Annotated in this window: 102 protein-coding genes and 4 tRNA genes (2 of these 106 cut by a window edge); 57 read left to right on the top strand and 49 right to left on the bottom strand. The window is 66.5% G+C overall.

Annotated features, from left to right (window positions below; all coding sequences use genetic code 11):
- The 3 genes from ACRSCF_RS06265 to ACRSCF_RS06255 form a co-directional block, all read right to left on the bottom strand.
- A protein-coding gene (locus ACRSCF_RS06265; protein ID WP_016445733.1) for a hypothetical protein crosses the window boundary here: on the bottom strand, window positions 1-565 show its 5' portion. 236 nt of this gene lie to the left of the window's left edge; only the first 565 of its 801 coding nucleotides appear in the window; it begins with the start codon at window positions 563-565; its stop codon lies off the left edge, out of view.
- Window positions 566-585: 20 nt separating this feature from the next.
- Window positions 586-1,131 carry a DNA-deoxyinosine glycosylase gene (locus ACRSCF_RS06260; RefSeq protein WP_034364120.1) on the bottom strand — a complete coding sequence of 182 codons (546 nt, stop codon included), beginning with the start codon at window positions 1,129-1,131 and terminating at the stop codon, window positions 586-588.
- A gap of 70 nt (window positions 1,132-1,201) precedes the next feature.
- Window positions 1,202-2,023 (bottom strand): TatD family hydrolase, encoded by an 822-nt coding sequence (locus ACRSCF_RS06255; RefSeq protein ID WP_074921091.1) that lies wholly within the window; start codon window positions 2,021-2,023, stop codon window positions 1,202-1,204.
- Window positions 2,024-2,237: 214 nt separating this feature from the next.
- Here ACRSCF_RS06255 and ACRSCF_RS06250 point away from each other — a divergent pair, with 214 nt between their 5' ends.
- Window positions 2,238-3,704 carry a methyl-accepting chemotaxis protein gene (locus ACRSCF_RS06250; RefSeq protein WP_133072223.1) on the top strand — a complete coding sequence of 489 codons (1,467 nt, stop codon included), beginning with the start codon at window positions 2,238-2,240 and terminating at the stop codon, window positions 3,702-3,704.
- A 43-nt stretch (window positions 3,705-3,747) separates the two neighbouring features.
- Here the strand turns inward: ACRSCF_RS06250 and lolD are convergent, their stop codons facing one another.
- The 3 genes from lolD to ACRSCF_RS06235 all read right to left on the bottom strand — a co-directional run bounded on the left by lolD (window position 3,748) and on the right by ACRSCF_RS06235 (window position 6,242).
- Window positions 3,748-4,464: a lipoprotein-releasing ABC transporter ATP-binding protein LolD gene (gene lolD / locus ACRSCF_RS06245; RefSeq protein ID WP_074921093.1), complete on the bottom strand. Its 717-nt coding sequence runs from the start codon at window positions 4,462-4,464 to the stop codon at window positions 3,748-3,750.
- A complete protein-coding gene (locus tag ACRSCF_RS06240; RefSeq protein WP_432676079.1) occupies window positions 4,457-5,710 on the bottom strand; it encodes a lipoprotein-releasing ABC transporter permease subunit in 1,254 nt (417 codons plus the stop codon). The genes lolD and ACRSCF_RS06240 overlap by 8 nt, the downstream gene beginning before the upstream one ends.
- Window positions 5,711-5,771: 61 nt before the next feature.
- Window positions 5,772-6,242, bottom strand: a complete 471-nt coding sequence (locus tag ACRSCF_RS06235; RefSeq protein WP_313281218.1) for a MarR family winged helix-turn-helix transcriptional regulator — start codon at window positions 6,240-6,242, stop codon at window positions 5,772-5,774.
- A gap of 180 nt (window positions 6,243-6,422) precedes the next feature.
- On the opposite strand from ACRSCF_RS06235, the gene ACRSCF_RS06230 reads away from it, so the two are divergent.
- The 7 genes from ACRSCF_RS06230 (at window position 6,423) to ACRSCF_RS06200 (ending at window position 13,423) form a co-directional block, all read left to right on the top strand.
- Entirely contained in the window at window positions 6,423-7,445 is a 1,023-nt protein-coding gene (locus tag ACRSCF_RS06230; RefSeq protein WP_244387872.1) for a tripartite tricarboxylate transporter substrate binding protein, read from the top strand.
- Between the two features lie 44 nt (window positions 7,446-7,489).
- On the top strand, window positions 7,490-8,815 hold the full coding sequence (locus ACRSCF_RS06225; protein ID WP_034364094.1) for a sulfatase family protein: 1,326 nt from the start codon (window positions 7,490-7,492) through the stop codon (window positions 8,813-8,815).
- A gap of 66 nt (window positions 8,816-8,881) precedes the next feature.
- Window positions 8,882-9,880, top strand: a complete 999-nt coding sequence (locus tag ACRSCF_RS06220; protein WP_244387871.1) for a phosphoglycerate mutase — start codon at window positions 8,882-8,884, stop codon at window positions 9,878-9,880.
- A gap of 10 nt (window positions 9,881-9,890) precedes the next feature.
- Window positions 9,891-11,609: a single-stranded-DNA-specific exonuclease RecJ gene (recJ, locus tag ACRSCF_RS06215; RefSeq protein ID WP_244387870.1), complete on the top strand. Its 1,719-nt coding sequence runs from the start codon at window positions 9,891-9,893 to the stop codon at window positions 11,607-11,609.
- A 98-nt stretch (window positions 11,610-11,707) separates the two neighbouring features.
- The gene (locus tag ACRSCF_RS06210) at window positions 11,708-12,388 is read left to right on the top strand and encodes a CsgG/HfaB family protein (RefSeq protein WP_016445723.1); all 681 of its coding nucleotides are present in this window, start codon (window positions 11,708-11,710) and stop codon (window positions 12,386-12,388) included.
- Window positions 12,385-12,759, top strand: coding sequence for a DUF4810 domain-containing protein (locus tag ACRSCF_RS06205; RefSeq protein ID WP_034364091.1), 375 nt, complete (start codon window positions 12,385-12,387; stop codon window positions 12,757-12,759). The genes ACRSCF_RS06210 and ACRSCF_RS06205 overlap by 4 nt, the downstream gene beginning before the upstream one ends.
- A 1-nt stretch (window position 12,760) precedes the next feature.
- A complete protein-coding gene (locus ACRSCF_RS06200) occupies window positions 12,761-13,423 on the top strand; it encodes a DUF799 domain-containing protein (RefSeq protein ID WP_034364089.1) in 663 nt (220 codons plus the stop codon).
- A gap of 57 nt (window positions 13,424-13,480) precedes the next feature.
- Here ACRSCF_RS06200 and ACRSCF_RS06195 read toward each other — a convergent pair whose 3' ends face one another.
- The gene (locus ACRSCF_RS06195; RefSeq protein WP_244387869.1) at window positions 13,481-15,253 is read right to left on the bottom strand and encodes a methyl-accepting chemotaxis protein; all 1,773 of its coding nucleotides are present in this window, start codon (window positions 15,251-15,253) and stop codon (window positions 13,481-13,483) included.
- A gap of 211 nt (window positions 15,254-15,464) precedes the next feature.
- On the opposite strand from ACRSCF_RS06195, the gene ACRSCF_RS06190 reads away from it, so the two are divergent.
- The gene (locus ACRSCF_RS06190; protein WP_034364087.1) at window positions 15,465-16,328 is read left to right on the top strand and encodes a 3',5'-nucleoside bisphosphate phosphatase; all 864 of its coding nucleotides are present in this window, start codon (window positions 15,465-15,467) and stop codon (window positions 16,326-16,328) included.
- Between the two features lie 25 nt (window positions 16,329-16,353).
- Window positions 16,354-16,998 carry an L-threonylcarbamoyladenylate synthase gene (locus ACRSCF_RS06185; protein ID WP_016445718.1) on the top strand — a complete coding sequence of 215 codons (645 nt, stop codon included), beginning with the start codon at window positions 16,354-16,356 and terminating at the stop codon, window positions 16,996-16,998.
- A gap of 77 nt (window positions 16,999-17,075) precedes the next feature.
- Here ACRSCF_RS06185 and ACRSCF_RS06180 read toward each other — a convergent pair whose 3' ends face one another.
- A complete protein-coding gene (locus ACRSCF_RS06180; RefSeq protein WP_244387868.1) occupies window positions 17,076-18,401 on the bottom strand; it encodes a methyl-accepting chemotaxis protein in 1,326 nt (441 codons plus the stop codon).
- Between the two features lie 176 nt (window positions 18,402-18,577).
- Between ACRSCF_RS06180 and ACRSCF_RS06175 the strand changes: the two genes are divergently transcribed.
- The 5 genes from ACRSCF_RS06175 (at window position 18,578) to ACRSCF_RS06155 (ending at window position 25,625) form a co-directional block, all read left to right on the top strand.
- Window positions 18,578-19,255 carry a site-2 protease family protein gene (locus ACRSCF_RS06175; RefSeq protein WP_016445716.1) on the top strand — a complete coding sequence of 226 codons (678 nt, stop codon included), beginning with the start codon at window positions 18,578-18,580 and terminating at the stop codon, window positions 19,253-19,255.
- 75 nt (window positions 19,256-19,330) lie between these two features.
- Entirely contained in the window at window positions 19,331-20,623 is a 1,293-nt protein-coding gene (locus ACRSCF_RS06170) for a tryptophan--tRNA ligase (RefSeq protein ID WP_017404606.1), read from the top strand.
- 95 nt (window positions 20,624-20,718) lie between these two features.
- Window positions 20,719-21,432 (top strand): response regulator transcription factor, encoded by a 714-nt coding sequence (locus tag ACRSCF_RS06165; protein WP_016445714.1) that lies wholly within the window; start codon window positions 20,719-20,721, stop codon window positions 21,430-21,432.
- Complete coding sequence (locus tag ACRSCF_RS06160; RefSeq protein WP_432675345.1) at window positions 21,429-23,219, top strand: FecR family protein; 1,791 nt, start codon at window positions 21,429-21,431, stop codon at window positions 23,217-23,219. Before ACRSCF_RS06165 ends, ACRSCF_RS06160 begins: the two co-directional genes overlap by 4 nt.
- A gap of 27 nt (window positions 23,220-23,246) precedes the next feature.
- Window positions 23,247-25,625, top strand: a complete 2,379-nt coding sequence (locus ACRSCF_RS06155) for a CHASE2 and HATPase_c domain-containing protein (RefSeq protein ID WP_244387866.1) — start codon at window positions 23,247-23,249, stop codon at window positions 25,623-25,625.
- Between the two features lie 89 nt (window positions 25,626-25,714).
- Here the strand turns inward: ACRSCF_RS06155 and ACRSCF_RS06150 are convergent.
- From ACRSCF_RS06150 to hrcA, 3 genes are all read right to left on the bottom strand, one after another.
- A tRNA-Arg gene (locus tag ACRSCF_RS06150) sits at window positions 25,715-25,791 on the bottom strand.
- Window positions 25,792-25,969: 178 nt separating this feature from the next.
- A tRNA-Ile gene (locus ACRSCF_RS06145) sits at window positions 25,970-26,048 on the bottom strand.
- Between the two features lie 67 nt (window positions 26,049-26,115).
- Window positions 26,116-27,120 (bottom strand): heat-inducible transcriptional repressor HrcA, encoded by a 1,005-nt coding sequence (gene hrcA / locus ACRSCF_RS06140; protein WP_016445711.1) that lies wholly within the window; start codon window positions 27,118-27,120, stop codon window positions 26,116-26,118.
- 30 nt (window positions 27,121-27,150) lie between these two features.
- Between hrcA and ACRSCF_RS06135 the strand changes: the two genes are divergently transcribed.
- From ACRSCF_RS06135 to ACRSCF_RS06105, 7 genes are all read left to right on the top strand, one after another.
- A complete protein-coding gene (locus ACRSCF_RS06135) occupies window positions 27,151-28,047 on the top strand; it encodes an NAD kinase (protein WP_016451050.1) in 897 nt (298 codons plus the stop codon).
- Window positions 28,048-28,049: 2 nt separating this feature from the next.
- Complete coding sequence (gene recN / locus ACRSCF_RS06130) at window positions 28,050-29,825, top strand: DNA repair protein RecN (RefSeq protein ID WP_046986090.1); 1,776 nt, start codon at window positions 28,050-28,052, stop codon at window positions 29,823-29,825.
- A 4-nt stretch (window positions 29,826-29,829) separates the two neighbouring features.
- The gene (rapZ, locus tag ACRSCF_RS06125) at window positions 29,830-30,732 is read left to right on the top strand and encodes an RNase adapter RapZ (RefSeq protein ID WP_016445709.1); all 903 of its coding nucleotides are present in this window, start codon (window positions 29,830-29,832) and stop codon (window positions 30,730-30,732) included.
- A gap of 30 nt (window positions 30,733-30,762) precedes the next feature.
- Window positions 30,763-31,485, top strand: coding sequence for a two-component system response regulator CreB (gene creB, locus ACRSCF_RS06120; RefSeq protein WP_279613719.1), 723 nt, complete (start codon window positions 30,763-30,765; stop codon window positions 31,483-31,485).
- Window positions 31,486-31,501: 16 nt separating this feature from the next.
- A complete protein-coding gene (gene creC / locus ACRSCF_RS06115; protein ID WP_034364082.1) occupies window positions 31,502-32,962 on the top strand; it encodes a two-component system sensor histidine kinase CreC in 1,461 nt (486 codons plus the stop codon).
- Window positions 32,963-33,086: 124 nt separating this feature from the next.
- Window positions 33,087-34,520 carry a cell envelope integrity protein CreD gene (gene creD, locus ACRSCF_RS06110; protein ID WP_034364079.1) on the top strand — a complete coding sequence of 478 codons (1,434 nt, stop codon included), beginning with the start codon at window positions 33,087-33,089 and terminating at the stop codon, window positions 34,518-34,520.
- A complete protein-coding gene (locus ACRSCF_RS06105; protein WP_016445705.1) occupies window positions 34,517-34,777 on the top strand; it encodes a hypothetical protein in 261 nt (86 codons plus the stop codon). Before creD ends, ACRSCF_RS06105 begins: the two co-directional genes overlap by 4 nt.
- A gap of 22 nt (window positions 34,778-34,799) precedes the next feature.
- On the opposite strand, the gene mutY is transcribed toward ACRSCF_RS06105, so the two are convergent.
- From mutY to mutM, 3 genes are all read right to left on the bottom strand, one after another.
- Window positions 34,800-35,870: an A/G-specific adenine glycosylase gene (gene mutY / locus ACRSCF_RS06100; protein ID WP_017405123.1), complete on the bottom strand. Its 1,071-nt coding sequence runs from the start codon at window positions 35,868-35,870 to the stop codon at window positions 34,800-34,802.
- Window positions 35,871-35,874: 4 nt separating this feature from the next.
- Entirely contained in the window at window positions 35,875-37,872 is a 1,998-nt protein-coding gene (locus ACRSCF_RS06095) for a dynamin family protein (RefSeq protein ID WP_034364077.1), read from the bottom strand.
- Between the two features lie 338 nt (window positions 37,873-38,210).
- Window positions 38,211-39,038: a bifunctional DNA-formamidopyrimidine glycosylase/DNA-(apurinic or apyrimidinic site) lyase gene (gene mutM, locus ACRSCF_RS06090; RefSeq protein ID WP_016445702.1), complete on the bottom strand. Its 828-nt coding sequence runs from the start codon at window positions 39,036-39,038 to the stop codon at window positions 38,211-38,213.
- Window positions 39,039-39,100: 62 nt separating this feature from the next.
- Here mutM and ACRSCF_RS06085 point away from each other — a divergent pair, with 62 nt between their 5' ends.
- From ACRSCF_RS06085 to pth, 7 genes are all read left to right on the top strand, one after another.
- Complete coding sequence (locus ACRSCF_RS06085; protein WP_026062311.1) at window positions 39,101-40,888, top strand: tetratricopeptide repeat protein; 1,788 nt, start codon at window positions 39,101-39,103, stop codon at window positions 40,886-40,888.
- 32 nt (window positions 40,889-40,920) lie between these two features.
- The gene (locus tag ACRSCF_RS06080; protein WP_047326560.1) at window positions 40,921-41,433 is read left to right on the top strand and encodes an outer membrane lipoprotein LolB; all 513 of its coding nucleotides are present in this window, start codon (window positions 40,921-40,923) and stop codon (window positions 41,431-41,433) included.
- A gap of 72 nt (window positions 41,434-41,505) precedes the next feature.
- Entirely contained in the window at window positions 41,506-42,369 is an 864-nt protein-coding gene (gene ispE, locus ACRSCF_RS06075) for a 4-(cytidine 5'-diphospho)-2-C-methyl-D-erythritol kinase (RefSeq protein ID WP_017405119.1), read from the top strand.
- Window positions 42,370-42,398: 29 nt separating this feature from the next.
- Window positions 42,399-42,475 (top strand) — tRNA-Gln (locus ACRSCF_RS06070).
- Window positions 42,476-42,519: 44 nt separating this feature from the next.
- A complete protein-coding gene (locus tag ACRSCF_RS06065; protein WP_026063011.1) occupies window positions 42,520-43,479 on the top strand; it encodes a ribose-phosphate pyrophosphokinase in 960 nt (319 codons plus the stop codon).
- A 172-nt stretch (window positions 43,480-43,651) separates the two neighbouring features.
- A complete protein-coding gene (locus ACRSCF_RS06060) occupies window positions 43,652-44,281 on the top strand; it encodes a 50S ribosomal protein L25/general stress protein Ctc (RefSeq protein WP_016445697.1) in 630 nt (209 codons plus the stop codon).
- Between the two features lie 124 nt (window positions 44,282-44,405).
- Window positions 44,406-45,029 carry an aminoacyl-tRNA hydrolase gene (pth, locus tag ACRSCF_RS06055; protein WP_016445696.1) on the top strand — a complete coding sequence of 208 codons (624 nt, stop codon included), beginning with the start codon at window positions 44,406-44,408 and terminating at the stop codon, window positions 45,027-45,029.
- Window positions 45,030-45,033: 4 nt separating this feature from the next.
- Here pth and ACRSCF_RS06050 read toward each other — a convergent pair whose 3' ends face one another.
- Window positions 45,034-45,297 carry a YfhL family 4Fe-4S dicluster ferredoxin gene (locus ACRSCF_RS06050; protein WP_016445695.1) on the bottom strand — a complete coding sequence of 88 codons (264 nt, stop codon included), beginning with the start codon at window positions 45,295-45,297 and terminating at the stop codon, window positions 45,034-45,036.
- 290 nt (window positions 45,298-45,587) lie between these two features.
- Between ACRSCF_RS06050 and ACRSCF_RS06045 the strand changes: the two genes are divergently transcribed.
- The 6 genes from ACRSCF_RS06045 to ACRSCF_RS06020 all read left to right on the top strand — a co-directional run bounded on the left by ACRSCF_RS06045 (window position 45,588) and on the right by ACRSCF_RS06020 (window position 52,556).
- A complete protein-coding gene (locus tag ACRSCF_RS06045; protein WP_016445694.1) occupies window positions 45,588-46,550 on the top strand; it encodes an ABC transporter permease in 963 nt (320 codons plus the stop codon).
- The gene (locus ACRSCF_RS06040; RefSeq protein ID WP_016445693.1) at window positions 46,547-47,464 is read left to right on the top strand and encodes an ABC transporter permease; all 918 of its coding nucleotides are present in this window, start codon (window positions 46,547-46,549) and stop codon (window positions 47,462-47,464) included. The genes ACRSCF_RS06045 and ACRSCF_RS06040 overlap by 4 nt, the downstream gene beginning before the upstream one ends.
- A 15-nt stretch (window positions 47,465-47,479) precedes the next feature.
- Window positions 47,480-48,535, top strand: coding sequence for an ABC transporter ATP-binding protein (locus ACRSCF_RS06035; RefSeq protein ID WP_047326556.1), 1,056 nt, complete (start codon window positions 47,480-47,482; stop codon window positions 48,533-48,535).
- Window positions 48,532-49,374, top strand: a complete 843-nt coding sequence (locus ACRSCF_RS06030) for an ATP-binding cassette domain-containing protein (protein ID WP_034364074.1) — start codon at window positions 48,532-48,534, stop codon at window positions 49,372-49,374. The genes ACRSCF_RS06035 and ACRSCF_RS06030 overlap by 4 nt, the downstream gene beginning before the upstream one ends.
- Window positions 49,375-49,510: 136 nt before the next feature.
- Window positions 49,511-51,004 carry an ABC transporter substrate-binding protein gene (locus ACRSCF_RS06025; RefSeq protein ID WP_034364072.1) on the top strand — a complete coding sequence of 498 codons (1,494 nt, stop codon included), beginning with the start codon at window positions 49,511-49,513 and terminating at the stop codon, window positions 51,002-51,004.
- A 100-nt stretch (window positions 51,005-51,104) separates the two neighbouring features.
- Complete coding sequence (locus ACRSCF_RS06020; RefSeq protein ID WP_034364069.1) at window positions 51,105-52,556, top strand: amidase; 1,452 nt, start codon at window positions 51,105-51,107, stop codon at window positions 52,554-52,556.
- Here the strand turns inward: ACRSCF_RS06020 and ACRSCF_RS06015 are convergent.
- From ACRSCF_RS06015 to ACRSCF_RS05915, 21 genes are all read right to left on the bottom strand, one after another.
- Window positions 52,543-53,556 (bottom strand): Bug family tripartite tricarboxylate transporter substrate binding protein, encoded by a 1,014-nt coding sequence (locus ACRSCF_RS06015; RefSeq protein ID WP_034364067.1) that lies wholly within the window; start codon window positions 53,554-53,556, stop codon window positions 52,543-52,545. The genes ACRSCF_RS06020 and ACRSCF_RS06015 overlap by 14 nt on opposite strands.
- Window positions 53,557-53,698: 142 nt before the next feature.
- Window positions 53,699-54,724 (bottom strand): AraC family transcriptional regulator, encoded by a 1,026-nt coding sequence (locus ACRSCF_RS06010; RefSeq protein ID WP_244387864.1) that lies wholly within the window; start codon window positions 54,722-54,724, stop codon window positions 53,699-53,701.
- A gap of 97 nt (window positions 54,725-54,821) precedes the next feature.
- Window positions 54,822-55,466, bottom strand: a complete 645-nt coding sequence (locus ACRSCF_RS06005; RefSeq protein ID WP_016445686.1) for a LysE family translocator — start codon at window positions 55,464-55,466, stop codon at window positions 54,822-54,824.
- Window positions 55,467-55,508: 42 nt separating this feature from the next.
- On the bottom strand, window positions 55,509-56,363 hold the full coding sequence (locus tag ACRSCF_RS06000; protein WP_017406292.1) for a DUF429 domain-containing protein: 855 nt from the start codon (window positions 56,361-56,363) through the stop codon (window positions 55,509-55,511).
- A gap of 14 nt (window positions 56,364-56,377) precedes the next feature.
- Window positions 56,378-57,259: an EamA family transporter gene (locus ACRSCF_RS05995; RefSeq protein WP_016451038.1), complete on the bottom strand. Its 882-nt coding sequence runs from the start codon at window positions 57,257-57,259 to the stop codon at window positions 56,378-56,380.
- 105 nt (window positions 57,260-57,364) lie between these two features.
- A complete protein-coding gene (gene folE / locus ACRSCF_RS05990) occupies window positions 57,365-58,087 on the bottom strand; it encodes a GTP cyclohydrolase I (protein ID WP_016445683.1) in 723 nt (240 codons plus the stop codon).
- A gap of 129 nt (window positions 58,088-58,216) precedes the next feature.
- Window positions 58,217-58,987, bottom strand: a complete 771-nt coding sequence (locus ACRSCF_RS05985) for an endonuclease/exonuclease/phosphatase family protein (RefSeq protein WP_016445682.1) — start codon at window positions 58,985-58,987, stop codon at window positions 58,217-58,219.
- A 27-nt stretch (window positions 58,988-59,014) separates the two neighbouring features.
- Window positions 59,015-59,491, bottom strand: coding sequence for a dihydroneopterin triphosphate diphosphatase (nudB, locus tag ACRSCF_RS05980; RefSeq protein WP_046241037.1), 477 nt, complete (start codon window positions 59,489-59,491; stop codon window positions 59,015-59,017).
- A gap of 8 nt (window positions 59,492-59,499) precedes the next feature.
- A complete protein-coding gene (locus ACRSCF_RS05975) occupies window positions 59,500-60,321 on the bottom strand; it encodes a curli production assembly/transport component CsgG (protein ID WP_034364061.1) in 822 nt (273 codons plus the stop codon).
- Between the two features lie 78 nt (window positions 60,322-60,399).
- The gene (aspS, locus tag ACRSCF_RS05970) at window positions 60,400-62,202 is read right to left on the bottom strand and encodes an aspartate--tRNA ligase (RefSeq protein WP_016445679.1); all 1,803 of its coding nucleotides are present in this window, start codon (window positions 62,200-62,202) and stop codon (window positions 60,400-60,402) included.
- A 41-nt stretch (window positions 62,203-62,243) separates the two neighbouring features.
- Window positions 62,244-62,867 (bottom strand): DUF502 domain-containing protein, encoded by a 624-nt coding sequence (locus ACRSCF_RS05965; protein ID WP_016445678.1) that lies wholly within the window; start codon window positions 62,865-62,867, stop codon window positions 62,244-62,246.
- 16 nt (window positions 62,868-62,883) lie between these two features.
- The gene (locus ACRSCF_RS05960) at window positions 62,884-63,201 is read right to left on the bottom strand and encodes an FmdB family zinc ribbon protein (protein ID WP_016445677.1); all 318 of its coding nucleotides are present in this window, start codon (window positions 63,199-63,201) and stop codon (window positions 62,884-62,886) included.
- Window positions 63,202-63,420: 219 nt separating this feature from the next.
- Entirely contained in the window at window positions 63,421-65,439 is a 2,019-nt protein-coding gene (locus tag ACRSCF_RS05955; RefSeq protein WP_244387863.1) for a hypothetical protein, read from the bottom strand.
- 176 nt (window positions 65,440-65,615) lie between these two features.
- Window positions 65,616-67,064, bottom strand: a complete 1,449-nt coding sequence (locus ACRSCF_RS05950; protein WP_034364059.1) for a sodium:solute symporter family protein — start codon at window positions 67,062-67,064, stop codon at window positions 65,616-65,618.
- 58 nt (window positions 67,065-67,122) lie between these two features.
- Complete coding sequence (gene ubiB, locus ACRSCF_RS05945; protein WP_016445674.1) at window positions 67,123-68,688, bottom strand: ubiquinone biosynthesis regulatory protein kinase UbiB; 1,566 nt, start codon at window positions 68,686-68,688, stop codon at window positions 67,123-67,125.
- Complete coding sequence (locus tag ACRSCF_RS05940) at window positions 68,685-69,323, bottom strand: ubiquinone biosynthesis accessory factor UbiJ (protein ID WP_026062830.1); 639 nt, start codon at window positions 69,321-69,323, stop codon at window positions 68,685-68,687. The genes ubiB and ACRSCF_RS05940 overlap by 4 nt, the downstream gene beginning before the upstream one ends.
- A gap of 30 nt (window positions 69,324-69,353) precedes the next feature.
- Window positions 69,354-70,376: a Tim44 domain-containing protein gene (locus ACRSCF_RS05935; protein WP_016445672.1), complete on the bottom strand. Its 1,023-nt coding sequence runs from the start codon at window positions 70,374-70,376 to the stop codon at window positions 69,354-69,356.
- 53 nt (window positions 70,377-70,429) lie between these two features.
- Window positions 70,430-71,161, bottom strand: a complete 732-nt coding sequence (gene ubiE / locus ACRSCF_RS05930; protein ID WP_034364056.1) for a bifunctional demethylmenaquinone methyltransferase/2-methoxy-6-polyprenyl-1,4-benzoquinol methylase UbiE — start codon at window positions 71,159-71,161, stop codon at window positions 70,430-70,432.
- 239 nt (window positions 71,162-71,400) lie between these two features.
- Window positions 71,401-71,823 carry a gamma-butyrobetaine hydroxylase-like domain-containing protein gene (locus ACRSCF_RS05925; RefSeq protein WP_047217082.1) on the bottom strand — a complete coding sequence of 141 codons (423 nt, stop codon included), beginning with the start codon at window positions 71,821-71,823 and terminating at the stop codon, window positions 71,401-71,403.
- 10 nt (window positions 71,824-71,833) lie between these two features.
- Window positions 71,834-72,289 carry an HIT family protein gene (locus tag ACRSCF_RS05920; RefSeq protein ID WP_034364054.1) on the bottom strand — a complete coding sequence of 152 codons (456 nt, stop codon included), beginning with the start codon at window positions 72,287-72,289 and terminating at the stop codon, window positions 71,834-71,836.
- Window positions 72,289-76,203 carry a DUF3683 domain-containing protein gene (locus ACRSCF_RS05915; protein WP_016445668.1) on the bottom strand — a complete coding sequence of 1,305 codons (3,915 nt, stop codon included), beginning with the start codon at window positions 76,201-76,203 and terminating at the stop codon, window positions 72,289-72,291. Before ACRSCF_RS05915 ends, ACRSCF_RS05920 begins: the two co-directional genes overlap by 1 nt.
- Before the next feature lie 421 nt (window positions 76,204-76,624).
- Here ACRSCF_RS05915 and ugpB point away from each other — a divergent pair, with 421 nt between their 5' ends.
- The 6 genes from ugpB to ACRSCF_RS05885 all read left to right on the top strand — a co-directional run bounded on the left by ugpB (window position 76,625) and on the right by ACRSCF_RS05885 (window position 84,305).
- Window positions 76,625-77,929, top strand: a complete 1,305-nt coding sequence (gene ugpB / locus ACRSCF_RS05910) for a sn-glycerol-3-phosphate ABC transporter substrate-binding protein UgpB (protein WP_012207263.1) — start codon at window positions 76,625-76,627, stop codon at window positions 77,927-77,929.
- A gap of 123 nt (window positions 77,930-78,052) precedes the next feature.
- On the top strand, window positions 78,053-78,934 hold the full coding sequence (gene ugpA, locus ACRSCF_RS05905) for a sn-glycerol-3-phosphate ABC transporter permease UgpA (protein ID WP_016445667.1): 882 nt from the start codon (window positions 78,053-78,055) through the stop codon (window positions 78,932-78,934).
- Window positions 78,935-78,936: 2 nt separating this feature from the next.
- Window positions 78,937-79,785: a sn-glycerol-3-phosphate ABC transporter permease UgpE gene (gene ugpE / locus ACRSCF_RS05900; protein WP_016445666.1), complete on the top strand. Its 849-nt coding sequence runs from the start codon at window positions 78,937-78,939 to the stop codon at window positions 79,783-79,785.
- A gap of 86 nt (window positions 79,786-79,871) precedes the next feature.
- A complete protein-coding gene (gene ugpC, locus ACRSCF_RS05895) occupies window positions 79,872-80,882 on the top strand; it encodes a sn-glycerol-3-phosphate ABC transporter ATP-binding protein UgpC (RefSeq protein WP_034364052.1) in 1,011 nt (336 codons plus the stop codon).
- Between the two features lie 90 nt (window positions 80,883-80,972).
- Window positions 80,973-81,737 (top strand): glycerophosphodiester phosphodiesterase, encoded by a 765-nt coding sequence (gene ugpQ / locus ACRSCF_RS05890; protein WP_034364049.1) that lies wholly within the window; start codon window positions 80,973-80,975, stop codon window positions 81,735-81,737.
- Window positions 81,738-81,887: 150 nt separating this feature from the next.
- Window positions 81,888-84,305 (top strand): DUF3772 domain-containing protein, encoded by a 2,418-nt coding sequence (locus ACRSCF_RS05885; RefSeq protein ID WP_126310898.1) that lies wholly within the window; start codon window positions 81,888-81,890, stop codon window positions 84,303-84,305.
- Here the strand turns inward: ACRSCF_RS05885 and ACRSCF_RS05880 are convergent.
- Together ACRSCF_RS05880 and ACRSCF_RS05875 are read right to left on the bottom strand one after the other, a co-directional pair.
- Entirely contained in the window at window positions 84,302-85,207 is a 906-nt protein-coding gene (locus tag ACRSCF_RS05880) for an N-formylglutamate amidohydrolase (RefSeq protein ID WP_034364046.1), read from the bottom strand. The two genes, ACRSCF_RS05885 and ACRSCF_RS05880, sit on opposite strands and share 4 nt — an antisense overlap.
- Window positions 85,207-86,199 (bottom strand): tripartite tricarboxylate transporter substrate binding protein BugE, encoded by a 993-nt coding sequence (locus ACRSCF_RS05875; RefSeq protein ID WP_016445661.1) that lies wholly within the window; start codon window positions 86,197-86,199, stop codon window positions 85,207-85,209. Before ACRSCF_RS05875 ends, ACRSCF_RS05880 begins: the two co-directional genes overlap by 1 nt.
- A 140-nt stretch (window positions 86,200-86,339) precedes the next feature.
- Here ACRSCF_RS05875 and ACRSCF_RS05870 point away from each other — a divergent pair, with 140 nt between their 5' ends.
- Window positions 86,340-87,263: a LysR substrate-binding domain-containing protein gene (locus ACRSCF_RS05870; protein ID WP_016445660.1), complete on the top strand. Its 924-nt coding sequence runs from the start codon at window positions 86,340-86,342 to the stop codon at window positions 87,261-87,263.
- A gap of 55 nt (window positions 87,264-87,318) precedes the next feature.
- Here the strand turns inward: ACRSCF_RS05870 and ACRSCF_RS05865 are convergent, their stop codons facing one another.
- Complete coding sequence (locus ACRSCF_RS05865; RefSeq protein ID WP_034364044.1) at window positions 87,319-87,594, bottom strand: hypothetical protein; 276 nt, start codon at window positions 87,592-87,594, stop codon at window positions 87,319-87,321.
- Window positions 87,595-87,666: 72 nt separating this feature from the next.
- Here ACRSCF_RS05865 and hemA point away from each other — a divergent pair, with 72 nt between their 5' ends.
- The 5 genes from hemA (at window position 87,667) to ACRSCF_RS05840 (ending at window position 93,094) form a co-directional block, all read left to right on the top strand.
- Window positions 87,667-88,992 carry a glutamyl-tRNA reductase gene (gene hemA, locus ACRSCF_RS05860; protein WP_017405531.1) on the top strand — a complete coding sequence of 442 codons (1,326 nt, stop codon included), beginning with the start codon at window positions 87,667-87,669 and terminating at the stop codon, window positions 88,990-88,992.
- A 125-nt stretch (window positions 88,993-89,117) separates the two neighbouring features.
- On the top strand, window positions 89,118-90,200 hold the full coding sequence (gene prfA / locus ACRSCF_RS05855) for a peptide chain release factor 1 (RefSeq protein ID WP_016445657.1): 1,083 nt from the start codon (window positions 89,118-89,120) through the stop codon (window positions 90,198-90,200).
- A 10-nt stretch (window positions 90,201-90,210) separates the two neighbouring features.
- The gene (gene prmC, locus ACRSCF_RS05850; RefSeq protein ID WP_016445656.1) at window positions 90,211-91,068 is read left to right on the top strand and encodes a peptide chain release factor N(5)-glutamine methyltransferase; all 858 of its coding nucleotides are present in this window, start codon (window positions 90,211-90,213) and stop codon (window positions 91,066-91,068) included.
- A 116-nt stretch (window positions 91,069-91,184) separates the two neighbouring features.
- Window positions 91,185-91,508 carry a Grx4 family monothiol glutaredoxin gene (gene grxD, locus ACRSCF_RS05845; RefSeq protein WP_012207276.1) on the top strand — a complete coding sequence of 108 codons (324 nt, stop codon included), beginning with the start codon at window positions 91,185-91,187 and terminating at the stop codon, window positions 91,506-91,508.
- Window positions 91,509-91,720: 212 nt separating this feature from the next.
- Window positions 91,721-93,094, top strand: coding sequence for a hemolysin family protein (locus ACRSCF_RS05840; protein ID WP_016445655.1), 1,374 nt, complete (start codon window positions 91,721-91,723; stop codon window positions 93,092-93,094).
- A 52-nt stretch (window positions 93,095-93,146) separates the two neighbouring features.
- On the opposite strand, the gene ACRSCF_RS05835 is transcribed toward ACRSCF_RS05840, so the two are convergent.
- A complete protein-coding gene (locus ACRSCF_RS05835) occupies window positions 93,147-93,800 on the bottom strand; it encodes a lytic transglycosylase domain-containing protein (RefSeq protein WP_016445654.1) in 654 nt (217 codons plus the stop codon).
- Entirely contained in the window at window positions 93,797-95,542 is a 1,746-nt protein-coding gene (locus ACRSCF_RS05830; RefSeq protein WP_034364041.1) for a proline--tRNA ligase, read from the bottom strand. The genes ACRSCF_RS05835 and ACRSCF_RS05830 overlap by 4 nt, the downstream gene beginning before the upstream one ends.
- 93 nt (window positions 95,543-95,635) lie before the next feature.
- Between ACRSCF_RS05830 and ACRSCF_RS05825 the strand changes: the two genes are divergently transcribed.
- Entirely contained in the window at window positions 95,636-96,322 is a 687-nt protein-coding gene (locus ACRSCF_RS05825) for an RNA pyrophosphohydrolase (protein ID WP_016445652.1), read from the top strand.
- Between the two features lie 71 nt (window positions 96,323-96,393).
- On the opposite strand, the gene proB is transcribed toward ACRSCF_RS05825, so the two are convergent.
- The 4 genes from proB to rplU all read right to left on the bottom strand — a co-directional run bounded on the left by proB (window position 96,394) and on the right by rplU (window position 99,475).
- On the bottom strand, window positions 96,394-97,542 hold the full coding sequence (gene proB / locus ACRSCF_RS05820) for a glutamate 5-kinase (protein ID WP_016445651.1): 1,149 nt from the start codon (window positions 97,540-97,542) through the stop codon (window positions 96,394-96,396).
- Between the two features lie 83 nt (window positions 97,543-97,625).
- Window positions 97,626-98,741: an Obg family GTPase CgtA gene (gene cgtA, locus ACRSCF_RS05815; RefSeq protein ID WP_016451026.1), complete on the bottom strand. Its 1,116-nt coding sequence runs from the start codon at window positions 98,739-98,741 to the stop codon at window positions 97,626-97,628.
- Between the two features lie 149 nt (window positions 98,742-98,890).
- Window positions 98,891-99,148, bottom strand: coding sequence for a 50S ribosomal protein L27 (gene rpmA / locus ACRSCF_RS05810; RefSeq protein ID WP_012207283.1), 258 nt, complete (start codon window positions 99,146-99,148; stop codon window positions 98,891-98,893).
- A gap of 15 nt (window positions 99,149-99,163) precedes the next feature.
- The gene (gene rplU / locus ACRSCF_RS05805) at window positions 99,164-99,475 is read right to left on the bottom strand and encodes a 50S ribosomal protein L21 (RefSeq protein WP_012207284.1); all 312 of its coding nucleotides are present in this window, start codon (window positions 99,473-99,475) and stop codon (window positions 99,164-99,166) included.
- Window positions 99,476-99,705: 230 nt separating this feature from the next.
- Between rplU and ACRSCF_RS05800 the strand changes: the two genes are divergently transcribed.
- From ACRSCF_RS05800 to ACRSCF_RS05765, 8 genes are all read left to right on the top strand, one after another.
- The gene (locus ACRSCF_RS05800) at window positions 99,706-100,635 is read left to right on the top strand and encodes a polyprenyl synthetase family protein (protein WP_432676076.1); all 930 of its coding nucleotides are present in this window, start codon (window positions 99,706-99,708) and stop codon (window positions 100,633-100,635) included.
- Window positions 100,636-100,666: 31 nt separating this feature from the next.
- Window positions 100,667-100,743, top strand: a tRNA-Pro gene (locus tag ACRSCF_RS05795).
- A gap of 128 nt (window positions 100,744-100,871) precedes the next feature.
- Window positions 100,872-102,614 carry a type IV-A pilus assembly ATPase PilB gene (pilB, locus tag ACRSCF_RS05790; RefSeq protein ID WP_016445611.1) on the top strand — a complete coding sequence of 581 codons (1,743 nt, stop codon included), beginning with the start codon at window positions 100,872-100,874 and terminating at the stop codon, window positions 102,612-102,614.
- Window positions 102,615-102,652: 38 nt separating this feature from the next.
- Window positions 102,653-103,870 (top strand): type II secretion system F family protein, encoded by a 1,218-nt coding sequence (locus ACRSCF_RS05785; RefSeq protein WP_016445610.1) that lies wholly within the window; start codon window positions 102,653-102,655, stop codon window positions 103,868-103,870.
- On the top strand, window positions 103,870-104,763 hold the full coding sequence (locus ACRSCF_RS05780) for a prepilin peptidase (RefSeq protein ID WP_016445609.1): 894 nt from the start codon (window positions 103,870-103,872) through the stop codon (window positions 104,761-104,763). Before ACRSCF_RS05785 ends, ACRSCF_RS05780 begins: the two co-directional genes overlap by 1 nt.
- A 14-nt stretch (window positions 104,764-104,777) precedes the next feature.
- On the top strand, window positions 104,778-105,416 hold the full coding sequence (coaE, locus tag ACRSCF_RS05775) for a dephospho-CoA kinase (RefSeq protein WP_250438418.1): 639 nt from the start codon (window positions 104,778-104,780) through the stop codon (window positions 105,414-105,416).
- A gap of 89 nt (window positions 105,417-105,505) precedes the next feature.
- Window positions 105,506-106,261 carry a cell division protein ZapD gene (gene zapD, locus ACRSCF_RS05770; protein WP_016445607.1) on the top strand — a complete coding sequence of 252 codons (756 nt, stop codon included), beginning with the start codon at window positions 105,506-105,508 and terminating at the stop codon, window positions 106,259-106,261.
- Window positions 106,261-106,515, top strand: coding sequence for a DNA gyrase inhibitor YacG (locus tag ACRSCF_RS05765; RefSeq protein WP_016451023.1), 255 nt, complete (start codon window positions 106,261-106,263; stop codon window positions 106,513-106,515). The genes zapD and ACRSCF_RS05765 overlap by 1 nt, the downstream gene beginning before the upstream one ends.
- Window positions 106,516-106,525: 10 nt before the next feature.
- Here ACRSCF_RS05765 and ACRSCF_RS05760 read toward each other — a convergent pair whose 3' ends face one another.
- The 4 genes from ACRSCF_RS05760 to secA form a co-directional block, all read right to left on the bottom strand.
- Window positions 106,526-107,032 carry a (deoxy)nucleoside triphosphate pyrophosphohydrolase gene (locus tag ACRSCF_RS05760; protein WP_016445605.1) on the bottom strand — a complete coding sequence of 169 codons (507 nt, stop codon included), beginning with the start codon at window positions 107,030-107,032 and terminating at the stop codon, window positions 106,526-106,528.
- 50 nt (window positions 107,033-107,082) lie between these two features.
- Window positions 107,083-108,039: an ATP-binding protein gene (locus tag ACRSCF_RS05755; RefSeq protein WP_046986120.1), complete on the bottom strand. Its 957-nt coding sequence runs from the start codon at window positions 108,037-108,039 to the stop codon at window positions 107,083-107,085.
- A 165-nt stretch (window positions 108,040-108,204) separates the two neighbouring features.
- A complete protein-coding gene (gene argJ, locus ACRSCF_RS05750) occupies window positions 108,205-109,437 on the bottom strand; it encodes a bifunctional glutamate N-acetyltransferase/amino-acid acetyltransferase ArgJ (protein WP_046986119.1) in 1,233 nt (410 codons plus the stop codon).
- 150 nt (window positions 109,438-109,587) lie between these two features.
- Complete coding sequence (gene secA / locus ACRSCF_RS05745; protein ID WP_016451020.1) at window positions 109,588-112,335, bottom strand: preprotein translocase subunit SecA; 2,748 nt, start codon at window positions 112,333-112,335, stop codon at window positions 109,588-109,590.
- A gap of 310 nt (window positions 112,336-112,645) precedes the next feature.
- Here secA and ACRSCF_RS05740 point away from each other — a divergent pair, with 310 nt between their 5' ends.
- Window positions 112,646-112,745, top strand: partial view of a hypothetical protein gene (locus ACRSCF_RS05740; protein WP_016445601.1) — the start only. Its footprint extends 206 nt past the window's final position; 100 of the gene's 306 nt are visible here — the first part of the coding sequence; its start codon is at window positions 112,646-112,648; its stop codon lies off the right edge, out of view.

Below are 112,745 nucleotides of genomic sequence, written 5' to 3'. Positions count from 1 at the left end.
TGACGGTCATGATGCCGTCCTCGGTCAGCAGATTGCGGCAATCGGCATAGAACTCGGCGCTGTCCAGCACGGGCGCGGCCGCATCGTGGTCATAGAGATCAACGGCCAGCGCATCGACCGTGCCCAGCCACTGGCTCTTGCGGATTTCCTGGGCCGCATCGGCCAGCACCACGCGCAGCGTGTCGCTGTCGGGCGGCAGCTTGAACCAGCTGCGGCACACGGCCAGCACCTGCGGGTTCAGCTCGATGGCCGTGGTGCGCATGCGCAGCTTCTTGTGGCAGAACTTGGTGATGGCCGCGGCGCCCAAGCCCAGCTGCATGGCATGGCGCCCGGCCACGCTGGCGGGTTCCATGAACAGCAGCCAGCCCATCATGCGCTGCACGTACTCCAGCTCGATCTCGAAGGGCTCGCGTATGCGCATGGAGCCCTGGATCCAGGGCGTGCCCAGATGCAGGTGGCGCACATCGCCATCGTCGGAGACGCTGACTTCGGGCAGCTCGGCATCTGCGGCGTTGGCGGGAGAGGAAGGGGCGGCCTTGGCGGCGCCACGGGTCTTGCGTATCACGTCGGGAAAAATGGAAAGATTCAGAGCAGTTGATGGAGAGCCAGCGCCTCGCGCCAGGCCTGGACCTTGCGTTCGAAACGCCAGCTCGCGTTGGCCGGGCTGGTCGATGGCAGCTTCACGGCAGCCAGGCCCAGGGCCTGCGTCCGGCCGGCGTGCTTGTAGCTCTCGCCACCGTTGTGCAAGGCCAGCGTCAACTGCGGGCAGTGCGTGCGCAGCCCAGCGAAGTCGTTCACCTGGGCAGCGCGGATGGCGCTGTCCAGGCTGCCTTCGCGCTCGCAGCTGGCGTACACATCCCACAGCCCCAGGCCCCGGGCCAGCAGCCATTCGCAGCGGCCCGCATAGTCATCTCGGCCGGGCTGCGGATACTCGGGCCACAAGGCCTGGAGCAGGGGCCAGAACTGGTTTTGCGGATGGGCGTAGTACTGCTGCTGCTGCAGCGAGCGCAGGCCGGGAAAGCTGCCCAGCACCAAGGCCCGGGTCCGCGCATCGGCCACCGGCGCCAGGCCCTGCCAGCGCGGGGCATCCGCGGGCGGCAGATCGGAAACGGTCAAGGACATGGCCGGCATTGTCGCCCAGCACTCGCCGGGCTGCTTGCTGCGGGCGGCAAGACCGCTCATGGGCATGAGCGGCCCAGGCTCAGGCCATGGCGGGCAGGCCGCGCAGCGCGGCCCGCGCGTTGCGGCGCGTGGCATCGGCCAGGGCCTGGGGCGTGATGCCGCGCAGTTGCGCAATCACATCCGCAATGCGTGCCAGCTCGGCCGGCGTGTTGCGGCCCTGGGCCTGGCCCTGGGCACGCTGCCCGGCCGTGGTGTAGAGCCAGTGCGGCGGAATGTCGGGAGCGTCGGTTTCCAGCACCAGCGCGTCCAGCGGCAAGCTGGCTGCCAGCTCGCGCAGCCTGAGCGCGCGGTCATAGGTCACGGCGCCACCGAAGCCCAGCTTGAAACCCAGGTCGATGAAGGCCTGGGCCTGCTGCACGCTGCCGTTGAAGGCATGGGCAATGCCACCCGCCACGGGCCGCGCGCGCAGGGTCTTGAGCAGCCGGTCGCTGGACTTGCGCACATGCAGGATGACCGGGAGATCGAACTCGCGCGCCAGCGCGATCTGCTGCTCGTAGAACCAGACCTGCCGCTGTGCGTCCAGCCCTGGCACGAAGAAGTCCAGCCCGATCTCGCCCACGGCCACCAGTTGGGGATCGCCACGCAGCCGGTCCAGCGTCTCGCGCAATGCGGCAATGTCCTGCTCGCGGGCATTGGGCGTGTACAGCGGATGGATGCCCAGCGCATAGCTGTCGCCATGGCGCCGCGCCAGCGCCACCACCGTGTCCCAGTGCTCGCGCGCCACGGCCGGAATCACCAGATGCGCAACGCCTGTCTCGGCCGCCTGCGCGCGCACGGCATCGCGGTCGGCATCGAATTCAGGGGCATCGAGGTGGCAGTGGGTGTCTATCCAGGCGGGCATGGCCGCATCATGCCACCGGCCCGGGCGGCGCCCGTCCAAGGGGCAGACGAGGCCCGGAGCAAGGGCAAACCCTTGGCTTATTGCGAGTCAGCTCCGTTTGACAAAATCAATACACGAATGGCTTGCGCCTCCATAAAAATACATAAAGTAACACTTACACCCCGCATCGGGCTCCCGCATCACCGGCCGGCATGCTTTGGAGAGAGGAATTCCCATGAAGCGCTCAGCATGGAGTCGAATCCTGGACCTCGGTGGCGCACGCCGCAAGGCGGAGCTTGACGGGCAATTGGCCGCCATACACAAGTCCCAGGCGGTGATCGAGTTCGACCTGCAAGGCCATGTGCTGGCTGCCAACCAGAACTTCCTGGACACCATGGGCTACGAGGAGCACGAGGTCATCGGCCAGCACCACCGCATGTTCGTGGACAGCCAGGTCAGCGAATCCCCCGAATACGCCCGGTTCTGGCAGCGCCTGGGCAGCGGCATCCACGATGCGGGGCGCTACCGGCGCATCGCCAGGGATGGGCGCGATGTCTGGCTGCAGGCCAGCTACAACCCCATCTTCGACCGGCATGGCCGGCCCTTCAAGGTGGTGAAGTACGCCACCGACATCACCGAGCAGCAGCGCCGCAACGCCGATGCCGAAGGCCAGCTGGCGGCCATCTCCAAGGTGCAGGCCATCATCGAGTTCGACCTGGACGGCAACATCCTCCATGCCAACCGCCTGTTCCTGCAGGCCATGGGCTACACGCTGGACGAGGTCGTCGGGCGGCACCACAGCATGTTCGTCCAGCCCCATGAGCGCCAAAGCGCCGAATACGCGCAGTTCTGGCGCAAGCTGGGCAGCGGCCAGCACGATGCAGGCCAGTACCTGCGCATCGGCAAGCACGGCCGCCAGGTCTGGATCGAGGCCAGCTACAACCCCATCCTCGATGCCGACGGCCGGCCCTTCAAGGTAGTCAAGTACGCCCGCGATATCACGCGCCGCTTCACGGCCGCGCAGACCCTGGGCGAGGCCATGCAGGGCCTGAGCGAAAGCGCCGAGCACGCAGGCCAGGCCAATGAACTGGCCCGCCAGGCCTGCCGGGTGGCCGAGCAGGGCGGGCGCACGGTGCACGAGGTCATGGGCACCATGGAGTCCATCAGCGCCAGCTCGCGCAAGATCAACGACATCATCGGCGTGATGGACGGCATCGCCTTCCAGACCAATATCCTGGCGCTCAACGCCGCCGTGGAAGCGGCCCGCGCCGGCGAGCAGGGCCGGGGCTTTGCCGTGGTGGCCGGCGAGGTGCGGGCACTGGCGCAGAACAGCGCCGCCGCCGCCAAGGAGATCAAGCAGCTCATCCACACCTCGGTGGAGCAGGTGGCTCTGGGCGCCGAGCAGGTGCGACAGGCCGGCGGGACCATGCAGGAAATCGTGGATTCCTCCCACCAGGTCACGGCCATCATGGGCGACGTGGTGCAGGCCTCCATGGCGCAGTCTGCGCGGCTGCGCGAGGTCACGGCCGACCTGACGGCCCAGAGCGTAAACATCGGCGACACGCCCCGCGCGCAACCCGTGCGCAAGTCGCTGCCGGCGGCCATGGTTCCCGAGGCCCCGCAGATCAAGGCGGCGCCAGCGCCCACCGTGGTGCCTGTGCGCACGCCGCACATGGGCGGCAAGCTGCTGCGCATGGCCTGACGCCGGAGCGCGCAGGACGGCGCATGCAGGACCCAGTACAGGGTCAGGCCAGCTGTCCCTGCACCAGGCGCACCATGCGGTCGCAGCGCGCCGCGAGCTGCTCGTCGTGCGTGACCATCACAAAGGCCGTGCCATGGCTGCGCGCCAGCTCCAGCATCAGACGGAACACGGTGTCGGCCGTGCTGCGGTCCAGGTTGCCGGTGGGCTCGTCGGCCAGCACGCAGGCCGGCTGGGTGACCAGGGCACGGGCAATGGCCACGCGCTGGCGCTCGCCCCCCGACAGTTCGGCCGGACGGTGCAGCATGCGTTCGCCCAGGCCCACGGCCGCCAGCATGCGTGCGGCGCGCTCCATGCACTCGGCCCTTTCGTCGCGGCGTATGCGCAGCGGCATGGCCACGTTGTCCTGGGCGCTGAATTCGGGCAGCAGATGGTGGAACTGGTAGATGAAGCCCAGGTGCCGGTTGCGCAGCGCGCCCTGCTTCTGGGCGCTGAGTTCATGCAGGGGCTCGCCCTTGAGGGTGACGCTGCCGCTGGTGGGAGCATCCAGCCCGCCCAGCAGGTGCAGCAGCGTGCTCTTGCCCGAGCCCGAGGCGCCGACAATGGCCAGCGTCTCGCCCGCACGCACCTGCAGATCGACACCTGCCAGCACCTGCACGTTGAGCCGTCCTTCGGCAAAGCGCTTGGTCAGGCCGCGCGCATCGAGGACCACGGCGCCCTGCTGGGACACTTCGAAACCGGGCATCACATTCACTTCATTCATAGCGCAGCGCCTCGGCGGGGTTCACGCGGCTGGCGCGCCAGCTCGGGTAGATGGTGGCGACAAAGGCCAGGACCAGGGAGATCACGGCGATGGGCATGATGTCGCTGTACTGCGGATCGCTGGGCATCTTGCTGATCAGGTAGATGTCCTTGGGCAGGAAGTTGGCATGCAGCAGGCGCTCGATGGCCGGCACGATGACATCGATGTTGAAGGCAATGCCCAGGCCCAGCAGCAGGCCCGCGAAGGTGCCGATGACGCCCACCATGGCGCCCTGCACCATGAAGATTCCCATGATGCTGGACGGCGAGGCGCCCAGCGTGCGCAGGATGGCGATGTCGGCGCGCTTGTCGGTCACCGTCATCACCAGCGTGGACACGAGGTTGAACGCAGCCACGGCCACGATGAGCGTGAGGATGATGAACATCATGCGTTTTTCCAGCTGCACGGCCGCGAACCAGGTGCGGTTCTGCTGGGTCCAGTCGCGGATCAGCAGGCGGTCGGTGATGGTGTGGGCCAGCTCCATGGCCACGCGCGGCGCCTCGTGCAGGTCCTTGAGCTTCAGGCGGATGCCAGTCGGCCCTTCCAGGCGGAACAGGCGCTGCGCGTCCTCGTAATGCATCATCACCAGGGCCGAGTCGTATTCGTAGTGGCCGGAGTCGAAGGTGCCGGCCACATGCATCTGCTTGAGGCGGGGCACCACGCCGGCCGGCGTGACCTGGCCGCCCGGGGCGATCAGCGTGACCATGTCGCCCTGGCGCACGCCCAGCGAGCGCGCCAGCTCCACGCCCAGCACCACGTTGAACTCGCCAGGCACCAGGCGCTGGAGCACCTCGGCATTGGTGGCGGCCACGTCGGCGACCTCCCCCTCGCGCGCCGGATCGATGCCGCGCACCAGGGTGCCCTTCATGTCCTCGCCGCGTGCCAGCAGCGCCTGGGCCGCGACGAACGGGGCGGCGCCCAGCACGTCGGGGTTGGCGCGCGCCTCGCGCATGGTGCGCTCCAGATCGGGCAGCGCCGCACCCTGGGGCGCGAAGATCTCGATGTGCGAGACCACGCTGAGCATGCGGTCGCGCACTTCCTTCTGGAAGCCGTTCATCACGCTGAGCACGATGATCAGCGCCGCGACACCGAGGGCGATGCCCAGCATGGAGACGCCGGAGATGAACGAGATGAAGCCGTTGCGGCGCGTGGCGCGCCCGGCCCGGGTGTAGCGCCAGCCGACGGCCAGTTCGTAGGGAAATTGCATGGGCATGCATTGTGTCATCGCCCGCAGGCCCTGCATGGCGGCAGGCTTTGCCGTCGGCGTGTCAGCGCCGGTGCCGTCCGCGGTCCACGCGCGGCAGGGCGTCGTAGCGGCCCTCTGCCTCCAGCGTCAGCGCATGGCGCTGCAGCCTGGCCAGCAAGGTATCGAATTGTGCGAGTTCCTCGTCGCTGAGCACGGACACCAGGTCCAGGTGGATCTGGGCCATGCGCGGCAGGATCAGGCCGTACATGCGCCGCCCCTCGGCCGTCAGCGACACGGCCACGCGGCGGCGGTCGCCGGGCAGGGGGCTGCGCTGCACCCAGCCCTTTTCCTCCAGCCCGCTGAGGGCGCGCGAGGTGCGTGCGCGGTCCAGCTGCGCGCGTTCGGCCAGCTCCGACGACAGCAGGCCCTCGTTGGCAGCCACCGTGGCCATCACGCCCCACTCGCGGCGCGTGATGCCGAAATGCGCCTCGCACATGCGCATGGCCACGCCGCCGGCCGCACCAAAGTAGCGGTTGATGCGAAACAGCAGCATCTGCTGGATGGACGTGGGGGCTGGACGGGTATTCACGGGGAACAGTTGATTAGATCAATTGCTGCGGGGACTTCTACAGTGGCCCCGTCCGGAAAGGAGACAACGGGAGCCACCGTCCGGAGCCGGCTTGGGGATTCTCGCAAAGCCCGGCGCACCCGCAGCGCAGAAAGTTCGCCGACCATGTTTTCCCTGTTCCAAGCCACCCATGCCACCCATGCCTTGCGCAGCCCGCTGCTGCGGGCCGGCCTGGCCCTTCTGCTGGGCCTGGGCTCCGGCGCTGGCGCCCGGGCCGATGCGGCCGCCGATGCTGCCGCCTGGCCCGCCAAACCCGTGCGCATCGTCGTCGCCTTCGCGCCCGCTGGCGCCGCCGACATCCTGGCGCGCAGCCTGGGCGAGGTACTGCAGCGTGAGCTCAAACAGCCCTTCGTCGTGGACAACCGGCCCGGCGCGGGCGGCAACATCGGCACCGACAACGCGGCCAAGGCACCCGGCGACGGCTACACGCTGCTGGTCGGCATCGACACGACCTTCACCGTCAATCCCTTCATCTACAAGAGCATGCCGTTCAAGGGCACGGACCTGCGTCCCGTGATGATGATCGCCTCGCAGGGAATGATGGTGGCCGTGAATCCCCGCACCGGCCTCAGGACGCTGGACCAGTTCATCGCCCAGGGCAAGAAAAGCGGCCTGACGCTGGGCTCGGCCGGCTACGGCACGCCGGGCCACCTGGCCTCGGCCATCCTCACCCATGCCACGGGCGCCAAGGTCAGCCACGTGCCCTACAAGGGCAACGCCCCGGCCAGCACGGCCGTGCTGGCCGGCGAGGTGGAGGGCGGCATCATCAGCTCCTCGGCCATGCTGGGCCAGGTGGCGGCCGGCAAGGTCGTGCCGCTGGCCGTGACCACGCGCCAGCGCAACCCGCTGGTGCCCGGCGTGCCCACCGTGGGCGAGCTGGGCCACAAGGACCTGGAGCAGGAAGTGCTGTTCGCCCTGTGGGTGCCGGCCGCCACGCCCGAGCCCCTGGTCGCCAGGATCCAGTCCGCGCTGGAAAAGGCCATGAAGGATGCGGCGCTGCGCGAGCGCATGCGCGCCAACGACCTGTTCTATGAAGGCCTGACCGGTCAGGCCGCCGCCGAACGCATACAGGCGCTGGCCGACCGCTACCGGACCGTGATCCAGTCCACCGGAATGAAGATGGAATGAGCGCCGCCGCTTCCCGTCCACAACCCTGCACAGAACGCATTTCCATGTCCCGTCCCAATATCCTCTTCATCGTGGCCGATGACCTCGGCTATGCCGACCTCGGCTGCTACGGCGGCCGCGCGGCCGACTTCGGCCCGGTATCGCCCGTGCTCGACCGCCTGGCCGCCGGCGGCCTCAGGCTCACCCAGGGCTATGCCAACTCGCCCGTGTGCTCTCCCACGCGCTTTGCCCTGGCCACGGCGCGCTACCAGTACCGCCTGCGCGGTGCGGCCGAGGAACCCATCAACAGCAGGACACGCGGCACGCCGCTGGGCGAGAAGCTGGGCCTGCCGCCCAACATGCCCACGGTCGCATCGATGCTCAGGGATGCCGGCTACCGCACGGCGCTGATCGGCAAATGGCACCTGGGCTACCCGCCGCACTTCGGCCCGCTGCGCTCGGGCTACGAGGAATACTTCGGCCCCATGTCAGGCGGCGTGGACTACTTCACCCATCTGAGCAGCTCGGGCCAGCACGACCTGTGGGTGGGCGAGGAGGAGCACCACGACGAGGGCTACCTGACCGACCTGCTGTCGCAGCGCAGCGTGGACTTCGTCCACCGCATGGCCCAGGGCGATGCGCCCTTCTTCCTGAGCCTGCACTACACGGCGCCGCACTGGCCCTGGGAAACGCGCGATGACCGCAGCACGGCCGAGGCCCTGGGCGCAGGCATTGCCCACCTGGACGGCGGCAACATCCACCAGTACCGCCGCATGATCCACCACATGGACGAAGGCATAGGCTGGATCGTCGAGGCGCTGCGTGCCAGCGGACAGCTGGACAACACCCTCATCGTCTTCACCAGCGACAACGGCGGCGAACGCTTCTCCGACAACTGGCCCCTGGTCGGCGGCAAGATGGACCTGACCGAAGGCGGCATACGCGTGCCCTGGATTGCGCACTGGCCGGCCGTGATCGCGCCGGGCCGCAGCAGCACCCAGCACTGCATGAGCATGGACTGGTCGGCCACGGTGCTGGATGCCGCCGGCGTGCAGGCGCCGGCCGGCCATGCGCTGGACGGCGTCTCCCTGCTGCCCGTGCTGCGCGCCGAAGATGCCGAATTCCCGCGCGCCCTGCACTGGCGCATGAAGCACCGCGGCCAGCGCGCGCTGCGCGACGGCGACTGGAAGTACCTGCGCGTGGACGGCATCGACTACCTGTTCGACCTGGCCAGCGACGAGCGCGAGCGCGCCAACCAGGCAGTGCGCGCGCCCGAGCGTCTGGCCGCCATGCGCAGCGCCTGGGAAGACTGGAACCAGGGCATGCCGCCCATCCCCGAGGACGCCACGGTCAGCCTGGTCTCGTCGGCCCGGGACATGCCCCAGCGCTGAACCGCGCTCCAAGGGGAAAAACGAAGGCGCCGGCACTGCGGCACCCCATGCCCGACAATAGCGGCCATGCTTTTGACCGCGCCCCTGGTGTCCTCCACCCAAGCCCCGCTGGAGGAAACGACCGAATGGATCATCCCCTATGCCGGCGGTCCGTCCTCGGATGCAGCGGATGACGCTGCCGTCACGGCCGTCTGGGGCGGACTGGAGCTGCCCCATCTCCAATCCCTGCTGGCGCTGATGCAGCCCGCTCCCGCACAGACCGGCACGGAGATGGATTTTTCTCCCCCCCACGAACGCGCCCTGGCGCGCTCGCTGGGCCTGCCCGATGCGCCGGGCCTGATTGCCTGGGCCGCCTGGCAGGCCGGTGAGACAGCGCAGGCCTGCGCCTATGTCACGCCCTGCCACTGGCACATAGGCGCAGACCAGGTCCACCAGAGCGATCCCGCCACCACACCCCTCAGCGATGAGGAATCCCGCCAGCTGCTGGCCCTGCTGGCGCCCTGGTTCGCCGACGACGGCATCGTGCTGGAGTACCAACAGCCGCAGCGCTGGCTGGCGCGCGGTGCGCTGTTCGATGACCTGGCCACGGCCTCCATGGACCGCGTCATCGGCCGCGACGTGCGGCCCTGGCTGCCCGACGCGCAGCAGGCACGCGCCCTGCACCGCCTGCAAAGCGAGGTGCAGATGCTGCTCTACACCCATGTCTTCAACGACGCCCGCGCCGCCCGCGGCCAGGTGCCCATCAACGCCTTCTGGGTCCACGGCGCCGGGCGCCTGGAGCCCGGCACGGCCACCGGCGCCAAGGCCGCCGTGCAATGCCTGGACGACCTTCACGCCGCAGCCCTGCAGGGCAACCCCTCTGCGTGGCGCGAGGCCTGGAAGGCGCTGGACGCCGGGCTCATCGCCCGCCTGCTGGAGCGCGTGCGCGCAGGCCACCCGCTCACGCTGACGCTGTGCGGCGAACGCCATGCCATCGCATGGAGCAGCCGCCCGCCGCGCTGGCTGGACAGGCTGGCGGGCCTTTTCGGCCCCCGCGCCCTGCCCGATCTGGGCCGCATGCTCTGACACACTGCCCATGAAAATCATTCCCCGCGAGATCCCTGCGCAGCAGGCCTGGGCACTGCGCCAGGCCGGTGTCCACCCGCTGCTGGCCCAGCTCTACGCCGCACGCGGCGTGTGCTCCGCCGACGAACTGGACGACACACCCGCGCGCCTGCTGGCCCCCTCGGGCCTGATGGGCATGGACGCCGCCGTGCGGCTGCTGGCCGATGCCATAGAACGCGGCCTGCGCCTGTGCATCGTGGCCGACTACGACTGCGACGGCGCCACCGCCTGCGCCGTGGGCTGGCGCGGCCTGCGCATGCTGGGCGCGACCGAGGTCGGCTACCTGGTGCCCGACCGCGTGGTGGACGGCTACGGCCTGACGCCCCCCATCGCGCGCCGTGTCAAGGAAACCGGCGCCGACGTGATGGTCACCGTGGACAACGGCATTGCCAGCGTCGAAGGCGTGGCCGAGGCCAAGTCCCTGGGCCTGCAGGTGGTCGTCACCGACCACCACCTGCCCGGCAACCACCTGCCGCTGGCCGACGCCATCGTCAACCCCAACCAGCCCGGCTGCAGCTTCGAGAGCAAGTCCATGGCCGGTGTCGGCGTGATGTTCTACGTGCTGCTGGCCCTGCGAGCCGAACTGCGCGCGCGCGGCCGCTTCGACAAGACCAGCCAGCCCCGTCTGGAGGCCTTGCTGCCCCTGGTCGCCCTGGGCACCGTGGCCGACGTGGTGAAGCTGGACGCCAACAACCGCCGCCTGGTCGCCCTGGGCCTCAAGCAGATACGCCGAGGCCAGATGCAGCCGGGCCTGCAGGCCTTGTTCGACGCGGCCGGCCGCAAGGCCTTTGCGGCCACCACCTTCGACTTCGGCTTCGCACTGGGTCCGCGCATCAATGCGGCCGGCCGGCTGTCCGACATGACCATCGGCATCGAGTGTCTGACCACGGACGACGCAGGCCGCGCAGCCAACCTGGCCCAGATGCTGGACGCCATCAACCGCGAGCGCCGCGAGCTGGAAGGCGGCATGCGCGAGCAGGCCCTGCTCATGGCCGAGGGCCTGTGCACGGACGGCATGACGCCGCCGGCGGCCATCAGCGTGTTCGACCCCGATTTCCACGAAGGCGTGGTCGGCATCGTGGCCTCGCGCATCAAGGACCGCATGCACCGGCCCAGCTTCGTCTTCGCAGCCAGCGGCGCGCCGGGGCACGAGCATGAACTCAAGGGCTCGGGCCGCTCCATTCCCGGCTTTCACCTGCGCGACGCGCTGGACCTGGTATCCAAGCGCCACCCTGGCCTGCTGCTGCGCTTCGGCGGCCACGCCATGGCGGCCGGCTGCACCATTGCCGAAGCCGGATTCGCCGTGTTCGAGAAGGCCCTGGCCCAGGTGGCCCAGGAATGGCTGGACGCGGCCACGCTGACGCGGCGCATAGAAACCGACGGGCCTCTGGACCCTGATTTCCGCAAGCCGGAAATGGTCGAGCAGCTCAATCTCGCGGTCTGGGGCCAGGGCTTTGCCCCGCCCACCTTCAGCGAACAGCTGGAAGTGCTGTCACAGCGCCTGGTCGGGGAAAAGCACCTGAAACTGCAATTGCGCCATCAGGGCGAAACCGTGGACGGCATCTGGTTCGGCCATACCGACCCGCTGCCGTCATCGGCCTGCATTGCATTTCGCATGGACATCAATGAATGGCGCGGAGAGCGCAAGGTGCAATTCCTGATCGAGGGCGTTCATTCGGACATTTCCTAGAGATCCCACCGGCCCTTCACGGCGCCGCTCGGTTAATATCCCCGGTTTTTTGCAACAATTTATTGCAAATTCATTCCAAGAAAACCGGGGAAAAACTCATGACTTCTCGCCTGTGGCCTTGCACGGCCATTGCCATCACCCTGGCCGCCGGCCTTTCCGGCTGCGCCACCACCGAGCAATCGCGCACGCTTGAAACGGCCAAACCCGCTTCTGCATACAGCGCCTATCAAGGCCCGCGCAGCCCCATTTCCGTGGGCAAGTTCGACAACCGCTCCAGCTTCCAGCGCGGCATTTTCTCGGACGGAGTCGACCGCCTCGGTGGCCAGGCCAGAACCATCTTGGTAACCCACCTGCAGCAAAGCGGCCGATTCAGCGTGCTGGACCGCGACAACATGTCCGAGACCCGCCAGGAAGCGGGCTTCAACCGGCAGGAGCAGGCGATCAAGGGCGCCACCTACGTCGTGACCGGCGACGTGAGCGAGTTCGGCCGCAAGGTGGTCGGGGACCGCCAGTTCTTCGGCGTGCTCGGCCGTGGCAAGGAGCAGGTGGCCTATGCCAAGGTCAGCCTGAACATCGTCCGGGTGCAGACCTCCGAAGTCGTCTATTCGGTGCAGGGCGCAGGCGAATACAGCCTGTCGAACCGGGAAATCGTGGGATTCGGCAGCACGGCCGGCTATGACTCCACACTCAATGGCAAGGTGCTGGATCTGGCCATCCGCGAAGCCGTGGACAAGCTGGCGGCCGGCATGGACAGCGGTGCATGGAAGCCCGCGCAATGAAGCAGATTCCCCATTCGGCCGCAACCCTGGCTGCACTGGCCGTTTGCGCCTCGTTGGCCGGCTGCGCCGCACCGCGCCAGCCTCTGTATGCCTGGAACGATTACCAGCCCCAGGTCTATCAATACCTCAAGGATGACGGAAGCACAGGCGCCGAGGACCAATTGCTCAAGCTGGAAGAAACCCGCCTGAAGGTGCAGGCCGAGGGAAAGGCTTTGCCCCCCGGCTATCGCGCCCATATGGCCATGCTGTATTCCCGGACCGGCAACAACGAAAAGACGGTGCAGCAATTGGCAGAGGAAAAGCAGCATTTCCCCGAATCCGCCAAGTTCATGGACACGCTGCTGCAAACCTTCACGGCCCGCAAGGATTGAGATGCGCCTGAGCACACACATCAAGACCCTGGCCCTGGCCATGACCGTCGCAATGACCGGGTGCGCCACCACTGCGCCCTATGACTATTCGGCACTGCGGGCATCCAAGCCTGCATCCATCCTGGTCATGCCCGCGCTGAACCAGTCGCCGGAAGTGAATGCGCCGGCCGGCGTGCTGTCGCAGATCACGCTGCCGCTGGCCGAGGCTGGCTACTACGTCCTGCCCGTGGCGGTCACCGAGGAAATGTTCCGCCAGAACGGCATCGTCAGCGCCGACGATGCGCAGGAACTGCCCGTGGCCAAGCTCCGTGAAATCTTTGGCGCCGATGCGGCCCTGTACCTGAACATCCGCAACTACGGCACCAGCTATGCGGTGATCAGCAGCGCCTCGGTGGTCACGCTGGACGCCAAACTGGTGGACCTGCGTACCGGCACACAGCTGTGGGACGGCAGCGCCACGGCCTCCAGTGCCGAAGGCCAAAGCTCGGGCGGCGGACTGGTCGGCATTCTGGTGACGGCACTGCTCAACCAGATCCTGGACACCATGAACGACCGCAGCGTGCAGATCGCCTCCATCGCCAACCAGCGCCTGCTGTCGCCCATGGCGCAGCGCGGACTGCTGCCGGGCCCGCGCTCGCCCGACTACGGCAAACCGCGCAACTGACGAAGGCCTGCAGGCCGGCGCACATGGACGCGCCGGCCTGCATCCCCGCTCCTCCCGCTAGAAGGTCTCCCAGTCGTCGTCCGCGCCGGCCTTGGCAGGTGCCCGGGCGGGCGCCTTGGCCACAGGAGGCTGGATCTGGGGCGCCGGTGCATTGCGCACGGCGGCAGCCGGGCGTGCCGCGGGCGCGGGACGTGCCGCCGCTGCAGGGGCTGCTGCCGGTCGGCGCGCCACGGCGGCTGAACTGGCGGGCGCCTGCGCCCGGGCCGGTGCCAGCGCACTGCCTTCCTGCCCCAGCTTGAACACCGCCACCACCTCGGACAGGCGCCGCGCCTGGTCCTGCATGGCCAGCGCAGCCGCGCTGGATTCCTCGACCAGGGCCGCATTCTGCTGCGTCATCTGGTCGAGCTGGCTCACGGCCTGGTTGACCTGGCCAATGCCGTCGCGCTGCTCGGTGGACGAGGCGGTGATCTCGCCGATGAGGTCGCTGACGCGGCGCACGCTGGAGACGATTTCCTCCATGGAGCGCCCCGCCTGCTCCACCTGCTGCGAGCCCGACTGCACGTTGTCCACGCTGGTGGTGATCAGCAGCTTGATCTCCTTGGCGGCCTCGGCACTGCGCTGCGCCAGCGAACGCACCTCGCCGGCCACCACGGCAAAGCCCCGGCCCTGCTCGCCTGCGCGGGCCGCTTCCACGGCGGCGTTGAGCGCCAGGATGTTGGTCTGGAAGGCAATGCCGTCGATCACGCCGATGATGTCGGCGATCTTGCGGCTGCTTTCCGTGATCTGCTGCATGCTGGTGACCACCTGGGCCACCACGGCGCCACCCTGCTCGGCCGCCTGCGCGGCCGTGGCGGCCAGCTGGTTGGCCTGGCGCGCCGTATCGGCCGACTGGGTGACGGTGGCCGTCAGCTCCTCCATGCTGGCCGCCGTCTCCTCCAGATTCGCCGCCGTCTGCTCGGTACGCGAGGACAGGTCCTGGTTGCCGCTGGCGATCTGGTTGGAAGCCGTGGACACGGACTCCACGCCCGAACGCACCTCGCCCACCACGCCGCGCAGCCGCTGGGCCATGCCGTTGAGCGCCTGCAGCAGATGGCCCAGCTCATCGCCCCGGTTGCTTTGCACCGACCCCGTGAGATCGCCTGCGGCAATGCCGTCGGCCAGCGCCACGGCCTGGTCCAGCGGCCGTGTGATGGAACGCATGATGGCCATGCCCATGAACAGGCCCAGGGCCACGATGAGCGCGCTGGCCAGGGCGCCGATCCAGTAGGCCCGGGTGCGGTGGGCGACACCCTCCTCGCGCGCCAGCTCGCTTTGGCGCTCCTGCTGCTGCACAAAGGCTTCCTGCGCCGTGTTGTAGCGCTCGGCCGCCGGGCGCAGCTGCTTTTCCACGATGTCGAAGGTGGAGGCGAAGTCGCTGGCCTTGCGCGCATCCTGGGCCGCCGAGTTGGCCTTGAGCGTTTCCCGGCGCTCGGCCGCCACGGCCTCCAGCGCCTGCTTGCCCTTGGCATCGAGCTGCAGCTCGCCCACCTGCTTTTGCAGCACGTTGATGCGTTCTATGCCCTTGCTCATCAGCGCGCGCTGCTGCGCGGCCAGCGTCTCGTCGGGTGACATGGCCGCGACGATGGAGCGCTCCACGCTCATCTGGGTCAGATGCCGCCACTCGCGCGCCAGCGTGGCGCCGCGCTGCGCGGTCATCACGTCGGTGTTGATCTTCTCGTTGACTCCGTGCAGATAGAACAGGATGCCGCCGTTGACCGCCAGCATGCTCACCAGCAGTCCCAGCACCAAGGCCCAGAGTTTCTGGGCGACGGTGATTTGATTCAGATTCATGGAAAAACCGATCTTTTTTCTAACAATGCCGGAGCCTGGCCATGGCGCCCCGCCGACCTTCGCTCCGGGCAATCATTCTTGTCCACCCTTGACGGCGCCTGGCTGATCATCGTCATGCCGCTGTCACTATTGAGGGCGGTAAACCCGCACTCAGGGAAGTCCCCAGCCGCAGCGCCAGGCTCGGAAAAGGACCGACACCTACAATGGGCCGGTGCCCAAGTCCTATCTGAATGCCGATCTGCACAGCCACTCCGTGGTCTCGGATGGAACGCTGACGCCTGAACAACTGGCCGAACGTGCCGCAGCCCGCGGCGTGCAGCTGTGGGCGCTGACCGACCACGACGAGGTCGGCGGCCAGCACCGCGCAGCCGCCGCAGCGCGCGCCTGCGGCCTGGACTACCTGACGGGCGCAGAGATCTCGGTGAGCTTTGCAGGCACCACGGTGCACATCGTGGGCCTGGGCTTTGACGCAGACGACCCGGCCCTGGTCGAAGGCCTGCATGCCACGCGCGACGGACGCGGTCCCCGCGCCCGCGAGATGGCCCACCAGCTGGAGCTGGCCGGCATTGAAGGCAGCTACGAAGGCGCGCTGCGCTTTGCCGGCAATCCCGCGCTGATCTCGCGCACGCATTTCGCGCGCTTTCTCGTGGAATCCGGCCGCTGCCGCGACACCGGCGAGGTGTTCCGCCACTACCTGACCGAAGGCCATCCCGGCTACGTGCCCCATACCTGGGCGCGCCTGGCCGACGCCGTGCGCTGGATCACGCAGGCCGGCGGCGTGGCGGTGATCGCCCACCCGGCCCGCTATGCGCTGACGGCCAACGAGGAGTACGCGCTGTTTTCCGAATTCAAGGCCCATGGGGGCCAGGGCGTGGAGGTCGTCACCGGCAGCCACCGCCCCAGCGAGTACGCTGTCTATGCCGACATGGCCCGCGAGTTCGGCCTGGCCGCCTCGCGCGGCAGCGACTTCCACAGCCCCGAGGAGTCGCATACCGACCTGGGCGACCTGCCCTACCTGCCGGGCCAGCTGACGCCGGTATGGGAACTGCTGGGCGAGCGCATTCAGCCGGCCTGAGCCCTTCCCGCAAACAACGCACACCATGGTCCTACGCTTCGAAGCCCACCCCGACAATCCCCAGCCCCGTCTCATCAAGCAGGCCGCCGACATGCTGCGCCAGGGCGCCATCCTGGCCATTCCCACGGACTCCAGCTATGCACTGGTCTGCCATCTGGACGACCGCCCTGCGGTGGAGCGGCTTCGCCGCATCCGCCAGATCAACGACAAGCACCACCTCACGCTGCTGTGCCGCGACCTGTCGGAGCTGTCCAGCCATGCGCGCGTGGACAACCGCCAGTACCGGCTGTTGAAGCTGGCCACGCCGGGCCCCTACACCTTCATCCTGGAAGCCTCCAAGGAAGTGCCCAAGCGCCTGAGCCACCCCTCGCGCAAGACCATCGGCCTGCGCGTGCCGGACCGCAAGGGCACGCAGCTGCTGCTGGAGCAGCTGGGCGAGCCGCTGATCGCCACCACGCTGATCCCGCCCGGAGAGACCGAGGCCCTGCATGACGCGGATGCCATCCTGGAGCGCTTTCCCCACGAGCTCGATGCCATCGTCGATGCAGGTGCCTGCCCCTCGGAGCCGACCACGGTGATCGACCTGGTGCCCATGGCCCTGGGCAATCCGCCCACCGTGGTGCGGCAAGGCCGGGGCAGCCTGGAGGCCCTGGGCCTGGAAATGACCTGAATCACCCCACCCCCCGCACAAACATCAACGCCGGGCATGCCCGGCGTCTGTTTTTGCAGCTTGATCCTGAAAGGCGTTCAGTGCTGCGCCCACTCCAGGGGCCGGGGTGCAGCAGCCGGCGCGCTCTGCAACGGCCTCGTCACAGCGGCGGACAAGACTGCGGCGGGAGCCATCGACGGCTTCTGCGGCTGCACCCGCACGCCAGCGCCAGCATCCTGCGGCTCGTCATCGAGCTTGAAGGCGCCCACGGCCTGCTCCAGCTCCTGGGCGCGCTCGCTCAACGCTGAGGCCGCACGCGAGGCCTGATGCACCAGGGCCGCGTTCTCCTGGGTGGCGCTGTCCATGTGGCCCACGGCGGCGTTGACCTGGGCAATGCCTTCGCTTTGCTCGCGCAGGGCCTGCGACATTTCGCCGAGCAGGCCCGAGACCTGGCCCACGGCGCCGACAATCTCCTGCATGGTGGCCCCCGCCTGGTTGACCAGGCCCGCGCCGCTTTCCACCTGGCGCACGCTGGTGGTGATCAGTTCCTTGATCTGCTTGGCAGCCTCGGCCGAACGGCCGGCCAGGCTGCGCACCTCGCTGGCCACCACGGCGAAGCCCCGGCCCTGTTCGCCCGCGCGTGCCGCCTCCACGGCCGCGTTCAGCGCAAGGATATTGGTCTGGAAGGCAATGCCTTCGATGACCTGGATGATGTCCACGATCTTGCGCGAGCTGCCGCTGATGGCCTCCATGGTCTGCACCACCTCGCCCACCACGGCCCCCCCGCGCCTGGCCGTGGACGATGCATCGACGGCCAGGCCGCTGGCCGAATGCGCGCGCTCCGCGTTCTGGCGCACGGTGGCCGTGAGCTGCTCCATGCTGGCCGCCGTCTGGGCCAGCGCCGAGACCTGGGCCTCGGTGCGGCGCGACAGGTCGGTGTTGCCGGCGTCGATCTCACCGGCCGACAGGCCGATGGAATCCGTGGACTGCTTGATGCGGCCGACCAGCTCGGTCAGCGTGTCTTCCATGGTGCCCAGCGCGCCCAGCAGGCGGCCGAAGTCGCCCTGCAGCTCGGTCGAAAACTCCTGGCTCAGGTCGCCGGCGGCCACCGTTTCGGCAATCAGGATGGCCTGGCCCAGCGGCTGCACGATGCCGCGCCGCAGGCTGAACCAGGCCACCAGGGCCAGTGTGCAGACGGCCGCCCCCAGGCCCAGCACCCACCAGCGCGTGTGCACCAGCGCCTGCTCGGCCACCGTGGTCGCCCCGCCGGCCGCCAGCGCCTGCTCGGCCTGCCCCAGCGAGAGCACCGTGACCGCCATCATCGTGAACACCAGCAGATTGATACCGCCGAACGCAATCACCAGCCGCCAGCCTATCGGCAGCCTGCCCAAGCCCAGTACGCCCACGTGCCACCTCTTGTCCATATGGCCCGAGGGCCTTGGTGAAAAACCTGTTGATTCGCCCATCGCATTGCTGTTTCATTTTGCAACACAGAGGCGGCTGTTGCCAATCCGCGGGAAACCACCATATCCGGTCGGCCGCAGCGCTGCGCACGGGCTCTGGCGGTGCCCAGCGGCAAGGGTGGCCGCCGTCTGAGACAATGCCCGCCGTGGACATCTCCAACCTCATCCAGACCGTACTCATCTATGCCCTGCCCGTGCTCTTCGCGATCACGGTGCACGAGGCTGCCCACGGCTATGCCGCACGCCACTTCGGCGACAACACGGCCGCCATGATGGGACGCATCACGCTCAACCCCATCAAGCACATCGACCCCATCGGCACCATCCTGATGCCGCTGCTGCTGTATTTCGCCACCTCGGGCGCCTTCCTGTTCGGCTACGCCAAGCCCGTGCCCGTGCGCTTCGACCAGTTGCGCAACCCCAAGCGCGACATGATCTGGGTGGCCCTGGCGGGCCCGGCCTCCAATTTCGTGCAGGCGCTGATGTGGGGCGTGCTGCTCGTGGTTCTGGTCGGATCGGGAGTGGGCGAGCGCTTCTTCATTGAAATGTGCCGCGCCGGCATCCTGGTCAATCTGGTGATGTGGGCCTTCAACCTCTTCCCGCTGCCGCCGCTGGACGGCGGGCGCATCCTCGTCGGCCTGCTGCCCTGGCGCCAGGCGCAATGGGTGGCGCGGATCGAACCCTGGGGATTCTTCATCGTCATGGGACTGGTCATCGCCGGCGTGGTCGGCAGCCTGTGGCTGCGGCCGCTGATGGATCTCGGCTATGCCGTGATCGATCTCGCGTTGACGCCGCTGATCGCGCTGCTGCGCTGAACGCGCGGCAGACCCGCCCAGCCTGCCCGTCAGATTCCCTTCTTTTCTCTCTATTGCCTGTCGCAGTCTCCCGTCATGAGCACCATCCGTTTCCTCACCGGCATCACTCCCAGCGGAACCCCGCACCTCGGCAACTATGCCGGCATGCTGCGCCCGGCCATCGCGGCCAGCCGCTCGCGCGAGGTGGAGAACTTCTACTTCCTGGCCGACTACCACGCACTGATCAAGTGCCAGGACCCGGCGCGCGTGCAGCGCTCCACCATCGAGATCGCGGCCAGCTGGCTGGCGGCGGGGCTGGACCCCGAGCATGTGACCTTCTACCGCCAGTCCGACATCCCCGAGATCCCCGAGCTGTGCTGGCTGCTGACCTGCGTGACCGGCAAGGGCCTGCTCAATCGCGCCCACGCCTACAAGGCGGCCGTGGACAAGAACCACGCGGACGGCGCCGAGACCGATGACGGCGTGACTGCCGGCCTGTTCATGTACCCCGTGCTGATGGCTGCCGACATCCTGGCCTTCAACGCCCACAAGGTGCCCGTGGGCCGCGACCAGGTCCAGCACATCGAGATGGCGCGCGACATGGCCTCCAGCTTCAACCACATCTATGGCGGCGAGTTCTTCACGCTGCCCGAGGCACAGGTCGAGGACAACGTGGCCACGCTGCCCGGCCTGGACGGCCGCAAGATGAGCAAGAGCTACAACAACACCATCCCGCTGTTCTCCACGCGCGAGCAGCTGCGCAAGCTCATCGGCAGCATCACCACCGATTCGCGCACGCCCGGCGAGCCCAAGGAAGTCGAGGGCTCGGCCCTGTTCCAGATCTACCAGGGCTTTGCCAGCGAGGAAGAAACCGAGGCGCTGCGCCGCCAGTACGCCGAAGGCATTGCCTGGGGCGACGCCAAGCAGCAGCTGTTCGAGCGCATCGACCGCGAGCTGGCCCCCATGCGCGAACGCTACGAGCACCTGGTGGCCCATCCGGGCGAACTGGAGGACATCCTGCAGGCCGGCGCCACCAAGGCCCGCCGCGAGACCCTGCCCCTGATCCGAGAACTGCGCTCGGCCGTCGGCCTGCGCAGCCTGGCCCAGGCCCCCGTGGCCGCCAAGGCCAAGGCCGCGAAGCAGGCCCTGCCCCAGTTCAAGCAATACCGCGAAGCCGACGGCAAGTTCTACTTCAAGCTCGTGGCTGCCGACGGCCAGCTGCTGCTGCAAAGCCTGGGCTTCGACGCCCCCAAGGAAGCCGGCCAGGCCATCGGCCAACTTCAAAGGGAAGGCGAGGCGGCCCTGTCCGCACTGCAGTCCCGGCTGCAGCCCGCCGACGCGCAGTTGGTGCTGGCCGCCCTGCAGCAACTGCGCGATGCTTCGGAGTAAGGGTAAGCTTCGCTTGAGAAACCGCATATTTGCGGGCAGTCTTGCCCGCAAGCCCTGCGCCCGGGATTCTGGCGCTTGCGTGAAAGGACATTGGGATGCGTATCGCTGCTCTGGACGATGATCCGCTGCAACTGGAGATGCTGCGTCAGGTTGCGCTGGAGACGGGCCACAGCTGCCACACCTACCAGACGGGCTCGGCCCTGCAGTTGGAACTGCGCCGCGAGAGCTTCGACCTTCTGATCGTGGACTGGCACCTTCCGGACATGGAAGGAACGGACCTGGTGCGGTGGACGCGCGGACATGTGAGCCGCGAGCTGCCCATCCTCATCATCACCCACCGCAGCGAAGAGGCCGACATCGTCGAAGGCCTGTCCTGCGGCGCAGACGATTTCATGGTCAAGCCCGTGCGCCACGGCGAGCTGCGCGCGCGCATGGCCGCCCTGCTGCGCCGCGCCTATCCGGTGAATACGCAAAGCGTGCTGGAGTTCGGCCCCTTCCGGTTCCTCACCACCACCAACAGCCTGGAAATGAATGGCCAGCCCATCGAGGTGACGCACCGCGAGTACACGCTGGCCCTGACGCTGTTCCAGAACCAGGGCCGCCTGCTGTCGCGCGAACACCTGCGCGAAGCCGTGTGGGGCCACAACGCCGAAGTGCAGTCGCGCTCGCTGGACACACATATCTCGCGCCTGCGCGCGCTGCTGAACCTGCGCGCCGGTCAGCCCTACGCCATCAGCGCCGTGTACGGCTACGGCTACCGCCTGGACGTGCCTGACGAGGCATTGCAGGCGGCACCTCAAACACCATGAACAGACTCTTGCTCGCCGCCAGCCTGCGCGGGCCCGTCGCGCGGGCCTGCCTGCTGGCAAGCCTGGCCCTGCTGGGCGCTGCCGCCACACAGGCCCAGATCAAACCCGCCGCCAGCGGCGGCGACATGCTCGCCCACCGCGTGGCCACAGGCGACACCCTGGAACAGCTGGCCAGCCGCTACCTGGGCGATGCACGCCAGTGGACCCAGCTGCAGCAGCACAACGGCGTGACCAACCCGTATCGCCTGCGGCCCGGCTCCGTGCTGGAGATTCCCGTGCGCCTGCTGCGCGCCGCCGTGGCCTCCGTGGAATTCGTGCAGGGCGATGCGCGCAGCACACGCGCGCTCGACCATCTGGCCGACACGCAAAGCGGCTCGGCCGAAGACGCAGGCCAGGTCCTGCGCAGGGGACAGACGCTGCAGGAAGGCGATCGACTGCAGCTTGCGCCGGACGCCTTTGTGGCCGTGCGCCTGGCCGATGGCTCTTTGGTGCGCGTGCAGTCGCAGTCCGATGTCCTGCTGCGCCAGATGCGCCGCAAGGGCCGGGCCGGCAGCCTGCAGTCCGTGATCGACCTGCGAGAAGGCAGCGTGGAGGCCTCGGTCCCCCCCGAGCAGGGCAATGCCCAGCGCCGCTTCGAAGTGCGCACGCCTGCGGCATCGACCAGCGTGCGCGGCACGCGTTTCCTGGTGCAGACCGATGCGGCAGGCAGGACAGCGGCCGCCGTCGACGAAGGCACGGTCGCCGTGGGCTCGGACGCCTCTGGCGCACCTTCCGGCGATGCGCTGCTGCACCCCGGCCAGGGCGTGGCCGTGGCGGCAGACGGCCGCGTCGGCCAACCCCGCCCCATGCTGGGCGCGCCTGACATCACCGCCTGGCCCGCCTTGGCGGAAGACGCCAACTGGATCAGCCTGCCCCTGCCGGCCTTGCCCGGCGCCGTGCGTTACCAGCTGCAGCTGTCGCGCGACGCGGACATGACCCAGGTGCTGCGCAGCGCCAGCTTCCAGGCCACGGCCTCACCGCTGCGCCTGGCAGGCGTGGACGATGGCGACTATGTACTGTCCCTGCGCGGCATCGACGCCCAGGGCATTCCGGGTGCGGCCAGCCGGCGCGCCCTGCGCGTCAAGGCCCATCCCGTGCCGCCGCTGTACGAATCACCGCAGGCCGACGCCACCGTGGGCCTGGGCCGCGCCGGCCTGCAGTGCACCAAGGTGGTGGGCGCCGTGCGCTACCGCATCCAGGTCGTTTCTGCCGATGCCCAGGCCGGCTTTGCCGAACCCGCCATCGACGCGCGCGACCTGAACGACTGCACATTGCCCGCAGCCGCGCTGGCCCGGCTGCCGGCCGGCCGCTATCTTTGGCGCGCCGCCAGCATCCGCACGCTGGCCGACGGCAAGCCCGACCAGGGCCCGTTCGCCGCAGCCCAGGCCATGCAGCTGGCGGCCGTGCCGCCCCAGCCCTCGGCCAGCGCGCTGCAGATGGGCGACGGCCCCGCCGAGGGCAGCCGCCAGATCCGCTGGAGTGGCGAGCCCGGCCAGCGCTACCACGTGATGGTGGCGCGCGACCAGGAGTTCACCGCGCCGCTGGTTGACCTCTGGACCGACCAGCCGCAATGGAGCACCGAGGACCTGCCCGCAGGCAGCTACTACCTGCGGCTGCAGATCGAGGACGCCAACGGCCTGGGCAGCGATTTCTCGGCCGCACGCCAGTTCCGCACCGGCAGCTGGATCGTCGATGCCAGCGGCGAGATGATGCAATCGGGCAGCGGAGAGCGCCTGCAGCGCCAGTAACCGCACCCGTTCAATCCTTGACCACGCTTGTCCACCCTGCCGCCTTCGCCTGACAGTCCCGCCACGCCGGCGCAGCAGGTGCAGCCGGCGCCCGCGCGTGGCCGGGGGCTGCGGCGGGACTGGCTGCTGCTGGCGGCGGGACTGCTGTCCCTGGTGTTCTGGCTCAGCGGTGACGGGCAGCTGGAGCGCATCAACGGACTGGTGCAGGACACGGCCAGCTGGCTGCACCGCCCCAAGGCATCTCAGGACATCGTCATCGTGGCCATCGACGATGCCAGCATCGACGCCATAGGCCGCTGGCCCTGGAGGCGTGCCTTGCACGCGGGCCTGCTGGAGCGCATCAGCCAGGCCCCGCCGCGCGCCATCGGCCTGGACGTGATGCTCAGCGAAGAAGATCTGGACTATCCAGGCGATGATCTGCTGCTGGCGCGCGTCCTGCAGCGCAGCGGCCGCACCGCCTTGCCCGTGGCGCCGGGTACGGATCCGCTGCCGGCCTTTGCACAGGCTGCGGCAGCGCTGGGCCACACCCAGCTGCCCGTGGATTCCGACGGCGCCGTGCGCAGCTTCCATGCCATTGAAGGCAGCGCGCAGCAGCCCTGGTGGCACATGGCGCTGGCCCTGCACTGCGTGGGCCAGCACGGCCGCCCATGCGCCCGCCCCGAACCCGTGCCGCCGCTGGACCCCGGCACACCCGCATGGCAGCGCCGCCAGCGGGAGATCATTGCCTTCGCACAGGCCAGGCCCGAGCACGGCGCGCTTGACCGCTCGCCCTTCACCACCTATTCGTACATCGACGTGCTGCGCGGCCGCATTCCTGCTGCGGCATTTCGCGGCAAATACGTGCTCATAGGAACGACGGCCGCCGGACTGGGAGCGCAGTTCACCGCACCGCTGGGTGCCAGCGCGCGCCCCATCTCCAGCGTGGAAATGCTGGCCCATGTGCTCAACGGCAGCCTGCAGGGCTCGCACGTACACCGCGCTTCGGCGGGGCTGGACCGTGCGCTCAACACCGCAGCCGTGCTGCTGGCCCTGCTGGCCCTGGCCTGGCTGGGCCCTTCGGGCGGCATGCTGGCCTGCGCGCTGCTGGCCCTGGCCTGCCTGTCGCTGGCCGGGCTGGCACCACGCATCTGGCAGGTGCAGACGGCCCCTGCCGCAGCCCTGCTGGGCCTGGCCCTGGCCTATCCGCTGTGGAGCTGGCTGCGCCTGCGCGCCGCCGCCCGCTTTCTGGCGCTGGAACTGCGAGACCTGCAGGGCCAGGGCCTGCCCACCGCGCTGCGCCTGGGCGGCGACCTGCTGGACCAGCGCATTGCCGCCGTCGAGCAGGCTTCGCGGCAACTGCGCGCCCTGCACCATTTCGTCAGCGAAAGCCTGCGCCAGCTGCCCTCGCCCACCTTTGTCTGCGACCGCCAGGGCCATGTGCTGCTGGCCAATGCCGCGGCCCATGCCTATGCGCGCAGCCTGGATCACGACCTGCGCGCTGGCGACTCCCTTCCCAGGCTGCTCGATGGCCTGCAGGCGCTGGACACGGCGCCCGGCCCGCAAGCCGGCAGCCCGCTGCTCACGGCCAGGGCGCTTGCCGCCGGCGGCCTGCCGCTCAGCAGCGAGGGGCGCGACGGTCGCGGCCGCAGCCTGATGCTGCTGGTCCAGGCCTTCGAGGCTCCGCCCACCACGGGCTGGCTGATCACCCTGGTCGATATCAGCGATCTGCGCAGCGCCCAGGCCCAGCGCGACCAGGCCATGCAGTTCATCTCGCACGACATCCGGGCGCCCGTGGCATCCATCATCACCTTGCTGGAGATGCAGCGTGGTTCCGTACAAGCGCCCGACCTGGGCATGCTGCTCCCGCGCATCGAAGGCTATGCCCAGGCCTCCCTGCAGCTGGCCGACGATTTCGTGCACCTGGCTCGTGCCCAGCAGCAGGCGCTGCGCCAGCAGCAGCTGGACCTGGGCCTGGTGCTGGACCAGGCCGTGGAAAGCTGCTGGGCCCAGGCCAGCGCCGCCCATGTGCAGCTGGAATTCAGCCTGCCCGAGCAGGAATGCCCCGTGCTGGGCGACCCGGGCATGCTCCACCGCGCAGCCGTCAACCTGATCGGCAACGCCATCAAGTACGGAGCGCACGGGCAACCGGCAAGCGGCGCCACGGTGCAATGCCTGCTGCTGCAGGACGCCGGCCATTGCCGCATCGCCATCCGGGACCACGGACCCGGCATGGATGCGCAGGCCGTCGCCCGCCTGAGCCAGCCCTTCGAGCGCCTGGACCACCATCAGCACCTGGACGGCGCAGGCCTTGGGCTGGCCTTTGTCCGCACCGTGGCTGCCCGCCATGGCGGGCAGCTGCAGATAGAAAGCGCGCCAGGCCAGGGAAGCACCTTCAGCATCGTGCTGCCGAAGGCGCAGCAAGCCTGACCGGGGGTGTCATCCCAGCGGATCCCAGCGGATGGCCCGTGAAAACGAAAAAGCCCTGAAGTCTTTCAACTTCAGGGCTTTGCGTTTTTTGGTGCGGCTGGCAGGAATCGAACCCACGACCCCTTGGTTCGTAGCCAAGTACTCTATCCAGCTGAGCTACAGCCGCAACGCTTCGCATTGTAGCAGCGGGTTTTGGAGCTTCCAGGCAAAAGCGCCATATTTCTGCAAAAAACCTGGAAGTCGCATTCAATGGCAGCCAGGCGCAGCCATGCCAGCCGGCAGCGTCGCTCCCAGCAAAAAAGCCTGCCGCCCGGAAAGGCGGCAGGCTTTTTCATACCAATGGATGGTAGGGCCTCCCAGAGTCGAACTGGGCACCAACGGATTATGAGTCCGCTGCTCTAACCAAGCATGAGCTAAGGCCCCTGATTCACCAAGGCAGCACGGATGCAGTCCATGGCAAACAACTATTGTAGAGCCTAACCCGCAGGACTCAGCGCTTGTGACTCAGCGCATTGCTGACGAGCTTGGAGGTGATGTCCACGATCTGGATCATGCGGTCGTAGTGCATGCGGGTGGGCCCGATCACGCCCAGCGTGCCCACCACCTTGCCATCGAGCTCGTAGGGCGCGCTGACCACGGACAGCTCCTCGAAGGGCACGACCTGGCTTTCGCCCCCGATGTAGATGCGCACGCCTTCGGCCTGGCTGGAGAAATCCAGCAGCCTGAGGATCTGGGTCTTTTGCTCGAACAGGTCGAAGGCGCGGCGCAGATTGCCCATGTCGCTGGAGAAATCGCTGACCGACAGCAGGTTGCGCTCGCCCGCGATGACCACGTCCTCCTGGGCACTGGTCATGGCCTCCGTGCCCACGTTGACGGCTGCCTGCATGAGGGTGGCCACCTCGCCGCGCAAAAGCTCGACCTCGCCCTTGAGGCGCTCGCGCACCTCTTCCATGGCCAAGCCTGCGTAGTGGCTGTTGAGAAAGTTCGATGCCTCGATCAGCTGAGAGGCCGAGTAATCCACGTCGGTGAAGATGACGCGGTTTTGCACGTCACCGTCGGGCGAGACGATGATGACCAGAAAGCGCCGCTCCGACAGTCGCACGAATTCGATGTGCTTGAACACCGAGGTGCGGCGAGGCACCAGCACCACGCCCACGAACTGGGAAAGGCTGGACAGCAGATTGGCGGCGTTGGCGATGACTTTCTGCGGCTGCTCGGGCACGAGCTCGGGCGTCACGATATCTGCACGGTCCGCCGTAAGCATGGTGTCCACGAACAGCCGGTAGCCCCGGGCGGTCGGAATGCGGCCGGCCGAGGTGTGCGGACTGATGATCAACCCCAGGTCTTCGAGGTCAGCCATCACATTGCGTATCGTGGCAGGCGACAATTCAAGCCCCGACGCACGCGACAGGGTCCGCGAGCCCACAGGCTGGCCGTCAGCGATGTAACGCTCGATCAGCGCTTTGAGCAACAACTTGGCACGTTCGTCGAGCATGTGATGATTTTAATGATGTAATTTCCAGAAATGACGTCCACGTTTCGCCACGTTGCCTTGATCGGGAAGTACCACGCTCCCAGCGCAAGCGCCCCGTCCGAGAATGCCAGCAACGCGCTCGAGCGCATTGCGGACTTCCTCAGGCGCCAGGGCTGCGAAGTCGTGCTCGATACCCAATCGGCCCTGCACGCAGGGCTCACAGACTACCCCACCCTCGATGTCGATGGCCTGGGCAGGCATTGCGACCTGGGCCTGGTCGTCGGCGGCGACGGCACCATGCTCGGCGTGAGCCGGCACCTGGCGCAATACGGAACGCCCCTGATCGGGGTGAACCAGGGCCGCCTGGGCTTTGTCACCGACATCGCGCTGGAGGACTTCGAGGCCACGCTCACGCCCATGCTGCAGGGCGAGTACGAAGAGGACCTGCGTCCCCTGATGTGCGCCCGCGTGATCCGCGAGGGCGAATGCGTGTTCGAGGCCCTGGCCATGAACGACGTGGTGGTCAACCGCGGCGGCACCTCCGGCATGGTGGAGTTGCGCATCGAGGTCGGCGGCCGCTTTGTCTCCAACCAGCGCGCCGACGGCCTGATCGTGGCCACGCCCACGGGCTCCACGGCCTATGCGCTGTCCGCCGGCGGGCCGATGATGCATCCGTCCATCCCCGCCTGGGTGATGGCACCCATTGCGCCGCACAACCTGTCCAATCGCCCCATCGTGCTGTCCGATGCCAACGAGGTCACGATCGAAGTCGTGGCCGGGCGCGATGTCAGCGCCAATTTCGACATGCAGTCGCTGGCCTCGCTGCAGCACGGCGACCGCATCCTCGTGAGCCGCGCCCACCACAGCGTGCGCTTTCTGCACCCCAAGGGCTGGAACTACTTCGCCACGCTGCGCAAGAAACTGGGCTGGAACGAGGGAGGCGCCTGACCATGGCGCTCAAGCGCATCGTGCTGCGCGACTTCGTGATCGTGCAGGCCCTGGATCTGGACTGGCATGCGGGCTTCACCGTGCTGACCGGCGAGACCGGCGCCGGCAAATCCATCCTGATCGATGCATTGCAGCTGGCCCTGGGCGCCCGCGCCGACGCCGACGTGGTGCGCGAAGGCTGCCCCCAAGCCGATATCTGCGTGGAGTTCGACGGCTGCGCGCGGCTGCGCCCCTGGCTGGAGGCGGCAGGCCTGGCCTGCGAGGACAACAGCCTGCTGCTGCGGCGCACGGTGGACACCCAGGGCCGCAGCCGCGCCTGGATCAACGGCACGCCGGCCACGGCCACGCAGCTGCGCGCCCTGGGCGAGCAGCTGATCGACATCCACGGCCAGCATGCCTGGCAAAGCCTCACGCGACCCGACGCAGCACGCGCGCTGCTGGACGCCTATGCGGGCATAGACAGCCGCGAGGTCCAGGCCTGCTGGAGCCGCTGGAGCCAGGCACGACAAGCCCTGCAGCATGCGCAATCCGCCCAGGACAGCCTGCAGCGCGAACGCGAACGGCTGCAGTGGCAGATCACCGAACTCGACAAGCTGGCCCCGCAGGCCGACGAGTGGGACGAGCTCAATGCCCAGCACACGCGCCTGTCGCATGCCCAGACCCTGATAGACACCGCCCAGACCACGCTGCAGATGCTGGAGGACGACGAGGCCGGCGTGATCACTCCGCTGGGCCGTGCCAGCCATCTGATACAGAACCAGGAACACCTGGAGCCCGAGTTCCAGAACATCGCCGATGTGCTGGCCTCGTGCACGGCCCAGGTGCAGGATGCGCGCCATTCGCTGCAGGCCTATCTGCGCCGCGCCGACCTGGACCCCGAACGCCTGGCCGAGCTGGATGCGCGCCTGTCGCTGTGGATGCAGCTGGCGCGCCGCTACCGCCGCACGCCCGATGAGCTGCCGGCACTGCTGGCCGGCTGGCGCCAGGAGCTGCAGCAGCTGGACGCCGCCGTGGACATCGAGGCCCTGCACGCTGCAGAGCAATCCGCGCAGCAGCACTACCAGGCCAGCGCCCGGGTGCTGTCGCAGCAACGCGCCCTGGCTGCGCCGCGCCTGTCGCGCGCCATCACCCAGGCCATGCAGGGCCTGGGCATGGAAGGCGGCCTGTTCGAGGCCGCCCTGTCCACGGCCGACTCCCCTGGTGCCTTTGGCGTGGACAGCGTGGCCTTCCTGGTCGCCGGCCATCCTGGAGCCAGCCCCAAGCCGATTGCCAAGGTGGCGTCGGGCGGCGAGCTGTCGCGCATTTCGCTGGCCATTGCCGTGACCACCAGCGAGCTGGGCGAGGCCGGCACGCTGATCTTCGACGAGGTGGACTCGGGCGTGGGCGGCGCCGTCGCCGAGACCGTGGGCCGCCTCATGCATGCGCTGGGCCGATCGCGCCAGGTGCTGTCCGTCACCCATCTGCCGCAGGTCGCGGCCTGTGCCGACCACCACTATCTGGTGGCCAAGCAACGCGCACGGCAAGGCACGCTCAGCACCGTGCAGCCGCTGGACAGCACCGCGCGCGAGGCAGAGCTGGCCCGCATGCTGGGCGGCGAGCGCCAGTCCGAAACCACGATGGCCCATGCCCGCGAAATGCTGGCCATGGCGCGCCAGGCACCCCCGCCCCGCCCGGCGCCGCGCAGGCCCGGCCGGCAGCGGCCGCAGGCCGACGCGCAGCGTACCCGGCCCAAGCCGGGCCGTGCGGCCAACGGCGCGCGCAACACCAATGGAGGCTGATGCCATGTCGCTTGAGATCGTGCTGATCACCGGGATGTCCGGATCGGGCAAATCCGTCGCCCTGCATGCGCTGGAGGATGCCGGCTACTACTGCGTGGACAACCTGCCTCCCGAGCTGCTGTCCGCCTTCGTCGAACTGGAGCACGGCCGCCACAGCAACAAGGTGGCCATCGCCATGGATGCGCGCAGCGCCGGGGGATTGCCCCACCTGCCCGGGCAGCTGGAGCGGCTGCAGCGCCAGGGTGTCGTGCCCCACCTGGTCTTTCTGGACGCCACCACGGGCACCCTGGTGCGGCGCTTCTCCGAAACGCGGCGCCGCCATCCTCTGTCGCAAGGGCCTGTCGCCGAGGGCCGCCGCGCCCTGGTGCAGGACATAGAAACCGAGCGCGAACTGCTGGGCGAATTGCGCGAGAAATCGCATGTCATCGACACCAGCCACCTGCGCTCGTCCCAGCTGCAAAGCTATATCAAGGAGCTGATTGCGGCCCCGGTGGGCCAGATGACCCTGGTCTTCCAGTCCTTCGGCTTCAAGCACGGCCTGCCCTCGGATTCCGACTATGTGTTCGATGTGCGCATGCTGCCCAACCCGCACTACGAACCCCAGCTGCGCCCGCTGACCGGCATGGACGCGCCCGTGGCCGAGTTCCTGCGCCAGCAGCCCGGCGTGGACCAGATGCGCCGAGACATCCAGCAGTTCCTGGAGTCCTGGCTGGACATGATGGCCAGCAACCACCGCAGCTATGTCACCGTGGCCATCGGCTGCACGGGGGGCCAGCACCGCTCGGTCTTCCTGGTCGAGGAACTGGCGCGGCACTTCGCCCCGCGCTGGCCCACGCTGTGCCGGCACCGCTCGCTGGACAGCCGGCCCACCCCCAAGCCTGCCGACCTGCTTGCGCACGACATCTGAAGCGCCAGGGTCCGCTCCCGGAGTACTGCGATGCAAGGCATGCCGATGACGAACGCCCCGCGCGTGTTGCTGGTGGAGGACGATCCCGCCATCGCGCGCACCGTCTGCTATGCGCTGGAGCGCGACGGCATCGCCGTGCGCCACTGCCTGCAGCTGGCAGACGCACGCGCGCAATGGCAGGCGCAGCCGCCCGATGCCCTGCTGCTGGACGTGGGCCTGCCCGATGGCAACGGCCTGGACTGGTGCCGCGAGCTGCGCCAGGCCAGCGCCGCCGTGCCGCTGCTGGTGCTCAGCGCACGCGGCGAGGAAATGGACCGCGTGCTGGGCCTGGAGCTGGGCGCCGACGACTACCTGACCAAGCCCTTCAGCCCGCGCGAGCTGGTGGCCCGCACCCGCGCCCTGCTGCGCCGTGCGCAGCGCCTGCAGCCCGCGCCCACAGCCAGCACAGCGCCGCCGGCAGATCCCCTGTTCAGCATCGATACGCAAGGCCAGCGCGTGCGCATGCAGGGCGTGCCCCTGGAGCTGACGCGGCGCGAGTACCAGCTGCTGCGCTGCCTGCTGGAGCGCCCCGGGCGCATCCTGAGCCGCGAGTTCCTGCTCGACAGCATCTGGGGCCAGGACAGCGACAGCACGGACCGCACCGTGGACACCCACGTCAAGACCCTGCGCGCCAAGCTGCGTGCCCAGGTGCCGCAGCAGGACTTCATCACCACCCACCGCGGCATGGGCTACAGCCTGACGCTGCCGGGCTGACGCGCCGCCGCACGCCATGCGCCTCGGACTGCGGCTGTTCTTCGCCTTTTTCGTCATCAATGGCCTGGCCGCATTCTTCGTGCTGCGCGTCTTCATGGTCGAGGTCAAGCCCAGCGTGCGCAAGGTGACCGAGGACACGCTGGTCGAAACCGCCTACGCCCTGGCCGCGCTGGCCAGCGACGACATGGCCAGCGGCGTGCTGCAGCAAAGCCCCGCGGACAGCCGCTTCGCGCACCACATGCAGGCCTATGCCAACCAGACCGTCAAGGTCTGGATCTGGGACACGCGCAAGACCAGCCTGGACATGCGCGTCACCATCACCGACCAGCAAGGCCTGGTGCTGTTCGACTCGGCCGGCCTGGACCAGGGCGCCGACTACTCGCGCTGGCGCGACGTGCACCGCACGCTGCGCGGCGAATACGGCGCACGCACCACGCGCGAGGTGCAGAACGACGAGGCCAGCAGCGTCATGTATGTGTCGGCACCCATCATGGTGGAAGGCCGCATTGCGGGCGTGCTCACGGCCTCCAAGCCCGCGCACTCGGTGCAGAAGATCGTTGACAGCGCGGAAAGCAAGATGCTGCGCGGCGGCCTGCTGTTCCTGCTGCTGTCGGCCGGCGTGGGCTTTGCCGTGACCTGGTGGCTGGTCATCCATGTGCGGCGCCTGCGCAGCTATGCCCAGCAGGTACAGGCGCCCACGCTCAACGAGGCCGCCTCCCCCACCACCGCCCCGCCCATGCCCGAGGCGCCACGCATGCCCGGCGAGCTGGGCGAACTGGCCCGCGCCATGGAGAACATGCGCAGCCGCCTGGAGGGGCGCGACTACATCGAGGGCTATGTGCGCGCCCTCACGCACGAACTCAAGAGCCCCGTGGCCGCCATCCGTGGCGCAGGCGAGCTGCTGCAGGAAGACCTGCCCGCCGCCGACCGCGAGCTGTTCGCGCGCCAGGTGGTGGACCAGTGCCAGCGCCTGCAGAACCTCGTGGACCAGTTGCTGCGCCTGAGCCAGCTGGAGCAGCGCCGCGCCCTGCACGCGCACACGGCCTGCAGCCTGCAGGCCTGTGCCGAACAGGCCATGGCGCAAGTGCACAGCGCAGCGCACCAGCGCCGCATCCAGCTGGTGCTGCACGGCCAGGACAGCAGCGGCCCCTGGGAGCAGGACCTGGTGGTGCTGGCCCTCAGCAACCTGCTGAGCAACGCCATCGACTTCGCCCCCGAAGGCAGCAGCATCCACGTGGACCTGGAGCCCGGCCGCGTCAGCGTGCGCGACCACGGCCCCGGTGTGCCCGAGGCGCTACTCGGCCGGCTGGGCGAACGCTTTTTCACCACCCCCCGCCCCAACGGGGAGCGCAGCGGCACGGGACTGGGCCTGTCCATCGTGCTGCGCATCATGCTGCTGCACGGCGGCAGCATGCAGGCCACCAACGCCCAGCCCGGGCTGCGTGTCACGCTGAACTGGCCACTGCGGGCACCCTGACCGCCAGGGCCTGCTCACTCGGATTTGGAGGCGCGAATCCGACTTCACCTTCACTTCACAGACTTCATTCCGGCCACACAGCCCCCGCCCAGACTGCGTCCACGATCAACGAACGGGATGTGGAATGAAGAACCGACTTCTTGCCAAAGGCGTGGCCCTGCTGGTCATGCTGGGCCTTTTGATGCTGGGCCTGGGCCTGGTACATGACGTGGTGCGCGACCGCATACGCAACCGCAACAACGCCGTGCAGGGCGTGGTCGCCAGCCTGGCCGGACGCCAGACGCTGATGGGACCGGTGTTGGTGCAAAACTGCACCGAGACTACCGGCATAGAAAAGGGCAGCAAGACGGAATGGACCACGCGCCAGTTCCAGCGCATGCTGCTGCCCGACCAACTGCGCCATGAGGCAACGGCACGCATGGAAGAGCGCTCGCGCGGCCTGCACCAGGTCAGCACCTACGCCATGCAGGACAGCATCAGCGCCAGCTTCACCCATGCCGCGCAGTACCTGGAAAAGCCGTCCATCGAAGCGACAGCCAACCAGGCCGTGCGCTGCGGCGCACTGCGCGTGGCGCTGTCGCTGACCGATCCGCGCGGCATACGCTCGGCCACCATCGAGGCCGGCGGCAAGAGCCTGGACGTGGGACCCGGTACCTCGCTGGAACGCTACTCGCAAGGCCTGCAGGCGGAGCTGGCGCCTGCCCTGCTCAAGAAGGACGAACCCCTTGAGCTGAAGATTGCCCTGGAACTGGTGGGCACCGAAAAGCTGGCCTTCGTGCCGCTGGGCAGCCACAGCCAGGTCCAGCTGTCGGCCGATTGGCCCCACCCCTCGTTCGGCGGCAGCTTCCTGCCCAACCGGCGTGAAGTCAGCGACAAGGGATTCAACGCCAGCTGGAATCTCTCGGCACTGGCCTCTTCGGCGCGCCAGGCCTTCACCGACCAGCAGCCGCTGTGCCAGCCAGGCCGCCGCGACGTGGAGGAATACGCCGCCACGGCGCACGCGCCCAGCAGCGGCCCCTGCCTGGAGTCGCTGGACACCGACTTCGTGGACCCCATCAACGCCTACTCGCTGAGCGACCGGGCCACCAAGTACGGCCTGCTCTTCGTGGTGCTGACCTTTGTGGCCGTCGGCCTGTTCGAGGTGCTCAAGCAATTGCGCGTGCACCCCATCCAGTACCTGCTGGTGGGATCGGCGCTGTGCAGCTTCTTCCTGCTGCTGATCAGCCTGTCGGAGCACATGGGATTTGCCAGCGCATACGGCATTGCTGCCTCGGCCTGCGTGCTGCTGCTGGCCTACTACGCCAGCCACATCCTGGGCAGCCTGCAGCGCGGCCTGCCGTTTGCTGCGGGAATCGCCTCGCTCTACGGCCTGCTGTATGTGCTGCTGCAGCTGGAGCAAAGCGCGCTCATCGTGGGCTCCATCGCGCTGTTCGCCGTGCTGGCCCTGATCATGGTCTGCACACGGCATGTGGACTGGTATGCCTTTGGCCGGCAGGATGGCGACCGCGGCGATGCAGACGCAGGCACCCGCCCAACCGTGGGAGCGCTGCAGCCATGAACGTCCTCACCGACACCCCTGGCACGGCCGATGTGCCCGGCGTGCGCAGCCCGCTCGATCAGGCGCTGGAACGCCAGCGCTGCGAGCAGGCCTGGCACCAGGCGGTGCAAAGGGGCGACCGCCAGGCCCTGTTCAGCCTGCGTCTGCACATTGCCGAGGCCGCCGCACGCGCACGGCGCAAGCCGGGCGCACGTGAACAATGGCTGGCGTGGATGCTGCTGCGCTGCGCCCTGCTCCTGCCGCGCCGCACGTTCTAGGAAGACGCGGCGGCCTTGGGCTTCAGCCCGCAAACTGCGCATCCAGCAGCTTGCGCACCGGGGCCGGCAGGCCCATGTCGGCCCAGGCCCTGGCATCGGCCCAGCAGCCCTGGCCGTCTGCCATGGCAGCATCCGGGCCGCTGCCATGGACAGGCACGCGCACCGGATGCAGATGCAAATCACGGTGGGTGAGCACATGCAGGAAAGCCGGCAGCTCGGTCCAGTCGGCGGATCGTGCGGCGGGCCAGTGCCGTGCGGCGGCCTGCTCCAGCGCCTCGCGTTCATTGAACACGGGAGGCGCATAAAGGCCCGCCCAGATGCCCTGCTGCGGGCGGCGCTCCAGCCAGACGCGGCCTTGCCCGTCCACGGCGATCAGCAGCCACCAGGCCTCGGAACTGCGCTTGAGCTTGCGCGTTCGCACGGGGTAGTTTTCGGGATTGCCGAAGCGGGCCGCCCGGCACTGCGGCTGCAGCGGACAGACCAGGCAGCTGGGCTTGCGCGGCGTGCAGATGGTGGCACCCAGGTCCATCAGGCCCTGGGTATAGCGGGGCATGGCCTGCTGCAGGTCCTCGGTGGGGCACAGCTGCTGGGCCAGGTCCCACAGTTCGCGCTCGTTCCTGGCCACGGCCAGATCGGCATCGAAGGCCAGCACGCGCGTGAGCACGCGCCGCACATTGGCATCGAGGATGGGCACGCGCTCGGAAAAGCAAAAGGACGCGATGGCGCCGGCCGTGGACCGGCCTATGCCGGGCAGCGTGGCCAGATCCTCGGCCCTGCGTGGAAAGGCACCACCCCACTCCTGGACCACGGCCTGGGCGCAGCGGTGCAGGTTGCGCGCGCGGCTGTAGTAGCCCAGGCCGCTCCACAGCGCCAGCACGGCATCCTGCGGCGCGGCCGCGAGGCTGGCGACATCGGGAAAGGCATCAAGGAAGCGCTGGTAGTAGCCCAGCACGGTGCTCACCTGGGTCTGCTGCAGCATGATTTCAGAGAGCCAGACGCGGTAGGGATCGCGCGTCTGCTGCCAGGGCAGGTGATTGCGTCCATGCGACGCCTGCCACTGCACGACGGGCGTGGCAATCGAGGGAAAGGTCAAGATATCAAGCAGTCAGTGAAGTTTCCTGTGCAGCCTTTGCCAGGCCGGGGAAGGCGGGCGTGGGCGACAGGGGTTGCAGCAGTTCCATGGTGGCCTGTCCCAGCTGCAGCTGCAAGGCCGTGAGCTGTTCGTCGGCGGCCTCGATTTCGGCAATGCGCTCGACCAGGCCCGAAGCCGCATTCTGGATGCGGTCCACCGCTTCGATGCGGCGGGCAAAGCTGCGCTTGCGCTCTTTCAATTGGGCATCCAGCTGGGCCGTGGCGGACTTGCTCCACATGTCCACGTCGTTGGCCGCAGACTCGAAGACCGTGCGCAGACGCATGGCAAGGGCCTTGATCAGCCGCTGGGCAAACGCGGGATTGCTGCGTCTGAGCGCGTGGCCCAGGCCCAGGTACTGGGTGTAGCTGGCCTCGATGCGCTGCAGGTCGCCGCCGAACTCGGTCAGCTCCAGCTGCGCAGGAGCCTGCAGCGAGAAGCCGAACTCGGCATTAAGTTCCTTGAAGGTCGCGCCCAGCATGGACTGGATCTCGCCGGCCTGCGCCTGGGCCCGGGTCGCCACGGTGCGCAGGCGTTCGAAGGTTTCCGCGTAGACCTTGCGCGCGCCCAGCTTCAGGCCGCGCTGCTCCAGCGCCTCCTTGAGATCGACCAGTTCCTGCTTGAGCGCGCTGGAACCGAGCTGGCGGAAGATGTCGCGCAGCATGCGCATGTGCACCAGGCGCACGGCCTGGATCCTGGCGGCGCTGGCATCGAAATCGCGCTGCTCGCTCTCGATGCGGTTGCGCATGGAGGCAATCACGCTGGCGTTCTTGCCGCGCAGGCTGCGCAGCTCGGCCATCTGGTCGTCCAGGTCGCGGCGGCGGATATTGAGCACGCGCTCCACCTCGGCCTGCAACTGCTGCACATTGGCCCTGACAGCCGTCTGCAGCACCTTCTGGCGCTGGCCCATGATGCCCTCGGCCAGCATGTTCTCGAACATGGGCAGCCCGCTGGCCTGCAGCAGCGCCTCGTTGCCGGAGACCTTGGCCACCAGGCCCTTTTGTGCCGACACGGGCAACACCCGCTCCACAGGCAGGCCCAGCATCTGGGCCGATTCCTGGCGCTGGCGCTGCAGCTGGGCCTGCACCTGCGTCGCGGAGCTGAGGCTATCCCACAGCGTATCTATCTTGTTGAGCACCACCAGACGCGAATCGGCCAGTGCCTGCTGGCCCGACGCCGCATCGGGCGGCAGCACATGGTCGCGCCAGATGGCCAGGTCGGACTTGGTCACGCCGGTATCGGCCGCCAGCACGAAGACCACGGCATGGGCCTGGGGGATGAGGTTGACGGTCAGCTCGGGCTCGGCACCCACGGCATTCAGGCCGGGCGTATCCAGAATGACCAGCCCCTGCTTGAGCAGGGGATGGGGCATGTTGATCAGCGCGTGGCGCCACATGGGCACCTCCACCAGGCCCTGCTCATCCACGAAGGGATTGCCGCCCTGGTCATCGTCATGCCAGAAGCCCCAGGTTCGCGCCAGATCCACCGACACCTTGCGCACCTCGGCCACCTTGGCCAGCGTGTCGGCAATCTGCTGGGCATTGTTCACATCCAGCGGCAGCTGCAGCCAGGCCTCCGGCCGGGCGCGCCACTGGCCCAGGCTTTCCAGCGATTCGCGCGTATCGATGGGCAGCAGGCGCAGGCTGGGCTGCAGTTCGGCTTCCCAGCCCAGCTCGGCCGGGCACATGGTGGTGCGACCTGCGCTGGCCGGCATGAGGCGGCGGCCGTAGTGGGCGAAGAAGACTGCGTTGATCAGCTCGGACTTGCCGCGGGAGAACTCGGCCACGAAGGCCACCATGACCTTGTCGCCGCGCACCTGGGCTTCCAGCCGCTGCAGCCGCTCCTGCACAGCGACATCCAGCAGCTCCTGGGACTGCAACCATTCGCGCAGCGCATGCAATTGCTGCGCAAAGCCACGGCGCCATGCGCCGTGCTGGTCGAATTGCTCGTTGAATGATGGTCCCACGTGTTTCCCCCGCCATTGCATCGCCAATGCCTGCCGATGCTTAGTGATCGCCTCGACATTGCGCCGCAAGCGTGATGCCTTTTCTCATCAAAATATAGCACCGTCGCCCCGTTTTGCCCGCAGCAGCGCCCCAAGGCCGGCCCCTGGAACGGGGGGATTCAGGGCAAAACATCGTTTATTTACAAATGAAACAATATTTCACCATCAATCCAGCGCGGCTGAGGGGTGATTTTTCAGAAATGTGAGCCTCCCGCACAGACCCGATATGAATCTCGCGCAGATTGGCCTCCACAAGCGTTACGAGACGTTGAGAATCCGCTCCTCTTTTTGAGGCCATCTCACGCTTTCTGACACCGCGCGCAAAAGTAGGTGCTGCGCTGGCCCTGGCGCAGCAGCTGTATGGGCGAGCCGCAATGCGTGCAGGGCTGGCCCTCGCGGCCATACACCTTGGCCTGCAGCTGGAAGTGGCCTGCCATGCCGTCGGGCGCCGAGAAATCACGCAGCGTCGTGCCCCCTTGCTCCACCGCCAGTTCCAGCACGCGGCGAATCTCCTCGAACAGCCGGCGCACCTTGCGCGGCCCCACCTCGCAGGCCGGCTGCGTGGGCGCAATGCGTGCCATGAACAGCACTTCGGACGCATAGATATTGCCCACGCCCACCACCACGCTGCCGCTCAGCAGCAATTGCTTGATGGGCGTACGGCTGGCCTTCAGACCGGCCTTGAAGGTCTCGAACAGGAAGCTGTCATCCAGCGGCTCCATTCCCAGATGGTCCAGCAGCCTGCGCGCCCAGGGATCGTTCTCGGCCGGCACATACATCACCGCACCGAACCGGCGCGGATCGTGCAGGCGCAGCTGGCCCTTGCTGGTGTGCAGATCGAAATGGTCATGCGCGCCCGCCGGACCCAGCGGCAGCTCGTGCGGCGCCACGAAACGCAGGCTGCCCGACATGCCCAGATGCAGCATGAGCAGGCCTTCGCTCAGCTGCATCAGCAGGTACTTGCCGCGCCGGCGCACGCTGTGCACCTCGCGCCCGGTCAGAAGCTCGGGGGCAATGCCCAGAGGCCAGCGCAATGGCTTGCCCAGCGCCACGGATTCAATGCGCGCTCCGGCGATCTGCGAGGCGAACGCACGCCGCGTGACTTCTACTTCTGGCAATTCGGGCATGCGATCCGGGTTGTACTGAGGTTGTGCGAAATGCGGGCCGAGGCTTCGATTATTATGATTCGATGGATCATCGCCTTCGCCTTCAGGGACTCGCCGTGGCAGCAGCCCTGGCCATGGGTTCCGCCACTGCCTGGGCTCTGCCTGGCAAGACCGCAGCCACCATCGAGACGGAATCCCCGGAACCTCCATCGTCCGCCGCCGCGTCTGCCGAAGAGGAGCGCGCAGCGCTCAACGCCGAACTGTTCTACGAGATCCTGGTCGGCGAAATCGCTGCCAGCGAAGGCGCGCTGGGCGATGCCCAGGCCATGATGATGGAGGCTGCGCGCACCAGCGGCAGCGAGCAGCTGTACCGCCGTGGCACGGAACTGGCGCTGCAGTCGCGCTCCGGTGAGCGCGCACTGGCCAATGCCCGCGCCTGGCTGGACGCCTTTCCCCAGTCACGCGATGCCAACCGCTTCGTGCTCCAGATCCTCGTTGCGCTGAACCGCATCGCCGATACCGGCAGCTATCTCAAGCGCGAGATCGAGGCCACGCCCGCTCCGTCCAAGCCTGCCACCTATCTGGGCATCACCCAGCTCTACAACAACGCCAGCGACAAGGCCCTTGCTGCCGATGTGGTCGAGCAGGCTATGGCCGGCGAAACCGACAATCCGGCCAGCGGCCCGCTGGCCTGGGCCACCATCGGCCACATGCGCCTGGGCGCCGGGCAAAAGGCCGCAGCCATGCAGGCCGTGCAAAAGGCCCAGGCGCTGACGCCCGACACAGGCCCCGTGGCCCTGCTGTCCATGGAGCTGCTGGAAGCCGGCATGCCGGAGGCGGAACCCATCGTCAAGCGCTACCTGGCCAAGAACCCGTCAGCCCAGATGCGCATGGCCTATGCCCGCGTGCTGCTGGGTCAGCAGCGCCTGGACGAGGCCCGGCAGCAACTGGTCTCCATCACCATGGATTCGCCCGACTACGCCGAAGCCTGGGCCACGCTGGCCGCCCTGCAGCTGCAAACGAACGATGTGGGTGCGGCTCAGGCATCCACCGAGCGCTTCGGCAAGCTCGTGCCGCAGATTCCTGCCGGCGTGGCGCGCAGCGCTGGCCAGTCCCAGTACTACCTGCTGCAATCACAGATCGCTGAAAAGCAAGGCAGGTTCGACGAGGCCGATGCCCTGCTGCGCCGCATCGACGATGCCCCCAACCTGCTGAGCGTGCAGGCGCGCCGAGCGAGCCTGCTTGCACGCCAGGGCAAGCTCAAGGAAGCGCGCGCCCTGATCGAAGCCGTGCCTGCCAGCGGCCCCAGTCAGCAACGGCTCAAGCGTCTGGCCGAAGTGCAGCTGTTGCGCGACGCCAATCAGAATGCCCAGGCCTATGCGCTGCAGGCCGAGCTGCAAAAACAGGACCCCGAAGACGCCGAACTGGCCTACGACACGGCCCTGCTCGCGGAGCGCATCGGCAAGCATGACGAAATGGAGCGGCTGCTGCGCGGTATCATCGCGCGTCGGCCCGACTTCCAGCATGCCTACAACGCGCTGGGCTACTCCTTCGCCGAGCGCGGCATCCATCTGGACGAAGCAGAAAAGCTCGTGGGCAAGGCGCTGGAGATGTCGCCAGGCGACCCCTTCATCACCGACAGCCTGGCCTGGGTGAAATTCCGCCAAGGCAACCTGGACGAAGCGCTCAAGCTGCTTGAAAGCGCCTACGCCTCCCGCCCCGACGTGGAGATCGCGGCGCACCTGGGCGAGGTGCTCTGGGTCAAGGGCGATCGCGAACGCGCGCAGAAGATCTGGCGCCAGGGCCTGGCCTCCAGCCCCGACAACACCACGCTGCGCGACACCCTGCGCCGCCTGGGCGTCTCGCTTTGAGCCGCCGCGCCGTGCCCCATCGTTTGCGCCCCATGCTCATCCGCCGGCAGCTGTGCGCCACGGCTGCTGCCACGGCGCTGCTGACTCTGGCCGGCTGCGCCCTGCCACCCCGCCAGCTCCAGGCCGATGCAGCAGCACCGGCCGCCGCCGGGCACTGGTCGGGCCGACTGGCGCTGCAGGTGGAAGATGCGCAGAACCAATCCTTCAGCGCAGGCTTCGAGCTGCTGGGCACACCCCAGCGCGGCGAGTTGCTGCTGTTCACCCCCCTGGGATCGACGCTGGCACGCCTGCTCTGGGCTCCAGGACAGGCCAGCCTGCAGCAAGGCGAGGACCGCAAGACCTCGGACTCGCTGCCCACGCTGGTGCAAGAGCTGACGGGCAGCGACCTGCCCATCGCCGCCCTGTTCGACTGGCTGCAGGGCCGGGCCACCGCAGCCGCAGGCTGGCAGGTCGACCTCTCCCGCATGGAGCAGGGCCGCCTGTCCGCCCGGCGCCATGACCCGCAGCCGCCGGCAGCGCTGCGCATCGTGCTCGACACACCCTGATTTGCGCCGGGCGCGCCCTCTGCACCCCCATCCCGCCGCACCCGCCTCCATCCCTCTCATCCTCTCCAGCCCATGCGCTCGCTCCACGACGTGCCGGCTCCGGCCAAGCTCAACCTGTTCCTCCATATCACCGGCCGCCGAGACGATGGCTACCACCTGCTGCAATCGGTCTTCATGCTGCTGGACTGGCACGACACGCTGCACTTCGACAAGCGCGGCGACGGCAACGTCAGCCGCGAGGACCTCTCGGGCATGGCCCTTCCTGCCGACGACCTCATCATGCGGGCCGCACGCGCGCTGCAACAGGCCACCGGCTGCAGCCAGGGCGTGCACATAGGCGTGGAAAAGCGCCTGCCGGCACAGGCCGGGATGGGCGGAGGATCGTCGGATGCGGCATCCACCCTCATGGCGCTGAACCGCCTGTGGCAACTGAACCTGACCCGGCGCGAACTGCAGCGCATTGGACTGGGCCTGGGCGCAGATGTGCCCTTCTTTCTGTGCGGCAGCTCCGCCTGGGTGGAGGGCATAGGCGAGCACATCACGCCGCTGGAGCACAGCCATGCCCTGCCGCCCCAGCGGTTCGTGGTGGTCAAGCCCGAGGCGGGACTGGAAACCCTGTCCATCTTCCGCGCCCCCGACCTCAAGCGCGATCATGCCCATGCTACAATCGCAGACTTTGCTGCAGATCACTATGGCTTTGGCCAGAACGACTTGCAGCCCGTCGCCGAAAGGCTGCAGCCTGAAGTGAAAAAAGCCATTGATTGGCTCAAGTCCTTCAAACTGCGTGCTAGAATGACGGGCTCGGGAAGTGCAGTATTTGCACCACTGACGCAAACAATCGACTTCGAGAATGCCCCAGGCATCTGGAATGTCAGAGTTTGCAGGAATCTGCAGGCCCATCCCCTCAAGGATTGGCTCAAAGATGAGAGTTTATAGGCTGTCTGCCTGCGGCAGAGGGCCTGTGTAGGGGAGTCGCCAAGTTGGTAAAGGCACCGGATTTTGATTCCGGCATGCGAGGGTTCGAGTCCTTCCTCCCCTGCCAAACGTCTTTCGCGTCAAGGCAAACCCATCGTACTGGGGCGCTCAATGCATTCACATCATCCTGACATCATGGTCTTCACCGGCAATGCCAATCCTGGCATGGCCGCTGAAATCGTTCAGCACCTCGGCACCACGCTGGGTGCAGCCGACGTGGGTCGCTTCTCCGATGGAGAAGTCGCCGTCGAGATCAAGCAGAACGTGCGTACGCGCGACGTCTTCGTCGTGCAATCGACCTGCGCACCGACCAACGACAACCTGATGGAACTGCTGGTCATGGTGGACGCCCTCAAGCGTGCATCGGCCGAGCGCATCTGCGCGGTGATTCCCTACTTCGGCTACGCCCGCCAGGACCGCCGCCCGCGCTCCACCCGCGTGCCGATCACGGCCAAGGTCGTGGCCAACATGCTGCAGGCCGTGGGTGTCGAGCGCGTGCTGACCATGGACTTGCACGCAGACCAGATCCAGGGCTTCTTCGACATCCCCGTGGACAACATCTATGCCACGCCGGTGCTGCTGGGCGATCTGCGCCAGAAGAACTACGAAGACCTGATCGTTGTCTCGCCCGACGTGGGTGGCGTGGTCCGTGCCCGTGCGCTGGCCAAGCAGCTGGGCTGCGACCTGGCCATCATCGACAAGCGCCGCCCCAAGGCCAACGTCTCCGAAGTCATGCACGTGATCGGCGACATCGACGGCCGCAACTGCGTGATCATGGATGACATGATCGACACCGCCGGCACCCTGGTGAAGGCAGCCGAAGTGCTCAAGCAGCGTGGTGCCAAGAGCGTCTACGCCTATTGCACGCACCCGATCTTCTCGGGTCCGGCCATCGAGCGCATCGGCAACGGCAGTGCACTGGACGAGGTCGTGGTGACCAACACCATTCCTCTGAGCGCCGAAGCCCAGGCTTGCGGCAAGATCCGCCAACTGTCCGTGGCCCCCCTGATTGCCCAGACAATCCAGCGGATTTCCACCGGCGATTCGGTGCTGAGCCTGTTCTCCGAATAAAATATCGGCCCCTGTGGTCTGAACCAGCAAACCTCCTTCGGGAGGTTTGCGCGTTCCGGGATGGTTTCAGGACCATCCCGGGACACCGCAAGAGCAGCCTGTTCCGCACGGGGCAGGCGTTCTTTTATCAACGGATGAGGCTGGTCGCGGTCCATCCATCTAGGAGTTAGTTATGCAATTCGTCGCTTTTGAGCGCGCCAAGCAAGGTACGGGTGCGAGCCGCCGTCTGCGCAATTCGGGCAAGGCCCCTGGCATCGTCTACGGCGGTGCTGCCGAAGCCCAACTGATCGAGATCGATCACAACGCCCTGTGGCACGCCCTGAAGAAGGAAGTGTTCCATTCCAGCGTTCTGGACATGGAAGTCAACGGCCAGACCTCCAAGGTCGTGCTGCGCGACGTGCAATTCCACCCCTACAAGCAGCTGATCCTGCACGTGGACTTCCAGCGCGTTGACGACAAGACCAAGGTTCACCTGAAGGTGCCGCTGCACTTCGAGGGCATGGAACAGTCCCAGGCCGTCAAGGTCGAGAACTGCACCATCACTCCCCTGATCCATGAACTGGACGTGGTGTGCATGCCCGCCCAACTGCCCGAGTTCATCAAGGTGGACCTGAGCGGCCTGACCTCCAAGTCGACCCTGGGCCTGCAGAACGTCAAGCTGCCCAACGGCGTGAAGGCTGTGGTGCGCGGCTCCAACAAGAACCCGGCCCTGATCTCCATCAAGCTGCCCGAAGTGGCTCCTGATGCATCCGCAGCTCCCGCAGCGGCTCCGGCCGCTCCGGCAAAGAAGGGCAAGAAGTAATTCTTGGCTTTCCCTTGCGGCGGCTGCGGCTGCCGCAACCTGCAAAAGGCCCACCTCGCGTGGGCCTTTTGCATGGTGAACACCATCGCCTGCCTGCTGCGGCCGCCATGGAGATAATCGCCCGATGATCAAATTGTTTGTCGGCCTGGGCAATCCCGGGCCGGAGTATGAGGACACCCGCCACAACGCGGGTTTTTGGTGGATAGATGCGCTGGCGCGCGAACTCAAGGTCCACCTGGTGCCCGAGCGCAGCTACTTCGGCCTCATGGCCCGCGCCAGCGTGCGTGGCGAGAGTGTCTGGCTGCTCGAGCCGCAGACCTTCATGAACCTGTCCGGCAAATCGGTGGGCGCGCTGGCGCGCTTTTTCAAGATCCAGCCCGAGGAGGTCCTCGTGGTCCATGACGAACTGGACTTCGCCCCAGGCCAGGTCAAGCTCAAGCGCGGCGGCAGCCACGGCGGCCACAACGGCCTGCGCGATATCCATGCCCAGCTGGGCTCGGCCGACTACTGGCGGCTGCGCATCGGCATAGGCCACCCGGGGCACAAGGCCGAAGTCGCCAACTGGGTGCTCAAGAAGCCCGCGCCCGACCAGCGCCAGCTGATCGAGGACAGCATTGCCCATTCGCTCAAGGCCTGGCCCGAGCTGCAGGCGGGCGACATGGACAAGGCGACCTTGCTGATCCACACCACCAAGCCTCCACGCCCCAAGCCCGTGCGCCCGGCCACAGCCGAGAGCGACAAGGGCTGAGCGATCAGGAAGCGGCGGGAGCCTGGGATTGCAGACGCAGGTATTTCTGCATCAGCGTCTCGCGGTCTTCCACGTGGGCGGGATTCACGGGAATGCAGGCCACGGGGCAGATCTGCACGCACTGGGGTTCATCGAAATGCCCCACGCATTCCGTGCACTTGCTGTGCTCGATCTCGTAGTACTCCTCGCCCATGGAGATTGCATCGTTGGGGCACTCAGGTTCGCAGACATCGCAGTTGATGCATTCGTCGGTGATCATCAAAGCCATGGCAGGTCCCTCGCAAGCGCACGCCACGCTCCGGGCCGGGCAGGCCCTTGCATCCCGAACGGGCCTTGCAGCAAGGTGGCATCAGTCATTGCGCCATTATCCTGCCCCCTTCATACGCATGAAGGCTGCACGGGCAAGCATACGCGCCGGATCGGCACGGAGCGATGCACCTTCAAAGGCCGCTATGCTGCGCGCATGGGCCGTGCGCAGTACCATTCGGGCCCGCCAAGAACCACCCACACACATTCCGCCGACGTGACAGCCCAACACCGTGCCAAGGCCGACTGCCCATGAGCGTCTTCCTGCTCAAGCGCCTGCTGATGCTGGCAGCCACGCTGCTGGGCGCCTCGGCCGTGGTGTTCGGCGTGCTGGAAGTGCTGCCCGGCAATGCGGCCCAGACGCTGATGGGGCCCGATGCCGCCCCCGAGGCCGTGCAGGCGCTGGCCGAGCAGCTGGGACTGGACCAGCCAGCCTGGCAGCGCTACCTGCAGTGGCTGCAGGGGCTGCTGCATGGCGACATGGGACTGAGCTACGCCTACAGCACACCGGTCAGCGATCTGGTGCTGGAGCGCCTGGCAGTGACCGCCCCGCTGGCCGTGATGGCCATGCTCATCACCACCGTGCTGGCCCTGGCAGCGGGCATCTATGCTGCCTCGCGCCACAACCGATGGGGCGACCTGGGCGTCATGGGCCTGGCGCAGATCGGCATTGCCATCCCGAATTTCTGGTTCGCCATCCTGCTGATCCTGGTGTTCTCGGTGAAGCTGCAATGGTTTTCCGCAGGCGGCTTTCCAGGCTGGAGCGAGGCCGATGGCGGCGGCGTCCTGCCCGCACTGCAGGCCCTGCTGCTGCCGGCGATCTCGCTGGCCGTGGTGCAGGCGGCCATCCTGGCGCGCATCACGCGCTCGGCCGTGCTGGAAGTGCTGCGCGAGGACTTCGTTCGCACGGCCCGCGCCAAGGGCCTGCCGCGCCGCGCCGTGCTCTGGGGCCACGTGCTGCGCAATGCCATGATTCCCGTGCTCACGGTCATGGGGCTGCAGTTTGCCCAGTTGCTGGCCGGCACCATCGTGGTGGAGAACGTGTTCTACCTGCCGGGCCTGGGCCGGCTGATCTTCCAGTCCATCGCCAACCGCGACCTCATCGTCGTGCGCAACTGCGTGCTGCTGCTGGCGGCCATGGTGGTGGTCATCAACTTCATCGTGGATGTGCTGTACGCAGCCATTGATCCACGCATCGAGGCCAGCGACATATGAGCCAGCCAGGCAACCCTGTTTCGCCGACCGCTGCGCCACCGGGCCATCGGCCCACGCGGGCGGTCACCCTCAGCAGGCCGGCCAGCCTGGGCCGGCGCATGCTGGGCCACCGCAGCTTCATGCTGGGTGCCATGCTGACCGCGCTGCTGCTGCTCACCGCGCTGCTGTCCTTGTGGTGGACGCCGGGCTCGGCCTACGACATGGACCTGGATGCCAAGCTGGCCGCACCCGGCAGCCTGCACTGGCTGGGCACCGATGCCTACGGGCGCGATGTGGCCTCCCTGCTGTTCCTGGGCGCGCGCAGTTCCATCCTGGTCGGCGTGATCGCCGTGGGCATCGGGCTGTCGATGGGCGTGGTGCTGGGACTGGTCGCCGCGGCCTGCCGGGGCTGGGTGGAAGAGGCCATCATGCGGCTGGCCGATTTCAGTTTCGCCTTTCCTGCGCTGCTGTCGGCCATCATGCTCACGGCCGTGTTCGGCGCGGGCATTGTCAACGCCATCATTGCCATCGGCATCTTCAACATTCCCACCTTTGCGCGCATCACGCGGGCATCGGCCAAGGCGGTCTGGGCACGTGAATACGTGCTGGCTGCACGCGCCTGCGGCCATGGCCGCGCCAGCATCACCTGGCGCCATGTGCTGCCCAACATCCTGCCCGTGCTGGTGGTCCAGGCCACCATACAGTTCGCGCTGGCCATTCTGGCGGAAGCCGCCCTGTCCTATCTGGGCCTGGGCACGCAGCCGCCCCAGGCTTCCTGGGGCCGCATGCTCAGCGAGGCCCAGACCCTCATGTTCCAGGCGCCGCTGCTGGCCGTGTGGCCGGGCCTGGCCATTGCACTGTCCGTGCTCGGGCTCAACCTGCTGGGCGACGGGCTGCGTGACCTGCTCGACCCGCGCCTGTCGCGCCAGCGCTGAGGAAGGCACGCGCCCATGCCCCTGCTCGAAGTCTCCGGCCTCACCATCACCTTGCAGACCCCGCGCGGCCGCGCGCGTGCCGTGCAGAACCTGGAATTCATCCTGGAGCGCGGCGCCACGCTGGGCCTGATCGGCGAGTCGGGCTGCGGCAAGTCGCTGACCGCCCTGGCGCTGATGGGCCTGCTGCCGGAGCATGCGCAGGTGGACGGCAGCATCCGGCTCAACGGCCAGGAGCTGCTGGACATGGACGAGCGCGCGCTGTGCCGCCTGCGCGGCAACCGCATGGCCATGGTGTTTCAGGAGCCCATGACGGCCCTCAACCCCGTGCACGGCATCGGCCGCCAGGTGGCCGAGCCGCTGCGCCACCACCAGCGCCTGGGCCGCCAGGCCGCGCGCGAGCGCGCAGTGGCCCTGTTGGAGCGCGTGGGCATTGCCCGCGCAGCCCAGCGCTTTGATGACTATCCGCACCAGTTCTCGGGCGGCCAGCGCCAGCGCATCACCATCGCCATGGCCCTGGCCTGCGGGCCCGACCTGCTGATCGCCGACGAACCTACCACGGCGCTGGACGTGACCGTGCAGCAGCAAATCCTGGATCTGCTGCAGGAACTGGTGGCAGAGCACTCCATGGCCTTGCTGCTGATCTCGCACGATCTGGGAGTGATCGCGCAAAACGTGGAGCAGTTGCAGGTGATGTACGGCGGCACCGTGGTCGAAAGCGGCATGACCGAGGCCATCTTCGCGCGCCGCGCCCATCCCTACACGCGCGGCCTGTTCGCCGCCAGGCCGCAGCTGGAGCCTTCGGGACCAGGCCACCAGCCGCCGGCGCGGTTGCCCACCATTGCCGGCACCGTGCCCGAGCTGGTGGACCTGCCAGCCGGCTGCGCCTTCGCGGGCCGCTGCAGCTATACCGAGCCCACCTGCCACAGCGAGCGCCCGCGCGCCCTGGTGCTGGAGCGCCCGCAGCGGCCCATGCCCACTGCCCTGCAGGCCTGGGCACAGCCGCATGTGGTGCGCTGCCTGCGCTCCGAGGCCATTGCGCCGGGCATGCATACGCAGGGCCGTAGCACATGACGGAGCACGACCGCCAGGCACCGGCCGCTGCCGAGCCGCCCCTGCTGCAGGTGACGGACCTGGCCCGCAGCTACCGGCTGCCACGCCGCTCGTTGTGGCGTGCGCCGGAGCAGGTGCATGCGCTGCGCGGCGTGGATTTCACGCTGACGGCGGGGCGCAGCCTGGGCGTGGTGGGCGAGTCGGGTTCCGGCAAGTCCACGCTGGCACGCCTGGTCATGGCGCTGGACACTCCCAGCGCCGGCAGCGTGCAGCTGCTGGGCCAGGATCTGCACCGGCTCGGCAACCAGGCACTGCGCATGGCGCGCCGCGATTTCCAGATGGTGTTCCAGGATCCTTACGGTTCGCTGGACCCGCGCATGACGGTGGAACACATCGTCTGCGAGCCCCTGACCGCCCAGCCTGCACCGCCCGAGCGCGCAGCCCGGCGCGACCTGGCCCGCGCCACGCTGGAGCAGGTTGGGCTGCGCGTGCAGGACCTGGACAAGTACCCGCATGAATTCTCGGGCGGCCAGCGCCAGCGCATCGCCATTGCACGCGCCCTGGTCACGCGACCCCGCCTCATCGTGGCCGATGAGCCCGTGAGCGCCCTCGACGTCTCGGTGCAGGCCCAGGTACTGAACCTGCTGCGCGATCTGCAGCAGCAGCTGGGCCTGTCCTACCTGTTCATCAGCCACGACCTGGCCGTGGTCCAGCACCTGTGCGACGACGCCATCGTGCTGAGCGAAGGCCGCATCGTCGAGCGCGGGGCTCCGCAGCAACTGTTCCACGCCCCGCAGCATCCCTACACCCAGGCCCTGGTACGGGCCGTGCCACGCATCGCCCTGCAGCACCGAGCCTGAAAGCCGAAAGCTGACAACCACCGGAGCGGACCGGGCCCTCATGGCCACGCGCACGCGCGCGCTGGTGTAAAAACACTGCTGCAGGCCGCAGCCAGCGGCCCATGACCCATCTGCAAGAATTTCCGGAGACCTGTTCATGTTCAATCGCCGTTCCCTGCTGGCCAGCTCCGCTGCTGCCGGCCTGCCCCTGCTGATGCCCTGGCCTGCGCTGGCCCAGGGCCGCAAGGACAGTGTCACGCTGGCGATGACGCTGGAGCCGCCGGGGCTGGACCCCACGGCCGGCGCCGCATCGTCCATTGGCGAGATCGTGCTCTACAACCTGTTCGAGACGCTGACCAAGATCAATCCGGACGGCAGCGTCTCCCCGCTGCTGGCCGAAAGCTGGGAGGTCTCGCCCGACCTCAAGACCTACACCTTCCGCCTGCGCAAGGGTGTGAGTTTCCAGAACGGCGAGCCCTGCAACGCCCACAGCGTGAAGTACTCCTTCGACCGCGCGGGCGACGACAAGAGCACCAACAAGGACAAGCGCACCTTCGCCGCCCTGTCCACGCGCGTGGTGGATGACCACACGGTAGTCGTCACCAACAAGGACATCGACCCCGACTTCCTCTTCGTGCTGGGGCAGGCGACCTCCATCATCGTGGAGCCCAAGAGCGCTGCCACCAACGCCACGCGCCCCGTGGGCACGGGCCCCTACCAGCTGGGCAACTGGAACAAGGGCGCCTCGGTCACGCTCACGGCCTGGCCCCGGTACCGCACGGCCCCCGGCCTGCGCATTCGCCGTGCCACCTTCCGCTTCATCTCCGACCCTGCAGCCCAGGTGGCCGCACTGCTGGCCGGCGATGTCGACGCCTTCCCGCGCGTCACGCCGCGCAGCGTGGCCCAGTTCAAGGCCAACGGGCGCTTCCAGGTCGTGGTCAGCGGCTCGCGGGCCAAGACCATCCTGGCCATGAACAACGCGCGCAAGCCCTTGAACGATGCGCGGGTGCGCCGCGCCATCGCCGCCGCCATCGACCGCAAGGCCGTCATCGACGGCGCGGGCGACGGCTACGGCCTGCCCATTGGCAGCTACTACGTGCCCACGGCCTTCGGCTACGTGGACACCACGGGCATCAACCCCTTCGACGTGGAAAAGGCCAAGGCGCTGTTGGCCGAGGCCGGCGTCAAGACGCCGCTGGAGCTGACCATGACCCTGCCGCCCACGCCCTACGCGCGCCAGGGCGGCGAGGTGATTGCCGCGCAGCTGGCCAAGATCGGCATCCGCGCCAAGCTGCAGAACGTCGAATGGGCGCAGTGGCTGTCGGGCACCTACACCCTCAAGAACTACGACCTGACGCTGATCTCCCATGTCGAGCCCTTCGACCTGGGCAACTTCGCCAAGCCCGACTACTACTGGGGCTACCAGTCGTCCCAGTTCAACGAGCTGTACGACAAGATCAAGAACGCCTCGCGCCCCGCCGACCGCTCGCGCCTGCTGGGCGATGCGCAGCGCCTGCTGGCGCAGGATTGCGTGCATGCCTTCCTCTACACGCCGCAATGGGTCACCGTGGCCAACAAGAACCTGCGCGGACTGTGGAAGGACATGCCCGTCTTCGTCAACGATCTCTCCGCACTGTCCTGGGCCACCTGAACCGCGCACAGGCTGAGCCACAGGCGACAGGCGCGCCGGTGGCACCGGGCCACACTGCGCCAGATCTGCCGCAAGAACCGCCATCTTCGAGGAAGCCGCGATGACTGGAACGACACAGGCCCTGCACGACCTGCCCGCCCATGCGCTGCTGCGCGCCTACCGGGACCGCAGCCTCTCGCCCGTCGAGGTCATGCACGACCTGCTGGCCCATGTGCAGCGCTGGGAGCCAGCCCTGCACGCCACCTACCTGCTGCGCCCCGAGGCCGCCCTGGCCCGGGCCCGCGAGAGCGAGGCCCGCTGGCTGCGCGGCGAGCCGGCCGGCCTGCTCGACGGCGTTCCCGCCACGGTCAAGGACAACATCGCCACGCGCGGCGATCCCACGCCCGTGGGCACGGCCGCCATGCCGCAGGTCGCGGCCCCGCTGGATGCCCCACCCGCAGCGCGCCTGCGCGAGGCGGGCGCCATCCTTTTCGCCAAGACCACCATGCCCGACTACGGCATGCTGTCTTCCGGCCTGTCCTCGCTGCACGGCAACACCTTCAATCCCTGGGATCCGGACAAGACGCCGGGCGGCTCCAGCGCCGGTGCGGGCGCCGCTGCGGCGGCCGGCTACGGGCCGCTGCACGTGGGCACGGACATCGGCGGCTCCATCCGCCTGCCGGCGGGCTGGTGCGGCATCTTCGGCCTCAAGCCCAGCCTGGGCCGCGTGCCCATCGACCCGCCCTACACCGGCCGCTGCGCAGGTCCCATGACCCGCAGCGTGGCCGACGCCGCGCTGATGATGCAGGTGCTGTCCCTGCCCGATGCACGCGACAGCATGGGCCTGCCGCACCAGGAGATTGCATGGGACAGCTTCGACATGGACCCTGCCCAGGTGCGCGGCCTTCGCATAGGCCTGCTGCTGGATGCCGGCTGCGGCCTGCCCCTGCAGCCCCGCGTGCGCGCCGTGGTGGAGCAGGCTGCGGCCTGGCTGGAATCGGCCGGCGCGCACATCGAGCGCATCGAGCCCTGGCTCACCCGCGACATGCTCGACGGCCTCGACCATTTCTGGCGCATGCGATCACATGTGGAAATGCAGTCGCTGACGGATGCGCAGCGCCGCGTGATCCTGCCCTTCATCCGCGAATGGGCCGACAGTGCCGCGCCACTGACAGCCACGCAGCTGTTCGTGGCCAGCCAGCAGTCGCACCTTCTGCGCACGGCCACGGTGCGGGCCACGGCGGCCTACGACTATGTGCTGTCGCCCGTGGCGCCCATCACGGCTTTCCCGGCCCACCTGCCCAGCCCCACCAACGACCCGCTGCGGCCGCTGGAGCACATTGCCTTTACCGTGCCCTACAACATGTCCGAACAGCCCGCCGCATCCGTGCCCTGCGGGCATGACGGGCAGCTGCCCATAGGCGTGCAGATTGCAGGCCGCCGGTTCGACGACCTGGGCGTGCTCCGGCTCAGCCGGGTGCTGGAGCAGTTGCGCCCACCCCAGCCCGCCTGGCCACAGCCCGTTCAGTCGGGCCAGGACCGGGCGCAGACTGCATCGGCTACTCCAGCCTGATTCCCGCCTCCTTCACGATGCGCGCCCAGCGCGGCATGTCGCGCGCCATGACGGAGGCCAATTCCTCGGGCGTGCTGCCCACCGGGCGCAGGCCCATGGAGGCCAGGCGGCCGCTGAGTTCGGGCGTGGCCACGATGCGCCGCACCTCCGCCGAGAGCCGGTCCACGATGGGCCGCGGCGTTCCCGCCGCCACGAAGGTGGCGAACCAGCCATTGGCCTCGAAGCCGGCCAGGCCCAGCTCGGCAAACGTGGGCACCTCGGGCAGCGCCGGGTGGCGCTGCATGCCGGTGATGGCCAGGATGCGGATCTTGTCCGACTTCAGGTGCGCATTGGCCGAGGACACATCGATGAAGCCCGACGACAGCTGCCCGCCCAGCACGTCGTTGACCAGCGGCGCCGCGCCCTTGTAGGGAATCAGCGCCAGGTCCAGCCCGGCCCTGGCGCGCAGCAGCTCGCCATGCATGTGCGAGGAGGTGCCGTTGCCGTAGTTGCCGTTGCTGTACTTGCCCGGATGGGCCTTGACCAGGGCGATGAACTCCTGCAGCGTCGTGGCCGGCACGTCGCGCGGCACCACGAACAGGTCCGAGGACAGGGCCACCTGCGATACGGGGGCAAAGTCCTTGAGCACGTCATAGGGCATCCTGGCGTACAGCGCAGGCGACTGGATCATGGCCGTGATCCCCAGCAGCAGCGTGTAGCCGTCTGGCGGCGACTTGGCCACCACGTCGCCGCCGATGATGCCGCTGGAGCCCGGCCGGTTCTCCACCACCACGGGCTGGCCCCAGGCCTGGCTCAGTTGCTGGGCAATGATGCGCCCGATGATGTCGGTGCCGCCGCCTGCCGGGTAGGGAATTACCATGCGCAGCGGCTTGGACGGGTAGGCACCGCCTGCCGGCTGTGCAAAGGCGATCGGCGATGCCGTTCCCAGGGCGGCACCCAGTGAGGCGCTGGCAGCGCATGCCAGCGCCGCCCGCAGGCAGCCGCGTCGGCTCGATTCCATGGCTTGTCTCCTTGTCCTTCGGTGCTCCGCCCTCGTTGGCGGGGCGGTGTGCCCTGCCGCAGTGGCAGGGTCCATGGACAGTGTGGCCACCAGGCCTTCAGCCACCAATCGCCGATCGTCTCAAAATGATTGGCAAAAAAGATCAGCGGCCGCGATGCTGGGCCTGCCGGTAGGCGCCCGGCGGCAGGCCGGTCCAGCCCTTGAAGGCGCGGTGGAAGGTGCTGGCCTCGGCAAACCCCACGCGCGCGGCGATATCGGCCAGCGTCAGCTCCGGCCGGTTCAGCAGCTCGATGGCCGCGTCGCGGCGCAGGTCGTCCTTGAGAGATTGGAAACCCAGGCCTTCGTCGCGCAGGCGGCGGCGCAGCGTCTGCGGCGTCATGGACAGCGCGGCGCCGACCTGCTCCAGCGAAGGCAGCTCGCCCGCCAGATCGCGGCGCAGCAGGCGGCGGATGCGCTCGCCCAGGCGCGTGCGGTCGCGGTAGCGGATGACCAGGCCCGTGGCCGCCTGGTCCAGGAATTCGGCCAGGCTCTCAGGGGTCTGCACCACGGGCAGCTCCAGCCAACGCGCATCGAACTCCAGCCCCGTGAAGTCGCGGTCGCGCTGCAGCGGCGCCAGGAACAGGCGCTGCGCCTCCGTGCCATACGGCATGCTGGCGCCGGCCGGCGCGCACACGCCCGTCAGCTCTATCCTGCGCGACACCAGCCACGACATGACGCCATAGCCCAGAAAGCAGAAGGACCGCTCGGCATAGGCCAGCGGCGCATCGCGCTCGCGCAGCGACACCATGGCGATGCGGGCCACGCCGTCCACGACCTGCAGCCGGGGCGCGAAGTCGCGCAGCACCAGGCGGTAGAAACGCAGCCCGGCCTGCAATGCCTCGCCCAGCGTGCGGCAGGGCAGCATGGTGCGGCAGGCCTGGGCAAAACTGCCCACGGGCAGCGGATGGCGGCACAGGCCCCACAGCTCGTCGCGGCAGACGCGGCGCAGCACGCGGATCAGCGCCGCGTACTGCGCCTGGGTCACGCGCGACAGCGGCGCATCCAGCAGAGCAGGCGCAATGCCGGCGCGGCGCAGGATGGCTGGCACATCCATGCCATTGCGCTGCACGCCCTGCACGATCTGCAGGACCTGGGCAATGGCAATGGTGTGGGCCGTGGTCTGTGGCATGGGTTGGATGAGGACGCCGCTGCTCATGGCACCAAGGGGCGTGAGCGAAAAAGCATGGAGGGACTGTGCCACGGCCCCGCATTAGTGTGAACAGGCCCTAGCGCTGCACCAGCGCCAGCCGCACCGCCATGCCCAGGAACACCAGCCCGGCCACGCGGTTGAGCCAGTTCTGCGCACGCACGGATCGCTGCAGCAGCACGCCGAACCAGCCCGAGCAGCATGCGATGGCACCGAACACCAGCAGCGCCGCCAGCATGAACACGCAGCCCAGCACCATCACCTGCGTGGCCACGCCGCCGCGCGCGGGGTCCGCGAACTGCGGCAGAAAGGCCAGGAAGAAGATCAGCACCTTGGGGTTGGTGAGGTTCATCACCACGCCACGCCCCACCCAGCGCAGCGCTCGTGCGGGGGTCAGCGGGTCGGCTGCGCCGGCCTGCGGCATCTCGCCCGGCCGGGCCACGGCGCGCAGCGCACCCCAGGCCAGCCAGGCCAGGTAGGCGGCGCCGCACAGCTTGATGGCGGTGAACAGCAGGGGCGACGCAGCCACCAGTGCCGCCAAACCCAGCGCAACCGCCGCCGTATGCACCACCAGCCCCAGGCACAGGCCCAGTACCACGCACAGGCCCACGCGCCAGCCGCGCTGGGCCGATTGCATGAGCACGAACAGGTTGTCAGGCCCCGGGCTCAGGCCCAGCAGCACGGCCACGCCGAAAAAGGCCAGCAAGGTTTCAAAGGTGGGCATCGCTTGTCTCTTCCCGATTCGAGTATTTCAGTGCGGCGCAGATCAGGCCTGGGCCGTGACGATCCAGCCTTCCAGCGGGTCCAGGTCGTGCGGCAACCCGTAGAGCGCATCGCCCTGCGCATGGCGGGCCGCGGCCCAGGCGGCCTGCAGCATGCAGATTGCGGCGTCCAGCCGGTCTCCGCTGCCGTCCGCCAGCAACTGGTTGCGGGTTTCTTCGGCGTCGATACGCAGGCGCAACGCCAGCGGGTTGTCGCCGCGCTCCAGCGCCGCCAGCAATTGCACGCGCGCCTGATGGCGTTCGGGCGTTTGCCGTGCGGGTTCGTCGCTTTTGTAGCTGAGGCGGCCGATCACGGCGCGCGCCAGCATGCCCGGGTAGGCTTCCAGCGCCACGCGGCGCGCATCGCCTTTGCCGGGAGGCTGCAGGCCCGGCAGGTGCACGCCGGCCGCGCGCAGCAAGGGCAGCCCGGCATGCAGCATGTAGGCCACGGGCGGGTTCACCCATTTCATGGAAGGGCTGGCACCGGCAGGCCCGTCCGTGGCCCGGTGCGCGAACTTTCCGCCTGCGGGCCGCGCCGCGCAAAAGGCCTTGAACTGCTCGCGTATGGCCTGGCGCGTGAGGCCGGCATAGTGGTCCATGCAGGCCGCCCATTCCGTGGGCCAGCCCAGCTGCTCCACCAGTTCGCGCGGCAGGGCAAAAGGCAGGTCGAAACCGCCCACCCAGGCCGACTGCGCCGAATCGGCAGGCCGGGCCAGCCAGGCGGCCCATGCGTCCAGCGAGGCGAACTCCAGCAAATCCTGCAGGACCACCGTGTCGCCAGCCAGCAGGCGGCCCAGGGCCATGGTGATGGGCTTGCGCGCCGTAGGTCGGCTGCTGAAATCGCAGCCCAGTACCCGCATTGCCGCCATGGTGCTCAGCCCAGGCCCAGCGCCGTCACACCGACGGCAATGCACACGGCGCCCGCAATGCGTGCCAGGCGATCGCCTTCACGCAGCATGTGCCCGCCGATCAGCGCCGCGAACAGCATGGAGACTTCGCGCGCAGGCGCCACGTGCGACATGGGCGCATCCTGCATGGCGTAGAGCACGAGCACGTAGGCGATGGGGCTGATCAGCGCCACCAGGGCCGCGAAGCGCCACTGCGCGCGCCACAGATGCCGGGCCGTGGGCAGGTCGCGCAGCACCACGGGCGCCAGCAGGAACACGCGCACGAAGTTGCCCATGTAGTCGATGAGGATGGGCGACATCAGCAGCAGCTTCACGCCATAGCCGTCCACCACGGTGTAGCTGGCGATGAAGGCGCCCGTCAGCAGGCCGTACCACAGGCCCATCCTGAGCCGTTCGCGGGCTTCGGGATCATGGCGCGCGCGCAGCAGGCCGGGGCCTCCCGCGATCAGGAAGACGCCGACCACCACGCCGGCAATGCCCAGCACGCCCAACGAGGAAATCCGCTCACCCAGAAAGAGGATGGCCACCATGGACGACAGCAGCGGCCCCGAGCCGCGCGCCAGCGGATAGACCACGGTGAGATCGGCGCTGCGGTAGCCGCGCAGCAAGGTCACGTAGTAGGCCACGTGCAGCAGGCCGCTGGCCAGCACCACCAGCCATTCGTTGCGGCCCCATGTGGGCACCACATCGCGCCCCACCCACCAGCCCAGCGGCGCCCAGATCACCATCATGATGACCGAGGTGAAGAAGGCAAAGCGCGAGTCACCGCCCGCCTTCTTGGCCACGATGTTCCAGCCGGCATGGATGAGGCCGGCAATGATGATCAGGGCAAAGGCTTGCAGCGACATGGGCAGGTCCGGGGAAAGCGGGGCGGGGCGCGGGAAAGAAAAAAGGCCGCGCACTGCGCAGCCTGGGGTGTTGTGTGAGGCGTCCGGGGACGCCACCCCGGGGATTTACTTGCGGCTGGACACCAGCGAGAGGAACTCGCGGCGCAGTTCCGGGTTGGTGAGGAAGGCGCCGCGCATGACGGAGTTCAGCATCTTGCTGTCCATCTCGCGCACACCGCGCCAGGACATGCAAAAGTGCGAAGCCTCCATGACCACGGCCAGGCCGTCGGGGCGGGTCTTGTCGAGGATCAGGTCGGCCAGCTGGATGATGGCCTCTTCCTGGATCTGGGGACGGCCCATGATCCAGTCCACCAGCCGCGCGTACTTCGACAGGCCGATGACATTGGTGTTCTTGTTGGGCAGCACGCCGATCCAGATCTTGCCGATCACCGGGCACAGATGGTGGCTGCAGGCGCTGCGCACCGTGATCGGGCCGACGATCATCAGCTCGTTGAGGTGCTCGGCATTGGGGAATTCGGTGATGGCGGGCTGCGCCACGTAGCGGCCCCGGAACACCTCGTTGACATACATCTTGGCCACGCGGCGCGCCGTGGCGCGCGTGTTGTGGTCGTGCGTGGTGTCGATGACCATGCTGTCGAGCACGCCCTGCATCTTTTCCTGGACTTCGTCGAGCAGCTGCTCGAGTTCACCGGGCTCGATGAATTCGGAGATGTTGTCGTTCGCATGAAAGCGCTTTTGCGCCTGCTTCAGTCGTTCGCGGATCTTGACCGAGACGGGGGTGCCCTCGGCCTGGCTGTCTTGTTTCATGTCGACGAGTTCTCTGAACATGGCTGGCATGGTAACAGCGAAACCCGCAGCATGGCACGCAAGGGATTTTCCACCCAAACGCAGGTTCTGCCCGCCCCGAAAGCTATCAATTCAATAGCAAAAGAGTGGCGTGTGTCAGAGCGGCCAGGGCTAGAGGCGGAATTCCGCAATCAGCGGCAGATGGTCCGACATGCGCCACCAGATGCGCCCCTTGGGCACATGCAGGCCCAGCGGCGTGAGGCCGCGCACATAGACGTGGTCCAGCTGGGCCAGCGGCAGGCGCGAGGGATAGGTGGGCACGCTGGGCAATTCGTCGTATTCGTACAGGCCGAAACCGCCCAGCATGCGCTTGATCTGGCCACCCCAGTCGTTGAAGTCGCCAGCCACCACCACGGGCGCGCCGGGCGGCACCTCTCGCTCGATGAAGCGCTTGAGCTGGGAGACCTGGCGCACGCGGCTGCCGGGGATCAGCCCCAGGTGCACCACGATGGTGTGCACGCGCCGGTTCTGCACTTCCACCTCCACATGCAGCAGGCCACGCTGCTCGAAGCGGTGGTCGGAGATGTCCTCGTGCTGGTGGCCCACCACGGGCCAGCGGGTCAGCAGCGCGTTGCCGTGCTCGCCGTGGCGGGTGTAGGCGTTGGTGCGGTAGACGGCCTCATAGCCCAGGGGAGCCAGATACTCCGCCTGCGAGACCTGGGGCCAGCGCTCGAAGTACGCGGCCTCCTTGTGGTTCATCTTGCGCACTTCCTGCAGGCAGACGATGTCGGCATCGAGCTGCTCCACGGCGTGGCCCAGGTTGTGGATTTCAAGGCGGCGCGCGGGACCCATGCCCTGCACGCCCTTGTGGATGTTGTAGGTCGCGACGCGCAGTATCGACGGGCCGGGGTCCACCTGATGGGAATTCGCGTTTTCAGTCATGGCGGTTCGGGAACGCAGGTGAAGGGTTCAGTCCGGCTTCGTTGGGGAAAAACGTGGAAGCAGCAAGATGGCCTCCGCATTGGACGGTGAATAGCAGCGCTGGGCAGCCTCACGCCAATGATGCCAAGCAGATGCGGTATGTTCCCTCGGATTCAAGAACACAGGGGTGTAGGACGGAATCCGCAGCCCGAAAACCCTCTCGCGGTTGTGCCATACACCGGGCGCATAGCGGTGCTGCCAGGCAGGGTAGATGGTGTAGATGTTCTCCAGCGCCCAGTCCTGCAGCAGGCAGCCGGGCGCCTCGGCATCGATGCCGGTTTCTTCCCGCACTTCGCGCACCGCGGTCTCACGCCAGGACTCGCCCTCATGGTCCTTGCTGCCCGTCACCGACTGCCAGAACTCCCCGCCCTCAGGCGCCGCAGCGGTGCGGCGCATCAGCAGCACCTGGCCGTCATCACGGTGGATGACGACCAGCACCGACTCGGGGATCTTGTGGCCGGCCATGGCTGGCCTCAGCTCCTGCCCTGCCCAGCCTTGGTGGCCACCGGCGGTAGCAGCTCCTTGGCCTGCAGCGCGCGCACCTGGAAGACCAGCTGGTTGTGCGCATCCAGAAAGGCAGCGGCGATGACCTTGCCCTCGTTGGTATTGCTCCAGCCCGCGCCCGCAGCGCCCAGGCGGCCCAGCACCATGCCGCCCACGCCCAGATCGGTGGTGCGGGCTGCGCCCGTGGCAGCGGCCACCTGCTCGGTGGTTTCGTTGTCCGACAGCAGCAGCGCGGTCTGCGCCTCCTTGAATTTGACCTGCTCGACCAGGCCGGCCAGCCCTGCAATGTCTCGCAGCACCGGGATCATGGCGACCACGCCGGCCAGCCCGCGGCCCGCGTCCTGTTCGCTGAAGGTCAGGCTGGGCGTCAGCGTGTACTGGGCCTCGTAGCCCCGGCCCTTGCGTACCGTGGAGTTCTCGCGCAGCACGCCGGCATTCTTCAGGTCCTGCTCCTGCACCGTGCCGCGCAGGCCGGCTCCCCGGTCCACCACGCGAAAGCACCCGCTTTGCTGGGCCAGCAGCTTGACCAGCGGAACGGGCGAGGCCGGCAGCTGATAGCCCGAGCCCATGACGTAGCCGTTGGGATTCTCGGCCAGGGCCAGCGTGGCCACGGGCGCATCGCAGCGCACGAGTTCGCGCGACCCGTTGTTCGCCCCCAGCGGCCCGGCAGAGCCCGTGATCTCCGAACCGCCCTGTCCCAGCTCGGTCTTCTTCTCGCCGCAACCGGACAGGCCCAGCCCTGCCGACACCGCCAACGCCAGCGCCACCGATGCAATGCCTTGAAAACGCATGAAAGCTCTCCGCAAAAAGAAAAACGGCAGAAGCTGCGCCAGCTCCTGCCGTTCCTGTCAAGCCGTGAAGCCTGCTCCTCAGCCCTGCGTGGCCGCCAGCGGATTGCGCAGGCGGATGTGGAGCTCGCGCAGCTGCTTTTCGTCCACGGGCGAAGGTGCCTGCGTCAGCAGGTCCTGGGCGCGCTGCGTCTTGGGGAAGGCGATCACGTCGCGGATGGAGTCGGCGCCCGTCATCAGCGTGATCAGGCGGTCCAGGCCGAAGGCCAGGCCGCCGTGCGGGGGGGCGCCGTACTGCAGCGCGTCCAGCAGGTAGCCGAACTTGGCGCGAGCGTCTTCGGGCGAGATCTTGAGCGCGTCAAACACCTTGCTCTGCACGTCGGCGCGGTGGATACGCACCGAGCCGCCGCCCAGCTCCCAGCCGTTCAGGACCATGTCGTAGGCCTTGGCCAGGCAGTTGCCCGGATCGGTGACCATGAGTTCCTCGTGGCCATCCTTGGGCGAGGTGAACGGGTGGTGCACGGCCGCCCAGCGGTCGTTTTCCTCGTCGTGCTCGAACATGGGGAAGTCCACCACCCACAGCGGCGCCCAGCGGTCCTCGAACAGGCCGTTGGCCTTGCCGAAATCGCTGTGGCCCACCTTCAGGCGCAGCGCGCCGATGGAGTCGTTGACGATCTTTTCCTTGTCGGCGCCGAAGAAGATGAGGTCGCCGTCCTGTGCACCCGTGCGCTTGAGGATTTCGGCAAGGGCCGCGTCATGCAGGTTCTTGACGATGGGCGACTGCAGGCCATCGCGGCCCTTGGCCACTTCGTTGACCTTGATCCAGGCCAGGCCCTTGGCGCCGTAGATCTTGACGAATTCGGTGTACTGGTCGATCTCGCCGCGCGAGATCTGCGAGCCGCCGGGCACGCGCAGTGCCACCACGCGGCCGCCCTTGGTCGTGGCGGGCGTGGAGAACACCTTGAAGTCCACGTCCTTCATGACCTCGGTCAGTTCGGTGAACTCGAGCTTGACGCGCAGGTCAGGCTTGTCCGAGCCGAAGCGGAAGGCCGCTTCCTGGTACGTCATCATCGGGAACTCGCCCAGATCCACGTTCAGCTGGGTCTTGAAGACCTCGGTGATCATGCGCTGGAAGATGGCGCGGATTTCCTCTTCGCCCAGGAACGAGGTCTCGCAGTCGATCTGAGTGAACTCGGGCTGGCGGTCGGCGCGCAGGTCTTCGTCGCGGAAGCACTTGGTGATCTGGTAGTAGCGGTCGTAGCCGGCCACCATCAGCATCTGCTTGTACAGCTGGGGCGACTGCGGAAGGGCGAAGAACTCGCCGTCGTGCACGCGGCTGGGCACCAGGTAGTCGCGCGCGCCTTCGGGCGTGCTCTTGCCCAGCATGGGCGTTTCGATATCGATGAAGCCTTCCTTGTCCAGGAAGTTGCGCACCTGGATGGCCGTGCGGTAGCGCAGCATCATGTTGCGCTGCATGTAGGGGCGGCGCAGGTCCAGCACGCGGTTGGTCAGGCGCACGGTCTCGGACAGGTTCTCGTCGTCCAGCTGGAACGGCGGGGTGACCGAGGCGTTGAGCACGTTCAGCTCATGGCACAGCACTTCGATCTGGCCGCTCTTGAGCTTGTCGTTGGTCGTGCCTTCGGGACGTGCGCGCACCAGGCCCTTGACCTGCACGCAGAACTCGTTGCGCAGGCCTTCGGCGGTCTTGAACATCTCGGCGCGATCGGGATCGCAGACCACCTGCACATAGCCTTCGCGGTCGCGCAGGTCGATGAAGATCACACCGCCATGGTCGCGGCGACGGTTCACCCAGCCGCACAGGGTAACGGTTTCGCCCATCAGGGCTTCGGTCACGAGACCGCAGTAGTGGGAGCGCATGGCCATGATGAAAAGCTTCCTGCGCCCGGCAAGGGCGCGACAGTTTGTTATTTGGGTTCCGCGGGCACTGCGAGATCCGGTGGAGTCACCACGCCCATGGAAACAATGTACTTGAGCGCGGCATCCACGCTCATTTCCAGTTCGATGCAATCGCTCTTGCGAACGATGACGAAATAGCCGCCCGTCGGGTTGGGCGTGGTCGGCACGAAGACGCTCAGGTATTCGTCGCGCAGGTAGGCGGCAACCTCCCCGCTGGGCGAGCCAGTGACGAAGGCCACGGTCCAGACGCCTTCACGAGGCCACTGCACCAGCACGGCGGTGCGAAACGCATTGCCGCTGTCCGAGAACACGGTATCGGACACCTGCTTGACGCTGGAATAGATGGAGCGCACCACAGGAATGCGGCTGACCACCGCATCGCCCCAGGACACGAGCTTGCGGCCGATGAAGTTGCTGGCCGCCGCACCGACCACGAGCAGGATCAGCAGCGTCAGCACGACACCGAAGCCGGGGATATGGAAGCCCAGCAACCGATCCGGATGCCAGGCCTCGGGCAGGATGGTCAGCGTCTGGTCGAGCGTGCCGATGATCCAGTTGAGCACGCCCAGCGTGATCACCAGCGGAACGATCACCAGCAGGCCGGCGAACAGCCATTTGCGCAGAGCGGACATGAAATGCAAGCCTTGATCAATGGGCCGTTGCGGGCGCGGAGGCAGATGCAGGGGCCGCAGCGGGCGCGGACGCAGTTGCCGCTGGTGCGGCAGAAGTATCCGAGGCAGGAGCATCGGCTGCGGGAGCCGGTGCGGCGGCGCTCTTGCCACCGCTGTTCTTGAAGTCGGTCGCATACCAGCCCGAGCCCTTGAGCTGGAAGCCGGCAGCTGTCAGCTGCTTGGAGAAGGTCTCGGCCCCGCAGGCCGGACAGGTCGTCAGCGGGGCATCCGAGATTTTCCGCAGCACGTCCTTGGCATGACCGCAGGAGCCACACTTGTATGCATAAATAGGCATGGCGCTAATGCTAATACGAGGGAAGATGCAAAACTTTCGATTATAGGCATCCGTCCGATACTGCGGCTGTCTCAAGCCCAATGGCCCAGGCGGGGCAGGCCACAAGGCGCGCGTACAGGGCCGGCAACTGGTGGCCTCCAATGAGAAATGCCAGTCGCGGAGACTGGCATTCCATCAGGCCCGACCGCCCCCGCTGCCGGGGGCTTGCCGCATCCGTGCTCAGCGCCGTACCCGGCCTCGCTGCGTTCCCAGGCCCGCCAGCATGACGGCCAGGCCCATCAGCACCAGGGCAGGCACCCCGGTGGCGGGGACCGGCTCCGGCGCCAACGCGGCAGCAACCACCAACTCCTGGTCACGCGAATTGTTGGCCGGCTCCGGGTCCGTGGTTCCACTGACCGCCGTCACGGTGGCTGTGAGGCTGCCCTGCGTGGTGGGCGTGAAGCTCACCGTGCAGGCAATGCTTGCGCCAGAGGCCAGCGGCGTGCCTGTCGGCACCGCAGGCGTGCATGAGGTGCTGGCATCTGCCGGCAGCCCTGCGATGGAACAATTGGCAAAGGCCGCCGCATTGGGGCCGGCATTCGTGCAGACGAAAGAACCCTTCACGGGAACACCCACGTTGGCGGTGGCCGGCAGCGTGACGCTGGTGGCCTGCATGTCGGCCCGCTCCACGGGATTGAAGGGGTGTGCCTTGGTGTTGTTGGCCGGCACCGGATCCACGGTGCTGCTGCTCGCCGTCACCAAGGCCGCGATGGTGCCCGTTGTGGTGGGCGTGAACTGCACCGTGCAGGCAATGCTGCCGCCCGATGCCAATGGCGAGGCCGTGGGAACGCTGGGTGTGCAGGACGTGGTCGCCCCGGCGGGCAGGCCGGAGATCACGCACGAGGCCGCCGTGGCCTCACTGGGGCCGGCATTGGTGCAGCTGAAGCTGCCGGATACTGGTGCGCCCACCGTCATGGTCGTGGGAAGCGTGATGGTGCTGGCCTGCATGTCGGCCGTTGGCTCAACCGCCAGCACAACCAGTGTGGCCGGCTGGTTCAGGCCGATCAGGGAGAGGTTGGAAGGACCGTTGGTGAAGCTGCCTGTCGCGGTCGGACGCACGTCGAGGCTCACCTCGCAAAAGGCGGCACCCTGGGCCAGGTCTCCGTTGGACACGGTCACGGTACTGCCACCTGCTGCTGCCTGCACGTTCGTGCCGGGGCAGGTGGTGCTGGCATTGCCCTCGACAACCAGTCCTGCAGGCAGGTTGTCGGTAAACGACCAGCCTTGCTTGCGCAGCAGATCGGTCGTATTGGTGATGGTCATGGTCAACCGGGAGACCTGCCCGAGTTGGATGCTGGCAGGCGAGAAGGCCTTGTCCAGCTGCGGCGTCACGTTGATGATCTGCGCGTTGTCGATCGACGAATCGTTGCCCATGAAACTGGTCTGGTCGTTGTGCAGGACAAACCCGACAGAAGCTCCGCTGAAGAGCAGGGCTCCGGGAGAGGTCACTGTCTGGGCCACAGCGGTCTGGGGGCCGGAAACACCGATAGAGGTTGTATTGAATGACTGTCCACCCACGCATGGATTGATCGCGGTCGTGGAGATGGGCAGTTCCGTACCAGCGTCATTGATCAGAGAAAAACGCAGCAGCGGGGCTGTAAATCCCGACGAGCAGAAGGTCGCCACCACATCGGTACGGGCCGTGAGAAATCTGCTGCTGGCACTTTGTGCAATATTGGTGGCGGTGCGAAAGGCAATTGCGCCAGCAGGAAAGGTCCCATTCGCTGTAAGCATTGCCATGACGTGATTGTTGCGTGCAGCCGCCGCACTCTGGCCCTGATAGCGCCCGACGACCTCGGCCATCTGCTGCAGGCTGTTCCAATTGCCCTGGACAGCGCACGCCGCAATCATGGCCGCCGAATTCGGATCCTGGCTGAAGGACGTGACTATGCCATTGCACTGGTTGGCGCTCATCCGGTACAGGGGGTCGGCGGTGTACGTCTGCCCCGCAGGGTCCGCGCCCTTGTAGGCCAGCAGATCCCGCCCCTCCATGGCGATGGGGGGTGTCTGCGGGTTTTCGAAATCCTCGCTCCAGACGATGACCGGCGCGACCGGGATCCTCGGTGCAGCCATTGCCACCTGGCCGCACAGGGCTGGCACAAGCAAGGCGCCTCCAAGCCCTCCCCATCGCAATCGGACGCCGGCAGCAGTCCGCAGCCTCAGCCGGCAAGTCTTCGCAATCAGTTCCAGTGTTCTCATGACAGTGCTTCCTCCCAAGCGTTTGATTTCGGAGGTCCGCCGTACTGTCAGGATCTGTGCTTCATACCGCACATGTCAGCATCTTGGGACCTCCATGATCCCAAGCGCCAACTTTATAGAAAATAACTATCGATAATTGTGATCAATTGTTTTCCAGGTCACATTCAGGCATGCGTTTACCTTTCGGGCCTGAACTCAAGAATGTCTGCGCTGCGATTGGCCAGCCACTGGGGTGCCAGTGACCCGGCCAACATCCCCGTCACAGCCGCCAGCAGTCCGGCCAATTGCTGCGGAAATGCCTCGTGCAAAGCCGGCGTGGCCATGAAGACCACCCACACGCCAATGCCCAGTGCCACGGCGCAAATGGCGCCCTGCGTGGTGGCGCGCTTCCAGTACAGCCCGAAGACCAGGGGTACGAAGGCACCGACCAGCGGCACCTGGTAGGCGCTGGAGACCAACTCATAGATGGGCGTTCCTTCCATCTTGATCGAGTAGGCCAGCACGCAGATGCTGAAGACGAGCACGCTGATGCGCATGGCCAGCAGCATTTCCCGGTCACTGGCCTGGGTGCGGAACTGGCGCCAGATGTTCTCGGTGAAAGTCACGCTGGGTGCCAGCAACGTGGCCGAGGCACAGGACTTGATGGCCGACAGCAGCGCGCCAAAGAACAGCACCTGCATGACGAAGGGCATCTTGTCCATGACCAGGGTGGGCAACACCTTCTGCGGGTCCTGCCCGAGCAGTTCCGCCGCCTCCCGCGGCATGATGATCAGCGCGCTGGTCACCAGGAACATGGGCACGAAGGCAAAGAAGATATAGGCCGTGCCGCCGATGACGGTACCGCGCGTGGCGGCCTTTTCGCTGTTGGCCGACATCACGCGCTGGAACACGTCCTGCTGGGGAATGGAGCCCAGCATCATGGTGATGGCCGCGCCAAAGAAGAAGAGGATTTCATGCCAGCTGGGCTCGGGCCAGAACTGGAACAGATCACGGCTCACGGCCAGGTCGATGACCTTGCCGGCACCGCCAGCCATGTCGCTGGCAAACCAGGCCAGCACCACCAGGCCGACGACCAGGATGATCATCTGCAGGAAGTCCGTCACCGCCACCGACCACATGCCGCCGAACAGCGTATAGGCCAGGATGGACACCACGCCGATGGCCATGCCCACGGGAATGCTGACCGTGCCGCCCGACAGCAGGTTGAACACCAAGCCCAGGGCCGTGACCTGGGCCGAGACCCAGCCCAGGTAGCTGAGCATGATGATCAGCGAGCAGACGATCTCGATGGACCGGCCATAGCGGTGGCGGTAGTAGTCGCTGATGGTCAGCAACGTCATGCGGTACAGCTTGCCCGCGAAGAACAGGCCCACCAGGATCAGGCACATGCCCGCGCCGAACGGGTCCTCGACCACGCCGCGCAGGCCGCCCTCGATGAACTTGGCGGGCACGCCCAGCACGATCTCCGAGCCGAACCACGTGGCAAACGTGGTGGTGATGATCATGTACATGGGCAGATGGCGCCCGGCAATTGCAAAGTCGGCCGTGTTCTTGACCCGCCTGGCCGCCCACAGGCCAATGGCTATGGTCACGAACAGGTAGGCGATCACCATTGAGAGCAGCACGCTGGCACTCCTGATTCAAAGTGGGAAAAGTCAGAGGGCTTGAAACCCGTCGGTGTTCTCAGTACCAGCGCAGGCGCACCACCAGTTGCAGCAGGATCAGCGCGATCACAAAGCCTATGCCCGCGCTGACGATGGCCTGAAGCAGGCGGTTGGTGAGCTTTTGCTGCTGCAGCAGTTCCTTGAGCAGTTCGTCGTGCTCGCCGGAGTTGCGCGTGAGCCGGCGATGGATCAGGCGCGGCAGCTCGGGAATGAGCTTGGCGTAGCGCGGCGCCTCGGCCTGCAGCTCGCGCCACAGCCGCTGCGGGCCCATCTGGTCCAGCATCCATTTTTCGAGGAAGGGCTTGGCGGTGCTCCACAGGTCCAGATTGGGGTCCAGCTGGCGGCCCAGGCCTTCGATGTTGAGCAGCGTCTTTTGCAGCAGCACCAGCTGCGGCTGGATCTCGACATGGAAGCGGCGCGAGGTCTGGAACAGGCGCATCAGCACCATGCCCAGTGAGATCTCTGCCAACGGACGGTCGAAATACGGCTCGCACACCGCGCGGATGGCGGCTTCCAGCTCGTCCACGCGCGTGCTCGGCGGCACCCAGCCGCTTTCGATGTGCAGCTCGGCAACGCGCTTGTAGTCCCGACGGAAGAACGCCGTGAAGTTCTGCGCCAGGTATTCCTTGTCGTACTCGGTCAGCGTGCCGACGATGCCGAAGTCCAGCGAGATATAGCGCCCGAAGGTCTCGGGCTCCAGGCTGACCATGATGTTGCCCGGGTGCATGTCGGCGTGAAAGAAACCGTCGCGGAACACCTGGGTGAAGAAGATGGTCACGCCGTCGCGTGCGAGCTTGGGGATGTCGACCCCGGCCTCGCGCAGGCGCTCGACCTGGCTGATGGGCACGCCCTTCATGCGCTGCATGACCATCACGTCGTTGCGGCAGAAATCCCAGTACACCTCGGGGATCAGTACCAGGTCCAGGCCTTCCATGTTGCGGCGCAGCTGCGCGGCGTTGGAGGCTTCGCGGATCAGGTCCAGCTCGTCGTGCAGGTAGTTGTCGAATTCGGCCACGACCTGGCGGGGCTTGAGGCGCTTGCCGTCGGCCGACAGGCGCTCGACCCAGCGCGCCATCATGTGCATGAGCGCCAGGTCCTTGTCGATCACGGCCTTCATGCCCGGGCGCAGCACCTTGACGGCCACATCGCGCTGCACGCCGTTGCGGTCGCTGATCACGGCAAAGTGCACCTGCGCGATGGAGGCACTGGCCACCGGCTCGCGCTCGAAGCTCACGAAGATCTGGTCCAGCTTCTTGCGGAAGGCACGCTCTATGGTGTCCACCGCAATCTGCGAATCGAAGGGCGGCACGCGGTCCTGCAACCGGGCCAACTCCTCGGCCACGTCGGGCGGCATCAGGTCGCTGCGCGTGGACAGCACCTGACCGAACTTCACGAAGATGGGGCCCAGTTCCTCCAGCGCCTCGCGCAGGCGCTGGCCGCGCGGCTTGTCCAGCCGGCGGCCCAGGGTGAGCACCGCGCGTGCGCGGCGCATCCAGGGATGCTCGAAGCTCGACAGCACCAGCTCGTCGAGTCCGTAGCGGAACACCACCCAGAGGATGGTCAGCCCGCGAAGAAACCGGCTCATGGCTTGTCGTTCTCGAAACCGGGCAGGGACACCACGGGTGAACCAACGGGCGCGCTGGCGGGCGCTGCCGAACGTGCGGCTTCAGGGGCGGGGGCATCGGCATCGGGCTTGCCGGCCATGCGGGCGCCCACGAACTGGCGCAGTGCCTGGGCAGCGCTGCGGGCCACCTTGGCCACGGTGTGCGCGGGCGCATCGCCGATGATGCGGGCGAGGTCTTCCTCCACATCCCATTCGACGTGGTCCACCAGCCAGTTGATGTCGGCGGCCAGTTGCACGTCGCCTTCGATGCGGATGGAGGGCTTGTCGCCGCGCAGGGCCACCTGGGCCAGGGCCAGTGCGGAGGTCTCGGTCACTTCGAGCAGCAGATCGGGTTGCGCGTCTTCAGGCGCCACGTTGAACAGGCCGGCCGGCGTGATCTGCAGGGCCATGGAGTAGCCGCGCCACTGAACGCGCGCCACGCGGCCCTTTTGCCGCACCAGGCGCTCGGTGGCCTCCTTTTCCTGCATCAGCACATGGTTGAGGAACAGCACGATGCGCTGATGCACCTCGCTGACCAGCCATTGCGGCGGTTGCGGGCCGGCCATCACGCGTTCCATGAGGCCGTTCAGGAAAGAAAAAGGGGACTGTGTTGCCATAGTCCCCGATTATTCCCGAAGTGAGAGGAATTACTGCAATGCCTGGACTCCGGCGACCAGCCATCCGCTGCTGCCGCTCTTGGGCTTGGTCATGTTCCAGACTTCGCGGAAGGGTGTGGGACCTGCCGAGGCGTCCTCGCGGATCATGCCCGAGAATTCCACGCTGGCCATGTAGTCATTGCCCAGGTCCTCGATGCCCAGCAGTTGGGCGTCGATCATGACCACGTCGGTCTGGTTGGGCTGGCCGGGACGCTGGGCCTCGCGTTCGCTGAGCTGGCCACGGATCTCGGTCAGCATCTCGTCGGTCATCATGGCGCGCAGCGACGCGATGTCGGAGCGGTCCCAGGCCGATTGCAGCGTGACGAAGTTGCGCTTGGCAGCGGTGAGGAAGCCCTCGGTATCGAAGCCTTCAGGCACACCCCAGTTCTGCGAGCCTGCCAGGGCCGAGCCGATCTGCACGCCGGAGCCCGAGCCTGCAGCCAGGGCGGCCGGCTGATGGTTCTGCTCCCAGGGACGGGCCGATGCGTCGTTGCCGACCTTCTCGGGGTTGTACTGGCGTGCCAGCGGTGCGCTGTCCACGTTGCCACCGATATTGCCGGCACCGGCAGGCGCTGCGTTCTGGAAGGCAAAGGGGCTGGACGATGCCTGCTGCGCGCCAGCCGCTGCACGGCGCGAACGCATGACCATACCCACCACCACCATGATGACCAGGGCCAGCAGGCCGATCAGCAGGAACTGGCCGAAGGCGGCGCCCAGGCCCAACGAGCTCGCCAGCCAGGCCAGGCCCAGGCCAGCGGCCAGGCCGCCAAGCATGGCGCCCCAGGGCTTCTTGGCGGGAGCAGCTGCCGGTGCAGTGGCCGGCTTGCCTGCAGCGTTCTGTGTGGCGGCGTTCTGCGGCGGCGTGTTCTGTGTCGGCGCGCGCGCGGCTTCACGCTGCGTCACGTTGCTCGACTGCTTGCCCACCGATCCGCCACCGCCCATGCGCTTGGCGTCGGCCGTGCCGTGGACCACCACCAGCATCGCAACCAAGACCATAGACCATAGCTTTTTCATGTCATCTCCTCGAATAATCGTGTTGCCGTCACCTCACCGAGCACCTCACGCGCTCAGCACTTGATTCCCACATGCAGCGCGGCAATGCCGCCCGTCATGTTGTGATAGTCCACATGGCCGAAGCCGCATTCCTGCATCAGGCGCTTGAGATCTTCCTGGCCGGGGTGCATGCGGATGGACTCGGCCAGATAGCGGTAGCTGGCGTCATCGCCCGCCACGAGCTTGCCCATGGCCGGAAGAATCTTGAAGGAGTACCAGTCGTAGGCTTTCTCCAGGGGCTTGGCCACCTTGGAGAATTCCAGCACCAGCAGCTTGCCGCCGGGGCGCAGGACGCGGTTCATTTCCTTGAGCGCCGCATCCTTGTGCGTCATGTTGCGCAGGCCGAAGGCCACGCTGACCAGATCGAAATGGTTGTCCGGAAACGGCAGGGCCTCGGCATCGCAGACCATGGTGGGCAGGATCACGCCCTTGTTGATCAGCCGGTCCCGGCCTACGCGCAGCATGGCTTCGTTGATGTCGGTGTGCACCACCTGGCCGGTGGAGCCGACCTTCTTGGAGAAGGCCAGGGCCAGATCGCCCGTGCCGCCCGCGATGTCCAGCGCCTTGTCGCCTTCCTTGAGATTGGCCACCATCACCGTATAGGCCTTCCAGGCACGGTGCAGACCACCCGACATCAGGTCGTTCATGACGTCGTAGCGCGAAGCGACCGAGTCGAACACGCCGCGCACGCGGCTGGCCTTCTCGCGCTCGTCCACCGACTGGAATCCGAAATGTGTGGTGCTCATAACAACGATGCTAAGCAAGCAGTAGTAATGCGTACAGCGACAACCCCGTGTGGCCACGGGCTTTGCCGGGCAAGGGTTATCAAGAACAAACAGCTTGAAACGCCTTCAAACAAAGACTTTCAAGCTATTTTTAATATAGCACCACCCCCAATAACCCTGTGCTGTGCAAAGGTCCTGAATGTGGCGCTGTGGGAACGGCGCGGCAGACGCCGCGCCCCTGCCCCTGCGTGCGTACTGCGTCAGTGGCTGCCGCAGCCGTGCCCGCCGCCGCCGGCCTTGCCGGGCATGGGCGTGTCGCGGTCCATGCCGGACTCCTGTAGCCGGTCCAGGTACTGCGCCCAGAACTCGTCCTGGCGGCGGCCCAGTTCGTAGAGGTATTCCCAGGTGTACAGGCCGCTTTCATGCCCGTCGCTGAAGAAGGGCTTGATGGCGTAGTTGCCCACGGGCTCGATGGCCGTGATGGCCACGTCGCGCTTGCCGGTCTGCAGCACTTCCTGGCCCGGGCCATGGCCTTGCACCTCGGCCGAGGGGGAGTACACGCGCAGCAGCTCGAAGGGAATGCGAAAGCTTGCGCCATCGGAATAGGCCACTTCCAGCACGCGCGATGCGCCGTGCACGGTCAGGGCTTCGGGAGTTGGGGTGTCAGGGGTCAGGCCGGCCATGCGGTGCTCCTCATTCAGTGGCGGGGTGCTGCTGCCAGGCATCGAGTGCCTGCGACAGCGCCGTGTCTATGGCTGGCAAGCGCGCTGCCACCTCGGCCTCGCGCTCGCCATTGCGCGGGCGCTGGGCAGCAGCCCAGACCGAGCCCGGGAAATGGCTGTCCCATTCGAAACGCGCAACCACATGCCAGTGCAGGTGCGGCACCATGTTGCCCAGCGCCGCCAGGTTGATCTTGGCCGGCGCAAGGCGCTCACGCAAGACGCGCTCGACCAGGACCACGGCATCCATGCAGTGCTGGCGGTCGGCGGCATCCAGGTCGGAGAACTCGGCCACATGCGCATTCCAGACCACGCGGTAGAAGGCCGGGAAGCCCTCTTCCTGGGCGCGAATCACTCGCAGGCGCCGGCCGCGCCAGACGGGCAGGCCGCCTTCTGTGGCGCACAGGGGGCAGGAAGCGGAAGCAGCCATCAGACCAGAACCCGTTCGATGCCGCCGGCGTTGGCGCGCTGAACATATTCGGCCATCCAGTTCTCGCCCAGGATCTGGCGCGCCATCTCGACCACGATGTAGTCGGCCTCCAGCAGGCCGTTGTTCATGTCGCCGCCGTAGCGCGACAGGCCCTGCAGGCAGCTGGGGCAGCTGGTGAGGATCTTCACGTTGTCCTTCTCGGCCAGGGCGCCGCTGGCGCGCAGCGCGGCCTCGCCCTTTTTGAGTTCCTCTTCCTTGCGGAAGCGGATCTGCGTGGAGATGTCGGGGCGCGTGACGCCCAGCGTGCCCGATTCGCCGCAGCAGCGCTCGCTCTTGATCACGCCGTCGCCGACCAGGGCCTTGACGGTCTTCATGGGGTCCTGCAGCTTCATGGGCGAGTGGCAGGGGTCGTGGTAGAGGTAGCCCTCCTTGCCCTGCAGCGTCACGCCCTTTTCCAGCAGGTACTCGTGGATGTCGATGATGCGGCTGCCCGGGAAAATCTTGCCGAACTCGTAGCCCTGCAATTGGTCGTAGCAGGTGCCGCAGCTGACCACCACGGTCTTGATGTCCAGGTAGTTGAGCGTGGTGGCGACGCGGTGGAAGAGCACGCGGTTGTCCGTGATCATCTTCTCGGCCTTGTCGAACTGGCCGCTGCCGCGCTGGGGATAGCCGCAGCACAGGTAGCCCGGTGGCAGCACGGTCTGCACGCCGGCATGCCAGAGCATGGCCTGGGTGGCCAGGCCCACCTGGCTGAACAGGCGCTCGGAGCCGCAGCCGGGGAAGTAGAACACCGCCTCTGTGTCCGCGTTCGTGGTCTGCGGGCTGCGGATGATGGGCACGTAGTCCTTGTCCTCGATGTCCAGCAGGGCACGCGCCGTCTTGTTGGGCAGGCCGCCCGGCAGCTTCTTGTTGACGAAGTGGATCACCTGCTCCTTGAGCGGCGCACGCCCCACCGAGGCCGGCGGATGCTGGGTCTGCTTCCTGGCCAGGCTGTGGAGCACGTCGGAGGCCAGGCGCTGGGCCTTGAAGCCCACGCCGACCATGGCCGAGCGCATGAACTTGATGGTGTCCGGGTTGGTGGCGTTGAGCATGGCCATGGCCAGCTTGTTGCCGGGCCGGAAGCTCTTCTTGTCCATCTTGCGCAGCAGATTGCGCATGTTCATGGTCACGTCGCCGAAGTCGATCTTCACCGGGCAGGGGTTGAAGCACTTGTGGCAGACCGTGCAGTGGTCCGACACGTCCTCGAACTCCTGCCAGTGGCGCAGCGACACGCCGCGGCGCGTCTGCTCCTCGTACAGAAAGGCTTCGACCAGCAGCGAGGTCGCCAGGATCTTGTTGCGCGGGCTGTACAGCAGGTTTGCGCGCGGCACATGGGTGGCGCACACGGGCTTGCACTTGCCGCAGCGCAAGCAGTCCTTGACCGAGTCGGCAATGGCGCCGATGTCGCTTTGCTGCATGATCAGCGACTCGTGCCCCATCAGGCCGAAGCTGGGCGTGTAGGCGTTGGTCAGGTCGGCGAACATCAGCGATTCGCGCGGCGAGCGGCCGTCATGGCTCTGGCCCACCACGGCCTGCAGCTTCTCGTTGCGGATCAGCTTGCCCTTGTTGAAGCGGCCTTCGGGGTCCACGCGCTGCTTGTAGGCGGCAAAGGGCGCCAGTTCGTCGTCGCTGAGGAATTCCAGCTTGGTGATGCCGATGCCGTGCTCGCCCGAGATCACGCCGTCCAGATGGCGGGCCAGCACCATGATGCGCGCCACGGCCTCATGGGCGGTCTGCAGCATCTCGTAGTCGTCGCTGTTGACCGGAATGTTGGTGTGCACGTTGCCGTCGCCGGCGTGCATGTGCAGCGCCACCCAGACACGGCCCTTGAGCACGCGCTGGTGAATGGCATTGACTTCGGCCAGCAGCGGCTGGAAGGCCGCGCCCGCGAAGATCTGGGCCATGGGCGCCTTCAGCTGGGTCTTCCAGCTCGCGCGCAGCGTGTGATCCTGCAGTTGCTGGAAGAGGTTTTCCACGTTGTCCAGCCAGCCCTGCCACAGCGTGCGCACGTCGGCCACCAGGGCCAGGGCCTGCTGCACGCGGTCCTCCAGCAGTTCGGCCGAAGGGATGTCGCCCGCATCGTCCTGCTTGCCCAGGGGCAGGTCGCCGTGCTGGAAGAAGTCCGTCAGCGCGTCACACAGCTTGAGCTTGTTGCGCAGCGACAGTTCGATGTTGATGCGCTCGATGCCGTCCGTGTACTCCCACATGCGGGGCAGTGGGATCACCACGTCTTCGTTGATCTTGAAGGCGTTGGTGTGGCGCGAGATGGCGGCCGTGCGCTTGCGGTCCAGCCAGAATTTCTTGCGCGCCTCGGCGCTGACGGCGGTGAAGCCTTCACCGTTGCGCGAGTTGGCGATGCGCACCACCTCGGCGGCCACGCGGGCCACATCGTCGGCGTTGTCGCCGGCAATGTCGCCCAGCAGCACCATCTTGGGCAGATGGCCGTTGCCCTTCTTGCTCTTGGTGGCGTAGCCCACGGCCTTCAGGTAGCGGTCGTCCAGGTGCTCCAGGCCGGCCAGCAGCACGCCCGAGCGCTTTTGCTCGGCGAACATGAAGTCCTTGATCTCGACGATGCTGGGCACGGCGTCCTTGGCGTTGCCGAAGAACTCCATGCAGACCGTGCGCGTGTGCTCGGGCATGCGGTGCACCACCCAGCGCGCGCTGGTGATCAGGCCGTCGCAGCCTTCCTTCTGGATGCCGGGCAGGCCCGACAGGAACTTGTCGGTCACGTCCTTGCCCAGGCCTTCCTTGCGGAATTTCTGGCCGGGAATGTCCAGGCGCTCACTGCGGATGGGGGTCTTGCCGTCGGCCTCGAAGTACTGCAGCTCGAAGCTGGCCATCTCGGCGTCATGGATCTTGCCGAGGTTGTGGCCCACGCGCGTGACTTCCAGCCACTGCGCATCGGGCGTGACCATGCGCCAGGACACCAGGTTGTCCAGCGCCGTGCCCCAGAGCACGGCCTTCTTGCCGCCCGCATTCATGGCGACGTTGCCGCCGATGCACGAGGCCTCGGCCGATGTGGGGTCCACGGCGAAGACGAAGCCCGCGCGCTCGGCCGCATCGGCCACGCGCTGCGTGACCACTCCGGCCTCGGTGAAGATGGTGGGCACCTCGTGGTCCACGCCGGGGATGCGGCGCATCTCCACCTCCGTCATGGCCTCGAGCTTTTCGGTGTTGATCACCACGCTGCGCCAGGTCAGCGGGATCGCGCCGCCCGTGTAGCCCGTGCCGCCGCCGCGCGGAATGATGGTCAGGCGCAGCTCGATGCAGGCACGCACCAGGGCGGCCATCTCGGCTTCGGTATCGGGGGTGAGCACGACGAAGGGGTACTCGACGCGCCAGTCGGTGGCGTCCGTCACATGGGCCACGCGCGACAGGCCGTCGAACTTGATGTTGTCCTTGGCCGTGTGGCGGCCCAGGCTCTTTTGCACCCGGCGGCGCAGTTGCTCGGCCTCGACGAAGGTGGCGTTGAACTCATGCACGGCGCGGCGCGCCGCATCCACCAGCTGGCCCACCAGCGCATCGCGCACGGGGTCCTGCTGCGGAGCGCGGCGCTTGTCGATCTCGCCCAGGCGGTGCTCCAGTGCCTCCACCAGCGCCTTGCGGCGGTCGGGGCTGTGCAGCAGGTCGTCCTGCAGGTAGGGATTGCGCTGGACGACCCAGATGTCCCCCAGCACCTCGTAGAGCATGCGGGCTGAGCGGCCCGTGCGCCGCTCCTGGCGCAGCTGGTTGAGCACATCCCACATGGAAGTACCCAGCAGGCGGATCACGATCTCGCGATCGGAAAACGAGGTGTAGTTGTAGGGAATCTCTCGCAGACGTGCAGGTTCGGCTGCCTGTGCCTGCAGGGCCGCCAACGCAATCGGTACATTCATGGGGGTAGACCGTGTCTGGCGCTCTAGGGGCGCCGCTAAGCCAAGTGGGAGCGCAATTTTAAGCGAGCCCCTCGAAGGCCCGCTTCCTACGGGGCTCTGGGCGGCTCGCCGTCTTGCCCTGAGACGCCAGCCCTCGCCAACACCACGGGGCAGACACGCCCCGGCGAACCGGCCTTATACAGAAAGAGCACAAACGAGCCAATACGAACAACCCGTGCTTTTGAAACGAAATGGTATTGACCTAAAATAGCGCCGCTTCGCGTGTCATTTTTTGTCACACGACTGACATACGGGACCAGCGGCTCACCGGGTTTGGCCTGTAGTGCGGTAAGAAGCATCCGAAAACAATGACACAGACATGTCATGCCCCTGCCTTACCGTGGCAGCGGTCTGAAACCGTCACCGAACTAGAGGAGTCCTCATGCAACTGAAGCAACTGGCCATGGCGGCCGCGATCGCGGCCACCACCATCTCGGCACAAGCCCAAACCGAAATCCAGTGGTGGCACTCGATGAGCGCGGCCCTGGGCGACTGGGTGAACGACCTGGCCAAGGAGTACAACGCCAGCCAGACCCAGTACAAGATCGTGCCGACCTACAAGGGCCAGTATGACGAGTCCATGACAGCTGCCATCGCCGCGTTCCGCGCCGGCAATGCACCTGACATCCTGCAGGTCTTCGAAGTGGGCACGGCCACCATGATGGCCTCCAAGGGTGCCGTGGTTCCGGTCACCAAGGTCATGAACGACGGCGGCTTCAAGTTCGACCAGGGCGAGTACATCTCCGCCGTGGCCGGCTACTACACCGCCCCCAACGGCCAGATGATGAGCTACCCGCTCAACAGCTCGACCACCATCTTCTACTACAACAAGGACGCCTTCAAGAAGGCGGGCCTGGACGAGAACAAGCCGCCCAAGACCTGGCCCGAAGTGTTCGCCGCCGCTGAAAAGCTCAAGGCCTCGGGCCACCGCTGCGCACTGACCACGAGCTGGATGAGCTGGACCCAGCTGGAGAGCTTCTCGCTGTGGCACAACACCCTGTACGCGACCAAGAACAACGGCTTTGACGGCACCGATGCCAAGCTGGTGTTCAACTCGCCGCTGCACGTCAAGCACTTCGAGAACCTGGCCAAGGCCGCCAAGGACGGCAGCTTCGTCTACAAGGGCCGCGGCAACGTGCCCGACGCCGCCTTCGCTTCCGGCGAGTGCGCGATGATCACGGGCTCCTCCGGCCTGTACGCCCGCGTGGTCAAGGAAGGCAAGTTCGCCTTCGGCCAGTCGCAGCTGCCCTACTACGCCGATGTGAAGGGCGCCCCCCAGAACACGGCCATCGGCGGTGCTTCCCTGTGGGTGATGGCTGGCAAGAGCGCCGAACGCTACAAGGGCGTGGCTGACTTCTTCAACTTCCTGAACAACACCAAGATCCAGGCCGCCAGCCACCAGCGCACCGGCTACCTGCCCGTGACCACCGCTGCGTACAAGCTGACCGAGGCTTCGGGCTTCTACGAAAAGCATCCCGGCACCGACACCGCCGTGACGCAGATGATCCGCAAGACCACCGACAAGTCGCGCGGCATCCGCCTGGGCAACTTCGTTCAGATCCGCACCATCATCGATGAGGAAACCGAACAGATCTGGACCGGCAAGAAGACTCCCCAGCAGGCACTGGACACCGCTGTCACCCGTGGCAACGAGCAACTGGGCCGCTTCGCCCGGGCCAACAAGTAATCCTCCCATGTGATCTGCGGTGTGGCCGCTGCGCAGGCAGCCCGCACCGTGCATCACAGGCCCGCAACCGGCGGCCCCACGGCCATCCGGTTTGCGGGCTGTTTTGTTCTACCGAGTTCCGTCATGGAAAAACGCGTTCTTTTTCGATCCGCCTGGCTGCCGTGGCTGCTGATAGCACCACAGATGGTCATCGTGCTGGTCTTCTTTTTCTGGCCCGCAGGCCAGGCCATCGTGCAGTCTTTCCAGGCGCAGGATACGTTTGGCTTTTCCACCGAATGGGTGGGCTTCGCCAACTTCCAGCATCTGCTGGATGACCCTGCCTACCTGGCCTCGTTCAAGACCACGGCCATCTTTTCCCTGCTGGTGGCGGTGTTCGGCATCGCGCTGTCGCTGATGCTGGCCATTTTTGCGGACCGCGTGATCAAGGGTGCGCTCGCCTACAAGACCGCCTTGCTGCTGCCCTATGCGGTGGCGCCCGCCGTGGCAGGCGTGCTGTGGGTGTTCATGTTCTCGCCGTCCATCGGCGTCGTGGCCTATGCGCTGCGCATGATCGGCTATGACTGGAACCACCTGCTGAACTCCGGCAACGCCATGACGCTGATCGTCATCGCCGCGATCTGGAAGCAGATCTCCTACAACTTCCTGTTCTTCCTTGCGGGCCTGCAGTCCATCCCCAAGTCGCTGATCGAGGCCGCCGCCATCGACGGCGCGGGCCCCATGCGCCGCTTCTGGGACATCCAGTTCCCGCTGCTGTCGCCCACCACGTTCTTCCTGCTGGTGATGAACGTGGTCTATGCCTTCTTCGACACCTTCGGCATCGTGGACGCCACGACCCAGGGCGGTCCGGGCCAGGACACCTCCATCCTGGTCTACAAGGTCTATCACGATGGCTTCAAGGCCATGGACATGAGCGGCTCGGCTGCCCAATCCGTCGTGCTGATGGTGATCGTGGTTGCACTCACCGTGATCCAGTTCCGCTATGTTGAGAAGAAAGTGCAGTACTGATCATGGTTGAACGCAGTCCTCTTCTGACCTTTTTCTCGCACCTGATCATGGTGCTGGGCGTGTTGATCGTCGGCTTTCCGCTGTACCTGGCCTTCGTGGCCTCCACGCACACGCCGCAGGACATCATCCAGGTGCCCATGCCCCTGGTGCCCGGCAGCAACTTCTGGGAAACCTACAAGGCCGCGCTGTTCGGCGGCTCGGGCCCTGGCTCCAGCGCGCCCGTGGCACGCATGATGTGGATCAGCTTCGTCTCGGCCATGGTGATCACCGTGGGCAAGATCGCGATCTCGCTGCTGTCGGCCTTCGCACTGGTGTACTTCCGCTTCCCGTTCAAGAAGATCTGCTTCTGGCTGATCTTCGTGACCCTGATGCTGCCCGTGGAAGTGCGCATCGGCCCCACCTACGAAGTCGTCTCCACGCTGGGCATGCTCAACAGCTACGCCGGCCTGACGATTCCGCTGATCGCCTCGGCCACGGCCACCTTCCTGTTCCGCCAGTTCTTCCTGACGGTGCCGGACGAGCTGGTGGAGGCCGCCCGCATCGATGGCGCCGGCCCCATGCGCTTCTTCAAGGATGTGCTGGTGCCGCTGTCCAAGACCTCGATCGCGGCGCTGTTCGTGATCCAGTTCATCTACGGCTGGAACCAGTACCTGTGGCCGCTGCTCGTGACCACCTCGGAAGACATGTACCCCGTGGTCATCGGCATCAAGCGCATGGTGGCCAGCGGCGATACCGGCAACGACTGGAACGTGGTGATGGCGACGGCCCTGCTGGCCATGCTGCCGCCCGCTGCCGTGGTGATCCTGATGCAGCGCTGGTTCGTCAAGGGCCTGGTGGACACCGAAAAGTAAGCCGTCCACCGCCCCCACCCACCGTATAGAACCCCGCAGAGCAAGCGCCAGCGCCCTTCGCTCTGCGACTCAACCAGAATCTTCGTATGGCATCCATTTCCTTTCGCAACCTGATCAAGCGCTACGGCCACGGCCCGTCGGCCAACCAGGTACTGCACGGCGTCAACGCCGAAATCCAGGACGGCGAGTTCGTCGTCATCGTCGGCCCTTCGGGCTGCGGCAAGTCCACCCTGCTGCGCATGGTGGCGGGCCTGGAAGAGATCTCCGACGGCCAGCTGCTGATCGGCGACAAGGTCGTCAACGACGTGGAACCGGCCAAGCGCGACATCGCCATGGTGTTCCAGAACTATGCGCTGTACCCGCATATGTCGAACTACGAGAACATGGCCTACGGCCTGAAGATCGCCAAGGTGCCGCCCGAGGAGATCAAGCGCCGCGTGGACAAGGCCGCCAAGATCCTGGAGCTGTCGCACCTGCTGGACCGCAAGCCGCGCCAGCTGTCGGGCGGCCAGCGCCAGCGCGTGGCCATGGGCCGTGCCATCGTGCGCCAGCCCAAGGTCTTCCTGTTCGACGAGCCGCTGTCCAACCTGGACGCCAAGCTGCGCGGCCAGACCCGCATCGAGATCCAGAAGCTGCACGCCGAGCTGGGCATCACCAGCCTGTTCGTGACCCACGACCAGGTCGAGGCCATGACCCTGGCCCAGCGCATGATCGTCATGAACGGCGGCGTGATGGAGCAGTTCGGCACGCCCGAAGAGGTCTACCACACGCCCGCCTCCACCTTCGTGGCCAGCTTCATCGGCTCGCCCCCGATGAACCTGCTCAAGAACGCGCCCGGCGGCACGACCGGCCGCATCCTGGGCATCCGCCCCGAGCACCTGGTCGTCGTCAACGAAGGCGGCTGGGAAATCAAGGTGGACACCGTGGAAATGCTGGGCGCCGAGCGCCTGGTCTATGGTTCGCTCAATGGCGAGACGATGACGGTACGCATCGACGAAGGCGCGCCCTTCCCCAAGTCCGGCGAGACCATGCGCGTGCGTCCTTCCGAAGAGCGTCGCCTGCACTGGTTCGACGCAGAAAGCGGCAAGCGGATCTGATCCCCTGAAGGCCGGCTCTCCGACCTTTTCCAAGAGAGCCCCAGAGGCTCTCTTTTTCCATCCAAGCTCCCTTCTTTTGACGGACTCGCCATGACCGAGAACCTGAAATCCTGGCCCTACCCCCTGTGGGTGGCCCACCGTGGCGCCGGCAAGCTGGCGCCCGAAAACACCATGGCCGCTTTCCGCCTGGGCGCCGCGCACGGCTATCGCATGTTCGAGTGCGATGCCAAGCTGTCTGCCGACGGCGTGCTGTTCCTGATGCACGACGCCACGCTGGAGCGCACCACCAACGGCCACGGCACGGGTGGCGACCTGTCCATGGGCGAGATCGCCCAGCTCGACGCCGGCAGCTGGCACTCGCGCGCCTACGCGGGCGAGGCCCTGCCCACGCTGGAAGCCCTGGCGCGCTGGTGCCTGGCCAACCACTTTTTCCTGAACGTGGAGATCAAGCCCACGCCGGGCCAGGAAGAGGCCACGGGCCGCGCCACGGGCGAGCTGATGAACCGCATCTGGTCCCAGGACCGGGTCCCGCCGCTGTTCACCTCGTTCAAGACCGATGCCCTCAAGGGCGCACGCGACACGGCGCCCCACATTCCGCGCGGCCTGCTGGTGGACAGGCTGGCAGACGCCACGGGCGACGCCGACCTGCGCACCGCGCTGGAATTGGGCTGCGCAGCCATGGTGCTCAACCACGCGCTGTGGGATGCAGCCCTGGTCGCCAAGGTGCATGGCGCGGGCCTGCGCTGCAGCAGCTACACGGTCAACGACGAATGGGCCGCACAGCGCCTGATCGACCTGGGCACGGACGGCGTCATCACCGACCGTGTCGATATGTTCAGTCCCGCATCGCGCTGAGACGGCTGCCGGCTGGCGGGGCCGGACCTTTGGAAACAACCGCTGCAGCGGCCCGCCGCACAATGTGCGTCCATGACACCGCCCTGCAGCCCTCTTCCGCAGCGCCCCACGTGGGCACAGGCCCTTCGCCCATGCCTGGCCATCTGGCTGATGGCTCTGGCGATGCTGCTCCTGTCTGCACCCGGCCCGGCCCAGGCCCAGGACGGCGCCACAGCCGCGGGCGCGACCGCAGAAGACGGCCGGCCCGCCCTTCCCAGCGTAGACGATCTGCGCAAGCAGCTGGACGCCATTCCCCGCAAGCTGGCCGAGGACGATGACGGCCGCAAGCTGCTGGACGAGGCTGCAGCCATTGGCACGGCAGCCGACCAGGTGGCGGCCCGCCGCACCGAGGAACTGGCCGATATCGATTCGCGCCTGGCCGGCCTGGGACCGGCGCCCGAAAAAGGCGCCCCCGCCGATGCGCCCGATGTGGCCGAGCAGCGCGCCAGCCTGGCCAAGCAACGCAGTGCCGTGGATTCCGAACTCAAACTCGCGCGGCTGGTGTCGGTCGATGCCGACCAGCGCGGCAACGAGCTGATACGCCAGCGCCGCGAACAATTCCAGGCCGCGCTGACGGCCCGCACCGATTCACCGCTGGGCCGCCCCTTCTGGCGCAATCTGAGCACCGCCGCGCCCCTGGACGCGGCGCGCCTGCAGGGGCTGGGGCGCGAGCTGCGCCAATCGGTGAGCTCCACCTTGGCCTCCGATCGCCGGGGCGGCTTTATCGCCAGCCTGGCCGCTGCCTTGCTGATCGCCCTGCTCGGCCCCTGGCTGGCCGAGCGCCTGCTGGTGCGCGCCGCGCCCGCACGCCTGCCCAGCGGCCGCCTGCGCCGCTCGCTGCGCGCGGCAGCCACGGTGGTGATCAACACGCTGCTGATCGGCCTGGCGGCGCAGCTGGCCTGGAGCGTGCTCAAGGCCGGCGATGGCTTCAGCGAATCGCTGGACGCGCTGGCCAAGGCCAGCGTGCAGGTCACGCTGTTCGGCGCCTTCGTGGTGTCGCTGGGCCAGACCCTGCTGTCGCGCAAGCGCAGCTCATGGCGCCTGCCCGGCGTGTCGGACGAGCTGGCCGAGCGGCTCAGCCCCTACCCCTGGTGGATTGCGGCAGGTGCCGCGATCAACGGCCTGGTGACCGAGGTCAACGCCATCATCGGCGCCAGCCTGGCCGCCGAGGTCACGGTGCACGCCCTGTCGGCCCTGCTGATTTCGGCCGTGGTCATGCTGGCCCTGCGGCATCTGCGCGCGCCGGCGCCAGTGGCGCAGGAAGACGGCGCCCAGGCGGAGCCCGCGCCGCCCCGGCCCTTGTGGGTGGGACTGCTCGTGGCCTGCGCGGCGGTGGCCAGCATTGCCACCATTGCACTGGCCGTGACCGGCTATGTGGCGCTTGCCGGCACGCTGGCACGCCAGATGGTGTGGACCGGCGTGGTCTTTGCCACCACCTACCTGCTGTTCCAGCTCGGCGACGATCTGTGCGAGGCCCTTCTGTCGTCCAAGGGCAGCTTCGGCACCCGGCTGAACCAGGGCCTGGGCATCGAGGGCCGGCTGCTGGACCAGGCCTCGGTCCTGGTCTCGGGACTGTTGCGCGTGGCCCTGCTGTTCTACATGGTGATCGCCTTGCTGGCCCCGCTGGGCACGGGGCCGGACGAGGTGTTTCGCCGCGGCAGCACGGTGAACCACAGCCTCAAGGTGGGCGACTTCACCATGGCGCCGCAGGCCCTGTTCACCGCATTCGCCGTGATCGTCACGGGCCTGATCGTGATCCGCGTGATCAAGCGCTGGCTGACGGACCGCTACTTCCCCAACACCTCGCTGGAGCCTGGCATGCGCAGCTCCATCACCACGCTGCTGGGCTATGTGGGCGGCATCTTCGTGGTGGCCGTGGCGCTGGCGGGGCTGGGCATCAGCGTGGAGCGCATCGCCTGGGTGGCCAGCGCGCTGTCGGTGGGCATTGGCTTCGGCCTGCAGGCCATCGTGCAGAACTTCATCTCGGGCCTGATCCTGCTGGCCGAGCGGCCCGTCAAGGTGGGCGACTGGGTGGTGCTGGGCGATACCGAGGGCGACGTGCGCCGCGTCAACGTGCGCGCGACCGAGATCCAGCTGGGCGACCGCTCCACCGTCATCGTGCCCAACTCGGAATTCATCACCAAGACCGTGCGCAACATGACGCTGGCCGGCGCGCCCGGGCGGGTGCTGCTGCGCCTTCCCGCACCGCTGGACACCGATGCCGAGCGCATGCGCACCCTGATCCTGGAAGCCTTTCGCGCGCATGAAGGCATCCTGGACACGCCCGAGCCTTTGGTGCAGCTCGAAGGCATTGCCAACGGCACGCTGACCTTTCTGGCCATCGGCTACGTCGGCAATCCGCGCAATGCGGGTGGCGTGCGCAGTGATGTGCTGTTCAGCATCCTGGCCTCGCTCAAGGGCGCAGGCCTGTACCTGTCGCCACCGGCCACCACCTCGGTGGCGGCACCCGTGGTGACAGGTACGCCGGGCACGCCGACCATGCCCGGTGATCCGGCAAGCCCGGCCTAGCCGCGCCTTGCCATTTCCGATCGCACATGCGCCGCGACCACGGCCATCAGCTCACGCAGATGGCCGCGCAGCGGCTCGAATCCCGCATTGGGCTCGCGCGTGTCCTCGTCCATGTAGACCGGGCGGCGGATCTCGATCTGCAGGCTGTGCCGGCCCAGGTGCGGCTGGCCTATGCGCCCGATCAGCTCCACGCCCTTGTAGGGCTCGTTGTAGGCCACGCTGTAGCCAAAGCCCGCCAGCGTCTCGCCCACCAGCTGGATGAACTCGGGCGCGCAGGTCGTGCCGTCGCGGTCGCCCAGCACGAAGTCGGCCAGCGGCGGCGCGTCGGTACGGCCCAGGCGCTTGTAGACATCGTTGGGCATGGAGTGCAGGTTCAGGTGCCAGACGCCGCCAAAGCGCTGCACGCTGCCATCGATGGCCTGCGCCAGCGCCGCATGGTAGGGGTGCCAGTAGCGCGCGATGCGGTGCTCCACCTCGGCCACCGTGCGCGGACGGTCATACAGCGGCGTTGCCACGCCGTCGCGGCTGATGCGCTGCCAGATCAGGCCCAGGCCCTGGCGCGTCTTGACGCTGGGCGCCAGGGGCACGGGCCACTGGCCGTCGATCTGGGCCGGGTCCAGGTCGGCCTCGCTGCGGTTGGGGTCGATGTAGGTGCGCGGAAAGGTGGCCTCGATCAGCGTCGCGCCATGCGCGGGCCACCGGTCCCAGAGCGCGGCCACATGCGTGTCCTCGCCACGGCGCAGCAGGGACATGGGCACGGCATGGCCGAAATCCTCGGGATAGGAGGTGCCGCTGTGCGGCGAGTCGCAGACGATGGGCAGCACCTCGCCCATTGCGGGATGCACCACGACCGGGGTGTCCGGCCGGGGGCGCAGGAAATCCGACTGTGCCATGCGGTCCATCAGTCGAGCTTGATGTTGGCGCGCTTGGCCACGGCCGTGTAGCGCTCGATGGCGGCCTTGATCTGCTTGGCGAATTCCTCGGGCGTGTTGCCCATGGACTCGCCCGAGATGGATTTTTGCTTTTCCAGGTAGTCAGGCATGGCCATGGCCTTGTGCGCGGCGGCATTGAGCTTGTCGATGATGGGGCGCGGCGTGCCGGCCGGCGCAACCAGGCCGAACCAGCCGCCATCGCCCATCTGCGCAAAGCCCAGCTCGGTGTACGTGGGCACGTCGGGCAGCACGTCGGCGCGCTTGAAGGCCAGCACGGCCAGCGGGCGCAGCTTGCCGTCCTTGATGTGGGGCAGCGTGGAGGGCAGGTTGTCCGTCATGGCGTTGACCTGGCCGCCCAGCGCGTCGGTGATGGCCTGGCCCGCGCCCTTGTAGGGGATGTGCAGCAGGTCGATGCCCGCCAGGTTCATGAAGTTCTCGATATTGGCGTGGCCCAGCGAACCCGTGCCCGGCGAGGCAAAGCTGTACTTGCCCGGGTTGGCCTTGGCCAGGGCGATGAACTCCTTCATGGTCTTGGCGGGCACGCTGGCGTTGACCACGAATACGCTGGGCACCGACATCACATTGGTGATGGGCGCGAAGTCCTTGATCGGGTCATAGGGCAGCTTGCGGAAGATCGCCGGGTTGGAGCCGTGCGTGCTCACCGTGGCCATGCCGATGGTGTAGCCGTCCGGCGCGGCACGCGCGATTTCGGAAGCGCCGATGGAGCCGCCGGCCCCGCCGCGGTTGTCCACCACCACCGACTTGCCGAGGATCACGCTCATCTTCTCGGCCAGCAGGCGCGCCACCATGTCGGTGGAGCCACCGGCTCCGAACGGCACGACCAGGCGGATCGGACGGCTGGGATAGTCGGCCGCCGGGCCCTGGGCCCAAGCGGCGGGAGCCAGAAGAGCGGTGGCGGCGCAGGCGGCCAGGCTGGACAACAGGGTGCGGCGCATTGCCATGGGATGTTTCCTATCTTGGTTGGGGGTGGCGGCAAAGCACGGGCTCTGCAGGACAGGCGCTGATTCTGGACAGCCGCCGCACGCGCGAAAAGAGACAAGACGGCAAGCAACCATGACCAACCGTCATAATTGCGCCCGTCATGCGCATGCACTCCCCCTCGCTTTCCGAGCTGCACGCCTTCGCGGCGGCGGCGCGCCTGGGCAGCTACTCGCTGGCGGCCCGGGAGCTGTATGTCACCCAGGGCGGCATCAGCCGCGCCATCGCCCGGCTGGAAGAGCACTTGGGCTTTGCGCTGTTCGAGCGCCAGGGCCGGCGCAGCGTGCTGACCGAAGCCGGCCGCGAATACCTGCAGGCCGTGGAGCCCGCCGTACACGCCATCGAATCGGCATCCGCGGCCGCACGCAGGCGCCACTTCGGCCCGCAACTGCGCCTGTCGGTGGTGCCCACGCTGTTCAGCCATTGGCTGATTCCGCGCCTGCCGCACTTCAACGCCCTGCATCCGGGCATCGCCCTGTCGTTCGCGCCCTATCGGCGCGACGATCCGCTGTCGGCCGCCGAGATAGACGGCTGGCTGCGCGTGGGCAGCGAGCCCTGGCCCGCCCATGTGGTGGCCGACTATGTGGTGGGCCGCGATCTGGTGCCCATCTGCCATCCGAGAGAACTGCAGGGCCCGCGGCCCATCCGCAGCCCCCGGGACGTGCTAGCACGCCCGCTGCTGTTCCACACCAACTATCCGGGCAACTGGGCCCGCTGGATGTCCCACCTGAACCTGCCCGGACCCTGCCCCGCACCGGCAGCCGACTTCGAGCTGGTGGCCCTGCTGGTACAGGCCGTGGCCGCCGGCATGGGCGTGGCCCTGGTGCAGCGCTGCCTGGTCGAGGAAGACCTGGCCGCCGGCCGCGTGGCCCTTGCCTTGCCTGCGCCCGTCCACATCGAACGCGGCTACTTTCTGTGCCGTCCCGCCACGCGGGCACCTTCCGAAGCCTTTGCGCAGTTCCGCGAATGGCTGCTGGAGCAGGCCGCGCCGGGCGCCGTGCCTCCAGCCGCAGTCTCAGGCCCCTGATCGCCAGGAGAAACGCCCTCTTCCGTTGATCTGCATCAATCTTTGCTGTCAGCCATCAGCGCCAGCCGCGTGAAAACACCCACTGGCAAAGCGCCATCACCACGACCAGCGCAGCATAGGTGGCCATCTTTGCATCGCGCCCGAACCACCACAGCCCCGCCAGCAGCACCAGTGCACCAACAATTAAATTGATAGCAACCTGTGACCACCAGGCCATGGATTGCTGCGATTTCCCATAGATCAAAAGCGCGCACAACATCAGGGCCGGCGACAGGAAAAGTGCAGGCGCCAGGAAGTTCAGCCAATGATTCGTACTCGCAATCCATCCCATCTGCGGGCTCCGATTCCAGGGTGTTGTGATCAGGGATGCCTGAAACTGCGCGAAATTTTATAATCCCGGGTTATGGCAGTCTGGGCACTCGGCATCAACCACCACACGGCTCCGCTCGATATGCGGGGACGTTTCGCGTTCGCGCTCGACCAGATCGTGCCCACGCTGCAGGGCCTGCGCGAATCGCTGACCGGCCCCGGCCGCCAGCACAGTGCGGTAGAGACCGCCATTCTCTCCACCTGCAACCGTACCGAGATCTACTGCGCGGCCGAAATGCCGGCCATGGACCACACGCTGCACTGGCTGGCCAACAGCGGCGGCATCTCGTCCGAACTGCTGCGCTCGCACTCCTATCTGCTGGAAGACGGCCATGTGGCGCGCCATGCCTTCCGCGTGGCCAGCGGGCTCGATTCCATGGTGCTGGGCGAGGCCCAGATCCTGGGCCAGATGAAGAATGCCGTGCGCGCCGCAGAGAACGCAGGCGCCCTGGGCAGCACGCTGAACCAGCTGTTCCAGCGCAGCTTCGCGGTGGCCAAGGAAGTGCGCAGCTCCACCGAAATCGGTGCCCACAGCATCAGCATGGCCGCTGCCGCCGTGCGGCTGGCCGGCCAGCTGTTCGAAGACCTCTCCCAGATCCGCGTGCTGTTCGTGGGCGCGGGCGAGATGATCGAGCTGGTCTCCACCCATTTCGCGGCCCGCCACCCCAAGCAGATCATGATCGCCAACCGCACGCTGGAGCGCGGCGAAAAGCTGGCCGCCCAGTTTGGCGCCGGCACCATGCGGCTGGCCGACCTGCCCGAGCATCTGCATGAATACGACGCCGTGATCAGTTGCACGGCCTCCAGCCTGCCCATCATCGGCCTGGGCGCCGTCGAAAGCGCGCTCAAGAAGCGTAAGCACCGCCCCATGTTCATGGTCGATCTGGCCGTGCCGCGCGATATCGAATCCGAGGTCAAGGACCTGCGCGACGTCTACCTCTACACCGTGGACGATCTGGCCACCGTGGTGCGCACGGGCCAGGCCCAGCGCCAGGCAGCGGTCGAGCAGGCCGAAGTCATCATCGACCATGGCGTGCAGAGCTTCATGCACTGGCTGGACCAGCGCCGCCCGCAGGCCGGCGTCGTCCCGCTGATCCGCCAGCTCAACACCCAGACCGACGAATGGCGTGCGCTGGAGATTGCACGGGCCAAGAAGCTGCTGGCCAAGGGCGAGGACATAGACACCGTGCTGGAGGCCCTGTCGCGCGGCCTCACGCAGAAAATGCTGCACGGCACCCTGGCCGAGCTGCACAAGGGTGACGCCGACCAGCGCACCCAGACCATGGACACGGTCTCGCGCCTGTTCCTGCGCTCCGCGCCAGGCGGTCCGCGCGGCACGACTCCCGACAAGGCGCTCTAGCGGCGCTCGCCCCCTTCAGAGAGCCGCGCGCCCGCGGGTCTCTGGCGCCTCGGCCCACTTCCGGCCACCTCGTTCCCCCGCCGCAGCGCTGCCCCGCGCAGCCCTTCGCACCATCGCCTCACACCATGCAAGACTTTCTGCGCCAACAACTGGAGCGCTACGCCCAGCGCCTTGAAGAACTCGACTTCCTGCTCTCGCGCGAAGACATCATGGGCGACATGAAGCAGTACCGTGCCATCTCGCGCGAGCATGCCGATGTGACGGCCATTGCCGGCCGCTATGCACGCTACCGCCAGCGCGAGGCCGATCTGGCCTCTGCCAGGGACATGCTGGATGATCCCGACATGGAGGAAATGGCGCGCGAGGAAATCTCCGGCGCAGAGATCGAGCTGGTGCAGCTGGAAGATGAACTGCAGCGCCTGCTCCTGCCCAAGGACCCCGACGACGCGCGCAACGCTTACCTGGAAATCCGCGCAGGCACGGGCGGCGATGAATCTGCCCTGTTCGCAGGCGATCTGGCACGCATGTACACGCGCCACTGCGACGCCGTGGGCTGGAAGGTCGAGATCATGAGCGCCAACGAAAGCGAGCTGGGCGGCTACAAGGAAGTGGTGCTGCGCGTGGAAGGCACCGACGTCTATGGCCGCCTGCGCTTCGAATCCGGCGGCCACCGCGTGCAGCGCGTGCCTGCCACCGAGACCCAGGGCCGCATCCACACCAGTGCCTGCACCGTGGCCGTCATGCCCGAGCCCGACGAAACCCAGGCCATCACGCTCAACCCGGCCGACCTGCGCATCGACACCTTCCGTGCCAGCGGCGCCGGAGGCCAGCACATCAACAAGACCGACTCGGCCGTGCGCGTGGTCCACCTGCCCACGGGCATCGTCGCCGAGTGCCAGGACGGCCGCAGCCAGCACAGCAACAAGGCCAAGGCCCTGCAGGTGCTGCAGGCGCGCCTGCAGGAAAAGGAGCGCAGCGAGCGCGAGGCCAAGGAGGCCGCGCTGCGCAAGGGCCTGATCGGCAGCGGCGACCGCAGCGACCGCATCCGCACCTACAACTTCCCCCAGGGCCGGCTCACCGACCACCGCATCAACCTCACCATCTACAAGCTGCTGGCCGTGATGGAAGGCGACCTGGGCGACGTGCTCGACGCGCTGCAGGCCGCACGCGAGGCCGAACTGCTGGCCGAGCTGCAGGTCAACAGCTGAGGCGCGGGCCATGGCCAACCTACCCACTATCAAAGAGGCTCTGCAGCACTCCCAGGCCCAGGGGCTTGCGCGCATCGACGCGCAAATGCTGCTGCTGCATGTGCTCGGACGCCAGGCCGGCGGCCGCGCCTGGCTGCTCACCCACGACGGGGACGCGCTGACCGCGCCCCAGGCCGGCGTCTATGCCGCGCTGTGCACACGCCGACTGAGCGGGGAGCCCGTCGCCTACCTGGTGGGCCACAAGGAGTTCTACGGGCTGGATCTGGCCGTGGACGCACGCGTGCTCGACCCTCGCCCCGATACCGAAACCCTGGTGGACTGGGCGCTGGAGCTGATACCCGCCCAGGCCCCGAGCGGCCCCGCATGCCGTGTGGCGGATCTGGGCACCGGCAGCGGAGCGATTGCCCTGGCCCTGCAGAGCCAGCGCCCCGGCGCCACCGTGTGGGCCGTGGATGCCAGTGCCGACGCGCTGGCCGTGGCCAGCGCCAATGCCACGCGCCTGCAGCTGGGCGTGCGGTTTGCGCATGGCAGCTGGCTGGAGCCGCTGGCAGGCCAGGCGCCGTTCAACCTCATCGTCAGCAATCCGCCCTATATCCGCGACGACGATCCGCACTTGCTGGCGTTGGAGCATGAGCCGCTGTCGGCTCTGGCCAGCGGCGCCGATGGCCTGTCCGACATCCGCGCCATCGTCGCGCAGGCGCCTGCGCTGCTGGCCAGCGGCGGCTGGCTGCTGCTCGAGCATGGCTGGGACCAGGCCGATGCCGTGGCCACCCTGCTGCGCAGCGCCGGCTTTGAGAGCGTGCAACACCGCCACGACCTGGGCGGCATCGCCCGCTGCACGGGCGGGCAATGGACAGCGCAAGCCTGAGCTCGGGTCCGGGCGCAGCATTCCCGCATGCTTTCAAAGTCCGCGCCGAGAGTGAAATAATCCCAACCATGCCGCCGCGCCTGCGGCGCCCACCACGACCCCGGAGCACCACACAGATGAGCGACACCCAGCAACGCATCGACCAACTGGTCAAAAGCAACAACATCCTGCTGTTCATGAAGGGCAGCGCCAGCTTTCCCATGTGCGGTTTCTCGGGCCGCGCCATCCAGATTCTCAAGGCCTGCGGCGTGGAGACCAAGGACATCTCCACCGTCAACGTGCTGGAGGACCAGGAAATCCGCCAGGGCATCAAGGACTACAGCAACTGGCCCACGATCCCCCAGCTCTACGTGCAGGGCGAGTTCATCGGCGGCTCGGACATCATGATGGAGATGTACGAATCCGGCGAGTTGCAGCAGCTGCTGGCACCCAAGGCCTGAGTTCGCAGGCTTGCGACTCGCGCGCAGCAACCCGCCTGCGCCCGCTGCTGCGCAGAATCAAGCCACCCTTGGGTGGCTTTTTTTCGCCCGTGCCGGACTGCCAGCGCACTGCCCGGGCATGCCACAAGGCCAGGGGCATGTGATGTGTGGTCGAATGGACACATCTTTCACATCCGGAAAACCGCGCCTGCGCCCGCTTCTCCGCCTTGCCTATGAGTCTGTCCCAAAGTCTGCTGTTGATCGTCGCACTGATACTGACCAGTGCCTTCTTCTCCGTGGCCGAGATCTCGCTGGCCGCCTCGCGGCGCCTGCGGCTTCGGCAGATGGCGGAGGACGGGGAGCCACGCGCCGAACAGGTCATGAAGATGCAGGCCCAGCCGGGCGAGTACTTCACAGTCACGCAGATTGGGCTGAATGCCGTCGCCATCCTGGGCGGCGTGGTGGGCGAAGGGGCATTGACGCCCTATCTGGCCGAATTGCTCATGCTCTGGCTGCCCGAGAGCCGGGCACAGACCGTGGGCTTTCTGCTCTCGTTCGCCACCGTCACCTCGCTGTTCATCCTCTTTGCCGACCTGCTGCCCAAGCGCCTGAGCATGGCCGAGCCCGAAGCCCTGGCCATCCGCGTGCTGCGCCCCATGCTCTGGTGCATGGCCGTGCTCAAGCCCCTGGTCTGGTGCTTCAACCACCTGGCGGACGCCGTTGCCAAGCTCTTAGGCCTGCCCACGGTGCGCGACGACCGCATCACGCACGAAGACATCCTGGCCATGACCGAAGCTGGCGCGCGCGCCGGCGTGCTGGCCGCGAAGGAGCAGCAGGTGATCGCCAACCTGTTCGAGCTGGACTCGCGCACCATCGGCTCGGCCATGACGCAGCGCGACCGCATCGCCTACTTCCACCGTGACGACCCCGACGAACTGATCCGGGTCCGCATTGCCGAAGAACCTTTTTCCACCTACCCCGTCTGCGATGGCGACATCGACCACATCGTCGGCTATGTCGATGCCAAGGACCTGTTCCAGCGCGCGCTGAACAACCAGCCCCTGTCGCTTATGGACGACTCCCTGGTCCACAAGGTGCTGGTCGTGCCGGACCGCCTGACGCTGGCCGAGGTGCTGGAGCAGTTTCGCCAGGTGCATGAGGACTTTGCCGTCATCGTCAACGAATACAGCCTGGTGGTCGGCGTGGTCACGCTCAATGACGTGATGAGCACGGTGATGGGCGGCCTGGTCAGCCCGGGCGACGAGGAGCAGATCCTGCGCCGCGACGAGAACTCCTGGCTGATCGACGGCGTCACGCCGGTCGAGGATGTGATGCAGGCCCTGGAACTCGACGAGCTGCCCCACGCCGAGGACTACGAGACCCTGGGCGGCTTCCTCATGGTGATGCTGCGCCGCATTCCCAGGCGCACCGACACCGTGCAATGGGGCGGCTACCGTTTCGAGGTCATGGACGTGGACAGCTACCGCATCGACCAGGTGCTGGTCACGCGCATGTCCGCCAGCAGCCCGGCCGCGCCGCCCAACGCCGGCGACACGGCAGCGGCCGTGGCCAAGGTATCCAGCATGTCGTCGGAGACGTCGTCCTGACGGACAACGCAGAACAGCAGCCGCGAAGCCGCTCGGCGGCGCTGCGCGGCCCTCAAGCCGAGCGCGAGGGCTCTATCTCCCAGCGCCGCTGCGCAGCGAACACCGCATTCGGGTACTGGGGCTGTCCCCGGCTGCCGTTGTAGCGGCCCAGCGCCATGTAGGCATCGCCTTTTTCGCGGTCCAGATAGTGGCGCAGGATCACGCAGCCAAAGCGCAGATTGGTCTGCATGTGAAACAGCTTGCCGATGTCTCCATCACCGATCAGCCGCATCCAGAACGGCATGATCTGCATGTAGCCGCGTGCACCCACGCTGGAGATGGCGAACTTGCGGAACGCGCTCTCCACCTGCACCAGCCCCATCACCAGAGAGACTTCCAGGCCGGCACGCTTGGACTCGTACCAGACGGTTTGCAGGAACTCCAGCCTCGTCGCCAGCTCCGGCTTGCGCGAACGCAGGCGCTCGCTGCTGGCCGTGAGCCAGCGAAGGTAGTCCAGCCGGGCCTCGGTGGAGGCAAAGCGCAGCTCGGGCGGCGCCGATCCAGTGACGGCGGAACTCAGCGCAGTGCGCACCGAATCGGCCAGCGGCTCCTCCAGCTGGCCACCGGCCCAGGCGGGCGCGGCCAGCCCGCCGAGCAGCGGTGCCGAGCCCAGCGAAGCCGCCAGGCGCAGGCAATCGCGTCGCGTCACCACGGGCGCCTGGCTCACAGGCCCAGCCTTTGCTTGAGATGGCCCAGCACATCGGCGGCGGCCAGCTTGGTCGCTTCCGTGTCGCGGCGATGCTGGTACTCGAGCTGTCCTTCCTTGAGGCCCCGGTCGGACAGCACCACGCGGTGCGGCACGCCAATCAGCTCCCAGTCGGCAAACATGGCGCCCGGACGTTCGCCACGATCGTCCAGGATCACGTCCACACCCAGTGCCAGCAGCTCGGCATGCAGCTTCTCGGCAGCTTCCTTCACGGGTTCGCTGCGGTCCATGCCGATGGGGCAGACCACCACGGTAAAGGGCGCAATCGCGTCGGGCCAGATGATGCCGCGCTCGTCATGGTTCTGCTCGATGGCTGCAGCGGGCAGGCGCGTCACGCCAATGCCGTAGCAGCCCATTTCAAACAGCGAGGGCTTGCCATTCTCGGCCAGGAAGGTGGCGTTCATGGCCTGGGAGTACTTGGTACCCAGGTAGAACACATGGCCCACTTCGATGCCACGCTCGATGGCCAGCTCGCCCGCACCATCAGGAGACTTGTCGCCGGCCACCACGTTGCGCAGGTCGGCCACCACATCAGGCTCGGGCAGGTCGCGGCCGAAGTTCACGCCGGTGATGTGGAAGTCGGCCTCGTTCGCGCCGCAAACCCAGTCGGCCATCACGGCCACCTCGCGGTCAACGACCAGCTTCACGGGCTTCTTCAGGCCGATGGGCCCCAGATAGCCGGGCTGGCAGCCGAAGTGCTCCTCGATTTCGGCCACAGTGGCAAAGCGGAAGCCCACGTCCAGGCCCGGCACCTTGGCCACCTTGATCTCGTTCATCTCATGATCACCGCGCAGCAGCAGCAGCCAGATCTGGCTGCCTGCCACCTCGCCCTTGTCGTCGAGCTTGTCGGTGGCCAGCACCAGGGACTTCACCGTCTGCGACAGCGGCAGGCCCAGCTGGGCTGCGACAGATTCACAGGTGCTGTTGCCGGGCGTCGCCACCTTGGTCATCGCCTGGGCCGCAGCGGGACGGGGGCCCGCAGGCGCCAGGGCCTCGGCCTTTTCGATATTGGCGGCATAGTCGCTGCTTGGGCAGTAGACGATGGCGTCCTCGCCCGTGGAAGCGATGACCTGGAATTCCTCGCTCAGATCGCCGCCGATGGCACCGCTGTCTGCACGCACGGCACGGTACTGCAGGCCGAAGCGGTCGAAGATGCGCTTGTAGGCCGCGCGCATGGTCTGGTAGCTGACCTGGGCCGCATCACGGTCCTTGTCGAAGGAATAGGCGTCCTTCATGATGAACTCGCGGCCACGCATCAGGCCAAAGCGCGGGCGGCGCTCATCGCGGAACTTGGTCTGGATCTGGTAGAAATTCTTGGGCAGCTGCTTGTAGCTCTTGAGCTCCTGGCGCGCGATGTCCGTCACCACCTCTTCGCTGGTGGGCTGGATCACGAAGTCGCGGCCATGGCGGTCCTTGATGCGCAGCAGCTCGGGGCCCATCTTCTCGAAGCGGCCGGTCTCCTCCCACATCTCTGCAGGCTGGACCACGGGCATGGTCACCTCCACGGCACCGGCACGGTTCATTTCCTCGCGCACGATGGCCTCGACCTTGCGGATCACCCGCAGCCCCATGGGCATGTAGTTGTAGATGCCTGCACCCAGCTTCTTGATCAGGCCGGCCCGCGTCATGAGCTTGTGGCTGACCACTTCGGCGTCGGCCGGAGCTTCCTTGAGGGTGGAGATGAAAAATTGGGAGGCTTTCATGGATCAGGGGCTTCGCGGGAATCGGGGCAGCGTGCTTGCCGCTGGCAAGGCACCGTGCATAATGGACACAATTCAGAAAATTGGGGTTCGATTATGCTTGACCGGGACGGATTTCGCCCGAACGTCGGCATCATCCTGCTCAACCAAAAGAACCAGGTGTTCTGGGGCAAACGCATCCGCACCCACAGCTGGCAGTTTCCACAGGGCGGCATTGACCGGGGGGAGACACCCGAACAGGCCATGTTCCGGGAACTGCATGAGGAAGTGGGGTTGATGCCCAACCACGTTCGCGTGGTCGCCCGCACCCGGGACTGGTTGCGCTACGAGGTGCCAGACCGGTACATCCGCCGCGATGCGCGCGGACACTACAAAGGCCAGAAGCAGATCTGGTATTTGCTGCAGCTCATGGGTCACGACTGGGATTTGAACCTGCGTGCCACCGACCACCCCGAATTCGACGCCTGGCGCTGGAATGACTACTGGGTGCCATTGGACGTGGTGGTGGAGTTCAAGCGCGGCGTCTATGAGATGGCCCTGACCGAACTGGCCCGGTTCCTGCCGCGCGGCGAACAGCAACGCAACCGTTATCTGCGCAGCGGCATGCGCCCCAGGGAAGCCCATGAACAGGGTCCTGAGACATACACTGCGCCGGGTTTGCATCCAGCACGCTCAGGCAGCTTTCGCGTCAATCCCGGCATGGAGTTGCCGCCTGGCGCCTGTTTCGATCCTGATCCACAGTCGGGGCAGCAAGCCCTGCAACCCGATCCAGGCAAGGCCTGAAACCGGGCCAGAGCCATACGCAAAAGCGCACCCGAGGGTGCGCTTTTTCTTGGCCTTGAGGGTCTGGCGCCTCAGTGCCCCGCAATCACCATGTTGTCGCGGTGCACCATCTCCGGGCCTGCGGAATAGCCCAGCAGGCGCTCGATCTCCACCGAGCTTTTGCGACACAGCAGCCGCGCCTCGGCACTTGCATAGTTGGCCAGCCCGCGCGCCACCTCGATACCCAGGGCATCGCGCACCGCGATCACATCGCCACGGGCGAACTCGCCATCCACATTCACCATGCCGATGGGCAGCAGGCTCTTGCCTTCGTCGCGCAGCTTGGCCACGGCGCCGGCATCCACGGACACGGAGCCGCGCAGTTGCAGATGGTCTGCAATCCACTGCTTGCGCGCCTGGTTCTTGTGCGTCTGCGCCAGGAGCAGCGTGCCGATGGACTCGCCTGCCGCCAGACGCACCAGCACGTCCTGCTCACGCCCCCAGGCGATGACGGTTGAAGCACCCGAGCCCGCCGCGCGCTTGGCCGCGAGGATCTTGGTGATCATCCCACCCTTGCCAATGGACGAGCCCGCGCCTCCGGCCATCTCCTCCAGCGCCGGGTCGCCGGCATTGGCCACATCGATGAAACGCGCATCGGGATTGCTGCGCGGGTCGGCGCTGTAAAGGCCTCGCTGATCGGTCAGGATGACCAGGGCATCGGCCTCGATCAGATTGGCAACCAAAGCGCCCAAGGTATCGTTGTCACCGAACTTGATCTCGTCGTTGACCACGGTGTCGTTCTCGTTGATCACCGGCACGATGCCCAGCTCCAGCAGCGTCAGCAAGGTGTTGCGCGCGTTGAGATAGCGCTCGCGGTCCGCGAGGTCGGCATGCGTGAGCAGCACCTGCGCACTGCCCATGCCCTGTTCGCGCAACTTGGACTCGTACATCTGTATCAGGCCCATCTGCCCCACGGCCGCAGCGGCCTGCAGTTCATGAATCTCCTTGGGCCGTGCAATCCAGCCCAGACGCTTCATGCCTTCGGCCACCGCGCCGCTGGAGACCATGATCACCTCGCGCCGCCGGCCTCCATGGCTTTCATCCCCGCGCACCAGGGCCGCCAGCTGGCGGCTCCATTCCTGGATCGCGGCCTCATCAAGACCGCGACCTTCATTGGTCACCAGGCTGGAGCCGACCTTGACCACGATGCGATGGGCATCACGCAACAAGTTGGAAGACATGGATGGGTAGTGATTCTTGCAGCGCAGGCCGAGGCAGACCCCGCCGCTGTTGTGATCAAGGCAATGGGTGGGACAGGCCGCTCTTACTCGGAATCGCGGGGAGCAAAACGCGGGTCGGTGAGATCCACGCCATCACCCTCGACTTCGACGAAGCGTGGGTCGATTTCCTTGGGACCGGCCTCGATCTGCTGCTGTTCATGCACATGCTTGTAGATGGTGCGGATCAGCACTTCGCAGCCTTCGCGCGTCAGGGCGGAAATCTCGAACACCGGACCCTTCCACTTGAAGCGCTTGACGAAGTCCTTGACGCGTGCGGCGCGCTCCTCGGCCGGCACCATGTCCAGCTTGTTGAGCACCAGCCAGCGCGGCTTGTTGTACAGCTCGGCATCGTACTTCTGCAGTTCGCCCACGATGGCCTTGGCCTGGGCCACAGGATCCACGCTGTCATCGAACGGCGCCAGGTCCACAACATGCAGCAGCAATCGGGTGCGCTGCAGGTGACGCAGGAACTGGTGGCCCAGGCCGGCACCTTCCGACGCGCCTTCGATCAGCCCGGGGATATCGGCCACCACAAAGCTTTGCTCGGCGGCAACACGAACCACGCCCAGATTGGGATGCAGCGTGGTGAACGGATAGTCGGCAATCTTGGGACGCGCATTGGAGACTGCGGCGATGAAAGTGGATTTGCCCGCATTGGGCATGCCCAGCAGACCCACGTCGGCCAGAACCTTGAGTTCCAGCTTGAGGTTCTTGCGCTCACCGGGCCAGCCAGGCGTCTTTTGCCGTGGCGCGCGGTTGATGGCGCTCTTGAAGCGCAGGTTGCCGTAGCCGCCATCGCCGCCCTTGGCAATGGTCACCACCTCGCCGGGCGTCAACAGTTCGTAGAGCACCTCCCCGGTTTCGGCATCGCTGATGATGGTGCCAACCGGCATGCGCAGCGTGATGTCGTTGCCTGCGGCACCGAACATGTCCGAGCCCTTGCCGTGCTCGCCGCGCGTGGCATCGTGGCGACGCGAGAAGCGGTAGTCCACCAGGGTGTTGAGATTGACGTCGGCCACCGCGTAGACATGGCCTCCACGGCCGCCATCTCCTCCATCGGGACCACCGAATTCCTTGTATTTTTCGTGCCGGAATGACACGCAGCCATTGCCGCCATCACCGGCAGCAATGTCGATATAAGCTTCGTCGACGAACTTCATGAGGCATCCAGTTTACAAAAAGCAGTGTGCACCAGACAGCCCCAGGCCACACCTCAGAGACGGAAAAGGGGACGAGCGCACGATGCACCGCCCTCCTGAAACGACAAAGCCCCGACAGGTCGGGGCTTCGAGCGTCGAAGTGACAGAGCTTAGGCAGCCGTCACGTTGACCGTGTGCTTGGACAGTGCACCCTTGACAGCAAACGACACGTGGCCGTCCACCAGAGCGTACAGGGTGTGGTCCTTGCCCACGCCGACGTTGTCGCCGGGGTGGAACTTGGTGCCACGTTGGCGCACGATGATCGAGCCGGCGGTGATCAACTCACCACCAAAAGCCTTCACGCCGAGCATTTTGGGCTTGGAATCGCGCCCGTTTCGCGTAGAGCCGCCGCCTTTTTTCTGTGCCATGACTCAGCTCCTGGATTAAGCAGCGATCGCCACGATCTGCAGCTCGGTGAACTGCTGGCGATGGCCTTGGCGCTTCTGATAATGCTTACGACGGCGCATCTTGAAGATGTGCACTTTGTCGTGCTTGCCGTGAGCAACCACGGTTGCCTTGACAGACGCACCGGACACCAGAGGTGTGCCGACCTTGATTTCAGCGCCGTTGCCGACTGCCAGAACCTGATCGATCACAACTTCTTGGCCTACGTCCGCAGCAATCTGTTCTACCTTGATCTTTTCGCCAGCTGCAACGCGATACTGCTTGCCGCCGGTTTTTATGACTGCGTACATTTAAACCTCTTGAATTTGAGAGTTCCGCGAACGAATTTCCACGGAAGCCGGAGATTCTAGCACGCACTCACATTCCTTGCATGAAGCGCTCCCCTCCTTCGCCCAAACAACCGCCAGAGCGGGTCGCAGGCAGGGTCGCTCTTCCTATAATTGACGATCCACTTGGCGCCCGCAGTACCTTGACCACAGCTCTCTCCACCCCCAATCCGCTTGCCCTGATCACTGACGACATGCGCGAGGTGGATCATGTGATTGCCCAGCGCCTGACGACCACCGTCCCGCTGATTGCCCAGATCTCCCAGTACATCATCGCTGCAGGCGGCAAGCGCCTGCGGCCCGCCCTGCTGCTCATGGTCTGCAATGCATTGGGATACGAAGGCAAGGACAGGCATGTCCTGGCTGCCGTGGTCGAACTGATTCATACGGCCACCCTGCTGCACGACGACGTCGTGGATGAATCCACGCTGCGTCGCGGCCGCCCGACGGCCAACGAGACCTTCGGCAATCCGGCCAGCGTGCTGGTCGGCGACTTCCTGCACTCGCGCTCCTTCCAGATGATGGTGGAAGTCGGCAGCATGCGTGTGCTCAAGATCCTCTCGGACGCCACCAACGTGATCGCCGAGGGCGAGGTCCAGCAACTCATCAACACGCATGATGCCTCGCTGGATGAAGCCGGCTACCTGCACGTCATCCGCTCCAAGACCGCCCAGTTGTTCGAAGCCAGCGCCCAGCTGGGCGCCGTGCTGGCCGACGCGCCCCACGAAATCGAGCAGGCCTGCGCCAGCTATGGCCAGGCGCTGGGCACGGCCTTCCAGATCATTGACGATGTACTCGACTATGCAGGCGATGCCCAGGAAATGGGCAAGAACCTGGGCGATGACCTGCGCGAAGGCAAATGCACCCTCCCCCTGATTGCCGCCATGCAACGCGGCACGCCTGAGCAGGCCGCCATCGTGCGCGCCGCCATCGAACAGGGCTCCACCGAGCAACTGACCGCTGTAGTGGATATCGTGCGCAGCACAGGTGCGCTGGACGTGGCACGCGAGGCCGCACATGCCGAGGCACGCCGCGCCATCGACGCAATAAATGTGCTCCCAAGCAATTTGCATACGGCAAGTTTGCTACAATTGGCGTCTCAGCTTTTGGAGCGACGCACCTGATTCAGGCTGCTTGCTTTTTCTACAAAAGCAACGGGGTGTAGCTTAGCCTGGTAGAGCGCTACGTTCGGGACGTAGAGGCCGGAGGTTCGAATCCTCTCACCCCGACCATCTGGTCATTCCATCTCCATCACACCCTTGCGCCAGGTTCAAGACCCAGGCGTGTAACAGTGTGTCTGGCATTCCAAGTGCTCAGTGATGATAGGATAAATGTCCTTTCCTCTCACACGTCTTGCTACATGGCTGTTGCTGACTCCTCGCTCAAGAATGCATCCGCTGTCGCATCGCTTCCCGGCATCGGGCGGGCCCTGATTTCAGCAGGCAAGGTATCGCAACAGGCAGCGGAAGCGGCTGCCGGCAAGGCCGCCACCAATCGCACCTCGTTCATTGCAGAACTGAGCGTCGCCGGCACCCTCTCTGCCCTGGAAGTGGCGGAGACGGTTTCCACCATGTTCAGCGCGCCGCTGCTCGATCTTGATGCGGTCGACGCCATGCGCCTGCCGCAGGATCTGCTGGACTCCAAGATCATCAGCACATATCGCGTCCTGCCTCTGAGCAAGCGCGGCAACCGCCTCACGGTGGCCACCGCCGACCCGACGCAGCAGGAAGCCGCCGAGCAGATCAAGTTCACCACCCAGTTGGGCGTGGACTGGATCATCGTCGAAGCCGACAAGCTGGAGCGACTGATCGCGCAGCAGAACAAAAGCGCCAGCGAGGCCATGGACAGCTATGGCGGCAGCGGCGACTTCGAGTTCGGCGACCTCAAGCCTGATGAGGTTGCAGAGGAAAAGGACAACTCGGCCGCAGCAGACGTCGAAGATGCGCCCATCGTCAAGTTCCTGCACAAAATGCTGCTCGACGCCTTCAACATGCGCGCGTCGGACTTGCATTTCGAACCCTACGAGCACCAGTACCGCGTGCGCTTTCGCATTGACGGCGAGCTGCGTGAAATTGCATCGCCGCCCATTGCCATCAAGGAGAAGCTGGCCTCGCGCATCAAGGTGATCTCGCGCATGGACATCTCGGAAAAGCGTGTCCCGCAGGACGGGCGCATGAAGCTCAAGGTCGGCCCGGACCGCGTCATCGACTTTCGCGTCAGCACGCTGCCCACGCTTTTCGGCGAGAAGATCGTGATCCGTATCCTGGACCCGAGCTCGGCCAGGATGGGCATCGACGCCCTGGGCTATGAACCCGAGGAGAAGGCACGCCTGCTTGAAGCCATCAGCCGCCCTTACGGAATGATTCTGGTCACAGGCCCCACCGGCTCGGGCAAGACAGTGTCGCTGTACACCTGCCTGAACCTGCTGAACAAGGCCGGCGTGAACATCGCCACGGCGGAAGATCCTTCGGAAATCAACCTGCCCGGCGTCAACCAGGTCAATGTGAACGAAAAGGCCGGCCTCACCTTTGCCACTGCGCTCAAGGCTTTTCTGCGCCAGGATCCCGACATCATCATGGTCGGTGAAATCCGCGATCTGGAAACGGCCGACATCTCGATCAAGGCAGCGCAAACCGGCCACTTGGTGCTGTCCACCCTGCACACCAATGACGCACCGACCACGTTGACGCGCATGCGCAACATGGGCATTGCGCCCTTCAACATCGCATCGAGCGTGATCCTGATCACCGCCCAGCGCCTGGCCAGGCGCCTGTGCCCTCAATGCAAGGAGCCGGCTGACATTCCGCGGGAGGCCCTGATCGATGCAGGCTACGACGATGCGGACATTGACGGCAGCTGGGTCACCTACAGGCCCGTCGGCTGTCCGGCATGCAACAACGGCTACAAGGGCCGCGTAGGCATCTATCAGGTGATGCCTATCAGCGAGGAAATCCAGCGCATCATCCTGCAGGACGGCAGTGCACTGGAGATCGCCGCACAGGCCAAGCGCGAAGGCGTGCGGTCGCTGCGTGGATCGGGTTTGCACAAGGCCAGACAGGGACTGACCTCGCTCGAAGAAGTGCTGGCAGTCACCAATGAGTAAATAGCGCGGACAGCGCAGACAACAAACGAGGGAGCACGATGGCCACAGCCGCGTCCAAGGGAATCAAGGAATTTGTCTTCGAATGGGAAGGCAAGGATCGCAACGGCAAGATCATCCGAGGCGAGACCCGGGCCGGGGGCATCAACCAGGTCCAGGCCATGCTGCGCCGCCAGGGCGTGCTGCCCAGCAAGATCAAGAAGCGCCGCACACGCGGCGGCAAGAGGATCAAGCCCAAGGACATTGCGCTGTTCACCCGCCAGATGGCAACGATGATGAAGGCGGGCGTCCCGCTGCTTCAGGCCTTCGACATTGTCGGACGGGGCAACACCAACCCCAGCGTGACGCGCCTTCTGGCCGATATTCGCGCCGACGTGGAGACCGGCACCTCGCTGAACGCGGCCTATCGCAAGCACCCCATGTACTTCGATAGCCTCTACTGCAATCTGGTGGAGGCGGGCGAAGCGGCCGGTATCCTGGAAGCCCTGCTGGACCGCCTGGCCACGTACATGGAGAAGACCGAGGCCATCAAGTCCAAGATCAAATCGGCGCTGATGTACCCGATCTCGGTCATCGTCGTGGCCTTCATCGTCGTGACCATCATCATGATCTTCGTGATCCCGGCCTTCAAGGAAGTGTTCACCTCGTTCGGCGCCGACCTGCCGGCACCGACGCTGTTCGTGATGGGCATCAGCGATGTCTTTGTCCAATGGTGGTGGTTGATCTTCGGCGTGATTGGCGGCGGTCTCTACTTCTTCATGCAGGCCTGGAAGCGCAACGAGCGCATGCAGCAATTCATGGACCGTACGCTGCTGAAGGTGCCGGTCTTTGGCGTGCTGATCGAGAAATCCTGCGTCGCACGCTGGACGCGCACGCTGTCGACCATGTTTGCCGCGGGCGTCCCATTGGTCGAGGCACTGGATTCTGTCGGCGGCGCATCCGGCAATGCCGTGTATGCCAATGCCACGGAAAAGATCCAGCAGGAAGTCTCCACCGGCACCAGTCTCACCGTGGCCATGACCAATGCCAATGTCTTTCCGTCCATGGTGCTGCAGATGTGCGCCATCGGCGAGGAATCCGGCTCCATCGACCATATGCTGGGCAAGGCGGCCGATTTCTATGAAGAAGAGGTCGATGACATGGTGGCTGGCCTGTCCAGCCTGATGGAGCCCATCATCATTGTTTTCCTGGGCACCCTCATCGGCGGCATCGTGGTTTCGATGTATCTGCCCATCTTCAAGCTGGGCCAGGTGGTCTGATGGTTTTGGAACTCTGGATGCAGGCTGCATTGGGCGGCCTGCTGGGCCTGTTGGTTGGCAGCTTTCTCAACGTGGTGGTGCATAGGCTGCCCCGCATGATGGAACAGCAATGGAATGCGGAATGCGCCCAATGGGCGCAAGAGCAATCTTCATCCTCCGCCACGCCATCGCCCGCCACAGCGCCGCCGCCTGCCGAGGCGCCCCTGAGCCTGAGCCGCCCCCGCTCGCGCTGCCCGCATTGCGGCCATGCCATCCACTGGTACGAGAATATTCCCGTGCTCAGTTATCTGGCGCTGCGAGGCCGGTGCTCCGAATGCAAGGCGTCGATCAGCATCCGCTATCCGCTGGTGGAATTGGCCTGCGCCGCGCTGTTTGCCTACTGTGCGGCGCAATGGGGCATCACGCCCACAGGCGCTGCCTGGTGCCTTTTCAGTGCGGCCTTGCTGAGCCTGGCATTGATCGACTGGGACACCACACTGCTTCCCGACGACATCACCCTGCCCTTGCTGTGGGCCGGACTGCTGTCGTCGGCGCTGCACTGGACCGCCGTGCCTCTGGCCGACGCGGTATGGGGCGCTGCAGCGGGCTATCTCTCGCTGTGGCTGGTTTACTGGGCCTTCAAGCTGGCCACCGGCAAGGAAGGCATGGGCTACGGCGACTTCAAGCTGTTTGCCGCGCTGGGCGCCTGGTTCGGCTGGCAGGCACTCGTGCCCATCATCCTGATCTCGTCGGTGATTGGCGCCATCGTGGGCATCGCGTTGAAGATCAACAGCCGCCTGCGTGAGGGCGGCTATGTTCCCTTCGGCCCCTTTCTGGCGGGCGCCGGCTTTGCAGCCATGGTGTTCGGACCGCAGCAGATGCTGCAATCCCTATTGGCGGCCTTGGGCCTTTGATTCAACACTGCGGCATGGCCCCCAGCATCGCCCCGCCCTTGCTTGCACGCCCGTTTCGGCTGGGCCTGACGGGCGGCATTGGCAGCGGCAAGAGCACCGTCGCAGCGCAACTGGGCTTGCGCGGAGCGGCCGTGATCGATGCCGACCAGATCTCTCGCAGCCTCACCGCCCCCGAAGGTGCTGCTCTGCCCGAGATAGCGCGCGTCTTCGGGCCCGAACTGATTGATGCCAGCGGCGCCCTGGACCGCACGCGCATGCGCGAACTGGTCTTTCAGCAGCCCTCGGCACGACAGCAGCTGGAGGCCATCGTCCATCCCCTCGTGGCGCAGCAGACGGCCCGGCAAGTGGAGCAGGCCACAGTGGCTGGGTGCCGACTCATCGTGCATGACATTCCCTTGCTCGTGGAGTCCAGCCGCTGGCCTGCCATGCTTGATGCGGTGCTGGTCGTTGACTGCCGCACCGAAACGCAGATCGCTCGCGTGATCGCGCGCAACGGATTGCCACGCGAGGCGGTGCAGGCCATCATCTCGGCCCAGGCCACACGTGCGGCACGGCTGGCAGCCGCCGACTGGGTGCTCTACAACGACGAGGCCATGACGATAGAGGCTTTGCGCGCATGCACCGATCGAATCTCTGCATGGTTCGGGCTATGATGCACGCCATGGCTTGGCCTGTGCGTGTAATTCAGCATGTGCACGACGTAGACAGCTGATTCCTGTGCACCCCGAGGAGCCCAGCAAGCGTGATCCTGTACGAATATCCTTTCAATGAGCGCCTGAGGACCTACCTCCGGTTGGAACAGCTATATCGCCGCCTGAGCGAGTTGCTGTCGCGCGCTCATTCCATCGATCACCATTTTGCGCTGGTCACCATCTTCGAGATCATGGACGTGGCGGCACGTACCGACCTGAAGACGGACGTGCTCAAGGACCTTGAGCGCCACAAAAGCCTGCTCGACAGCCTGCGCGGCAATCCCGACATTGCCGAGCACATGCTTGACCAGGTCTCACGCCATGTGGAGCAGTGCTTTGCCCAGCTCAATGCCCAGAACGGCAAGGCCGGCCAGACCCTGACTGAAAACGAGTGGCTGATGGCCGTGCGCAGCCGCATCGGCATCCCCGGCGGCACCTGCGGCTTCGACCTTCCGGCCTATCACGCCTGGCAGTTCCATGATCCCCAGATACGCCTGCGCGATCTGGAGGACTGGGCCAGCACCCTGACCCCGCTGGGTCAGTCGCTGCAATTGCTGCTCAAGCTGCTGCGCGAAACCGGCGTGCCGCAATGGGTGGCTGCCGAAAAAGGCGTGTTCCAGCAGGCCATGCCGCCCGGCCGCAGCTTTCAGCTGCTGCGCCTGCGCATAGACCCGTCGTTGAATCTGGTTCCGGAGATCAGCGGCAACCGCCTACTGGTTTCGGTGCGCCTGCTCCGCCCCGAGAACGGCGCCAAGCCTCAACCCTGCAGCGAAGATGCCTCGTTCGAGGTCACGCTTTGCAGCTGATGGACAAGACGGCCGACATGCCCTCGAGCGCCCCCGCCCCCCAGCCCGCCAGCCTCTCTTCTGCCGGCCCCACGGTGCGCTGCCCGACCTGTGCAGGCCCCAGCCTGTTCGCACCAGCCAACCGTTTCCGCCCCTTCTGCAGCGAACGCTGCCGCCAGATCGACCTGGGCGCATGGGCCAATGAGGAATTCCGCGTGCCTGCACCGATGCCGCCCGAGGATGCGCCCTTCGGCGATCCTCGCACCGAGCCTTGATCAGGCCCGATCAGGCTTTCGGCTGGCCTGCCTCGTAGAACCCGGCATCGAAAGGCAGCCCGCGTTCCTCGCTCAGCCACTGCAGCACCGGATAGGCACCTGGCAGCACCGGATGCACCTGCAGCGGAAGTTGCTGCCAGGCCATCTGCTGGCCTTCACGCATCTCGAACTCCCCGCTCCAGCGCGTGACCTTGCACCAGTGCAGGCGCACCAGGGCATGCGGATAGTCATGCTCGGTCACCTTCCAGACTTCAGCGGCCGCGATCTCTACGCCCAGTTCCTCTTGCATCTCGCGGCGCAAGGCCTGCTCCACGGTCTCACCGGCTTCGATCTTGCCGCCCGGAAACTCCCAGTAGCCTGCATACGGCTTGCCCGGCGGACGGCTGGTGATCAGCAACGCGCCATCGGACTCGCGAAGCAGCACGCCAACGGCGACTTCGGTGTGCTTGCGCCGCACTGGCGCCTGCGACTCGGCCGCCTCAGCGCGGGCCTTGGGGGAGATTTCTTTTTCAGTCACTTGATCTTTCGCAAAAAAGTCTGCCCAGCCCAGGGCCAGGCAGCAGGTGCTCAGAGTTCAGCCTCTTCAGCCAACCCCTGGACATCGGCGATGCCGGTCTGGCGCTGACTCGGGCGCTCGGCACGGCCCGCATAGTCGCGCGCAAACTGGTGGGCCACGCGACCGCTGCGTGAACCGCGCTCCAGCGCCCAGACCAGGGCCTCCGGGCGTGCCGCCTCGATCGTGGCCTGATCCAGGCCCAGGGCCTCCAGCCACTGTGCCACCACGCGCAGGTACTCGTCCTGGCTGAACGGGTAGAAGCTCACCCACAGGCCGAAACGCTCGGACAGCGAGATCTTTTCCTCAATCACCTCGCCGGGATGCAGCTCCCCATCCTCGCCGCGCTGGTAGGTCAGATTCTCGGACTGGTACTCCGGCAGCAGGTGGCGGCGATTGCTGGTCGCATAGACCAGCACGTTCGGGCTGGCGGCGCTGACCGATCCATCCAGAATGGACTTCATGGCCTTGTAGCCAGGCTCGCCTTCCTCAAAGCTCAGATCGTCGCAATAGATGATGAACTTCTCGGGCCGGCCGGCCACCACATCGACGATGTCGGGCAGGTCGGTCAGATCGGCCTTGTCCACCTCGATCAGGCGCAGGCCCTGCGAAGCAAAAGCATGCAGGCAGGCACGGATCAGCGAGGATTTGCCCGTGCCGCGCGCGCCGGTGAGCAGCACGTTGTTGGCCGTGCGGCCGGTCACGAACTGCTCGGTGTTGCGCGCGATCTTGTCCTTTTGCACATCGATGTTCTGCAGGTCGGACAGCTGCATGGCGCCGACATGGCGCACGGGCTCCAGCAAACCGCAGCCGTTGGCGCGCTTGCGATAGCGCCAGGCGATGGAGGCACTCCAGTCGGCGGGGGATTGCAGCGGCTGGGGCAGGATGGCCTCGATGCGCTGCATCAGCTGCTCGGCGCGCTGCACGAGTTGCAGCAAGGGGGCGGCGACGGCTTCTGTGGGCAATGTCATGGATGTCTCTCGAATACGGATCTCACGGCCACCGACGCTGGATATGCCCGGGAATCGAGATGGATCTCATGCCAACGCCAGAGCTTTTGCGCGCCGGCCGCCATTGAAAGCTGGCAGCAGCCAGGCACAAGGCCTGCGGCTGCCGGCGGCACGGTGGGTGGAGAGTCAGGAGCGGTAGTCGGCGTTGATGCTCACGTAGTCGTGGCTCAGATCGCAGGTCCACACGGTCTGCTCGGCCTGCCCTCGGCCCAGTAGCACGCGCACGATGATCTCCTGCTGCTTCATCACGCGCTGGCCGTCTTCCTCCTGATAGGCAGGGTTGCGGCCGCCATTGACTGCGACATGCACATCGTTCAGGTACAGGTCGATCTTGGTCTGGTCCAGATCGTCGATGCTAGCATAGCCCACCGCCGCAAGGATGCGGCCCAGGTTCGGATCGCTGGCAAAGAACGCCGTCTTGACCAGGGGTGAATGCGCGATGGAATAGGCCACGAGGCGGCACTCAGCCTCGGTCTTGCCGCCCTCCACCTTGACGGTGATGAACTTGGTGGCGCCTTCGCCGTCGCGCACGATGGCCTGGGCCAGCAGGCGCGACACATCCAGCAATGCAGCCTTCAGGGCCAGGCCTTCGGCGCTGGTCAGCGAAGTGATCTGCGCATTGCCGGCCTTGTGCGTGGCGACCAGCACGAAGGAGTCGTTGGTCGACGTGTCGCCGTCGATGGTCACGCGGTTGAAAGATCCGTCGGCCAGCTCCTTGACCAGAGGCTGCAGCAGCTCAGGTGCGATGGCGGCGTCGGTGGCCAGAAAGCCCAGCATGGTCGCCATGTTGGGGCGAATCATGCCTGCACCCTTGCTGATGCCGGTAATGCTCACGCGCTTGCCGCCAATGTCCACGGCGCGGCTGAAGGCCTTGGGCAGGGTGTCGGTGGTCATGATGCCTTCGGCGGCCGTGCCCCAGTTGTCGGCCTTGGCTGCTGTGATGGCAGCTGGCAGGCCGGCGGCGATGCGATCCACGGGCAGCTCTTCCATGATCACGCCAGTGGAGAACGGCAGGATCTGCTCGGGCTTGAGCTGCAGCAGCGCAGCCAGATCCGCACAGGTGCGGCGCGCGCGCGCCAGTCCGTCAGCGCCGGTGCCGGCATTGGCATTGCCTGTGTTGATGACCATGGCACGGATGGCGCCGGACGTCTGGGCCAAGTGCTCGCGGCTGACCTGCACGGGCGCTGCGCAGAAACGGTTCTGCGTGAACACACCCGCCACCGAAGCGCCCTCGTCGAGCAGGAACACGGACAGGTCCTTGCGGTTGGCCTTGCGCACACCGGCTTCGGTGACGCCGATGCGAACGCCGTTGATCGCCAACAGGTCGGCGTGCACGGGAGCGGAGAGATTCACAGGCATTGAGGGGCTTCCTACAGTGAAAGAAAAACGCGCTCCATTATCGGAACAAACCGGGGCGGCACGTATTTCATCGACCTTAAAAAAGAAAACGGCACGGAGTGCATCCGTGCCGTTTTCCGTGTCTTGCGGCGTCTTACGACGCCGGCCGCATCACGACAGCTTGCCGTGGCACTGCTTGTACTTCTTGCCGCTGCCGCAGGGGCAGGGATCATTGCGGCCTACGCGAGCGCCTTCGGGCAACTCCAGCGGCTCGTCTTCGACGGAGCCACCGATGTCGCCATCCGAGGGAGCGCCATAGGTCATGTGCTCCAGGCTGTGGGCGCTGCGCTGCTCCATGGCCTCGGTGGCCTGCTCCACCTGTTCGCGCGACTGCACCTGCACGGTCATCAGCACGCGCGTGACTTCGGTCTTGACCTGGTCGATGAGCTGGCGGAACAGCTCGAAAGCCTCGCGCTTGTATTCCTGCTTGGGCTGCTTCTGGGCATAGCCACGCAGGTGGATGCCCTGGCGCAGATAGTCCAGCGCGGACAGGTGGTCACGCCAGTTGGTATCAAAGCTTTGCAGCAGCACGGCGCGCTGGAATTGAGTGAAGTTCTCGCGTCCGATCAGCTCGACCTTGGCCTCGAACACTTCACGGGCAGCCTGCAGCACCTTCTCGAGGATCTCCTCGTCAGTGATGGCATGCGCGGACTGCACTTGCGATTGCAGCGGCAGCTGGATGCGCCATTCGCTTTCCAGCGCCTTTTCCAGGCCGGCCAGATCCCATTGCTCTTCCATGGACTCGGCGGGCACGTACTGGCGCACCAGGTCGGACACCACGTCATCGCGCATCACCGTGATCATCTCGTGCAGGTCCGAGGCGTCGAGGATCTCGTTGCGCTGCTGGTAGATCACCTTGCGCTGGTCGTTGGACACGTCGTCGTATTCGAGCAGCTGCTTGCGGATGTCGAAGTTGCGGGCCTCGACCTTGCGCTGAGCGCCTTCGATGGAGCGGGTCACGATGCCGGCTTCGATGGCTTCGCCATCGGGCATCTTCAGGCGGTCCATGATGGCGCGCACACGGTCGCCCGCGAAGATGCGCATCAGCGCATCGTCCAGGCTCAGGTAAAAGCGCGAGGAGCCGGGGTCGCCCTGGCGGCCCGAACGGCCACGCAGCTGGTTGTCGATACGGCGAGATTCATGGCGCTCGGTGGCGATGATGCGCAGGCCACCCAGGGCCGAGACCTTGTCGTGCTCGATCTTCCAGTCAGCGCGCATCTGTTCGATGCGCTGCTGGCGTTCGGCTTCGGACAGGGATTCATCGGCCTCGACAGCCGCAACCTGCTTTTCGATGTTGCCGCCCAGCACGATGTCGGTACCACGACCGGCCATGTTGGTGGCGATGGTGATCATGCCGGGACGGCCGGCCTGGGCCACGATGTCGGCCTCGCGCTCGTGCTGCTTGGCGTTGAGCACCTGGTGGGGCAGGTTTTCCTTGTTGAGCAGCTCGTCGATGATTTCCGAGTTCTCGATCGAGGTCGTACCCACCAGCACGGGCTGGCCGCGCTCATGGCATTCGCGGATGTCGCGGATCGCCGCCTCGTACTTCTCGCGCGTGGTCTTGTAGACGCGGTCGAGCTGGTCGTCGCGCTTGCTGGGACGGTTGGGCGGAATCACCACGGTTTCGAGGCCGTAGATTTCCTGGAATTCGTAGGCTTCGGTATCGGCCGTACCCGTCATGCCCGCCAGCTTGCCGTAGAGACGGAAGTAGTTCTGGAAGGTGATCGAGGCCATGGTCTGGTTCTCGGCCTGGATGGTCACGCCTTCCTTGGCCTCGACAGCCTGGTGCAGGCCATCGCTCCAGCGCCGGCCCGCCATCAGGCGGCCCGTGAACTCGTCGACGATGACGATCTCGCCGTTCTGCACCACGTAGTGCTGGTCACGGTGGTAGAGATTGTTGGCGCGCAGCGCCGCATACAGATGGTGGACCAGGGTAATGTTGGCCGGGTCGTAGAGCGAGGCGCCCTCGGCAATCATGCCGGCATGGCCCAGCAGGCGCTCGGCGGCTTCGTAGCCCTGGTCGGTCAGGAATACCTGGTGGCTCTTTTCGTCCACCGTGAAGTCGCCGGGCTTGGTCACGCCTTCGCCCGTGCGGGGATCGGCCTCGCCTTCCTGGCGCACCAGGTTGGGCACGATCTTGTTCATGGCCACGTACATGGCCGTGTGGTCCTCGGCCTGACCGCTGATGATCAGCGGTGTGCGGGCCTCATCGATCAGGATGGAGTCCACCTCGTCGACGATGGCGTAGTTGAGCACGCGCTGCACGCGGTCGCCCGACTCGTAGACCATGTTGTCGCGCAGGTAGTCGAAGCCGTATTCGTTGTTTGTGCCGTAGGTGATGTCGCTGTTGTAGGCGGCCTGCTTTTCCTCGCGCGGCATGTTGGGCAGGTTGATGCCCACCGACAGGCCGAGGAAGTTGTACAGCTTGGCCATCCAGGTGGCATCGCGGTTGGCCAGATAGTCGTTCACCGTCACCACGTGAACGCCATTGCCCGACAGTGCGTTCAGGTAGACCGGCAGCGTGGCGGTCAGCGTCTTGCCTTCGCCGGTGCGCATTTCCGCGATCTTGCCGTAGTGCAGTGCCATGCCGCCCAGCAACTGGACGTCGAAGTGGCGCATCTTCATGACACGCTTGGACCCTTCGCGCACCACGGCGAAGGCTTCGGGCAGCAGGTCGTCCAGCGACTCTCCCTTGGCCACACGCTCCTTGAATTCCTGCGTCTTTGCGCGCAGATCCTCGTCGCTGAGCTTCTCGTAGTCGGGCTCCATCGCATTGATGCGAACGACCGTCTTGCGGTATTGCTTGAGAAGCCGATCGTTTCGGCTGCCGAATAGTTTGGTGAGGAAGTTGGTGGCCATGCGAAAAAGACACACCGCCACCCGCTGAAGCGGACTGCGGTGTGCCTGGAATCCCTAGATTGTTGGATTTCAGATGGGGCCGCTCCACCTGCCTGCAAGTACCCTGCTGGAGAACACATGCGGCCGGGCTGAAGCGAGAACCGAACAATTGATTCTAACTGTCTCTGTCCAACCCTCTTCCAGGCAGGCCGACGCATGCGACCGCAGAGCCCTGAACCCGAATTCCCGGACCCGCGCCGCCCTGCAGATGCTGCTATAACGAGGGTCCCGGCTGGCGCATGCCTACGCTGCCTGACCAGCCTTCAAGCCCATGACCTTCACACGCCGCAACCACGCCGTCACCGCCCTGCACGCTGTCGAGAACTCGCCGACACTGGCCCGGCTCGCCCAGCTCACACGCGACTCCAGCA

Source organism: Delftia sp. 11MD, assembly GCF_050907895.1.
GTDB lineage: Bacteria > Pseudomonadota > Gammaproteobacteria > Burkholderiales > Burkholderiaceae_C > Comamonas > Comamonas tsuruhatensis.
This window is presented reverse-complemented; position numbering and strand designations above follow the sequence as displayed.

Bases quoted from the DNA above. Each gene is read 5' to 3' on its own strand.
- ACRSCF_RS05920 (WP_034364054.1), bottom strand. From the start codon at position 72,289: ATGGCTGCTTCCGCTTCCTGCCCCCTGTGCGCCACAGAAGGCGGCCTG.
- ACRSCF_RS06230 (WP_244387872.1), top strand. From the start codon at position 6,423: ATGTTTTCCCTGTTCCAAGCCACCCATGCCACCCATGCCTTGCGCAGC.
- ACRSCF_RS06195 (WP_244387869.1), bottom strand. From the start codon at position 15,253: ATGAATCTGAATCAAATCACCGTCGCCCAGAAACTCTGGGCCTTGGTG.
- ACRSCF_RS05875 (WP_016445661.1), bottom strand. From the start codon at position 86,199: ATGGCAATGCGCCGCACCCTGTTGTCCAGCCTGGCCGCCTGCGCCGCC.
- ugpB (WP_012207263.1), top strand. From the start codon at position 76,625: ATGCAACTGAAGCAACTGGCCATGGCGGCCGCGATCGCGGCCACCACC.
- nudB (WP_046241037.1), bottom strand. From the start codon at position 59,491: ATGGCCGGCCACAAGATCCCCGAGTCGGTGCTGGTCGTCATCCACCGT.
- ACRSCF_RS06235 (WP_313281218.1), bottom strand. From the start codon at position 6,242: ATGCTGCTGTTTCGCATCAACCGCTACTTTGGTGCGGCCGGCGGCGTG.
- ACRSCF_RS05830 (WP_034364041.1), bottom strand. From the start codon at position 95,542: ATGAAAGCCTCCCAATTTTTCATCTCCACCCTCAAGGAAGCTCCGGCC.
- ACRSCF_RS05880 (WP_034364046.1), bottom strand. From the start codon at position 85,207: ATGGACCGCATGGCACAGTCGGATTTCCTGCGCCCCCGGCCGGACACC.
- creB (WP_279613719.1), top strand. From the start codon at position 30,763: ATGCAAGGCATGCCGATGACGAACGCCCCGCGCGTGTTGCTGGTGGAG.
- ACRSCF_RS05975 (WP_034364061.1), bottom strand. From the start codon at position 60,321: ATGCGTTTTCAAGGCATTGCATCGGTGGCGCTGGCGTTGGCGGTGTCG.
- ACRSCF_RS05995 (WP_016451038.1), bottom strand. From the start codon at position 57,259: ATGTCGCTGCAAGCCTTTGCCCTGATCATCATTGCCGGCCTCATCCAT.
- ACRSCF_RS06205 (WP_034364091.1), top strand. From the start codon at position 12,385: ATGAAGCAGATTCCCCATTCGGCCGCAACCCTGGCTGCACTGGCCGTT.
- folE (WP_016445683.1), bottom strand. From the start codon at position 58,087: ATGTTCAGAGAACTCGTCGACATGAAACAAGACAGCCAGGCCGAGGGC.
- ugpQ (WP_034364049.1), top strand. From the start codon at position 80,973: ATGACCGAGAACCTGAAATCCTGGCCCTACCCCCTGTGGGTGGCCCAC.
- secA (WP_016451020.1), bottom strand. From the start codon at position 112,335: ATGGCCACCAACTTCCTCACCAAACTATTCGGCAGCCGAAACGATCGG.
- ACRSCF_RS06060 (WP_016445697.1), top strand. From the start codon at position 43,652: ATGCAATTCGTCGCTTTTGAGCGCGCCAAGCAAGGTACGGGTGCGAGC.
- ACRSCF_RS06045 (WP_016445694.1), top strand. From the start codon at position 45,588: ATGAGCGTCTTCCTGCTCAAGCGCCTGCTGATGCTGGCAGCCACGCTG.
- grxD (WP_012207276.1), top strand. From the start codon at position 91,185: ATGAGCGACACCCAGCAACGCATCGACCAACTGGTCAAAAGCAACAAC.
- ACRSCF_RS06105 (WP_016445705.1), top strand. From the start codon at position 34,517: ATGAACGTCCTCACCGACACCCCTGGCACGGCCGATGTGCCCGGCGTG.
- ACRSCF_RS05825 (WP_016445652.1), top strand. From the start codon at position 95,636: ATGCTTGACCGGGACGGATTTCGCCCGAACGTCGGCATCATCCTGCTC.
- recJ (WP_244387870.1), top strand. From the start codon at position 9,891: ATGAAAATCATTCCCCGCGAGATCCCTGCGCAGCAGGCCTGGGCACTG.
- cgtA (WP_016451026.1), bottom strand. From the start codon at position 98,741: ATGAAGTTCGTCGACGAAGCTTATATCGACATTGCTGCCGGTGATGGC.
- creD (WP_034364079.1), top strand. From the start codon at position 33,087: ATGAAGAACCGACTTCTTGCCAAAGGCGTGGCCCTGCTGGTCATGCTG.
- ACRSCF_RS06220 (WP_244387871.1), top strand. From the start codon at position 8,882: ATGCTTTTGACCGCGCCCCTGGTGTCCTCCACCCAAGCCCCGCTGGAG.
- ACRSCF_RS06175 (WP_016445716.1), top strand. From the start codon at position 18,578: ATGCCCGCCGTGGACATCTCCAACCTCATCCAGACCGTACTCATCTAT.
- ubiE (WP_034364056.1), bottom strand. From the start codon at position 71,161: ATGAGCACCACACATTTCGGATTCCAGTCGGTGGACGAGCGCGAGAAG.
- coaE (WP_250438418.1), top strand. From the start codon at position 104,778: ATGGCCCCCAGCATCGCCCCGCCCTTGCTTGCACGCCCGTTTCGGCTG.
- ACRSCF_RS06030 (WP_034364074.1), top strand. From the start codon at position 48,532: ATGACGGAGCACGACCGCCAGGCACCGGCCGCTGCCGAGCCGCCCCTG.
- ACRSCF_RS05870 (WP_016445660.1), top strand. From the start codon at position 86,340: ATGCGCATGCACTCCCCCTCGCTTTCCGAGCTGCACGCCTTCGCGGCG.
- ispE (WP_017405119.1), top strand. From the start codon at position 41,506: ATGCGCTCGCTCCACGACGTGCCGGCTCCGGCCAAGCTCAACCTGTTC.
- creC (WP_034364082.1), top strand. From the start codon at position 31,502: ATGCGCCTCGGACTGCGGCTGTTCTTCGCCTTTTTCGTCATCAATGGC.
- ACRSCF_RS06185 (WP_016445718.1), top strand. From the start codon at position 16,354: ATGGTCCTACGCTTCGAAGCCCACCCCGACAATCCCCAGCCCCGTCTC.
- lolD (WP_074921093.1), bottom strand. From the start codon at position 4,464: ATGAATGAAGTGAATGTGATGCCCGGTTTCGAAGTGTCCCAGCAGGGC.
- recN (WP_046986090.1), top strand. From the start codon at position 28,050: ATGGCGCTCAAGCGCATCGTGCTGCGCGACTTCGTGATCGTGCAGGCC.
- ACRSCF_RS05935 (WP_016445672.1), bottom strand. From the start codon at position 70,376: ATGAAAAAGCTATGGTCTATGGTCTTGGTTGCGATGCTGGTGGTGGTC.
- ACRSCF_RS06010 (WP_244387864.1), bottom strand. From the start codon at position 54,724: ATGCCACAGACCACGGCCCACACCATTGCCATTGCCCAGGTCCTGCAG.
- ACRSCF_RS06020 (WP_034364069.1), top strand. From the start codon at position 51,105: ATGACTGGAACGACACAGGCCCTGCACGACCTGCCCGCCCATGCGCTG.
- ACRSCF_RS06005 (WP_016445686.1), bottom strand. From the start codon at position 55,466: ATGCCCACCTTTGAAACCTTGCTGGCCTTTTTCGGCGTGGCCGTGCTG.
- ACRSCF_RS06210 (WP_016445723.1), top strand. From the start codon at position 11,708: ATGACTTCTCGCCTGTGGCCTTGCACGGCCATTGCCATCACCCTGGCC.
- mutM (WP_016445702.1), bottom strand. From the start codon at position 39,038: ATGCCCGAATTGCCAGAAGTAGAAGTCACGCGGCGTGCGTTCGCCTCG.
- ACRSCF_RS06250 (WP_133072223.1), top strand. From the start codon at position 2,238: ATGAAGCGCTCAGCATGGAGTCGAATCCTGGACCTCGGTGGCGCACGC.
- ACRSCF_RS06180 (WP_244387868.1), bottom strand. From the start codon at position 18,401: ATGGACAAGAGGTGGCACGTGGGCGTACTGGGCTTGGGCAGGCTGCCG.
- ACRSCF_RS05940 (WP_026062830.1), bottom strand. From the start codon at position 69,323: ATGGCAACACAGTCCCCTTTTTCTTTCCTGAACGGCCTCATGGAACGC.
- pth (WP_016445696.1), top strand. From the start codon at position 44,406: ATGATCAAATTGTTTGTCGGCCTGGGCAATCCCGGGCCGGAGTATGAG.
- ACRSCF_RS06255 (WP_074921091.1), bottom strand. From the start codon at position 2,023: ATGCCCGCCTGGATAGACACCCACTGCCACCTCGATGCCCCTGAATTC.
- ACRSCF_RS06170 (WP_017404606.1), top strand. From the start codon at position 19,331: ATGAGCACCATCCGTTTCCTCACCGGCATCACTCCCAGCGGAACCCCG.
- hrcA (WP_016445711.1), bottom strand. From the start codon at position 27,120: ATGCTCGACGAACGTGCCAAGTTGTTGCTCAAAGCGCTGATCGAGCGT.
- ACRSCF_RS06040 (WP_016445693.1), top strand. From the start codon at position 46,547: ATGAGCCAGCCAGGCAACCCTGTTTCGCCGACCGCTGCGCCACCGGGC.
- ACRSCF_RS06035 (WP_047326556.1), top strand. From the start codon at position 47,480: ATGCCCCTGCTCGAAGTCTCCGGCCTCACCATCACCTTGCAGACCCCG.
- ACRSCF_RS05780 (WP_016445609.1), top strand. From the start codon at position 103,870: ATGGTTTTGGAACTCTGGATGCAGGCTGCATTGGGCGGCCTGCTGGGC.
- proB (WP_016445651.1), bottom strand. From the start codon at position 97,542: ATGTCTTCCAACTTGTTGCGTGATGCCCATCGCATCGTGGTCAAGGTC.
- ACRSCF_RS05840 (WP_016445655.1), top strand. From the start codon at position 91,721: ATGAGTCTGTCCCAAAGTCTGCTGTTGATCGTCGCACTGATACTGACC.
- ACRSCF_RS05965 (WP_016445678.1), bottom strand. From the start codon at position 62,867: ATGTCCGCTCTGCGCAAATGGCTGTTCGCCGGCCTGCTGGTGATCGTT.
- aspS (WP_016445679.1), bottom strand. From the start codon at position 62,202: ATGGCCATGCGCTCCCACTACTGCGGTCTCGTGACCGAAGCCCTGATG.
- ACRSCF_RS06160 (WP_432675345.1), top strand. From the start codon at position 21,429: ATGAACAGACTCTTGCTCGCCGCCAGCCTGCGCGGGCCCGTCGCGCGG.
- ACRSCF_RS06225 (WP_034364094.1), top strand. From the start codon at position 7,490: ATGTCCCGTCCCAATATCCTCTTCATCGTGGCCGATGACCTCGGCTAT.
- ACRSCF_RS06050 (WP_016445695.1), bottom strand. From the start codon at position 45,297: ATGGCTTTGATGATCACCGACGAATGCATCAACTGCGATGTCTGCGAA.
- ACRSCF_RS05925 (WP_047217082.1), bottom strand. From the start codon at position 71,823: ATGGCCGGCCTGACCCCTGACACCCCAACTCCCGAAGCCCTGACCGTG.
- ACRSCF_RS05755 (WP_046986120.1), bottom strand. From the start codon at position 108,039: ATGACATTGCCCACAGAAGCCGTCGCCGCCCCCTTGCTGCAACTCGTG.
- ACRSCF_RS05985 (WP_016445682.1), bottom strand. From the start codon at position 58,987: ATGACTGAAAACGCGAATTCCCATCAGGTGGACCCCGGCCCGTCGATA.
- ACRSCF_RS06065 (WP_026063011.1), top strand. From the start codon at position 42,520: ATGCATTCACATCATCCTGACATCATGGTCTTCACCGGCAATGCCAAT.
- hemA (WP_017405531.1), top strand. From the start codon at position 87,667: ATGGCAGTCTGGGCACTCGGCATCAACCACCACACGGCTCCGCTCGAT.
- rpmA (WP_012207283.1), bottom strand. From the start codon at position 99,148: ATGGCACAGAAAAAAGGCGGCGGCTCTACGCGAAACGGGCGCGATTCC.
- ACRSCF_RS05785 (WP_016445610.1), top strand. From the start codon at position 102,653: ATGGCCACAGCCGCGTCCAAGGGAATCAAGGAATTTGTCTTCGAATGG.
- prmC (WP_016445656.1), top strand. From the start codon at position 90,211: ATGGCCAACCTACCCACTATCAAAGAGGCTCTGCAGCACTCCCAGGCC.
- ACRSCF_RS06015 (WP_034364067.1), bottom strand. From the start codon at position 53,556: ATGGAATCGAGCCGACGCGGCTGCCTGCGGGCGGCGCTGGCATGCGCT.
- ACRSCF_RS05800 (WP_432676076.1), top strand. From the start codon at position 99,706: ATGCGCGAGGTGGATCATGTGATTGCCCAGCGCCTGACGACCACCGTC.
- ACRSCF_RS05915 (WP_016445668.1), bottom strand. From the start codon at position 76,203: ATGAATGTACCGATTGCGTTGGCGGCCCTGCAGGCACAGGCAGCCGAA.
- prfA (WP_016445657.1), top strand. From the start codon at position 89,118: ATGCAAGACTTTCTGCGCCAACAACTGGAGCGCTACGCCCAGCGCCTT.
- ACRSCF_RS05865 (WP_034364044.1), bottom strand. From the start codon at position 87,594: ATGGGATGGATTGCGAGTACGAATCATTGGCTGAACTTCCTGGCGCCT.
- ACRSCF_RS06260 (WP_034364120.1), bottom strand. From the start codon at position 1,131: ATGCCGGCCATGTCCTTGACCGTTTCCGATCTGCCGCCCGCGGATGCC.
- ugpE (WP_016445666.1), top strand. From the start codon at position 78,937: ATGGTTGAACGCAGTCCTCTTCTGACCTTTTTCTCGCACCTGATCATG.
- ubiB (WP_016445674.1), bottom strand. From the start codon at position 68,688: ATGAGCCGGTTTCTTCGCGGGCTGACCATCCTCTGGGTGGTGTTCCGC.
- ACRSCF_RS06025 (WP_034364072.1), top strand. From the start codon at position 49,511: ATGTTCAATCGCCGTTCCCTGCTGGCCAGCTCCGCTGCTGCCGGCCTG.
- rplU (WP_012207284.1), bottom strand. From the start codon at position 99,475: ATGTACGCAGTCATAAAAACCGGCGGCAAGCAGTATCGCGTTGCAGCT.
- ACRSCF_RS05765 (WP_016451023.1), top strand. From the start codon at position 106,261: ATGGACAAGACGGCCGACATGCCCTCGAGCGCCCCCGCCCCCCAGCCC.
- ACRSCF_RS06135 (WP_016451050.1), top strand. From the start codon at position 27,151: ATGACGTCCACGTTTCGCCACGTTGCCTTGATCGGGAAGTACCACGCT.
- ACRSCF_RS05960 (WP_016445677.1), bottom strand. From the start codon at position 63,201: ATGCCTATTTATGCATACAAGTGTGGCTCCTGCGGTCATGCCAAGGAC.
- ugpC (WP_034364052.1), top strand. From the start codon at position 79,872: ATGGCATCCATTTCCTTTCGCAACCTGATCAAGCGCTACGGCCACGGC.
- ugpA (WP_016445667.1), top strand. From the start codon at position 78,053: ATGGAAAAACGCGTTCTTTTTCGATCCGCCTGGCTGCCGTGGCTGCTG.
- ACRSCF_RS06240 (WP_432676079.1), bottom strand. From the start codon at position 5,710: ATGCAATTTCCCTACGAACTGGCCGTCGGCTGGCGCTACACCCGGGCC.
- pilB (WP_016445611.1), top strand. From the start codon at position 100,872: ATGGCTGTTGCTGACTCCTCGCTCAAGAATGCATCCGCTGTCGCATCG.
- ACRSCF_RS06080 (WP_047326560.1), top strand. From the start codon at position 40,921: ATGCTCATCCGCCGGCAGCTGTGCGCCACGGCTGCTGCCACGGCGCTG.
- ACRSCF_RS05885 (WP_126310898.1), top strand. From the start codon at position 81,888: ATGGCTCTGGCGATGCTGCTCCTGTCTGCACCCGGCCCGGCCCAGGCC.
- argJ (WP_046986119.1), bottom strand. From the start codon at position 109,437: ATGCCTGTGAATCTCTCCGCTCCCGTGCACGCCGACCTGTTGGCGATC.
- ACRSCF_RS06000 (WP_017406292.1), bottom strand. From the start codon at position 56,363: ATGCGGGTACTGGGCTGCGATTTCAGCAGCCGACCTACGGCGCGCAAG.
- ACRSCF_RS06200 (WP_034364089.1), top strand. From the start codon at position 12,761: ATGCGCCTGAGCACACACATCAAGACCCTGGCCCTGGCCATGACCGTC.
- ACRSCF_RS06165 (WP_016445714.1), top strand. From the start codon at position 20,719: ATGCGTATCGCTGCTCTGGACGATGATCCGCTGCAACTGGAGATGCTG.
- ACRSCF_RS06085 (WP_026062311.1), top strand. From the start codon at position 39,101: ATGGATCATCGCCTTCGCCTTCAGGGACTCGCCGTGGCAGCAGCCCTG.
- ACRSCF_RS05955 (WP_244387863.1), bottom strand. From the start codon at position 65,439: ATGAGAACACTGGAACTGATTGCGAAGACTTGCCGGCTGAGGCTGCGG.
- rapZ (WP_016445709.1), top strand. From the start codon at position 29,830: ATGTCGCTTGAGATCGTGCTGATCACCGGGATGTCCGGATCGGGCAAA.